84 protein-coding genes (1 of these 84 running past the window's edge) are annotated in these 115,343 nt (G+C 47.3%); 55 read left to right on the top strand and 29 right to left on the bottom strand.

The window, feature by feature from the left end; genetic code table 11:
* Positions 1–105 precede the first annotated feature (105 nt).
* Together GJR95_RS35400 and GJR95_RS35395 are read left to right on the top strand one after the other, a co-directional pair.
* Positions 106–450 carry a nuclear transport factor 2 family protein gene (locus GJR95_RS35400; protein WP_162390347.1) on the top strand — a complete coding sequence of 115 codons (345 nt, stop codon included), beginning with the start codon at positions 106–108 and terminating at the stop codon, positions 448–450.
* A 187-nt stretch (positions 451–637) separates the two neighbouring features.
* Positions 638–1,402, top strand: coding sequence for a DeoR/GlpR family DNA-binding transcription regulator (locus GJR95_RS35395; protein WP_162390346.1), 765 nt, complete (start codon positions 638–640; stop codon positions 1,400–1,402).
* Between the two features lie 258 nt (positions 1,403–1,660).
* Here the strand turns inward: GJR95_RS35395 and GJR95_RS35390 are convergent, their stop codons facing one another.
* The 8 genes from GJR95_RS35390 to GJR95_RS35355 form a co-directional block, all read right to left on the bottom strand.
* Positions 1,661–4,372, bottom strand: coding sequence for an alpha-d-galacturonidase (locus GJR95_RS35390; protein WP_198424770.1), 2,712 nt, complete (start codon positions 4,370–4,372; stop codon positions 1,661–1,663).
* 256 nt (positions 4,373–4,628) lie between these two features.
* Positions 4,629–6,269 (bottom strand): RagB/SusD family nutrient uptake outer membrane protein, encoded by a 1,641-nt coding sequence (locus GJR95_RS35385; RefSeq protein WP_162390344.1) that lies wholly within the window; start codon positions 6,267–6,269, stop codon positions 4,629–4,631.
* An 83-nt stretch (positions 6,270–6,352) separates the two neighbouring features.
* Positions 6,353–9,451, bottom strand: a complete 3,099-nt coding sequence (locus GJR95_RS35380; protein WP_198424769.1) for a SusC/RagA family TonB-linked outer membrane protein — start codon at positions 9,449–9,451, stop codon at positions 6,353–6,355.
* Between the two features lie 301 nt (positions 9,452–9,752).
* Entirely contained in the window at positions 9,753–11,063 is a 1,311-nt protein-coding gene (locus tag GJR95_RS35375; protein WP_162390343.1) for a bile acid:sodium symporter family protein, read from the bottom strand.
* 57 nt (positions 11,064–11,120) lie between these two features.
* Complete coding sequence (locus GJR95_RS35370) at positions 11,121–11,783, bottom strand: aspartate/glutamate racemase family protein (protein ID WP_162390342.1); 663 nt, start codon at positions 11,781–11,783, stop codon at positions 11,121–11,123.
* A gap of 97 nt (positions 11,784–11,880) precedes the next feature.
* Positions 11,881–13,212, bottom strand: coding sequence for a four-carbon acid sugar kinase family protein (locus GJR95_RS35365; RefSeq protein ID WP_162390341.1), 1,332 nt, complete (start codon positions 13,210–13,212; stop codon positions 11,881–11,883).
* A 155-nt stretch (positions 13,213–13,367) separates the two neighbouring features.
* Positions 13,368–14,612 (bottom strand): ribulose-bisphosphate carboxylase large subunit family protein, encoded by a 1,245-nt coding sequence (locus GJR95_RS35360; RefSeq protein ID WP_162390340.1) that lies wholly within the window; start codon positions 14,610–14,612, stop codon positions 13,368–13,370.
* A gap of 113 nt (positions 14,613–14,725) precedes the next feature.
* Complete coding sequence (locus GJR95_RS35355) at positions 14,726–16,888, bottom strand: alpha-L-rhamnosidase-related protein (RefSeq protein ID WP_162390339.1); 2,163 nt, start codon at positions 16,886–16,888, stop codon at positions 14,726–14,728.
* Positions 16,889–17,327: 439 nt separating this feature from the next.
* Between GJR95_RS35355 and GJR95_RS35350 the strand changes: the two genes are divergently transcribed.
* From GJR95_RS35350 to GJR95_RS35310, 9 genes are all read left to right on the top strand, one after another.
* Positions 17,328–18,752 carry an L-fucose/L-arabinose isomerase family protein gene (locus GJR95_RS35350; RefSeq protein WP_162390338.1) on the top strand — a complete coding sequence of 475 codons (1,425 nt, stop codon included), beginning with the start codon at positions 17,328–17,330 and terminating at the stop codon, positions 18,750–18,752.
* Positions 18,753–18,798: 46 nt separating this feature from the next.
* Positions 18,799–19,623: a transketolase gene (locus tag GJR95_RS35345; protein ID WP_162390337.1), complete on the top strand. Its 825-nt coding sequence runs from the start codon at positions 18,799–18,801 to the stop codon at positions 19,621–19,623.
* 15 nt (positions 19,624–19,638) lie between these two features.
* Positions 19,639–20,613, top strand: coding sequence for a transketolase family protein (locus GJR95_RS35340; RefSeq protein ID WP_162390336.1), 975 nt, complete (start codon positions 19,639–19,641; stop codon positions 20,611–20,613).
* A 6-nt stretch (positions 20,614–20,619) separates the two neighbouring features.
* Entirely contained in the window at positions 20,620–22,026 is a 1,407-nt protein-coding gene (locus GJR95_RS35335; protein WP_162390335.1) for a DUF1593 domain-containing protein, read from the top strand.
* Positions 22,027–22,098: 72 nt separating this feature from the next.
* A complete protein-coding gene (locus GJR95_RS35330) occupies positions 22,099–23,067 on the top strand; it encodes a D-ribose ABC transporter substrate-binding protein (protein WP_162390334.1) in 969 nt (322 codons plus the stop codon).
* 6 nt (positions 23,068–23,073) lie between these two features.
* On the top strand, positions 23,074–23,703 hold the full coding sequence (locus GJR95_RS35325; RefSeq protein WP_162390333.1) for a DUF2291 domain-containing protein: 630 nt from the start codon (positions 23,074–23,076) through the stop codon (positions 23,701–23,703).
* 64 nt (positions 23,704–23,767) lie between these two features.
* Positions 23,768–25,273 (top strand): sugar ABC transporter ATP-binding protein, encoded by a 1,506-nt coding sequence (locus GJR95_RS35320; RefSeq protein ID WP_162390332.1) that lies wholly within the window; start codon positions 23,768–23,770, stop codon positions 25,271–25,273.
* Positions 25,274–25,286: 13 nt separating this feature from the next.
* On the top strand, positions 25,287–26,267 hold the full coding sequence (locus GJR95_RS35315; protein ID WP_162390331.1) for an ABC transporter permease: 981 nt from the start codon (positions 25,287–25,289) through the stop codon (positions 26,265–26,267).
* 59 nt (positions 26,268–26,326) lie between these two features.
* Entirely contained in the window at positions 26,327–27,820 is a 1,494-nt protein-coding gene (locus GJR95_RS35310; RefSeq protein ID WP_162390330.1) for an FGGY family carbohydrate kinase, read from the top strand.
* 11 nt (positions 27,821–27,831) lie between these two features.
* Here GJR95_RS35310 and GJR95_RS35305 read toward each other — a convergent pair whose 3' ends face one another.
* Entirely contained in the window at positions 27,832–28,440 is a 609-nt protein-coding gene (locus GJR95_RS35305) for a TetR/AcrR family transcriptional regulator (RefSeq protein WP_162390329.1), read from the bottom strand.
* 256 nt (positions 28,441–28,696) lie between these two features.
* On the opposite strand from GJR95_RS35305, the gene fabF reads away from it, so the two are divergent.
* Entirely contained in the window at positions 28,697–29,941 is a 1,245-nt protein-coding gene (gene fabF / locus GJR95_RS35300) for a beta-ketoacyl-ACP synthase II (protein ID WP_162390328.1), read from the top strand.
* Between the two features lie 104 nt (positions 29,942–30,045).
* Here fabF and GJR95_RS35295 read toward each other — a convergent pair whose 3' ends face one another.
* A complete protein-coding gene (locus GJR95_RS35295; protein WP_162390327.1) occupies positions 30,046–30,642 on the bottom strand; it encodes a hypothetical protein in 597 nt (198 codons plus the stop codon).
* 424 nt (positions 30,643–31,066) lie between these two features.
* Between GJR95_RS35295 and GJR95_RS35290 the strand changes: the two genes are divergently transcribed.
* The 6 genes from GJR95_RS35290 (at position 31,067) to GJR95_RS35265 (ending at position 39,258) form a co-directional block, all read left to right on the top strand.
* A complete protein-coding gene (locus tag GJR95_RS35290; RefSeq protein ID WP_162390326.1) occupies positions 31,067–31,393 on the top strand; it encodes a PadR family transcriptional regulator in 327 nt (108 codons plus the stop codon).
* A 3-nt stretch (positions 31,394–31,396) separates the two neighbouring features.
* On the top strand, positions 31,397–34,129 hold the full coding sequence (locus tag GJR95_RS35285) for an FtsX-like permease family protein (RefSeq protein ID WP_232540964.1): 2,733 nt from the start codon (positions 31,397–31,399) through the stop codon (positions 34,127–34,129).
* Positions 34,130–34,207: 78 nt separating this feature from the next.
* Entirely contained in the window at positions 34,208–34,564 is a 357-nt protein-coding gene (locus GJR95_RS35280; protein WP_162390325.1) for a hypothetical protein, read from the top strand.
* Positions 34,565–34,619: 55 nt separating this feature from the next.
* Positions 34,620–36,977 carry a DUF7133 domain-containing protein gene (locus tag GJR95_RS35275; RefSeq protein ID WP_162390324.1) on the top strand — a complete coding sequence of 786 codons (2,358 nt, stop codon included), beginning with the start codon at positions 34,620–34,622 and terminating at the stop codon, positions 36,975–36,977.
* A gap of 116 nt (positions 36,978–37,093) precedes the next feature.
* Positions 37,094–38,263: an alpha/beta hydrolase family protein gene (locus GJR95_RS35270; protein WP_162390323.1), complete on the top strand. Its 1,170-nt coding sequence runs from the start codon at positions 37,094–37,096 to the stop codon at positions 38,261–38,263.
* A 284-nt stretch (positions 38,264–38,547) separates the two neighbouring features.
* A complete protein-coding gene (locus tag GJR95_RS35265) occupies positions 38,548–39,258 on the top strand; it encodes a YciE/YciF ferroxidase family protein (RefSeq protein ID WP_162390322.1) in 711 nt (236 codons plus the stop codon).
* 134 nt (positions 39,259–39,392) lie between these two features.
* Here the strand turns inward: GJR95_RS35265 and GJR95_RS35260 are convergent, their stop codons facing one another.
* The 3 genes from GJR95_RS35260 to GJR95_RS35250 form a co-directional block, all read right to left on the bottom strand.
* Entirely contained in the window at positions 39,393–39,713 is a 321-nt protein-coding gene (locus GJR95_RS35260; RefSeq protein ID WP_162390321.1) for a hypothetical protein, read from the bottom strand.
* Positions 39,714–39,815: 102 nt separating this feature from the next.
* Positions 39,816–40,256, bottom strand: a complete 441-nt coding sequence (locus tag GJR95_RS35255; RefSeq protein WP_162390320.1) for a hypothetical protein — start codon at positions 40,254–40,256, stop codon at positions 39,816–39,818.
* Positions 40,257–40,317: 61 nt separating this feature from the next.
* Positions 40,318–41,067, bottom strand: a complete 750-nt coding sequence (locus GJR95_RS35250) for an SDR family oxidoreductase (RefSeq protein ID WP_162390319.1) — start codon at positions 41,065–41,067, stop codon at positions 40,318–40,320.
* Positions 41,068–41,177: 110 nt separating this feature from the next.
* On the opposite strand from GJR95_RS35250, the gene GJR95_RS35245 reads away from it, so the two are divergent.
* The 3 genes from GJR95_RS35245 (at position 41,178) to GJR95_RS35235 (ending at position 47,354) form a co-directional block, all read left to right on the top strand.
* On the top strand, positions 41,178–42,080 hold the full coding sequence (locus GJR95_RS35245; RefSeq protein WP_162390318.1) for a histone deacetylase family protein: 903 nt from the start codon (positions 41,178–41,180) through the stop codon (positions 42,078–42,080).
* Positions 42,081–42,644: 564 nt separating this feature from the next.
* Positions 42,645–45,830: a SusC/RagA family TonB-linked outer membrane protein gene (locus GJR95_RS35240; RefSeq protein WP_232540963.1), complete on the top strand. Its 3,186-nt coding sequence runs from the start codon at positions 42,645–42,647 to the stop codon at positions 45,828–45,830.
* A gap of 15 nt (positions 45,831–45,845) precedes the next feature.
* The gene (locus GJR95_RS35235; protein WP_162390317.1) at positions 45,846–47,354 is read left to right on the top strand and encodes a RagB/SusD family nutrient uptake outer membrane protein; all 1,509 of its coding nucleotides are present in this window, start codon (positions 45,846–45,848) and stop codon (positions 47,352–47,354) included.
* A gap of 284 nt (positions 47,355–47,638) precedes the next feature.
* Here the strand turns inward: GJR95_RS35235 and GJR95_RS35230 are convergent, their stop codons facing one another.
* Together GJR95_RS35230 and GJR95_RS35225 are read right to left on the bottom strand one after the other, a co-directional pair.
* Positions 47,639–48,283, bottom strand: coding sequence for a response regulator (locus GJR95_RS35230; protein WP_162390316.1), 645 nt, complete (start codon positions 48,281–48,283; stop codon positions 47,639–47,641).
* Positions 48,258–51,344: a sensor histidine kinase gene (locus GJR95_RS35225; RefSeq protein ID WP_162390315.1), complete on the bottom strand. Its 3,087-nt coding sequence runs from the start codon at positions 51,342–51,344 to the stop codon at positions 48,258–48,260. Before GJR95_RS35225 ends, GJR95_RS35230 begins: the two co-directional genes overlap by 26 nt.
* 273 nt (positions 51,345–51,617) lie before the next feature.
* On the opposite strand from GJR95_RS35225, the gene GJR95_RS35220 reads away from it, so the two are divergent.
* The 6 genes from GJR95_RS35220 to GJR95_RS35195 all read left to right on the top strand — a co-directional run bounded on the left by GJR95_RS35220 (position 51,618) and on the right by GJR95_RS35195 (position 60,593).
* Positions 51,618–52,376: an HpcH/HpaI aldolase family protein gene (locus GJR95_RS35220; RefSeq protein ID WP_162390314.1), complete on the top strand. Its 759-nt coding sequence runs from the start codon at positions 51,618–51,620 to the stop codon at positions 52,374–52,376.
* 85 nt (positions 52,377–52,461) lie between these two features.
* On the top strand, positions 52,462–54,558 hold the full coding sequence (locus tag GJR95_RS35215; protein ID WP_162390313.1) for a hydantoinase/oxoprolinase family protein: 2,097 nt from the start codon (positions 52,462–52,464) through the stop codon (positions 54,556–54,558).
* A gap of 77 nt (positions 54,559–54,635) precedes the next feature.
* On the top strand, positions 54,636–56,318 hold the full coding sequence (locus tag GJR95_RS35210) for a hydantoinase B/oxoprolinase family protein (RefSeq protein ID WP_162390312.1): 1,683 nt from the start codon (positions 54,636–54,638) through the stop codon (positions 56,316–56,318).
* Positions 56,319–56,414: 96 nt separating this feature from the next.
* Positions 56,415–57,605: a class I SAM-dependent methyltransferase gene (locus GJR95_RS35205; protein WP_162390311.1), complete on the top strand. Its 1,191-nt coding sequence runs from the start codon at positions 56,415–56,417 to the stop codon at positions 57,603–57,605.
* A 69-nt stretch (positions 57,606–57,674) separates the two neighbouring features.
* Positions 57,675–58,034, top strand: coding sequence for a hypothetical protein (locus tag GJR95_RS35200; RefSeq protein WP_162390310.1), 360 nt, complete (start codon positions 57,675–57,677; stop codon positions 58,032–58,034).
* A gap of 567 nt (positions 58,035–58,601) precedes the next feature.
* A complete protein-coding gene (locus GJR95_RS35195; protein WP_162391988.1) occupies positions 58,602–60,593 on the top strand; it encodes a hypothetical protein in 1,992 nt (663 codons plus the stop codon).
* A gap of 194 nt (positions 60,594–60,787) precedes the next feature.
* Here the strand turns inward: GJR95_RS35195 and GJR95_RS35190 are convergent, their stop codons facing one another.
* Positions 60,788–61,177 (bottom strand): hypothetical protein, encoded by a 390-nt coding sequence (locus tag GJR95_RS35190; RefSeq protein ID WP_162390309.1) that lies wholly within the window; start codon positions 61,175–61,177, stop codon positions 60,788–60,790.
* 1,041 nt (positions 61,178–62,218) lie between these two features.
* On the bottom strand, positions 62,219–64,558 hold the full coding sequence (locus GJR95_RS35185) for a glycoside hydrolase family 3 protein (protein WP_162390308.1): 2,340 nt from the start codon (positions 64,556–64,558) through the stop codon (positions 62,219–62,221).
* A 686-nt stretch (positions 64,559–65,244) separates the two neighbouring features.
* On the opposite strand from GJR95_RS35185, the gene GJR95_RS35180 reads away from it, so the two are divergent.
* From GJR95_RS35180 to GJR95_RS35130, 11 genes are all read left to right on the top strand, one after another.
* Entirely contained in the window at positions 65,245–65,676 is a 432-nt protein-coding gene (locus tag GJR95_RS35180; protein WP_162390307.1) for a MarR family winged helix-turn-helix transcriptional regulator, read from the top strand.
* A gap of 1 nt (position 65,677) precedes the next feature.
* Positions 65,678–67,009 carry a TolC family protein gene (locus GJR95_RS35175; RefSeq protein WP_162390306.1) on the top strand — a complete coding sequence of 444 codons (1,332 nt, stop codon included), beginning with the start codon at positions 65,678–65,680 and terminating at the stop codon, positions 67,007–67,009.
* 26 nt (positions 67,010–67,035) lie between these two features.
* Complete coding sequence (locus GJR95_RS35170; RefSeq protein ID WP_162390305.1) at positions 67,036–68,145, top strand: HlyD family secretion protein; 1,110 nt, start codon at positions 67,036–67,038, stop codon at positions 68,143–68,145.
* Between the two features lie 107 nt (positions 68,146–68,252).
* On the top strand, positions 68,253–69,809 hold the full coding sequence (locus GJR95_RS35165; protein WP_162390304.1) for a DHA2 family efflux MFS transporter permease subunit: 1,557 nt from the start codon (positions 68,253–68,255) through the stop codon (positions 69,807–69,809).
* A gap of 458 nt (positions 69,810–70,267) precedes the next feature.
* Positions 70,268–71,182 (top strand): nucleotidyltransferase domain-containing protein, encoded by a 915-nt coding sequence (locus GJR95_RS35160; protein WP_162390303.1) that lies wholly within the window; start codon positions 70,268–70,270, stop codon positions 71,180–71,182.
* A gap of 8 nt (positions 71,183–71,190) precedes the next feature.
* A complete protein-coding gene (locus GJR95_RS35155; protein WP_162390302.1) occupies positions 71,191–72,615 on the top strand; it encodes a B12-binding domain-containing radical SAM protein in 1,425 nt (474 codons plus the stop codon).
* Positions 72,616–72,629: 14 nt separating this feature from the next.
* Positions 72,630–73,427, top strand: a complete 798-nt coding sequence (locus GJR95_RS35150; RefSeq protein WP_162390301.1) for a class I SAM-dependent methyltransferase — start codon at positions 72,630–72,632, stop codon at positions 73,425–73,427.
* Between the two features lie 7 nt (positions 73,428–73,434).
* Positions 73,435–74,241, top strand: a complete 807-nt coding sequence (locus GJR95_RS35145; RefSeq protein ID WP_162390300.1) for a class I SAM-dependent methyltransferase — start codon at positions 73,435–73,437, stop codon at positions 74,239–74,241.
* Positions 74,242–74,272: 31 nt separating this feature from the next.
* Entirely contained in the window at positions 74,273–74,959 is a 687-nt protein-coding gene (locus tag GJR95_RS35140) for a methyltransferase (protein ID WP_162390299.1), read from the top strand.
* Between the two features lie 52 nt (positions 74,960–75,011).
* Positions 75,012–76,532 carry a B12-binding domain-containing radical SAM protein gene (locus GJR95_RS35135; protein WP_162390298.1) on the top strand — a complete coding sequence of 507 codons (1,521 nt, stop codon included), beginning with the start codon at positions 75,012–75,014 and terminating at the stop codon, positions 76,530–76,532.
* Positions 76,529–77,320 (top strand): class I SAM-dependent methyltransferase, encoded by a 792-nt coding sequence (locus GJR95_RS35130; RefSeq protein WP_162390297.1) that lies wholly within the window; start codon positions 76,529–76,531, stop codon positions 77,318–77,320. Before GJR95_RS35135 ends, GJR95_RS35130 begins: the two co-directional genes overlap by 4 nt.
* 16 nt (positions 77,321–77,336) lie before the next feature.
* Here GJR95_RS35130 and GJR95_RS35125 read toward each other — a convergent pair whose 3' ends face one another.
* The 3 genes from GJR95_RS35125 to GJR95_RS35115 form a co-directional block, all read right to left on the bottom strand.
* Entirely contained in the window at positions 77,337–78,455 is a 1,119-nt protein-coding gene (locus GJR95_RS35125) for a glycosyltransferase family 4 protein (RefSeq protein WP_162390296.1), read from the bottom strand.
* Positions 78,452–79,477 carry a glycosyltransferase family 9 protein gene (locus GJR95_RS35120; protein ID WP_162390295.1) on the bottom strand — a complete coding sequence of 342 codons (1,026 nt, stop codon included), beginning with the start codon at positions 79,475–79,477 and terminating at the stop codon, positions 78,452–78,454. The genes GJR95_RS35125 and GJR95_RS35120 overlap by 4 nt, the downstream gene beginning before the upstream one ends.
* Positions 79,478–79,827: 350 nt before the next feature.
* Positions 79,828–80,520, bottom strand: coding sequence for a hypothetical protein (locus GJR95_RS35115; protein ID WP_198424768.1), 693 nt, complete (start codon positions 80,518–80,520; stop codon positions 79,828–79,830).
* 166 nt (positions 80,521–80,686) lie between these two features.
* On the opposite strand from GJR95_RS35115, the gene GJR95_RS35110 reads away from it, so the two are divergent.
* Positions 80,687–81,436: a LytR/AlgR family response regulator transcription factor gene (locus GJR95_RS35110; RefSeq protein ID WP_162390294.1), complete on the top strand. Its 750-nt coding sequence runs from the start codon at positions 80,687–80,689 to the stop codon at positions 81,434–81,436.
* A 124-nt stretch (positions 81,437–81,560) separates the two neighbouring features.
* Here the strand turns inward: GJR95_RS35110 and GJR95_RS35105 are convergent, their stop codons facing one another.
* Positions 81,561–83,102 (bottom strand): malate:quinone oxidoreductase, encoded by a 1,542-nt coding sequence (locus GJR95_RS35105; RefSeq protein ID WP_262889823.1) that lies wholly within the window; start codon positions 83,100–83,102, stop codon positions 81,561–81,563.
* Positions 83,103–83,522: 420 nt separating this feature from the next.
* Between GJR95_RS35105 and GJR95_RS35100 the strand changes: the two genes are divergently transcribed.
* The 4 genes from GJR95_RS35100 (at position 83,523) to GJR95_RS35085 (ending at position 89,753) form a co-directional block, all read left to right on the top strand.
* The gene (locus tag GJR95_RS35100; RefSeq protein WP_162390292.1) at positions 83,523–84,041 is read left to right on the top strand and encodes a gluconate 2-dehydrogenase subunit 3 family protein; all 519 of its coding nucleotides are present in this window, start codon (positions 83,523–83,525) and stop codon (positions 84,039–84,041) included.
* Positions 84,042–84,098: 57 nt separating this feature from the next.
* The gene (locus tag GJR95_RS35095) at positions 84,099–85,817 is read left to right on the top strand and encodes a GMC oxidoreductase (protein ID WP_162390291.1); all 1,719 of its coding nucleotides are present in this window, start codon (positions 84,099–84,101) and stop codon (positions 85,815–85,817) included.
* Between the two features lie 318 nt (positions 85,818–86,135).
* The gene (locus GJR95_RS35090; protein WP_162390290.1) at positions 86,136–87,821 is read left to right on the top strand and encodes a glycoside hydrolase family 28 protein; all 1,686 of its coding nucleotides are present in this window, start codon (positions 86,136–86,138) and stop codon (positions 87,819–87,821) included.
* A 6-nt stretch (positions 87,822–87,827) separates the two neighbouring features.
* The gene (locus tag GJR95_RS35085) at positions 87,828–89,753 is read left to right on the top strand and encodes a glycoside hydrolase family 88/105 protein (RefSeq protein WP_162390289.1); all 1,926 of its coding nucleotides are present in this window, start codon (positions 87,828–87,830) and stop codon (positions 89,751–89,753) included.
* Positions 89,754–89,830: 77 nt separating this feature from the next.
* Here the strand turns inward: GJR95_RS35085 and GJR95_RS35080 are convergent, their stop codons facing one another.
* Positions 89,831–90,856: a LacI family DNA-binding transcriptional regulator gene (locus GJR95_RS35080; protein ID WP_162390288.1), complete on the bottom strand. Its 1,026-nt coding sequence runs from the start codon at positions 90,854–90,856 to the stop codon at positions 89,831–89,833.
* Positions 90,857–91,190: 334 nt separating this feature from the next.
* Here GJR95_RS35080 and GJR95_RS35075 point away from each other — a divergent pair, with 334 nt between their 5' ends.
* From GJR95_RS35075 to fbp, 7 genes are all read left to right on the top strand, one after another.
* A complete protein-coding gene (locus GJR95_RS35075) occupies positions 91,191–92,726 on the top strand; it encodes a tagaturonate reductase (protein WP_162390287.1) in 1,536 nt (511 codons plus the stop codon).
* Entirely contained in the window at positions 92,723–94,390 is a 1,668-nt protein-coding gene (locus tag GJR95_RS35070; protein ID WP_162390286.1) for a UxaA family hydrolase, read from the top strand. Before GJR95_RS35075 ends, GJR95_RS35070 begins: the two co-directional genes overlap by 4 nt.
* A 114-nt stretch (positions 94,391–94,504) precedes the next feature.
* Positions 94,505–95,950, top strand: coding sequence for a glucuronate isomerase (gene uxaC, locus GJR95_RS35065; RefSeq protein ID WP_162390285.1), 1,446 nt, complete (start codon positions 94,505–94,507; stop codon positions 95,948–95,950).
* Positions 95,951–96,088: 138 nt separating this feature from the next.
* Positions 96,089–97,114 carry a sugar kinase gene (locus GJR95_RS35060; protein ID WP_162390284.1) on the top strand — a complete coding sequence of 342 codons (1,026 nt, stop codon included), beginning with the start codon at positions 96,089–96,091 and terminating at the stop codon, positions 97,112–97,114.
* Between the two features lie 105 nt (positions 97,115–97,219).
* A complete protein-coding gene (locus GJR95_RS35055) occupies positions 97,220–97,888 on the top strand; it encodes a beta/alpha barrel domain-containing protein (RefSeq protein ID WP_162390283.1) in 669 nt (222 codons plus the stop codon).
* Positions 97,885–99,204, top strand: coding sequence for an MFS transporter (locus GJR95_RS35050; RefSeq protein ID WP_162390282.1), 1,320 nt, complete (start codon positions 97,885–97,887; stop codon positions 99,202–99,204). The genes GJR95_RS35055 and GJR95_RS35050 overlap by 4 nt, the downstream gene beginning before the upstream one ends.
* A 101-nt stretch (positions 99,205–99,305) precedes the next feature.
* Positions 99,306–100,307, top strand: coding sequence for a class 1 fructose-bisphosphatase (fbp, locus tag GJR95_RS35045; protein ID WP_162391987.1), 1,002 nt, complete (start codon positions 99,306–99,308; stop codon positions 100,305–100,307).
* 22 nt (positions 100,308–100,329) lie between these two features.
* Here the strand turns inward: fbp and GJR95_RS35040 are convergent, their stop codons facing one another.
* Positions 100,330–100,749, bottom strand: coding sequence for a winged helix-turn-helix transcriptional regulator (locus tag GJR95_RS35040; RefSeq protein WP_162390281.1), 420 nt, complete (start codon positions 100,747–100,749; stop codon positions 100,330–100,332).
* 211 nt (positions 100,750–100,960) lie between these two features.
* On the opposite strand from GJR95_RS35040, the gene GJR95_RS35035 reads away from it, so the two are divergent.
* The 4 genes from GJR95_RS35035 to GJR95_RS35020 all read left to right on the top strand — a co-directional run bounded on the left by GJR95_RS35035 (position 100,961) and on the right by GJR95_RS35020 (position 104,608).
* The gene (locus GJR95_RS35035) at positions 100,961–101,320 is read left to right on the top strand and encodes a DoxX family protein (protein WP_162390280.1); all 360 of its coding nucleotides are present in this window, start codon (positions 100,961–100,963) and stop codon (positions 101,318–101,320) included.
* A 480-nt stretch (positions 101,321–101,800) separates the two neighbouring features.
* Positions 101,801–102,739 (top strand): pectate lyase, encoded by a 939-nt coding sequence (gene pelA / locus GJR95_RS35030; RefSeq protein WP_162390279.1) that lies wholly within the window; start codon positions 101,801–101,803, stop codon positions 102,737–102,739.
* A 69-nt stretch (positions 102,740–102,808) separates the two neighbouring features.
* Positions 102,809–103,801 carry a pectinesterase family protein gene (locus GJR95_RS35025; protein WP_162390278.1) on the top strand — a complete coding sequence of 331 codons (993 nt, stop codon included), beginning with the start codon at positions 102,809–102,811 and terminating at the stop codon, positions 103,799–103,801.
* Between the two features lie 42 nt (positions 103,802–103,843).
* Positions 103,844–104,608, top strand: coding sequence for a rhamnogalacturonan acetylesterase (locus GJR95_RS35020; RefSeq protein WP_317167025.1), 765 nt, complete (start codon positions 103,844–103,846; stop codon positions 104,606–104,608).
* Positions 104,609–104,636: 28 nt separating this feature from the next.
* Here GJR95_RS35020 and GJR95_RS35015 read toward each other — a convergent pair whose 3' ends face one another.
* The 6 genes from GJR95_RS35015 to GJR95_RS34990 all read right to left on the bottom strand — a co-directional run bounded on the left by GJR95_RS35015 (position 104,637) and on the right by GJR95_RS34990 (position 114,286).
* Positions 104,637–106,583, bottom strand: a complete 1,947-nt coding sequence (locus GJR95_RS35015; RefSeq protein ID WP_162390277.1) for a heparinase II/III domain-containing protein — start codon at positions 106,581–106,583, stop codon at positions 104,637–104,639.
* Positions 106,584–106,611: 28 nt separating this feature from the next.
* Positions 106,612–107,817: an alginate lyase family protein gene (locus tag GJR95_RS35010; protein ID WP_162390276.1), complete on the bottom strand. Its 1,206-nt coding sequence runs from the start codon at positions 107,815–107,817 to the stop codon at positions 106,612–106,614.
* Positions 107,818–107,890: 73 nt separating this feature from the next.
* Positions 107,891–108,889: a DUF4466 family protein gene (locus GJR95_RS35005; RefSeq protein WP_162390275.1), complete on the bottom strand. Its 999-nt coding sequence runs from the start codon at positions 108,887–108,889 to the stop codon at positions 107,891–107,893.
* A 29-nt stretch (positions 108,890–108,918) separates the two neighbouring features.
* On the bottom strand, positions 108,919–109,314 hold the full coding sequence (locus tag GJR95_RS35000; RefSeq protein WP_162390274.1) for a hypothetical protein: 396 nt from the start codon (positions 109,312–109,314) through the stop codon (positions 108,919–108,921).
* Between the two features lie 59 nt (positions 109,315–109,373).
* Positions 109,374–111,101, bottom strand: coding sequence for a RagB/SusD family nutrient uptake outer membrane protein (locus GJR95_RS34995; RefSeq protein WP_162390273.1), 1,728 nt, complete (start codon positions 111,099–111,101; stop codon positions 109,374–109,376).
* Between the two features lie 29 nt (positions 111,102–111,130).
* Complete coding sequence (locus tag GJR95_RS34990) at positions 111,131–114,286, bottom strand: SusC/RagA family TonB-linked outer membrane protein (protein ID WP_162390272.1); 3,156 nt, start codon at positions 114,284–114,286, stop codon at positions 111,131–111,133.
* 397 nt (positions 114,287–114,683) lie between these two features.
* Between GJR95_RS34990 and GJR95_RS34985 the strand changes: the two genes are divergently transcribed.
* A protein-coding gene (locus GJR95_RS34985) for an alginate lyase family protein (protein WP_162390271.1) crosses the window boundary here: on the top strand, positions 114,684–115,343 show its 5' portion. Its footprint extends 498 nt past the window's final position; only the first 660 of its 1,158 coding nucleotides appear in the window; it begins with the start codon at positions 114,684–114,686; the stop codon falls past the right edge of the window.

The following is a 115,343-nucleotide window of genomic DNA, read 5'->3' as shown; positions in this document are numbered from 1 at the left end:
AGAAAATCCCACATAATCTCAACTATCGCCGACTCTTACCAATGATAAGGCTGGATTACTTTTGATACCAGAATCCGGTGCGAAACTATAATCCCTGCTTTACAGATGGACGACTATCAGAATCTGCTCAACCAAGCCTATGAGGCTTTCAATGCCCGGGATATCGACGCTGTGTTAGCCTTAATGCACCCAACTGTTGATTGGCCAAATGGCTGGGAGGGAGGGTATGTTCATGGGCACGACGAGGTACGAGCGTATTGGGTACGGCAATGGCAGCAGCTTAATCCCAAAGTAACGCCCACTGCATTTCAGCTCAAGCCAGGTGGCGAAATCGAGGTGGAAGTTCATCAGGTTGTCCGCGATTTAGATGGCCAGGCGGTGGCAGATGATCAGGTAAGGCATATATATACGTTCGCAGAGGGAAAAATAATGAAAATGGTGATTGACTGAATCATCAGGATCGCTTATCGCTTTGACTCGGCATCTGGTCTTGATGACTTACTAAACACGGAGTTGGTGCGTCGCTGCAAAAACTAGTTCGACTTCCGTTTTCTATTGATTAGTTGTGTTTACGAAGTATAGCAAAGGGAAAAAACTTTTCCTTACTTTTGGATACTTTAGAAACGAAACCAGAATTATGCTGCCGAATCAACGTCGGGATAAAATACTCGAATTATTGAAAGAAGATGGCTCCGCTAAGGTCATCGATCTGGCCAAAATCTTTAAGGTAACGGAAGTTACGATTCGTCAGGATCTGGAGAAGCTGGAAAAGGACGGATTGGTAACCAAGGAACATGGCGGAGCTTATCTGAAAAACGTTGAAGATCAGGTGCGTACGTTTTCACTGGGTAATCAGGAAAACATCGATAGGAAAGAACGAATCGCTACTAAATGCCTGGAATTTATTGAAAGTGGTGATAGCATTATTCTGGATTCGGGATCGACAACAACCGAAATCGCCAAAAAACTGCGGGGCTACAAGAACCTGACGGTCATTACCAATGCCCTGAATATTGCGCTGATTCTGGGTGCAGAGCCGGGAATCGAAGTGATTATGACGGGCGGTGAGTTTAAGCCACCTACGCTATCGCTGACCGGCCAGAAAGCGGCCGATTTCTTCAAGGGCATCAATGTCCAGAAGTTGTTTCTGGCGACCGCTGGCATATCACTCAAATCTGGCCTTACCTACCCGAGTATCAGTGACTTAGTTGTCAAAAAGGCAATGATCGATGCAGCCGACACAACCTATCTGGTCGCTGATTCAACCAAAATTGGCAAAAGCGCCTTTGCCAGTTTAGGGGCTTTATCGCTCATCGATTACATCATCACCGATGCAGGTATTGAAGAGAAGCATAAGCAGGTATTTCACGATAACGAAATCGAACTGATTATCGCAACGTAACGCATACCGTGTGCTGTGGCCGAACAAACCACAATTAATCACCGCTATCGGTTTGCGGCTGCCTACAAAAGAAAATACTTCAGGATAAAGGGAGTATTCGACAGAACGCCGAGTCTGAAACAGGCCGAAGATTTCATACCAACGAAACGGATACCCGTAAAGCTGGTCAGGCATTTATCTATCAGTTTGGTAAAGAAACGTTTGCCCGGAAACGAAGCCAGGCTGAAAATACCGCAGATGCCTGGTTGTTTGAGCTCGTTACTCAAACAACCAGTCTATATTTTTCTTGTTTCCTGCGAGTCCGGCATCGAAAATCGGGATCTCCTGATTGCCATCCATAAAGCCAAGCAGCAGGCAGGCTCCTTTTCCTAAGTTGAGCGTGTGTTGCCCAGCCTTGAACGAATACGCATGTACGTTGACGGGCGGTAATCCTCCAACCAGAATGGCATTCGAGATTTTGATTTCCGACTGGCCGTAATCGTTGGCACTGGCATCGGTTTCCAATTCGGGAGCAGGCAGGTATTTCGGATTCTTTTCGTTAAAAAAGCCGATCAGAAGTTTTACGGGCTGGGTTGCCGTAAAGGTCAGGCTGGTTCGTTCGGATTGCTGCTTAGCTTTAGAAAACTTTAGGCCCTTCAACTGCTTGAGTTCAGGGGCCAGCTCGGTAATGGAAGCGGTTGTGTCGGCAAAAACAAGTTGCCCTTTTTCCAGGGAATAGGCATCAACCTGCGGGCTTTGGATCGTGACCGTTGCTGGTTTTAGTGGAACGGGCTGTTTGGCGACGGCATTGCTGGTCGATTTCAGCGAGTCGATAGCGTGTTTGAACCGATTCAGTTCTTTTTGATAAACGGGCAACATTTCCTGCCAGGTTATATAGGTGCCATCGACGCCCCTCATGGGAATTTTACGTTGTTTCGTCTGCATACTGTTGGCATACAGATACGTATCTTTTGTCAGGTTCACCAGGTCAGCGTAGTGTTTGACACTGCTTTCCAGCAAGGGCACCGCTTTGTCGAGATCCCGAACGTCGCTGGAATACTTGTAGCGTAGAACAGCCAGGGCGGCACGGGCTTTCTGAGCATAGAAATTTGCCAAAGCGTTCTGGCAATACACGTCATTTTTCAAACGAGTGAATTCTTCCTTTTCTTTCGTGACCGAACCGGCGGCTTTCTCGATGGCTAGTACTGCTTTTTTACCGTGCTCAATCACTTCGTCGGCAACCCGAACGGGTGTTTCACCAATGTGTTTTTCGTGATTCCAGTCTTTCTCAGCGTAGTCGATAATCATCTCGCCTTCAGGAGCTTCTGACTCATACAGGAGCGTGAGCAGGCCATACCGAAACGGATTGATAAGTTGAGTCATCAGCATGCCCAGCGTCAGGGTCTGGCGGTTGCCGTCGGTAATGCCGTACCGGCGTAATAGTTTCGGTTCAATTTCACCGGCCTGCTCATAGGCTTCCAGTATATCGTTGCTTTTGTCGGTCGATAGTCCGTATTTATTGGCCAGTTGAGTTCCCCAATAGTTGATTTCGTCGGGGCGGTTGCGTTGCGAGTTCCAGGCGTAACGACCCCAGTTTTTGTACCATATCCAGTCGCGATCGAGCTGGAGAAGGCGAGGGGAGGTTTTATCCGCCGTATAGGGCCAGTCCCAGTAAGACGCCTGCGGATACAGATGCAGGCCATTCGCGCCGTACACGCTATGCATCGCCTGCACTGATTTCTGGATAAAATCGGCAGAGCCATAGCGGAACGGTTCCAGATTGGCCAGAATGTGTACATTTTCAATTTGAACCGTACCAATGTTGCTTAGTGTACGGTGTAAATCGGCCCATTTCCCGCGCGGAGTGTAGGTAGTCAAAGCTTCGCCATTGAACTTGGCTTCCGTATACAGATTTTTATACAGAGGCAGCGCTGCTTTCATGACACGAGGGGCATCCGTATCATGAGCCCGTAGTACGAGAGGTGGTTCGGTGGTTTGTCCGAGTGCTTTCAACCCATCTTTAACACCCGGAATGATCGTTTTTGTGAACCAGTCCACATCATCCTGACCAACTCCCTCCATGGCTTCACCCAGCGCAATGAGCAGTCCAACGTTCGGATATTTCTGGACAAAAGCCGCAATTGATTTCCGGGTATAATCGGCAATGAGTGGTATTATTGGGCGATTACGGTCCTGAGTTTTGATATGATGGTGTTCGGCAAATGGTTTGGAGACGATAATATTGTAGAACATCTGAATGACCCAGATACCTCGTTTGTCGGCTTCTTCGGTCAGGAAACGAAACATCTCCTCATTCTTTTTAAACGTCGCGTCGTCAACTTCCACAGCGTATGGATACTCTTTCAGCCGAACCAGCGAGGCAAACGGATGCCCGTTCCACAAATACAATGAATTGTACCGGTTTTCGACCATCATATCCAGATACCGAATCCAGAGCGCTTTGTCATACAACCAGGGAAATGTTTCGGGCGTATACGGGTACTCATACACATCGCGGCCGGGTAGATAGGTAGGCTTCTGTACGCCTATGCACGTACCGCGAAGTACCATTTCTGGTTTATCGGTCAGATTGATCGTTTCGGGAAGCTTACGGGTTTTCGTTACCTGATCGGCCAGTTCCAGACAGCCATACAACACTCCGGATAGATCGGCTCCAACGATCAGGAGCGGTTTCTGGAGGTCTTTTCGAATCGAAAAACCTTCTTTTCCTGGCACACTGGGAAGATTGTATAACGAAGCCGTTCGTTTAACCACATCGTCAGACGATAAGCCGATAATTAGCTGTGAATTGCTTTGCGTTACCTGGTTGCCCGGTTTTATCAGTACCTGATACCCGGCTTTGGTAAGCGCCTGGTGTAGTTTTTGCGCGCCGAATGTTACCCGAGCGTGGGCCGAAACGGGAATAACCAGTGTGAGGTTCTGCCCTTTCCCTGTTGATTGCTGCGCGCTCGAAGGTAGAAAGGTCAACAAAAGAAGGAATGATAGGAGGGAAAAGATCCCAGGGTATCGATTCATATAAGGTTCAGGGCTTTCCGGCTACAAAACTTCCCGAAAACTCGTTGCCCTCGGGAAGTCGATATAAATGAAACTAACAGGATTTGGCAAACCTACGAGATTATGTGAACATCAATCTCCACCATTTTCTCTGAAAATTGTACAATATTAGCTATCAAGCTTCCTGTGCCTATAAACCTATAAGGTTTCAAAAACCTTATAGGTTTAAGTTCTAATAACCGGCGTTCTGTTTGAAGTCGTTTTTATTGGTCACCGCATCTATTTCGCTTTGGGGAATGGGCCGGAGTACATGGAATGGCTGGATATTTGGAGCCGCATCTGGATTGTATTTTTTGGCCCGCTCAACCAGTTTGTTCGTCCGTTTTAAATCAAACCAGCGAACCTGTTCACCGGCTAATTCGCGGGCACGTTCGTCCAGAATGAAGTCGAGCGTTACGTCGGCGGCTGCTACACGCATGTTCGCCTGGCGACCCGGTACGGCTGCCCGCGTCCGGATTTCGTTCACGTAATAAGCCGCCGAATCTTTCTTGCCGAGGTTAAACAGGGCTTCAGCCGCGATCAGATACATCTCACCGAGACGCAGAATGTAGGCATCTCGCGCACTTTGGGTCTCGGTATCCGTCGCCCGAGTCGGATCATCGAATTTCTGAAGTGATACGTAGTGAAAACGATCGTTAGGCGTACCGTCGGCTTTGTACATATCATTTACATCATAAATCTTGTACTTTTTCGACTGTCGGAAAGCGGCTGTTACGGGGTATTTTGTCGTAAAGACGGCCGTATCGCCCACATTCATGCCCGCCGGGCGTTTGGTTGCGTCGGTTTCGTTGGCTTTCCAGGCCGACTTGAACGATGCGTTATACCGAGAGTCGTTTTGCTCGTTGAACAGATTGAGCAGGAACAACGTCGGCATGTAGCGAACGTTTGGAAAACCATTGGCTACGTCGCGTTTCATACCCGGTTGGGTGTTGTACTCCATCAGGAACAGCGTGTGATTCAGGTTACTGCCCGCATTGAAGGCCAGATTGGTCGAGTAATTTACGGACCATAGCACCTCCGTATTTTGCTGGCCTGTTATCGACCATAAACTAGCGTATGTAGGCAACAGCTTGTACGAGTAGCCCGTAATCACCTTTTTGGCGTAATTGCTCGCTTCCTGATTTTTGCCCCGCGTCAGATACACCTTCGCCAGAAAGGCTTCGGAAGCTGGTCGGGTAATCCGTCCATAGTCTGTGGTTGTTAGCGGAATGGCCGTAACGGCAAACTGAAGATCCTGGAAAATCTGCTCATAAACCGCATCGACAGGTGTGCGGGTAGCGGTAGTCAGAATAGTTTCTGTAGGCTCTAACTGAAGCGGAACCGGGCCAAAACTTTCGACCAGATGCCAGTAATACCAGGCCCGGAGAAACCGCGATTCGCCTTCCAGTTCTTTCTGACGAGCGGCAGGAACGCCAGCGCTGGGAAGGTATTTTAGTACGTTATTCGCCAGATTAATTGCTGCGTAGCATTGTTGCCACATCCGGGTTTTCACCCAGACATTGTCTGTCGTCAGGCCCTGATATGTCATCAGCGGAGGCTGTGGGAAAAGGCCATTCGTACCGGTATTGCCGTTATTGGCGGCATTCGTCCAGATATCAGTACCCATTTCCATGAGCGCCTGCCCTTCTTCTTTTCCGTAGAAATAGCGATTGTAGGAATAAACCCCATTGACACCCGCTTCAATGCCTTCAGGCGTCGTGAACAGGGTTTGAGCCGTCGATCCGGCTGGGTTGTATTCCTGCAAATCCTGTTTGCACGAGAGCCCCGTAGCGATCAGCGCAAGAAGTGAAATGTATTTTATGTATGTTTTCATTTTTTTGAAAGAGTGAATGAGCGACAGAGTGAATGAGTGACAGAGCGAATACCTGTAAAAACGCTCATTCACTCTGTCGCTCTTTAAAAGCCAATGTTCAGACCGAATACGTACAATCGGGAGAGCGGCTGGTCGATGACACCTTCGTTTTCCGGATCAAAATCTTTCAGATTGCTGAACGTATACAGATTTTTACCCGACACGTATAGGCGCACGTTATCAATTTTAAGTTTACCAGTGACGGTCTTGGGAATCGTATAGCCCAACGTAACGTTGCGAAGTTTAACAAACGAAGCCTGCCGCTCGGTCAGGGTTGTGACGTAGGTCGAGCTGCGGTTGGCGTTCGGACGAGGGTACTCGTTGGTTGGGTTTTCGGGAGTCCAGTAGTCGATGCTGGCGCCGTTGTTATTACCGTTCCGGTTGTACTTGGCATAATAGTCCGAGCTGATCCACTGCCCGGCCCGGGCTATAAACAGAATGTTCAGGTCAAACCCTTTGTAGCGAATGTCGTTTGACAGACCACCCGTCCACTGCGGTACGCGCGACCCGATGATTGTCCGGTCTGTTCCGTCAATTTTACCGTCGTTGTTTATATCGGCAATTTTGATGTCGCCGGGAATGGCGTTGTATTTAGCTGCGGCCGACTCTTCGCCCAACTGCCAGATACCCACCTTTTTGTAGTCGTAATAAATCTGCGACGGCTGTCCTTCGATCAGGGAATTTCGGTAATCGTCGGCGATGACGTTGCCGTTTGGCAGTGACTCGATCATCTCTTTGTTGCGGGCGAACGTCAGATTCGTTGACCAGCTGAAGCCTTTCTGATTGATGTTCTGCGTCGTGATGCCAATTTCAATCCCTCGGTTCCGGGTTACGCCGATGTTGCGGTTCACCGTCGTTACGCCCGTCAGCAGCGGCAGGGTATACGGAAAAATGAGGTCGTTGGTGCGGGCATCGTAGTAATCGATGTTGGCCGTAATGCGGTTGTTGAGCAAGCCCACATCCACCCCCACATCGGCGGTGGTGGTCAGCTCCCATTTCAGATCCTGGTTCCCGATGGTTGGACTGATCAGGTACGCATTGGCGGCATTGGCGTCGTTGTAGGCAAACGAAACCGTGGTCAGCGAGTTTTGCGTAGCGTATGGATTGATGACGTCATTCCCCGATATACCATAGCTCGCCCGCAGTTTCAGATCGGTAACTACCTTTTGGTTTTTCATGAACGACTCGTCGCTGATGCGCCAGCCCAATCCCGCCGATGGGAAGAATGCCCAGTTATGGCCTTCGCCTAATTTAGATGAACCGTCGCTACGTCCCGTGACGGTCAGCAGGTATTTGTCTTTCCAGTTGTAATTGATACGTCCGGTAAACGAGATCAGCCGGTTGCTGCTGAAGCCACTTCCCCAGAACGGGTTTTGGTTGGCAGCCGCCAGGTTATAGAAATACTGGGCCGGAATCAGCTGGTTATTGCCGCCCGCGAAGCTTGACGTATTATTGAATGACAGATAGCTGGTAACGCCTGTAATGGTAAACGAGTGGTCCTGAATGGCTCGCTTATACGTAAATACGTTCTCCCAGCTCATATTCCGGCTCTGGTTGCTGGTGATGGACGCCTGCGATCTGCTCCCGGCGCCGTCGATGGTGTTGCGGCCGTAGTAATTTCCCAGCTCGGACGTTGAGAAAATAGCGCCTAGCGTTGAGCGAACCGTGAAGCCCGCAAAAGGGGCGAGTTCGACATAGGCAGAAAGCGTACCGCGGTTCGTTTTCTGGTTTCGTTTGTAGGCGTTTGGCTGCTCATCGGCCAGTGGGTTGATGACGCTTCCACCCAGCGGAAACGGAATAAAATTGCCGTTTTCGTCATAAGGTGTGCCCAAAGGCGGAATGTTGGATGCCCGGTTGAATGGGTCCCGGCGAATGTCGTTGTCAATGTACGCGAGTTGGGTCTGGATGCCCGCTGTAATCCAGTTATTGATGGTCTGGTCGATGTTCATCCGGGCCGAATAGCGCTTGTACTCGTCCAGTTGCAGGATACCTTTTTCGTTATAATAGCCGGCCGAGAAATACACTTTGGTTTTATCGGTTCCGCCGGTAACGCTCAGTTGGTGGTCCTGCTGAAAGCCCTGCTTCAGCAACAGATCGGGCCAGACCGGAAACTGCTGCTTCTGAATGGCATCTAACTGGGGAGCATTGAAAATCTTCGAATCATCGGCCGGGCTGCTCCAGGTGCCAGCGGCCCGGTAGGCTTCGCGCCGGAATGCAATGTATTCAGGACCAGTCATAAACTTACCATAGCCCGCTACCTCCGATACACCCGCATACGAACTCAGGCTGAGTTTAGGTTTGCCGCCTGTGCCGCGCTTGGTCGTAATGATAATTACTCCGTTGGCCCCACGAGAACCGTAAATGGCCGTTGAGGACGCATCTTTCAATACGTCAATTGAGGCAATATCATTCGGGTTTATATCGGCGGCATTCACGCCCTGCACACCGTCGACGATGTACAGGACATTGTTCGAACTGCTGGGGTTCGCAATTGAGCGGTTACCCCGAATCCGTATCGAAGCACTCGCACCCGCGTACCCACTATTCCGGGTGATGTCGGCACCGGGAATTTTCCCCTGGAGCGCTTCGACTGGCGTAGTCACGGGTATCTTGGTTGTTTCGTCGCCTTTGATGGAAACCACCGAGCCGGTCAGGTCGCGTTTGCGCTGCGTTCCATACCCAACCACCACAACCTCATTCAGTTGCTTATTATCAACCTGAAGCGTTATGTTCAGGTCTGTTTGATTCGTAATCGGCACTTCCTGCGACAGATAACCGACAAAACTGAAAACCAACGTGGTAGCTCCATCGGGAGCGGTCAATTGATAGGTGCCATTTGCGTCGGTCGTGGTTCCTTTGCCGGTGTTTTTGATAACCACACTAACGCCCGGTAAACCCTGGCCGTTTTCGTCTTTAACCGTCCCTTTGATCGTTCTGTCCGCTGCCGGTTGATCCGATTTTGTGTCGGTTGGAGCAAGCGTTGGTGCAGGTATTTTTGCGGATACCAGGTGGGTAAATAATACCGTCGAAGCCTTGTTCTCTGAAACCTGGGGCGTTCGCTCCGGGTTACTAAATACTACAGTTGGGAAACCCACCTGAATCAGCCCAAGCAGACTGAGAAAGCAGGTATACATATTTTTCATGATCGTACTATTGATTAAGGAGTTGTCTTGTACAGTGCTAGTATTCAAGCGTTTGTTTACTTTACTGACTCGATGTGATTGCCTATAGCAGAGCTTCCTGAAAGTAGGATACTTTTAAGAGCTGAAGGGATTTGACAAACTTAGGGCATTAAGTGAACGTCGGTTTCCACCATTTTCTCTAAAAATTATACAATATTAGCATGGTATAACTTCTTGAAAATTTTGAATTTTTGATGGAGATGTAAAACGCACGTTTGAGTAGTTGAACGAAGTAATCAGAATGAAGTATCCGACGGAAATTTTAGTGAGTCGACGTAGTGACTTGCTCGACGTGCGCGCTGGTGGGTGTATCCGATACCGGTCTTCGGCGCCAGTAATTTGCCAGAATAGAGCCCGAAATGTTCATCCACGGACTGAATACTGCAGCTGGAAGACCAACCGTTCCTAATTTACCCATACTGCCCGCCAGGCCCGACGCCATACCGCCGTTTTGCAGTCCAACCTCAAAGGCAACGGTTCGGGCAGAGTTTTTGTCGAGACCGAACAGGCGACTGAACCAGTAACCAAAAAAATAACCGGCTGCGTTGTGAATCACGGAACTGATAAAGAGCAGAAGACCGACGTTCAGCAGATTGTCGCGACCGGCTGCGGTCGTAACGGCGGTGAAATAGATGATGCCAAACATTGATAAATAAGGCATCAATTTATCCAGTTTAGGATTGCTGGTTGCTGCCTGGTGATAGATGACGCCAACGACTAAAGCGGCCAATAAAAAGCTGAAAATCTCCATAAATTGAAGCAATTCCGGACTTGACAGATGAGTCTCGAAAAAGGCCCACAAACCAAACCCCAGCGCAACCAGCCAGCCTATAGCCAGTCCAGCCAGCAAATAGACCATCCGTCTGCTTGTAGATGAAGCTGTTTTTAAGTAGTCGTGTACCAACGCTGCAAAAATAGGAACAATGACAATTTTGATAATTTCCATCATCATGTTCACAAACTTGATTTCGATGAGCGTTCCGGCCAGTAGCTTGAGCAATAAAGGTGTTAGAAATGGAGCCGCCAGCGTTGCCATGGCCGTTACAACAACCGAAAGGACCAGATTGGCTTTGGCCAGATAAACCATCACGTTGGAGGCCAACCCACTTGAGCAGGAGCCAATCAGGATAATACCAGCCGCTATTTCTGGCTCAAACTTAAATACTTTAGTCAAGAGTAGGCCCATCAGCGGCATCACCGAGAAATGGCAGAAAAGCCCAATCGCTACACCTTTGCCCGTTGTCGCCAACCCTGAAAAATCCCGGATGCTCATCTGAATCCCCATCCCGAACATGACCAGCTGGATAATCAGCAGAATGAGCCATTTATTCCGTAGATCGAACGAACCCCAATGGCTGAAAGCCCCCGGATAAATCATTCCCGCAATCACGGCCACAATGATCCAGGCAGTGTACTGATAGGTTTTCAGTGCAGGAATGGCCTTCATGCCCAGCGCAAAGCTGACCGCAGCAATCACTGCTGCCGGTTGCCAGAGACTGGCATTTTGCAGGAAAAGGCCAGCCAGCAATAGAGCCAGGGCAAGGGCAGAGATGACGAGAGGTATTTTATTCATGGGTTGGTTTTTTTGCCATTCCTACAGCATCGGGATGACAGAAAATACGTCTGAACACTACGAAAACTGTTCGGCCAGGTGTTGGATCGCAATCGTCGGACTCGCCAGAATCGGTACTTTTTTATCGCTGGCATCCAGCGTATCAACAACTCGTGCCATTGATGCCTGCGCCAGAACAATCACATCGACCCGGGTGCTCAGGTCTTTTAAGGCCGTAGCGACCATCGTATCATGCGTGGCTGTGTCGCCCTTCATGAGCGCGTCGAATGCGCCTTCACACAGGACGGATGTGAGCTCGATTTCCTGACCGGCAACCACTGCCCGTCGACGAACTAGATCGCTGGTAGGGCCAAGGGTGGTTGGCAGGGTAGCAATGACACCAATCTTTTTACCGATCTGAACGGCTTTATCGGCCATCGGTTGATCGACCCGCAAAACGGGAACCTGTGTGAGAGCGGCAGCCGCTTCTACCGCAGCACCAATGGAAGAGCAGGTTACCAGAATAAAATCGGCTCCGGCGGCCTCGGCCGAACCGACATAATCGACCACGCGCCGGGCGGTATCGGGCGTAAGTTCTCCGCGCTTGATGACGTTTTTGATCAGACTGTCATCAACAATGTTAAACGTTTGAATGCCCGGCAAATATTCATTGGTCAGTGCCTGAAAAACAGGTACCAACGTAGCTGAGGTATGAATAAGACCTATTGTTTTTGTGCTCATTTTGTCTGTATGGTTTTCAAAATGTTAAGTAATGTTTGGCTGTTATAAGCTCACATGCGGGCATTGTCCTTTCGGAGAATTTGACCGGCAATCGCGCCTAAAACACGTGTCCTTCGAGCAAAATACCGAAGTAGTTTTCGGCACCGACCTGACCGCCTTTAAAGTTTACGTCAATACCATTGATGGGTGATCCGGGGGCCGTTGCTTTACAAAGCGGTGCTCCGGCCACCAGCGGAGCGATCATTTCAACGGCTTCGATGCCCATCGCCCTGGCTGCATAGCTCGATGTGTCACCACCGGCCACTACGACTCGTTTTATCACTGAGCACTGGCCAACAACTTCTCGGGCAATCAATCCCAGCGTAGTACCTAATTTTTGAGAGGATAACAGCTTGTTTTGTTCTGCACTAGTACCGCCCGTATGGATGATGACAGAGCGGCCCTCGCTGATGAACTCAATCGCATTCCGGTTATAATCCGTCATGATCCCGGTACCAGCGTCAATCTGTTGCGCATCGATGATGATTTCGGCAAAGCCATTGGCTGTGGCCCAGGCAATTTGTTTGGCTGTAACGGGCGAACAACTGCCCGATAACACCAATAAGGGTGCTGCTTCACCCGGATCTGGCCAGGCGGTTACGGGCTGTAACGCCCCGATTGTCTCCCAGTATTTTCCAAGTGCCATTTCAATACCCGACGAGCCAACCGAAAACAACGGATTGTGTGGATGCCCATACGAATCGATCAGTTCGCCAATGGGTGCTAACTGATTGTCATAGAGGGCATCGAACAGGATTATGTCCGATCCGTCCTGCAATAAAGACGTAATCGTATTCTGAATATCTTCCTGATTTTTAGTAAGTTGGAGTATGTCCAGCAAGCCAACTTTTTTGGTTGTTTGTCTGGCTAAATGAAGCCGGAGATCGCTCTCATCAGCGGGCGTTACGGGATGTTTGCTCATGGATGGATGCCTGTCGAGTCGAAAAATGGCGCCCTCGCTGCCAATACCCATCCGGGCAAACAGGTTACCAAATACGCAATAACGCCCAAGCGACGGTGCCGCGACGAGTAAGGGAATAAAATTCTTATGAAACACCTCCTGGCCGACATCAATCGCCTTACCGATGCTGCCTATTATAGGTGACGAATCGAAGGTTGAACAAACTTTATAATGGACATGCCGTGTGCCTAGGTTCCGCAATTCCATGAAGGCCGATCGTAAAACGGGTTCCATGGACTCAGGGGGCATGGAGCGGGTCATGCCAGCAACCCCAATTGCACGCAGATCGGAATAGGCCGCCAGCTGTTCAGGTGTTGGTGTTTCTATAAACAAAGCCGTTTTGACCCCTGCCCGGCTTAGGAATTCCAGGGCATCGGTAGAACCCGTAAAATCATCGCCATAATAGGCTAGGAGCAGGGAGGTGTTCATTGACTTGTACTATTGATGTATAGGTTATGGTCTTGTAAATCAGAGATATATGATGTTAGGACTTTCGCTGAGAAGCATGCCACGGTTATCAACTCGTCATCAGTAACCGTGGCACGCTTCTCAGCGAAAGTCCTAGATGCAGCTCATGCATCATTTTAGTTTCCGCCAAATTTTTCAACTGATTTAGCAAACTCTGGATAGACACTAGCTGCCTCCTGAACGCTTAATCCATCGACTGCGGCCTTCCAGGCCTGCTGTAGCGCAGTTACGCCCGCAGCGGGGCCCATTGGATGAGCCAGAATTCCACCACCGGCCATGTACAGTAAATCGGTTGTTCTGGTTCGGCGATACGTTTCGGGAGCCTGACCACCCCACTGCCCCGACGATACTACGGGCAGTATTGAATAACCGCCAAACAGCGGAGTCAGGCAGGCTTCAATGGATTGCACAACGCTATCATCCGACTCCCAGAATTTATTCTGGATGCCGTTTACGTGAATCTGATCGACACCTGCCAGACGCCAGAGTTTTTGATAGGCCGGAAACGCAATGCCTAACAGGGGGTGGCGGGTGAGCATACCCCAGCCATTGCGATGTCCGTGGATGGCCAGCTCGCGTTGGTCGCAGATTTTCTTGGTGGCCGATATCCCGACACTATTCAGGCTGATCATGGCACAGGTTCCGCCCCGGCTAACGATTTTCTCGTACCGGTGCAGCATATCGTCTACTTCACCGCTGATGTTAAAGGCATACATTATTTTTTTGCCCGTTTTGTCAGCGTGTCGATTGATCACGTCCATGACTGCATCGACCCGATCAGCAAAGGGCGAATTGGCCGAAGAGCCGAGCAGTTCATCATCTTTTACGAAGTCGATGCCCGCTTCGGCAAGGGTTTTGACCAGATCGGCGGTTTGCTGGGGACTAAGCCCGATACTCGGTTTCACAATGGTGCCAATCAACGGGCGATCCTGCACGCCGGTGAGCTGCCGACAACCGGCTATACCGAAAGCGGGCCCTGCATACTGACTGGCAAATGAAGGCGGTAGCTCGATATCGAGGAGTTTTAGGCCAGTAAATTGCCGTAGTTCATACAGATTGCCCTGTACTGTGGAAATCAGAACCGGAAGGTTATACCCAAAATTCTCGACGGACCACGATACCCGGATCATGGCCCGGTGGTAATTTTCCGATACGCTAACCGCTCCCGGAATGGCTGGTTCCCGAACCGTTTCTAATCGTTCTACCAATTCGACACGGGCCGCAAACCGGTGTTTGAGCTCTTCTGTTTCACCCGGTACGGCCACGAACGTTCCCGACGATTGCTCTCCCGCCAGTATCGAAGCCGCTGATTCAGGGTTAAATGGTGTTTCTACGTAGTATGTGGCTGTAATCCGTTCCAATGAGATTCTGATAATTAAATAGCACGAAAGTCAAAATTAATGGCAATAATCCCTTATGGGATATGCTATTTTCTCTGGAAATTGTAGGATGTTGTCGTATTTGCCCAGCTGTCTTAAAGCTGATAATTCACCTCGTAGCTTTTGCCTTTTTCTACCGTCATTTCATACAGGCCAGTACTTACCAATCGGATGGTGGCCTGTTTTGATACGGGTTTTGTCCTGCTTTTAAACCGGAGCGTCCCGGTTCCGCCAGCTCCCGTTACTTTAATCTCTTTAGTGCTGCAATAAACGCTGACATCACCATCTGGCGTGGGGACTTTTCCGTCAATCCACTGCAAACCACCCAGTTGTGGCTCAATGGAATACGTTGCATAAGCGGGGGCTGTTGGTTTAACGCCCAGATAATATTTTCCGAGCAGATAAATAGGACTGGCTCCCCAGGCATGGCAAAGGCTTTTGCCAAACTCCCGCCCATACATCGCATAATGTTCGGCTCCTTTTTTGGCGGGGTTATATTCTTCCCAGAACGAGGTAGCGCCCAGATTCAACATACCACCCCAGTAATCCTTTATTTCTTTCGTTACGTAGCTTTGTTCACCCAGTGCGCAAAGGGCTTCGAGTTCGTAGAAACGCATGTAGGGTGTGGTAATTTTGGGTACTTCGGGGTTGAGGAGCACATGCTGTTTGATCGCCTGCTTTTTGGCATCGTCCAGATAATTGAAAAAGATGGCAAACATGTTGGCATAGCGGGTCACGTTCTGAGTCGGCACACCGTCGACCCGGCTATGCACCAGTGCCTGTTTGGTATCACTCCAGTAGTTGGTAAACAGCTTCGTTTTTACATCGGCTGCCAACTGATTGTACGTAGCCGCGTTTGGGGCATCATTCACGATCGTGGCACAGAGCGCCATCGTTTCCAGGCTTCGTGCGAACAATAACTGTTCAAAACTAACTTCCCCTTTTTTACTCAAACCGTCGGCCCAATCGATGAATATCCAGTCGCCTGCCAGCCCTTCCAGCAATCCATTTTTGTTCCTACGCGACAGGCAATAGTTCATCAGACTTTGCATACGCGGATAAAATTGCTGAATAAAGACTTTGTCGCCGGTATATTGGTAGTAATCGTAAATGCCTATGAACCAGTAAAATGTATAGTCCATAATGGTGTTGATGTGGCTCGTGACCGGGTCTTTACCCCGCAAAGCCAGCAATGTCCGCGTCACTGAGGGCGAGTCAAACAGCAGATAATAATTCATCAGGTAGCTCTGGTAAGCATCGCCCGACCAGATCCAGCGGTCACGCTTGATGCCGTCGATAAAAAACTCGCGCGTATTGAGATGCAGCGTATAGGCGGCTACATCGTATATTTTATTGATCTGCTCGTCGGAACACCGGAAGCTTCCCCGATCGGCAACGGGGAGGTATTCGTACAGCATCGAGACCGAATCGATCGAAACACTGCCGTCGAATTGCACATTCACATACCGGAACGCTTTGGTCAACTCCATGATCGAATCGCGCTTCTGGGTCAGATCGATTTCTAGATGATCGGTCGTTTCGCAGGTTGCTGTGGCCAGGGCTTCCTCGCGGGATTCACCGTAATAAATAGTGACCTGGCCTTTACCCGTCAGCCCTTTCAGGTTGATAAAGCCAAACGTTTCCCTGCCAAAGTCAAGCAGCAGCGAGCCTGCCTTTGGTGTTACGTTTACTGCCGATAACTCTTTGGTATTCAGCTTAAATATTGAAGGTGGTTGCTGAGGATCATTGAAGTTCCAGGAGCCAGCTTTGAGCCAGGTCGTACCGGACTGATCCGACGCTTTTCCGGTTTCATCGATCCATTCCTTGTCTTCAAATGTGACTAACCAGGTGCCATCGGAAACCACGTTTTTGCCTCGTACATAAATGGCTGGAACACGGTCCTGGCAAAAGACTTTCAGGCTTACCTTATGCTTTCCGGCAGGTACGGTAATTCGTTTGGGATAACCCGAAAAGGCTTTGCCGTCGATCTTTACATTGAATTTCCCTTCCACAAAAAGATCGACCTCTTCGGGCTGCGCCAGATCAAAATCCTTATGAAAATCGATAAGGTTATAGTGACTGTCCAGCTTCCAGAATGGAGGTAAGAATGTTCCGCGTTCAGTGCGCCGGTTTTGCATGTTATTGCCCAGCCAGATTTCAAAATCACCCGGATACCAGATCCAGGTCGCCTGATTCTGAGCGAAACCAGTTGAGGTGATTAAGACGAATAGGGCAATGAAGGAAAGTACTCTTTTCATGGAAGATATATGATTCAGAGACGAGATGACGAACTATCGACGACGAAGAGTGAGCGGTCGGTCGACCTCAAGATTTCAGCCTGATAAGCGTGTATCTACTTAAGGATGGCAAAAATAAGAATATTTTAGAAAGTAAAAGAAAGTAGTCATTCTCCTTTTAAATAAAAAATAAAATAGGTACTACTTTAGAGCAGGAATAAGCTGGTTTTGAATCTATAATAAGCACATTAACTATATAAAACCACCTTGCCTTTCATAGTGCCGATTGCACTGACTCAGAATGGTAACCTTATAGTACCTAATTAATACCCCGACAATCTTCATTTTATTTCTTTTATTTTCTATTTATTGCTTTTATCTTTGCTCTGGTTACTGTTGCTGCGTAGTACAAGTGCTCACCAGCAGGCCAATTGCTTGATTTATTGCGATTCTCCAGATCATGAGTATAAAATCGACTACCCCTGTAAGTTTAGGCGTCATTATTGGCAACCGCGATTTCTTCCCTGATAAACTAGTTGGCGAATGCCGGACCGATTTGCTGGAGATATTCCAGAAAGTAGGAGTCAAACCCATTATGCTGGATGAGTCGCAGACAAAGCTGGGAGGTGTCGAAACATTTCAGGAAGCTCAGAAATGCGCTGAACTATTCAGAAAACATGCCGACCAGATTATGGGCATTCTGGTGGTTCTGCCCAATTTTGGCGACGAAAGAGGGGTTGCTGAAACATTGAAACTTGCCCGGCTGGATGTGCCCGTATTGATTCAGGCCTACCCCGACGATCTGAACCGGATGGACGTAGCCCGTCGGCGGGATGCCTGGTGTGGGAAAATCTCTGTCTGCAATAACCTGTATCAGTTCGGCATAAAATACTCACTGACAACCAAGCACGTCGTGCACCCGTCGGACCCCAGTTTTGCCACGGACCTGACTAATTTTGTAGCTACCTGCCGGGTCGTGAAAGGAATGCGGAATGTCAGAATCGGAGCGGTTGGCGCTCGGCCCGGTGGATTTAACACCGTCCGGTATAGTGAAAAAATACTCCAGCGGCATGGCATATCGGTCGTTACCGTCGATTTGTCACAGATTCTGGGCAATGCCAATAAGCTGACGAAAGACGACCAGTCGGTAAAAGAACGACTCGAAGCGATCAAAGCCTATACGCCAACGGGCCGTACACCCGACGATAAACTGGTTCAGATTGCCAAACTGGATGTTGTACTGGCTGATTTTATGACCGAACACGCACTGGACGCTACGGCCATTCAGTGCTGGACATCGCTTCAGCAAAATTACGGTTGCAATGTCTGTACAAGCATGAGTATCATGAGCGAGAACATGCTGCCCAGCGCGTGTGAAGTAGACGTAACAGGCACGCTGAGCATGTACGCCATGCAGCTCGCATCGGGCTCACCAAGTGCGCTGGTCGACTGGAACAACAACTACGCCGACGACGAAAACAAGTGCGTTCTGTTCCATTGCGGTAACTGGGCAAAATCGTTTTTGCCGGATATCGAAATCAGCACGGCACCGATTCTGGGTACTACCGTTGGGGAAGAAAATACGTATGGGGCTCTGGCAGGTCGTACACCAGCCTCTCCGCTTACCTTCGGCCGCATCAGTACCGACGATCCCAAAGGAATTATCAAAGCCTATATTGGCGAGGGTGCCCTAACCGACGATGCCCTGAATACATTCGGCAACCGGGCTGTGGCGAAGATCAACAATCTCCAGAATCTTATGCAGTATGTATGCCGGAATGGTTTTGAACACCATGTCGTCATGAATGCGTCCAAAACCGCTGGTATTCTCAAAGAGGCTCTGTCGAATTATATGGGCTGGGAAGTTTATGAGCATCAATCCTGATTCTATCCACACCATCAATTTTTAGTGTTGTTCAACCGCGAAGTCTATGAGCCTACAGGAGTTAGCCCGCAAGTCGGTTACGTATCGAAAAAATATCCTGAAGTACATTGTTGGGGCCAAGGCTGGCCATACGGGGGGGAGCCTGTCCTGTGTCGATATTCTGAATGTACTGTACAATTACGTTCTGAATGTCAGTCCGGAAACGGCTAAATCGCCCAACCGTGACCGCTACATCCAGAGCAAAGGGCATACCGTAGAGGCTCTCTATGTTGTATTGGCAGACAAGGGATTTTTCCCGGAATCGGATCTGGAAACCCTGTGCAAATATCAGTCGCACTACATTGGTCACCCAACCCGAAAAGTAAAGGGAATCGAACAGAACACCGGCTCGCTTGGGCACGGTATGGCGTTGAGCGTAGGAACGGCCCTGGCTGCCAAGCTGGATGAATTGACCTATCGCGTTTTTACGCTCCTTGGCGACGGCGAACTACCTGAAGGCTCCAACTGGGAAGCAGCTTTGTCTGCATCGCATTACAAGCTCGATAACCTGTGTGCTATTGTCGATAAGAACACCCTGCAAATTTCGGGTCCAACGGCCGATGTCTGCAACACCGATCCGCTCGACAAGAAGTTTGAAGCATTTGGTTGGGCGGTTCGTCACGTGAATGGACACGATTTCCAGGAACTTACCGAAGCGTTCGATTCGCTGCCTTTTGAGCCGGGTAAACCCAGCCTGATTATTGCCCATACCATAAAAGGAAAAGGTATCAGTTACATGGAAAATCAGCTGAAATGGCATCACGGCGTGCCAAATCAGGAACAGTACGCGCAGGCATTGACAGAGTTGGAAGAGGCCGGGATGGCATTGTAGAGATTCAATAAACTCATGGCAGAACTAAATACCCTAGTAGCGGATAAGAAAAGTCTGGCAAACTTAGACGTTTTTTCCAGTACACTTCAGGAGTTGGCCAGTACCGATAAGCATATTCTGGCGGTAACCAGCGACTCGCGTGGGTCTGGAAAGCTCGTGCCTTTTGGGCAGAAATACCCGTCACAGATTATTGAGATCGGCATTGCTGAACAAAATCTGGTCGGCGTGGCAGCAGGATTGGCCTCGACCGGTAAAAAAGTGTTTGCCGTTTCGCCCGCCTGTTTCCTGACCGCCCGGTCGTTCGAGCAGATCAAAACGGATGTGGCTTATTCCAACAATCCGGTGAAACTCATTGGTATTAGCGCCGGAGTGAGTTACGGCGCGTTAGGCTCTACGCACCACAGTCTACACGATTTTGCGGCCTTGCGGGCAGTGCATAACCTGATCGTTGTGGCACCCGCCGATAATTTCGAGACGGAGCAGGCCATCCGGCTGGCGGCTCAAACGGACCATCCCATTTATATCCGGTTCGGTAAAAAAGCGATGCCCCTCTTATCGGAAGAAAATCAACAATTTGAATTCGGTAAAGGTCGTATTGTGAACGAGGGCGATGATTTGGTGCTGGTCGCTACGGGCGAAACGGTCTATCCCGCGCTTCAGGCAGCTCGCCAGTTGGAAAACGTACACGGTATCCAGGCAATGGTGATTAGTATGCATACCATTAAGCCGCTGGATTATGCGTTACTGGCTTCGGTAGCGGCCAAAGGCTGCCCCATTCTGACTGTCGAAGAACACAGTGTTTATGGGGGTTTAGGCGAGGCCTGTGCTTCGTTTTTATTGGAAAATGGGTTCCGTAACCGATTCAAAATCATGGGCATACCGGATGAATATACAGTAACCGGGTCGCAGATAGAGATATTCGATCATTATGGGCTCTCGGAAATCGGAATTGCCGATATGGCGCTTAATCTACTCCAAAAGCGCGCTTGATCCGTTATGAAAAGGTCTATCTGCTCCCTCATCCTGCTGGCGCTGGCACTACCAATTTGTCAGGCGCAGGATGTCAGTAAAAAGTTACGGATTCTGATCCTGACCGATATCGAAAATGAGCCGGATGATGCCCAGTCGATGGTTCGTTTTCTGACCTACGTAAATCAATGGGATGTAGAAGGACTCGTGGCAACCACGTCCGTCCACCAGCGTAACCGGGTGGCGCCCGAGCGTATCCGGCGGATTGTGCAGGCTTACGGTAAAGTTCGGACTAACTTACTGCTTCACGAAAAAGGATACCCCGAAGAGGCTTATCTGCTGAGCGTTATCAAATCGTCAATCCCAAAATATGGCATGGACGCCGTTGGACCGGGCAACGATTCCGAAGGTTCAGAACACATCATTTCTATCGTTGATAAAAAAGATGACCGGCCAGTCTGGATACCCGTTTGGGGCGGGGCAAACTGCCTGGCGCAGGCTCTCTGGAAAGTTCGGCAGACCCGTACACCCGACGAGGTCGACAAATTTGTTGCTAAACTTCGTGTCTATACGATTTCTGATCAGGACGATACGGGGCCGTGGCTCCGGAAGACGTTTCCTACTCTATTCTTTATCGTAAGCCCCGGTTTTCATGCGCGCGGTGGTTATCATTATTCGACCTGGCGAGGCATCAGTGGCGATGGCTTTACGCGTGGTTTCGATGGGGCTGATTCCAATCTGGTAAACAATGCCTGGCTGGATGCGAATATTCGTAAAAATCACGGTCCATTGGGGGCCGAACACCCGCATACGGATTTTATTATGGAAGGCGATACGCCCAGTTTTCTCTGGCTGATAAACAATGGCCTGAGTGACCCGGAGCATCCGAATTATGGGAGCTGGGGAGGACGTTATGAGCTCTACACCCCCCGCACCCGGAAATGGTTCATGGAGCCCGAAACCCGACCCATCTGGACCGACGCCGAAGATGAGGTGCAGGGAATTGATGGCGCGTGGCATAACAGCAACAAAGCAACGATCTGGCGATGGCGAAAAGCTTACCAGCATGATTTTGCCGCCCGCATCGACTGGACGATCAAGCCCTATAAAGAAGCCAATCATCCTCCCGTTGCTGTTCTGGGCCATGCCAGTGAACTACAGATAAAGGGTGGGGAAAAGATTTCGCTAAGTGCCGAAGGGTCCAGTGATCCCGACGGGAATTCGTTGGTATATGAGTGGATTTATTACCGTGAACCTGGGACGTTCGAGAGCAATCGCCCGCTCGAGATACAGGATAAACTGAAGAAGAATGCCTTTATCGTAGCACCCAAAGTAACGAAACCTGAAACAATCCATATCGTACTGGCCGTGACTGATGCAGGTATACCCGCCCTGACACGTTACCAGCGTGTTATTGTGACGGTGTTGCCCTGATTTTTTCAGTTCGATCGGGTCGCAAAGTTGAATTGGCAATAAATACGAGTAGTAGTTGTTTCCTAAACCCTCATGCACAACCTATTCACTTACTATAGATTACTTGCATTGCTGCTACTGTTCGGAGGTACGAACAGCTGTACGACCAAATCGGAAACGGGCCAGCCCAAAAAAGTAGCGGTTATTGTGTCTACGCTCAACAATCCGTGGTTTGTGGTGCTGGCCGAAACGGCTGCGGCTCAGGCGAAAGCATTGGGCTATGAGGCAAAGATCTTCGATTCGCAGAACAACACAGCCCTGGAAAACGACCACTTCGAGAATGCCATCGTATCGGGGTTTGATGCCATTCTGCTCAATCCAACCGACTCGGATGGCTCCATCGTGAATGCAATGAAAGCCAAAGAGGAGGGTATTCCGGTGTTTTGTATGGACCGGGAAGTGAACTCGCCCGAGGCTGCGACCTGTCAGATTCTGTCCGACAATTACTCGGGCTGCGTGGCTATCGGTAAATATTTTGTTCAGACATTGGGCAAAAAGGCAAAAACAGCGCCCGTTAACTATGTCGAGATTTTAGGATTGGTTGGCGATAACAACACCTGGAACCGGTCGAAGGGTTTTCATAGTGTGGTGGATCGCTATCCCGGCTTTAAACTGGTCGCTCAGCAAAGTGCTGATTTTGATCGGAATAAGGCGATGGAAGTATTGGAATCAATTCTCCAGGCACACCCCGATATCGATGCGGTCTTCTGTGGAAATGATGCGATGGCGATGGGGGCTTATCAGGCGTTGGTAGCGGCTGGCAAGGCTAAAGAGGTTGGGGTGTTTGGGTTCGATGGGGCCGATGATGTGATGAACTCCATCCGCGATGGCAAGATTAAAGCCACGGGCCTGCAATCGCCCCAGACGATGGCCAGAACGGCTGCACAGTATGCCGACGAATACATCAAGGGCAAGCGGGATTTTGCCAAAAAAGTACCCGTAGCTGTCGAACTGGTCGATCAGGCGAATATCGCTGATTATCAAGATCCTAAAAAGCCCTGAGAAACCATGTCTTCAAGCATCCTTAAAAATCTTGCATTACTGGTTCTGATCGGAGTGGTTGCCTATAACTCTGTTTATGTCAAAAAACTGGATGAGGTAAAGAAGGCAATCAGCTCGAATCTTGGCCAGGCCTTTAACGCAGCCACCTACGCCGAAACGTTCTGGACTAACAAACTGATTCCCGCGACTCAGCAATCCGCAACGGATTTTACCACGCTCATGACTCTGTTGAAAACGGATAAAGAGAAGGCTATGTCCACCTATTCGCATGCGTTGGGAATTGGTAATATTCGCTATTTTCTGGTGAAAGGGGAGGGGACAATAACCGCCATTAGCGACGAAGACATAACGGTTCTATTACCCGATGGTGAGTCCGTAAAACTGACTACTGAATACATTTTTGGTAATGCGGTCCGGGATGCGTCCGGGTTAATCCAGATCACTGAATTCGACAATACGATGGATCTGAACAACGTGTCTGCGGAAATCAACGATATCATTCGCCGGAAGGTGATTCCTGGTTTGAAAAACCGCGCCAAAAAAGAGGATAAAGTCAGCTTTGTGGGTGCAATCGAACTGAACCGGGAGCACCTGCACCTTGATAATCTGGAGGTGATTCCGATCACCGTGAAGTAAACCTGTTCAATTCCTTACGTCGTGTCGCGTTCTTAAAACCCGCCACCGCCCTAGAAACCCGACCATGCTCGTAGCAGAAGATATCACCAAGCGATTTTCGGGCGTAACTGCGCTTGACAAGGTGTGCCTTGAGTTTCAGGCCGGGAAGGTAACCGCTGTAATTGGCGAAAACGGAGCGGGCAAGTCTACGCTGATGAAAATTCTGTCGGGTGTTTACCCGGACTATGAAGGTCAGATCCGGTTCAATGGGCAACCCGTCCGGTTTTCGTCCGTTCGCGATGCGCAGGATTGTGGCATCACGATCATTCACCAGGAGCTTAACCTGATTCCGTATCTGAGTATCACGGAAAACATCTTTCTGGGCCGCGAGATCACCACGCGCTGGGGTACGCTCGATAAGAAAGCCATGCGGCATACGTGTCAGCAGTTACTGGACAAACTGAAGCTAAATCTGGACCCCGACAGGTTGATTGCGGACTTGAAAGTTGGTCAGCAACAGGTCGTAGAAATTGCTAAAGCGTTGCTGGTTGACTCAAAAGTCATCATTATGGATGAGCCAACATCGGCCATCAGCGAAAGCGAAGTGGCAGTCTTATTTGGCATCATCGATGATCTGAGAAGCGAGAATAAAGCCATTGTTTACATCTCCCACAAACTGGATGAGCTGTTTACGATTGCTGATCGCTTTGTTGTGTTGCGGGATGGGAAATCGATCGAATCGGGCGATATGCAAAGTATGGACCACGATACGCTCATTCGTAAAATGGTGGGTCGGGATATTACCAGTATTCGACGGCAACGGAATGAGCGGGGATATAGCCCACTTTTGTCAGTCGAAAACCTATGTCTTACGCATCCAGTCAAGGCGCAGGAAAACCAACTGAAGAATATTTCATTGACAGTTGGCCAGGGTGAAATTGTTGGCATTTTTGGGCTCATGGGTGCCGGTAGAACCGAATTACTGGAAACGCTATTTGGACTTCATCCGAAACGAACGAACGGAACCATTCGCCTGAACGGTGAAGCTATTTACTGCAAAGCACCCATTGATGCGATCAGGGCGGGTATGGCGCTGGTGCCCGAAGATCGCAAAAAAGACGGTCTCGTTCTGGGGCTCGATGTTCAAACCAACATTAGCTTGTCGACCCTCGATTCCATTGAACAGACCGGCTTACTGAATCGGAAAAAAGAGTCGAATCTGGCTAAAAAATACATCGAGGAATTACGCATTAAAACGCCTTCCGAAAAGCAGGCGGCTAAAAATCTGAGTGGTGGCAATCAGCAGAAAATCGTTCTGTCGAAATGGCTGGCAACCCACCCGAAGCTATTGATGCTGGATGAACCCACGCGGGGTATCGACGTCAATGCCAAGAATGAAATTTATAAACTCATTCTTCAACTAGCCGACGAGGGAATGGGAATCATCGTCGTTTCGTCAGAACTGCCCGAAATACTGGCCATTTCAGACCGCGTTCTGGTCATGAGCGAAGGAACCATAACGGCCGAAATGTCGGCAGAGGATGCTGCTGAAGATTCTATACTCAAAGCCGCCATTCCTAAAACCCTTTAAACGCCTAAGTCTTATGCAGGCACAGTTGCAAACTTATCGACCCGTTTTTCTGAAATTTCAGTCGCTCATTGCGCTGTTCATACTTTGCCTGGGTATCAGCCTGATGTCCGACAAATTCCTGACAGTGGCCAATTTCTGGAACGTTCTGCGGCAGATCTCGGTCAATGTCTGTATTTCTACGGGCATGACGCTTGTTGTGCTGACCGCGGGAATCGACTTGTCGGTTGGCTCCATACTGGCTTTGTCGGGGGCCATTACGGCCGGATTACTCCGAAACGGCATTCAACTTCCGTCCGCAAATCTCTACATTGGCTTTACCCTTCTGGGAGCGATGCTGGCCGGATTGCTGACGGGCTCAGGGCTAGGGTGGTTCAATGGCTGGGCTATTACCCGGTTTAAGTTGCCGCCATTTGTGGCAACGCTGGCTATGCTCACCATTGCGCGTGGCCTGACCATGCTCTGGACCGAAGGCTTTCCCATTACCGGTCTGGGTGATTCGTTTACGTACTTAGGTACCGGCTGGTTTCTGGGAATTCCTTTACCCGTCTGGGTATCGGGAATTATCGTTGCGGTGGCGGTACTAATTACTAACAAAACCCGTTTAGGTCGGTATATCTACGCGATTGGCGGTAGCGAAAGTGCTTCCCGGCTATCGGGGGTTAACATCAACCGAATCAAAATTATCGTCTATACCCTTGCGGGTGCACTGGCCGCAGTGGGCGGTTTACTGGTCACCTCCCGGCTCGATTCGGCTCAGCCCAATGCCGGTACCAGCTATGAGCTAGACTCTATTGCGGCTGTCGTTATTGGGGGAACATCCCTGTCTGGTGGGCGTGGCAGCATTTTAGGAACCGTTCAGGGAGCCATTATTATTGGCGTGTTGAATAATGGTTTGGTGCTGCTCAATGTATCGCCGTTTTGGCAGCAAGTCGTAAAAGGCTTCGTTATTCTGCTGGCTGTTATTATCGATAAACGAACGGATAATGAGAAGTAAGCAGGAATAATCCCTTGTCTGCCAGCTTGTTAGTTGTTCTCATTTTCTGCCAATAAAGCATGACCAGTTCCTATATTTTAGCCATTGATCAGGGCACAAGCAGTACAAAAACGTTGCTTTTTGATGAAAATGGTCGGGTTATTTCCCGCGCTTCAGAACCGTTGAAAACCAATTATTTTGGTGATGGGTATGTTGAGCAAGACCCCGAAGAAATCGTTCGGAACGTACTGACTTCCGTTGGCAAGTGTATTGATTCATTTGTCGCTCAGGGCGGTAATCTTCGGGCGATAACGGTCTGCGGAATTTCTAATCAGCGGGAAACCTTCGTCGTCTGGGATGAAGCCGGTGTGCCGCTTTATAATGCCATTGTCTGGCAATGCAAGCGTTCCATAGCCGTTTGCGAGCGATTGAAAGCCGAAGGACTCGAGGAGCCAATTCGTACGAAAACGGGCTTATTCATCGATCCATATTTTTCGGGGAGCAAGCTCATCTGGTTGTATGAACAGCATGAAAAAGTCCGGCAGGCAATCGATTCCGGAAAGGCTTATTTTGGTACGGTAGACACCTGGCTTCTTTATAAATTAACCAATGGACAGCGCTATCTGACCGATTATACCAATGCCTCCCGCACGCTCTTTTTTAACCTTCAGACGCTCTCGTGGGATCAGGAAATCCTGGCGCAGTTTGGCCTTTCCCGACTGAATTTACCCGAGCCAAAACCGTCTTCGTTTTTGTTTGGCGAATCGAATTTTAACGGCTTGCTCGACCATCCGCTACCTATTGCCAGTATGATTGGTGATTCGCACGCGGCTGCTTTCGGTGAGGGATGTTTCGCCCCCGGAACGGCCAAAGCGACGCTCGGAACGGGTTGCTCGATCATGATGGATATTGGTCCAGCGTGTAAAGAATCGAATCATGGCATGGTGACGACCATCTGCTGGAGTACCGAAGAACGGGTCGACTATGCACTGGAAGGCGTAATCGTTACCTGTGGCGCAACCATCGAATGGCTGAAAAATAATCTAGAGTTGTTTGCCGAAAGCCGGGATACGGAAGCCATGGCAACAGCTGTAGCCGATAATGGGGGCGTTTATGTTGTTCCTGCTTTCAGTGGTCTTGGCGCTCCTCACTGGGACATGGCCCGGAAAGCGTCCATTTCTGGCCTTACGTTTGGCTCCACCAAAAATCACATTGTCAGAGCTGCCCTCGAATCGATTCCCTACCAGATCAGGGACGTTATCGTTGCGATGGAGCAGGACACCGGTATAACGTTAGCGGAGTTAATGGTCAACGGTGGTTTGACCTCGAATGGTTTCGTTCTTCAGTTTCTGGCCGACCTCCTCAATAAGCCCGTTGTTAACCGCGAAATGGCCGATATTTCGGCGTTAGGGGCTGCCTATCTGGCTGGTTTAAAAGCGGGGGTCTATCGGGACTTAGCGCATTTGCAGCAGTTAAATGATTGTAAGTCTGTTATTAATCCTTCGGAGAACCGGCTATCGGTAGAACAGGCTTACACGGGCTGGCAACTGGCTTTAGAGACGAATTTGCACTAAGGTGATACCCTTTATATTTCTACTTTTATCTGCTCGATCAGCAATTCTACTGTCTTTAGGATTTTGTCCAGGCTAGTTGGATTATTGGTCACTCGGGCAATCATGATACCACCTTCAATGAGGGCAATAATTGACAGGGCACTGCGCTCGGGCTCTACAGTTTCGAGGAATTCGCCGGTTTTAATGCCCGCTTTGATAATGTCGATAATCGACTTTTTCCATTCCAGAATTGCTTTCGCAGCTTTATCTTTCAGAAGATTGTTGGTGTCATCGGCTTCAATGGCCGTGTTTAGAATGGGACATCCGCCCGGCAAAAAGGGAGCGCGAATGAAAGTCCCATAAACCACGGCGTAGACCAGCAATTTCTCTGAATTTGAGATTGCCTGCACCATGTGCTGCTGAACCGCCTGTTTTATGCGTGATAGGTTGTAATCAAAAACAGCCAGGGCCACTTCTTCTTTGTTTTCAAAGTTTCCGTAAATACTGCCCTTCGTTAAGCCGGTAGCCTCCGTTAAATCGGCTAACGATGTTCCCGCATAGCCTTTTGTGTTGAAAATACCTGCGGTCGTTTCTATGATAAACTGGCGGGTTCGTTCCGCTTTTGATTGTTTAGTAGCCATGTTATAAATGTGCTGTCTAGTATTAAAAATTGCTGAAACTCAGTAAAGATGTACCTGTAAAAGCCTAATGACCTTGCTCGTAGAACCTATTTGACGATTATAGGCTGAAAGAACTAATTGTGCCAATAATTTGATTTGATAAATATACCGATTGGTATTGTATTTTCATACATTTGCGACGCTTTTTTAAAGATAGCTTTACCGAATACTAGGTCTGGTGAATGCAAGGCCGATTTGTTATTAATCAAAAACAAACATGTTACACCGAGTTGTTATTACTGGTGTTGGAGCACTGACTCCTGTTGGTCACGACGTGGAAACGTTTTGGCAAAATGTAGTAAATGGTCAAAGTGGCGCGGCTACGATTACGCACTTTGATGCATCTTTATTTCGCACCCAATTCGCCTGCGAACTCAAAAATTATGACGCTACTCAGTATCTAAGCCGGTCAGATATCAAGCGAACCGACCTCTTTACTCAATATGCATTAATTGCTTCTGATCAGGCCATTAAGGATTCTGGTTTCGAACTGGATAAGATGGACCCATTTGATGTGGGTGTCATCTGGGGATCGGGCCAGGGGGGTATGGATACCTTCGAAGAGCAGGTTAAAGAATTTGCGCTGGGAACGGGCCAGCCCCGGTTTAGTCCGTTTTTTATTCCCAAGCTGATTGCAAACATGGCTTCGGGTATGATTTCCATTCGGAACGGCTACATGGGTATTAACTATACGACGGTTTCGGCCTGTGCTACGTCGAATACCGCCATCATGGATGCCTTCAATTACATTCGGCTGGGGAAAGCAAAAATCATTGTCAGTGGTGGGTCTGAAGCGCCAATTACGCCGGCGTCATTTGGCGGATTTAGTGCGTTAAAGGCAATGTCTGCTCATAATAGTGAGCCTGCTGTTGCCTCACGCCCATTCGATGTAAACCGGGATGGATTCGTTATGGGTGAAGGAGCAGGTGCTTTAATCCTTGAAGAATACGAACATGCCGTTAAGCGTGGCGCACATATATACGGGGAAATTACCGGGGCATCAATGACGGCGGATGCCTATCACATGACGGCTACTCATCCAGCAGGTATCGGCGCATCGAAAGCCATGCAACTGGCTTTGAAGGAGGCCAATATCACCATTTCGGATGTAGATTACCTGAATGCGCACGCTACCTCAACATCGGTAGGTGATTTATCGGAAATAAATGCGGTGTTAAGTCTAACCGGAACCGAGAAAACAAAACTGAAAATTAGCGCTACCAAATCCGTAACGGGGCATTTGCTGGGGGCTGCCGGAGCTGTCGAGGCAATTATATGCCTGTTATCTATCCGTGACAGCGTTATTCCGCCAACGATCAACACCACAGTTCTGGACCCGGCAATTCCGGAAAATCTGACCATTGTTACCAAAGAGGCCATGCCATCCAACGTGAATGTTGCGATGAGCAACACCTTTGGTTTTGGAGGGCACAATAGTATTGTGGTTTTTCAGAAACTATAAGGCCAATCTGTGGCCACAACAAGCACGAGGCAGGGGCAAAGGAATCAAAGCAACTAACCGTTGTGACCATTGTACCTGCCGCGTGCCTTTTTTAGTCTGAATAATCAATGATTCCAATTCAGGCCAGCGGTTCTGAACTTGATTTCACGGGCTCCCTGACCGTCGAACCCAACGTCGATTACGGCTTCTTTGGCGGTATTTAACTGATTGATCAGCTTCTGTTCTGAATCAAAAAATATGATATTAGCCCGTCCGTTTTCAGCTGCTGAGAACGCATAGGAAACAGCGGGTTTGTTGTCGAAACGGATTTGGGCATTTCCGCCCTGAAAACTCCGGTTGAACTGTCCTTTTGATACCTCCAGATAGACGTTTGTGCCACTGCTCCGTTTTCGAATGGTCAATGTTGCCGATGAACCACCTTCGTAGGGAAACGGAAATTCGAGCAGGTTGGAAGCAATAATCGACGCTTTATAGACCGGATTGTTTGTTTGATCGGTTGTTCGATCATACTGCCACTTTCCGGCGTTGGCAGGGACCTGGTTTGTAGACCCAGACTTCGTGGCCCCCTCCCCGGAAAGTTGTCCGCTGGCCGTTGCAATGGCTGCCTGTCCTGTATCGGTGGCTGCGGATTGGGTCGGTTTTTCCTTTGTTGAACAACTAAAAAGGGCCAGAAAACTAAGGCAATACAGGCTTTTTTTCATAGTGACTTTGTCCGAATAGATCCCAAAACTACTGGATTCTATTCCATTATTCAGATGATGAATGAGGGCAATGCGTTAAACTTTAGTAGGCCTTTAGCTTTGAGCCGTGCCACCTCAGCCGCGGACGGTGGTTACTAATCTTGCGCAAACAAACCGTGGCACCGCTCAAAGCTAAAGGCCTATATTAATAAAACGCCTGCCATGTACAGTACAGTTATAGACTAGAAGTAATTCCTTGGGTAAGTTAGTATTCCAACAGCCTTGGTGCGCTGTCCACATGCGTACAATAACTGTCCGTTTCTGGACAGCAATCGCCAACTATAACTAAAATAAAAGGCTTTGATGCAATGCAATAGGCATGTTTCCGGTTTGGCAGGACATTTGTTTAGCAAATAATAATCAAATGGAGCAAAACTGTATTCGTATGGGCCGATCCTACTTAGGCGAATTCGAGGAACTGGTTTTATTGGCTGTGGCCGTATTGCAGGGAGACGCTTACGGAGTCGTCATTGCTGCTGAGCTGAAACAACGCACGAATCGAATCAGTAGCCTCAGTGGTGTACATATCGCGCTTTACAGGCTGGAGGAAAAAGGCTTTGTTCGGTCAGAACTTGGCGGAGCCACCATGACCCGAGGTGGGCGTCGAAAGCGGTTGTTTACCGTTACGGCAGCAGGAAGGCAAACGCTGAATGAGATGCGGACAGTGCGCAACGACCTCTGGAACTTTATTCCTACTCCTTCTTTGACGTAAATCATGGCGAATCATACACCAACTCCCCCGGCCTGGGCCGATCGCTTATTGACATGGTTGTGTCCACCTCATTTGCTGGAAGAACTGCTGGGTGATCTGCACGAGCAGTTTGCCGAACAGGTAATCGACGTTGGCGAACAAAAAGCACGACAGTTATATGTGGTGGAGGTCGTCAAATTCATTCGTCCTTATTTTCTGAAGCGACGAGTGGGCCATTTTGCGCAGCCGGTAACCAGCCCCGTTTCGCAAGGGGCGCATCGCTATAAAACCAATGAATTTCCTCAACCCTTTTTTCTCCATCCAGACATGCTACGCAATTATGTAAAGATCGCCTTACGTACTCTTTGGAGGAGCAAAGGATATGCATCAATCAATGTGGTTGGCCTTGCTGTTGCTTTCTGTATCAGCTTGTTCCTGTTTCTGATTGCTTATTTACAGCTGACTTTTGATTCTTTTCATGAGGATGGTGACCGTATTTTTCAGACCTATTTTTTCTCGAATGATCCGGAGCAGGCCAGTAGGTCGGCAGGCATGCCCTTGCCCCTCATGCCTGCCTTAAAAACCGACTATCCGGAAATAGAGGCCGCAGCAAGATTTATTGTTGTCCGGAAAAGCCTGGTGGAATATAAAGGGCACTATTTTGATAAAAACGTCTATCTCACTGACCCGGATTTTTTTAAACTATTCTCCTTTCCGTTGCGTAAAGGGAATCCGGAAAGCGCCCTTCGTGATTTAAGCAATGTGGTTATCAGCGAGAATATGGCCCAGACGCTATTCGGTACCGAAGATCCGATGGGCAAACCCGTAGAACTCGGCAGTGATGGCAACCGAAAGCAATATATCGTGTCGGGCGTACTGGCTGATGCACCCTACAACTCAACGATTCATTACGACGCGCTGATTCGGGTCGAGAATCTTCCGGATTATCAGTCAGCGAAAGACAATTGGGGGGCAAACTCGCATCAGGTCTTTGTGAAATTACCCCCCAATATAGACCAGATCACGTTTGAAAGTCGGTTAAAGGCGTTTGCTGTCAAATACTTTCATGGGTCTCTGGATGACCTCAAAAAGAAAGGCGCAAAACCCGACGAACGGGGCGATGTGTTTGCGGTCCGGTTGCAGAAACTGGCTGACGTTCACTTTGGCCGGGAAATATCGGGTGGAAAAGGAGCACCCATTGCCTTGATCTATGTGTTAATGGGTATTGCCTTTTTTATTCTGCTGATTGCCTGCATCAACTTCATTAATCTGAGCGTGGCGCGGTCGTTTACGCGGGCTAAAGAAGTGGGCATCCGGAAGTCGCTGGGCGCATTGAAAAAGCAGCTTTTTGTTCAGATCTGGGGCGAATCGACCGTGATTTGTTTGATTGGTTTTGGGGTTGGTCTATTGCTTTCCTACCTACTTTTACCGGTTTTCAATGCCACATTTAATAGCAAACTGACCCTGGATTACATAGCCCAACCTGGCTTTATCGGGTTGATGCTGCTCGTATTTGCGCTGATCACTTTTGTAGCAGGCGGGTATCCGGCCTGGCAGATGGCGAAGTTTAATCCGGTTGAAGTGCTCAAAGGAAAGATTTCGCTGAAACGTCCCGGTATTTTGCGCAACTCACTCATTGTTACACAGTTTACGCTGTCTTGCCTGCTGACCTGCTGTACGATTATTGCTCTCCAGCAGGTCGATTTCCTACGGCAGCAACCGCTTGGCTTTCAGAAAGAACAGGTAATCAGCATTCCGGTAGGGAGTCAGGTAAACGGGCGGCAGGTATTGCAACGGTTGCGTAATAAATTAGCTTCTGATCCTACCGTGTTGGCCATAACCGGTTCTGGTGTCAATTTAGGAAAGGGCAAGGATCGGGTCACGGCGAGAGGTGTGCTCGGTATCACCTACAAAGGGAATGACATAGCAACCGACTGGCTGCTTGTCGATTATGACTACCTTAAAACGTTGAATATAAAACTTTTGGCGGGCCGGGATTTTGATCGGGCTTATCCGACAGATTCGGTAAATCGGGTAGTCATTACCGAAAGTATGGCCAAGATGATGGGGGAAGCGAATGCGGTTGGAACCCTACTTCGGGATGATCACGATACATCGGGCGTCAAGTCGCAGATTATCGGTGTCATTTCTGATTTTCACCTCTATTCCCTTGCCGATGAGAACAAGCCAATTACCATGCATCTCTCACATAATGAGGCTATTCATTATGTTTTTGTTCGGGTAGCGCCCCAGAATCTGGCGAGTTCGATGGATAAGCTAAAAAACGTCTGGAAAGAAGTAGCCCCCCAATCGGAGTTTATGGGCTCTTTCCTGGATGAAAACGTCGATGCCTGGTATCAGGATGAAGAAATGTTGTCCAGGGTTTTTAGTCTGGCTGCCAGCATCGCCATTCTGTTGTCGTGTATTGGTCTGTTTGCCATTGCGCTGATGGTTATTGAGCAACGTACCAAAGAAATTGGCATTCGAAAGGTGCTCGGTGCGAGTACACCGACTATTATCCTCGTTCTTTCGAAAGACTTTATAAAGCTGGTTATCATCGCTTTGGGAATCGCCATACCACTAGCCTGGTTTGGTATGCACACGTGGTTGAAAGGTTATCCGTACCGAATCGAGATTAGTGCGTGGGTATTTGTCGTGGTAGCGCTGGCCGCTATCCTCATTACATTCGCAACGGTAAGTTTTCACAGCATCAAGGCAGCGTTGATGAATCCGGTAAAATCATTGCGTTCCGAATAATACAAAGAATAAGGGGCGGGGAGGAGGGAACCGGCTCCTTCCTTGCTCAATGCTTCACCGATTTAAACCCAACTTATCATGAAAACGCTTATTATGTGCCTGCTCTTAGGTATTGGCACGGTTGCAATGGCTAAAGATCCTTCATCGTCGCAGGTCCGAACTAGAATCAGTGATGATTCACAAACGATCGCCATTCAAATCGATGGATTTAAACATGGCCGGAAGATCCGTTTCGATCAGACTTTTGATGTGTCGGGTATAAACGTTCTGCAAAAAGAGCTACTTATATACCGAGCCTTCGACTCTCAGGGCCTACTGCCGCCACTCCACATGATGAAGTGGTTGATTTTTGCCGCTTTGGGTTTAACAGGGGTGATCCTAACGCTCATACTGGTTATCATTCAGCGTATGAAGTTTCGATTAAAGGTGTCATAGATGGAGTAAGAGCGTACCAGAATTCCCTTTTGAGTATGCTCTAAAAACATACTCAATGAAACGTAAGCTTTCGATTCTAAGTCTGATTGCTTTCTCAATGCTGGTTATTACCTGTCGGGTCGCTCAGAAATCAGCGACTACGGCTGACCAATCGACCGCTCAGCAAACGCCAGCTGTTCAAGCCGATACAATTCCTGCTTTTACGGCAAATCCGTCGCCCGCGCAGCTAACACCCGAACAGAGTGTCCGCTCGTTTCGGGTGCCTAAAGGCTATCACATGGAGCTGGTTGCCAGCGACCCCATGATCAAAGAGCCCGTTGCCATAGCCTGGGATGGCAATGCCCGCATGTATGTGGCCGAGATGAGCACCTACATGCAGGATGTTGACGGTTCCCACGAACACGACCCAATTAGCCGGGTCATGCTTCTGGAGGATACCGACAATGATGGCAAAATGGACAAAAGTTCTGTCTTTATCGATAAGCTGATTCTGCCCCGGATGATTCTGTGTGTCGATCACGAATTGCTGGTTAATGAAACCGATACCTACGATATCTATAGCTATAAGGATACGAACGGCGATGGGGTAGCCGATGCGAAAAAACCTGTCTTTCAGCTTGGGAAAAAGGCTCCCGGTAACCTCGAACACCAGCGGAGCGGCCTTGACTGGAACCTCGATAACTGGATCTACGTAACAGTCGATCCGGTGCGGTATCGCTATAAAAACGGTGTACTGAAAGCCGATTCGCTTCCGAGTGGATCGAATGGCCAGTGGGGTTTAACGCACGACAACTACGGCCGTCTGTTCTTTTCGCGGGCGGGTGGCGAAATTCCGGCATCGGGTTTTCAGATCAATCCGGCCTATGGTGCCCTTGAGTTTCCGGATCAGTATAGCGAGGAGTTCAATGCCGTATGGCCGATCATTGCCACGCCCGATATTCAGGGAGGTTTACGACGGTTGCGGCTTCCCGATAGCACGCTGAACCATTTCACGGCTAGTAACGGACAATCCATTTTTCGGGGCGATAAGCTTCCGGCCGACCTGGTCGGCGATTACCTGATTGGCGAACCTGTTGCCCGGATTATCCGTCGGGCTAAGGTCATCAATACCAACGGGAAACTGACATTAGAAAATGCCTACAAACAACAGGAGTTTATCGCGTCGACGGATATGAACTTCCGGCCGGTCAATACCTACACCGGCCCCGATGGATGCCTGTACATTGTCGATATGAACCGCGGAATCATTCAGGAGTCGCAGTGGACACCGAAAGACAGTTACCTTCGCCCGCAGATTCAGCGGCTAGGACTCGACAAAAACGTACAACACGGCCGTATTTACCGATTGGTACATGATGGCATGAAACCGGGGCCGAAACCCAAGATGCTTGATGAATCGGCCAGTAAACTCATTACCTACCTCGATCACCCAAATGGCTGGTGGCGCGACAATGCGCAAAAGCAACTCGTGATCCTGGGCGATCAATCGGTTGTTCCTGTTCTGAAGCAAATTGCATTAGGCGAGCAGGGCTCGCTGAGTCGTAAACCGTCAACGCTGGGACGACTTCATGCGTTATGGACTCTGGAAGGACTGGATGCCATCGATAAAGACGTGCTGTTTACGGTGATGAAAGACGAAGCTCCGCAACTTCGTCGGGCAGCTATCTGGATCAGCGAACGCTATATCAAGCAGGGTGATGAGCAGGTACTGGACAAGGTGAGTGTGCTTAAAAATGATCCGAGTTATGATGTCCGTACGCAATTGGTTTTATCGACCCACGACAGCAAATCGGCTAAGGCTAAAGCCCTTAATAATGAAATCATAGAGCAGAACACATCGATTGAAATGCTGGCCGGCGCCCGAAAAAGCCAACTCAAGAACGACGCGGTTAAAACATACGGCCTTCGTTTGGGCAGACTCGAAGAATCGGACCGGAAGCTGGTGATGGCCGGGGCAAGTACGTTCAAAACATTGTGTGCTACCTGCCACGGCCCCGAAGGAAAAGGGCTGGCCGTTGGGGGAAGTAGTATGGTTGCTCCGCCCCTGTTTGGATCAAAACGAATTGTGGGTGAAAAAGATGTGCTGATAAAAATTCTGCTGCACGGTTTACATGGCCCGGTCGATGAGAAAAATTATCCGGATGTGATGCCGTCGATGGCAGCCAACGACGATGAATGGATTGCCTCTGTACTGAGTTATATTCGGTATGAGTTTGGCTATACCGGCAATTTCCCGCCAAGTCCACCGTCGACGACACCCCGCCCGGCCAACGGCGGTATTCCGCCCGAAGTGTTGAAACGCCGGAATTTCAAGCCTTTTGTTCAGACCGACGAGGTCAGGAAGATACGACAGGAAACGGCGGGTAGAACGCAGGCTTGGACACTGGCCGATCTGGAAAAAGCAGGCCAGTAATTTCCCGGAAGTAGCTGGATTGTAGCCCGGATTCTCGAAGGAAAATTGTTCAGTTTGAAAAATAAGACAAGCAACGAATCAGTTTTCTATAAAGCTGATCCATTCATTCATTTATCATGTACATCCGGAATATCATTGCAATCGGTAGTTTGTTACTGACACTAGGGGCCACTGCACAGCCAAACCCAGATCGCCCGGATTTGTGCCAGGGAGCCTATTTTACCGAACCGCAGGGGGCCGAAGCCTTACGTACTTTTGCGGGAACCTACCATGATCGGGCTACCTGGGAGACAAGGGCTTCACTGATTCGGCAGGGCATTCGCGACGGTATGAGCTTACCGAAAAAGCCGCAGTTTGCGCCACTTCGTCCAATCCGCCACAGCCTGAAAAAAATGAATGGTTATACCGTCGAGAATGTGGCTTTCGAGAGCCTGCCGGGTTTTTTTGTAACGGGTAATCTATATCGACCACTTAACGAAACGGGCAAATCGGCTGGAATTCTTTGCCCACATGGTCATGCCGCCAATCAGGATGCCCGTTTTCTGGAGCAGGCACAACAGCGATGTGCGATATTGGCCCGGATGGGTGCTGTTGTGTTCATCTACGACATGCTCGGCTATGGCGATTCGAAACAAAGTGCTCATAAAGTTCCGCAGGCTCTAAAACTACAGACCCTGAATGGGATGCGGGCATTAGATTTTCTAGCCAGCCTGCCCGACGTCGATACCGAACGAATTGGTATGTCGGGCGAATCAGGTGGGGGTACGCAAACGTTTCTGCTCACCGCGCTCGACCAGCGAATAAAAGTGTCGGTGCCGGTCGTTATGGTGTCGGCTCATTTTTTCGGCGGCTGCGTTTGCGAAAGCGGGATGCCCATTCATAAACGGCCAACCCATCAGACGAGCAATGTAGAAATTGCTGCACTGGCAGCACCCCGGCCCATGCTTATGGTGTCTGATGGAAAAGACTGGACCAAAAACACACCCGAAGTGGAGTTCCCCTACGTCCGCAACATTTACCAGTATTATGGGGCTGTTGACCGGCTCGAAAATGTGCATTTGCCCACTGAAGGCCATGATTATGGCCCCAGCAAACGCGCAGCTGCCTATCGTTTTCTGGCCAAATACCTCAAATTAGACTTAAATAAAGTCCTTAAAGATGGGCAGATTGACGAAGCCTCGAACACACTGCTAAAGCCAGAAGAGCTACAGGTATTCAATGCAGCTCACCCACGACCAGCCAGCGCCGTTGTGGGCGATGATGCAGTAATGGCATTGCTGAAGTAAGGCCATTTTGTGTTAGTGCCATGTCACGGTTCGTATGGGAGTTATGATTAACCGTGGCATGTGATTGCCTGCATAAGGCTACTATTACCTTATCGTTATCTTTTAGAAAACACGCAGTTCCACTGGCATTGGGGAATTGTAGTGATAGTCTACGGAATATGTAGAAAAATGGAAACACTCAAGTCTCGCTAAAATCTGTAACCATCAGACTACCAGCGGTTGGCATGGAATTGGCAACAAGGTTAGGTCAAATTAATAAACTAACCTTATAACCAACAGTAGTTATGGCAACGTTTGGAGAACGCATCGCAAATTTTTTTGGTGGAAACGATCTGGAAACACAGGAAGGTCTTCGTGGCTTGTTTGCCACTGAATTAAAAGATATTTATTACGCTGAAAAGCAAGCCGTAGACGCGCTGGGTGAGCAGGCTGATGCCTCTACGACCGATGAGGTGAGAAATGCTTTTTTACAGCATCAGGATGAAACCCGTAATCATGTTGCAAGGCTGGAGCAGGTATTTAGCAGCATCGGTATCGATGTTGAAGAAGGCTCCTGCGATGCAATCGATGGCCTGGTTGACGATGCCCAACGGGTTGTATCAAATACCGATTCAGGTTCATTAACTCGTGATGCCGGGCTGATCATTGCCGGGCAGAAAATAGAGCACCACGAAATTGCTTCGTATGGCTCGGTTGTCACATTGGCGCAGGTACTCGGCTATACTGAAGCCGCCCGATTACTTCAGCAAACGCTGGATGAAGAGAAAAATGCCGATAAAAAGCTAACAGTGCTGGCCGAATCGTTTGTGAACAGCCGGGCAGCGTCGGAGCGTGATGATGATAATGACGCTTATCGGAGCGATACGGACCGTGACAGCTTCAACCGGCAGAGCATAGTTAACCCGGATGGTACCCGTTATAACGACAGCTCCGTTGGTAGTTCGACTGAATCCGGTTATACTTCCCGCAACGAGGGCAGTGCCTTTGGTCTTTAGAATGACAGGAATCAGGTAGCTATACTGTCCAGGCTACATAGTAGTGAACAGAAACGGGCGACGTCATAATTTGACGTCGCCCGTTTCTGTTGACAAAACCTGTTCTGCCAATTTTCCTTAATGATCAGGATTTCTCAATTTGAGTAGTCCGACTCTTCCGGATTGTCTTCGGTGCCATCGTTATTGCCGAGCGAATCGCTATTGCCGTAGTTTGACCGGTCAGGCTCCATGTTAGGACTACCCGAAACGGCACCGGTGCCATCGTTGCCCGTAATTGCTTCCTCTTCATCGGTGGGCGTTGTTGGGGCTGAGAAGGCATCACCAGACAAATCGGTTGGGTCATATTCTTCGGTCAGCATTTTTCCCTCATCGGGCGTTTGAATGGGTCCGCCCGTATCTGGCCTGAACGTTTGTCCCTGTTCATTCAGCATCGCATCCTGGTTCGTGTTTTCCATATGATCGTTAGTATAGCGGATTGGGTAAACAGCTTTCGGGTAGTTCGTAAAAATTCAGCCTGGTTCAATAAGCTGAATAGGGTAACCGAAAGCCAACTACCATTATCCTCTTGTAAATACTTCCCAGAGCCGATTGTTCAGTTTTCCAGCGTACGTCTTAACATCTTTATGCGATGCATGGATCGTAAATGAAGCAAATTGATTGGCCGATGCTGTGAGTGGTTCAATCCGAACGGTTCGACCTGTTGTCCAGCGCCCTGCCAGTCGACGTACGGAGCCGGTTAAGCGAAGACCGGCATCGATCAGATCGACCTGGCATATTTCGGGATACTGAGCAACCGCTAATTCCTGTGAAAAACGTTGCAATTGACTGGCATCAAACCACGTTAACGTGGGAATTTGCAGGTGCTTTGTTTTTCGTTCGTTACGCAGAAGGAAACGTAATGACAGGAACGATTTTCCGGAGGACGGCCCGGCCAGTACCTGTAAGTCGAGGACTTCCAGTGGCTCCGTCTCAGATGCGGTGGCAAGTTCAATGTTCATAGGGAGTGATGAAAAAGTGTGAGCAGTAAACGGGACAAAGGTAGGAGATGTTTTGTTTCGTCTACACATAGATCATCTTTCGGGTTATGCCACCGTCCACTATGAAGTTCTGACCGGTAATAAAGTTATTTTCCGGCGCAATCAGAAACAGAATCATCCGGGCAATATCGTCGGCCTGACCCACGCGGCCAGCCGGGTGCTGATCGTGGTCTTCGGGACGAAGATCGTCGGGTTTTGCCTTTGCTTTTTTTCGCAGTGCCGATACGTCGATCCATCCGGGACTAATAGCATTGACGCGTATATCAGGCCCCAGACTAACGGCCATTGAATGGGTCAGCGCCAGAAGCCCACCCTTGCTGGCTGTATACGGAAATGTGTCTGGTTCTGATTGAAACGCCCGTGTCGAACACATATTGATGATACTGCCTTTTTGCAAAGCCAGGTATTGCGCCGTGTGTTTGGCACAAAGAAACGCTCCGGTCAGATTTGTACCGATAACCCGGTTCCATTCATCGAGGGTTAATTTGTCGAGCGATTTTTCGATCATGATGGCTGCATTGTTGATCAGCGCATCGATCTGGCCGAAATGAGAAAATGTCTGTTCAGCGGCCTTCCGAACATTCACCTCACTGGATACATCGCAGGAAACGAACAGGATCTGCGCCGATGAGGCTTTGAACGCTTCCCGAAGTTCTGCCAGCGCGTCGGTGTCGGTCTCCCAAATGGCTACGCGGTATCCATGAGTGAGTAAATACTGGGTGGCAACCCGGCCGATACCCTGGCCTCCGCCTGTAATGATAGCTGTTTTCATAGAAGTTGGATAAACCCTTGAAACGTTCAAACGATACAGATTGGTAACACAATTAGATAATGTTGGGTTAACTAAACCGTATCCTTATCGAACGGGATACTTTATTTTCCATGCTTCAAATTGCTTTTTCGCCGGTCTATCGGCTCCGATTGCCTGAGGGCCACCGCTTTCCGATGCTTAAGTATGAATTGATTCATGAACAGTTACTTTATGAAGGAACATGTACTGACGATAATTTTTTTGCCCCTCTGCCCGTTGACGACCACTGGGTGCTGGGCGTCCATACTGCCGAATATGTAGGAGCATTGAAAACCCTTACGGTGGCTCCGGCCATGGTGCGTCGAATCGGTTTTCCATTGACCCCCGAACTCATTGAGCGGGAGTGGATCATTACGCAGGGAACCATTGACTGCACCCATATTGCCTTTCGCGACGGAGTAGCCATGAATGTTGCGGGCGGTACACATCACGCGTTTCCTGATCGGGGGGAGGGTTTTTGTTTGCTTAATGATGTTGGCGTGGCTGCGCACTATCTGCTGGCGACAAATAAGGCAAGAAAGATTCTGGTCATCGATTTAGATGTCCATCAGGGCAATGGTACGGCGGTAATGTTTCAGCAGGAACCACGTGTATTCACCTTCAGTATGCACGGGAAAGATAATTATCCACTCAAAAAAGAGCAGTCGGATCTGGATGTTGAACTGCCGACAGGTATGGCTGATGAAGCGTATCTGAATAGACTCTACGATCTTTTGCCGGATCTGATCCGACGCGAAAAGCCTGATTTTCTGTTTTATGTGTCGGGCGTGGATATTCTCAAATCAGATCGGCTGGGTAAGCTGGGTGTAAGCCGGCAGGGTTGTAAAGCGCGCGATACATTTGTCTTTGAGCAGGCGATCCATTTTGGGTTACCAATTGCCGTTTCTATGGGCGGTGGTTATTCACCCCGCCTGACCGACATCGTTGAAGCGCACTGCAATACATTTCGGATAGCTGCCGATCTGTTTTTCTGACCCTTCTGCAATTTTATATCGTCAACTAAGTGCGAAAAAGTAACGCAATCAACGTTCCTCAAGCGCCCTTTCCTATACTGTTATTTTAAGTTTATAGAAGCAGGTTTTATCAATACACCAATTATAGGCTGGTAAAGAAGCAGATTTTATCTTCCCTGCATTCATCGACAGTCGACGTTTTACTGCTCCAACGAAGCCATGCTAGTCTCGCTCCGTAATCCGAAATGATAGGTTAGACGCTACACTTTCTTCTCTGATTGAAAAGTATAGTAAATCTATAAATATACTAAATGATAATATAATGGTATAAATAGTTTATCAAATATTACTTTTAGGTTTATTTATCTGCTTTTTTTGTGAAACGCATTAGCACGCAGGAAGCGACTACTAAAAACGGGCATTTGCATGAAAAACATAGCCAATAAGCAGAAGATAAAACGACCTCATACAAACTTTGAGTAGTCTGCCGACTCTGTAACCAACTAGTCGGCATCTGCATGCCAATCAGCATACACCTGCTTGAAGGACTTCCCTAGTTAATCACCTTAACCCAACTAACTGACTATGATGAATCCGTACTTTTCACCCCCTTTCAAACTGATTTTTGCTTTTTTGTTGGTTTTGAGTTCATTATGCCCTGGCCCTGGCTTGTCTCAACCAAATCGACAAGCCAATAGTAATCACCAACCGGCTGACTTGCTACAGGTACGTGCTCCCGAAAACGAAAATCGAACCATCACAGGCACCGTAAAAAGTGAGACCAACGAGATCTTGCCTGGCGTGAGCGTCATGCTGAAAGGCACCAGCCGGGGTACGACAACGGACGCCAAAGGGATCTATAGCCTGACCATTCCAGACGAGACTGGAACCACTATTACGTTGATTTTCTCGTTCGTAGGCTACCTCAATCAGGAGGTACTTGTTGGGAATCGTTCTACGATTGATGTGCAACTGGCTCCCGATCAAAAAACGCTCAATGAGGTCGTCGTGGTTGGCTATGGCGTCCAGAAGAAATCGGATCTAACGGGGGCGGTTGGCACCGTCAAAGCGGAAGTGTTGCAGCAACGACCGGCCGCTTCGCTGAATCAGGGGCTGGCTGGCCGGATTACGGGGGTCAACGTATCGGTCAATTCGGGACGTCCGGGCGGTCGCTCCAACATACGTATCCGTGGTAATACGTCCGTTAGTGTGGCCAATAATCCACTTTATGTGATTGACGGGGTTATTCTGAACGCTACCGGATTAGCCAATGGCAGCACGCCTATTGATTACCTTAATCCGAATGATATCGCTTCCGTTGAGGTGCTAAAAGACGCTTCAGCGACGGCTATCTACGGGGCCAGGGGCGCAAATGGCGTTATTTTGGTAACGACGAAACGGGGTAGCCAGACTGGAGGACGGATCACCTATGATACGGATTTTAGTACCGGCGTACTTCCCCGTAAGATTCCTTTGCTGAACGCCAAAGAGTTTCTGCAAGTAGAAGATGTTGCCTATCAGAATGCCCAGAAATTCGATCCGGTTGGCTGGGCGGGGGGAAAGTATAAAGACCCTAGACTGAAACGAACGAATCCCTTGCTGTTTGATGCGAACGGTAATCCACTCTACGATACAGACTGGCAGGATGAATCCTTTCAGAAAGCATTCACCCAAAACCACCAGTTGGCTTTTGCCGGGGGGAATGCTAAAGATAGTTACGGCATCTATCTGGGTTACCGGAACGAAAACGGCCTGGTTAGGGAGTCGTATCTAAAGCGATTTGCCGGTCGGTTTGTGTTCGATAGCCAGCTTAAAGACTGGATAAAAGTAGGCGGTTCCTTAAGTTATAATGATCAAAATGAAAATCAGGTCGATCCACTGGGTAATGGTGGCATTATTGTCATGAGACAAGTACTGGAAGCGCTTCCCATTATTCCGGTCAAGTATCCAGATGGACGATGGGCAGGCAATGAAGACTACCCGGGTATGGAAGGGGGCGGTAATCCGATCAATATTCTGAAGGATCGGTTTTATTACCTGAAAACCCAGACGATGCTGGGGGATGTGTACGCCAACCTTAAACTGACCAAAGACCTCGAATTACGAACCACACTCGGCATCAACATTATCAATCAGGAGACCGATGAGTACAATGGACGTACGCTGAACTATATATCCCGGAATCAGCTTGGAACGGCCAGTGTTACCAATGAACGACATAATTCATGGCAGGTTGAAAACTATCTGACATATAATAAACGGTTTGCCAAACAGCATGCTCTCACAGGGTTGTTAGGAATAGCCTGGCAACATGTTGATCGGTTTACCAGTCGAGCGGCTACCCAGAACTTCCAGGACGATTATTTTCAGTTCTATAATTTAGGCGCCGGTTCAGTGCCACAAGCGCCCAGCTCTAGTGCAGTCGGTTATGGATTAAACTCGTATTTCGGTCGGATGAATTATGGGTTTAAAGACAAGTACTTAGTCACCTTCACCGGGCGTATCGATGGTTCATCGAAATTCGGTGCGGCCAATCAGTATGCCTTTTTCCCGTCTGCTGCATTGGCATGGCGGGTCATTGAAGAAGGTTTTATGAAAAACGTTCGGGCCGTTTCTAATCTGAAACTACGGGCCAGCTATGGCGTTACGGGAAACTCAGAAATCACCGCTTATCAGGCTCTGGCCGGACTGGGTAATTATGCCGTCATTTTTGGGGGAGCCCGGACGGTAGGCATTGGGGTAGGGCGACTGGCCAATCCGGACTTGCGCTGGGAAAAGACACAACAGGTTGATGCGGGGGTCGAACTGGGTCTGTTTCAAAATCGATTATCGCTTGAAGTGGATGTCTACCGGAAACTGACCAGCGATATGCTGCTCAATGCGCCGGTTCCGTATAGTAGTGGCTACGAAACGGTTACCCGCAATGTGGGTAGTATGGAAAACCGGGGCATTGAGTTCGCCGTGAATAGTGTCAACGTAAAGACCAGGGATTTTTCCTGGCATACAACGTTTAACATTTCCGTCAATAAAAATAGAGTGGTTAAGCTAACAGGCGGTTCCGACATTTTTATTGGCTCGACAGTCGTTCGCGAAAATGAGCCAGTCGGTTCATTCTTTGGGTTTGTTCGTCCGGGGGCGGGCACCTGGGGAACTGCCGAAGAGTCTGAAGCGGCTAAATACTTAAAAAGGCCAGGGGATGTCAAGTATCAGGATACAAACGGGGATGGGGTGATCAATAACAATGATCAAGTTATTATTGGAAAAGGTATTCCCGATGGCTTCGGTACGTTACTGAACAGCTTCAAGTATAAAAACTTCGATCTCACCGTCGACCTGCAATTTATGTATGGGAACGATGTGCTCTTTAGAACCCAGCGACCGACTGAAAATCGGCAGGGAATCGCGAATAGCCTCAAAACGGTCTTAAACGCCTGGACGCCCGACCATCAGAATACGCACATTGCCCAGTTAAGGCCCGTATCGGCTGGCTACGACACCAATGATGATACCCGCCATATATATGATGCCTCGTTTATACGGGGGCGTAACCTATTACTAGCCTATAACTTCTCTCCGTCGATCACGGAAAAAATACGGCTTAGCCGACTACGGGTGTATGCCTCCGTGCAGAATTTTTTCCTGAAAACAGCTGAATATAAGGGCTATGACCCTGAAGTATCGACGAGTGGCAGTGCCTTTGATCAGGGAGTCGTTTCGTTTGACTATCCCAAACCCAGAGTATTTATGATTGGTCTCAATATTGGCCTGTAAACTATCCCCTTCACAATGACTTCAATACGAATTAAAACCGCCACCAAGTGGCTATTTTTTGCCAGCTTATTCCTGGCAGGATCAGCTTGCTCCGATTTTCTGGCAGAAAGCGATAAAAGTAATTTTACCACCGACAATTATTTCACCAAACCGGAGCACGCGACCAGTGCCATCAATGCCATTTATGACAATTTAAAAAACACGACTGGTGGTGGATTTAATGGAGCACCCTGGATGATGCTGGAATTCGCAACGGGTTTGGCCAATACGGAATTAGGACAGGCCGTCAATAGCCTGTACGTTCGGAATTTGACCAATACATCGGATAATGAGTATAGCCGGGTGTATTGGGTCAGCTGCTACAAGGGGATTGCCAACGCAAACCTGGCCATTGCCAGGATTCCAGCGATTGCCATGGATGAAGTGGCCAGGAAGAAGGCATTGGGCGAAGCCCGTTTTCTGCGGGCTTACTACTACTATAACCTGGTTCAACTATTCGGGAAAGTACCACTGATTCTGGAGCCAATCGATTTAAATTCGCCGACACTCTACCCTGGCCAGTCCGATGAAGAAAGTATTTATAAGCAGATTGTCGATGACTTATCGGTGGCCGAATCGTCTGGATTACCGTTTCTGGATGCATCCGGACGTGTCTCGACAGGGGCTGCCAAATCCCTGTTAGCTAGTGTCTACCTGACCATGGCCGGCTATCCGCTACAAAAAGGAGCCGAATACCATAAAAAAGCAGCGGATAAGGCGAACGAGGTTATCTCGTCGAATCAGTACAGTTTATTTACAACGTATGACGATTTACATAATCCCGCCAAAAAGAACATTGGGGAAAATATTTTTATGGTGCAGTTTACGGCGAATATTCAGCCCTCTGGTTGGCAAACGTCCATCATTCCCTATAACCAGGGAATCTCGGCTTACTCCGATGAAACAGGGGCTATTTTCGCCCAGAAGGAATTCGTAGAGTCCTACGAAACAGGGGATTTGCGCGCTCAGGAAAAGCAATTCTATTATCGAAGCTATACACTAAGTAATGATCGCAGCAAGACTATTGATTTAGGGGGGTATTATATTTATAAACATTTCGATACGCAAGCCCATCTGACAACGACCAGCAGTGATCTGAACTGGCCTTTGTATCGCTTTGCGGAAGTCTTGCTGATCTATGCCGAAGCGGCCAATGAAGTGTCTGGTCCCACCACGGCTGCCTACGAGGCCGTTAACAAGATTCGGCGAAGGGCGAAATTACCTGATCTGGCCGGCTTAACGAAAGAGCAGCTCCGGGAATCGATCTGGCGGGAGCGTTGGTACGAACTGAGCTTCGAGAATAAAACCTGGTTTGACATGGCCAGGCTTCGTAAGGCCTTCAATGAGTCCACCCGAACATTTGATGATTTTGTTGGGCACAAGTTTTCATATGGGCCTGTTCTCAAAGAGAGAGAATTGTTGTTTCCTATTCCTACGGCCGAAATCAGAAACAATACCAAATTGCAGCAAAATAAGGGCTATTGATCCAGTAGGATGCTGATTTCAGGACCGTTACTGATTTAAATCAGTAACGGTCCTGAAATCATTATTTGATATACAGTATCCTTGCCAATGTACTGAGTCATGCCGATGCCAAGGGGAAAGTAGGAGCCGACAGAAAGTAAATAAACAAAAAGGTCGTCCCGTATGAGCGAGACGACCGATGCGTCAGGTGGTCACCAACAATGTGGATAGAATTTTAACAAAGCTACTTTAGCCTAATTGAGAGGGCAATACCCGGATTCGGGTATATTTATAGACCGAGTAGACTATAGTCCAGTTTCAACAGCGAATCGTACTAAATCGGCTATCGTATTGATGCCAAGTTTAGCGTGAATGTTCTTCCGATGGGTATCAACGGTGTGCTGGCTGAGGTGTATCTTATCCGCTATCTGAGGGCTGCTCAATCCGGCTTTTATATACCTGATAATTTCAACCTCACGGGGAGATAGTTTGTATTTTTTCAGAAAAACGTCATCAGCGTGGTTGCTAAATTGTTTCTTGTCAGCAAGTTTGGGATCGAAATACATTAACCCCTGCGCCACCGACCTGATAGCCGTTAGCAACTCATCTTTGCTGGATGTTTTTAGCATATACCCTGATGCTCCGGCTTTTCGAAAATCTTCAATATACCGATTCTCGCCATACATACTCACGATCAAAATTCGTTGAGTACCCAGTTCAACTGTCAGTCGGCGTGTGAGTTCAAGGCCGTCAATTTCGGGCATATTAAAATCGATGATCAGAACATCAGGCTGAAGTTTGACTACCTGTTCTGTGGCTTCGCGGCTGTGGTAGACCTGGCCTGCAATAAGTAGGTCAGGAACATCGGCAAGCATCAGGCTCAGTCCATCGTTGAACAGACGATGGTCATCAATAATTAAAATACTAATGATGTTGTCCGACTGCGTCATAAGGAATGTCGAGCATGACGGTATAACTCTGAGCGTTGCTATCCGTAGTTAATACGGCATGCAGGTATTCTGCCCGATAAGTTATGTTTTTTTGCCCAATTCCTGTAGTCATTTGATCAGAAAAAACTACGTTCAATTGTTTATTATCCAATGGAGTTTCTACAAGTAGACTTAATTGGCGGGTATGATAGCCTAATTGCACGATTGCTAATCCAGGCCCACCGTGCTTAAGCGCATTTTGAACCAGCTCGGCAATGATTCGGTAGGCAACCAATTCGCGCTCGGGTTTTAACCGACGAACATCGCCAAAGAGAATAAACTCAAAATCGGTTTTAGAGGAGCGATTGGCCCGATCTACAAGCTGTGATACAACATCGGGTAAAGCATATTTCTCGAACTCAATGGGCATCAGATCATGGGTGATGGTCCGGAGGTCGTTACTGGCTTTGTCAAGCAGGCCGTATGCGCGTGCCACTTCAGGCATTTCAGTGGCTACCGTGAGTCGTTCCTGGGCTATTCCTAATATACCTTTAATCGCGGCTAGTGTATTTCCCACGTCATCGTGCAGGTCTCGGGCAATACGCCGACGTTCTTCCTCCTGAGTGGCCAGTGTATTAGTGAGTAATCGCCGTTGTCTGGCGAGTTTCTGCCGGTTATAACTAATTATCAAAAAGGCAATGAACGAAGCAATCAGTAATAAACTCAGAAGCCAGAACCACCATTGTTGCCAGAAGGGTGGCTGAATCGTTATCTGTAGTTTCGTAATAGGAGTCAGTTGGCCGCGAGCATCCATCGCCCGAACATGAAACACATAATTGCCGGGTGAAAGCTCGGCGTAGCGAACCTGATTGGCATTGGAAAGCGGAACCCAATCCCGGTCAATACCAGATAAATGGTAGAAAAACTGATTTTTGCCCCGGCTGAAATAATCTAATGCTGCGAGGCCAATCGAAAATGTGTTTTGCTGGTGGGTTAAATTTACAGTGCCCGTTTCACCAACGAATCCGTCGGACTTAAAAGGTTGATCATTGACCTGAAAGCTTACAATCCGTACCGGCACCTTGGCTTTATAAATCTCTAACTGATCCGGGATAAAGTGATCCAGCCCATGTACGCCACCAAAATAGAAAGTCCCGTCTGTGCTGATCATGGCCGCATGACTATTATATTCCCGACCTTTCGTAGACACTACCGAACTGGCTTTCCCTTCATCTGGAAAAAACTTGGCCAGTCCATTGTTCGTACTTAACCAGAAACGCCCTTTTCGGTCTGGTAGCAAACAGTAAATGACATCGTCGGGTAATCCTTCCCGAACGGTATACGTATGAATTGCTTTCCGGGTGGCTGGGTCGAAACGAACCAGGCCGCGATCAGTGCCAAGCCATAAACAATGGCGGATTGAATCCCGGTAAATCGCCATGATGTTGTGGCCAGGCAGGGTTACATAGTCCTCCGTGAACTTGCCCTGCTGGTATCGGTAAACAATAAGATCCTGATCGCGCCGACCCGTATATAGCAGGTTCGTTACCGGATCAAAATACAAGGAGCCGAAGTAGGTGCCTTCAGGATCAATCCGGCTTATTGGTTTAAGATCAGGACTTAACAAGTACAAACCTCCGTAAGTAGCCATGACAAAGCGGCCATCGGGTAGTTCCAGAAGCCCTCTGGCAAAGCGGCAGTCAGGTTCATCACACAACGGATTTGGTACCTGGATAAATCGATCCAGTTTAGGATCGTAGCGAAGGATTCCCTGTAAATTAACCACTAGAAATTGTCCGTTTAGCGTTCGAATAATTTGCCGGACATTTCCCTCCGTTGTGACACCCTGTTCGGCTGAGTAAGCTTTCATTGAGCCCGTCGTAGGGGAATAGTAACGGATACCACCATCGGTCGTTCCTATCCAGATACCGCCATGCTCATCTTCGCACAGACCTCTGATGGGGTGATTGTTGAGATCGGTAATGTCGGCAGGATTATCCGGTAGTGTTTCGATCGTGTAGGCATTCGGGAAAATCACATCGACGCCAAACGGATCGCCGTTTGTCCAGACCAATCCCAGATCATCGACATAAACATCGGCAATCTGGTTGGTTAATAGTGAATTAGCCTTTGTCGCGCCCGGTGTTATTTCGCGCAGTAAGGTCATCTTATCCGGATCATAAAGCCATACACCTGACCCTTCAGCTCCTATCCACCAGCGTCCCTGCGCATCTTCGTCCATACTAACCAGGCGATATTGAGAAATACCCAACCGTAGTGGATGATGACGAATCAGTTTCGTCAGGCTGGCATCGAACTCAAAAATGCCCTGTGGTCCGGCCAGGCAGTAATGACCATAATGTGGCCCTCGGACATGGCAATGATGAATGGACTGAAGTAAGCGTTCGGGGCGGTGCTCGCCAGCCGCCACGTTACGTATAGGTTGGTCGGTTGGCTGACCTGTCAGAAACGTAGTAAGTTGGTGCGTTTGGTAGTTATAACGGGCAAACCCCATTGGCAACAGGTAGATAAGCGCCTGTTGATCAACCTGATGTTCGATCCACTCGGTAGTAATACTGAATTTTGGTTTTACGGACGGATTAATGTTCGTTTTTCGCCCGGTTCGGTAATTCAGCTTCATAATACCCTCTCGGTTGCTGGCATACCAAACCGTTGAATCATCGGCAAAAAAAGGCTCCTGAAGCGCTGGAAGGCGTTTGCCTTGCCGGTCGGTAGCGTATATTCGCTGGAAGGTATTGGTTCGGCGGACATACTGATTCAGGCATTCTTCGGTACCAACCCAAAGATCGCCGGAGGGCGTTTCTACAATCCCTCGAACCTCTCCTTTACCAATCGTTGTTGAATCCCGGTCGTTGAATCGATAGACGGTGAATTGTGTACCATCAAAGCGATTCAGGCCATTTTGGCTACTGATCCACACAAATCCGCGCGAATCTTTACGAATGTAGAAACACGATCCTTGTGATAATCCGTCAATAGTGGTCAGGTGGCGAATTGCAAATGGTTGTTGTGCCAGGCTGGGTTGCAATAGAGCAATAAAAATGAAGAATAGCCAGCGCATAAACAAGTGGAGAAAGAGGATCTAAATCTAAGCGAGAATAAGGAGTTGTGAAATACCATGAACCCGGTATTTCGTTAAGAAGTATGCGTTTTAATAAAGAATAGCTATGCGATTGTCTAACCAGTGTAAAGCTTAGCCTATTCTATATATTCGGAATCGATTCGGTCGTATCTTGCTGCCCAAAACGGACCGATGGTAATTGATCGGCCCGTACTTCCTGTGACCCAATGAAAATTAGCGAAACGGAACAATGGAGTTCGTTTTGCAGACTCTATGAAGCAAAATATTGTTAAAACCCGGCTCAAAAATGGCCAGCCTGTATTGGGCGTTCTCTCGAATAGCACCGACCCTACCGTTGCCGAACTCTGCGGCTTTTCGGGTCTTGATTTTTATATGATCGATGGGGAGCATAGCCCCGTAACAACAGCGCAGGTGCAGGACATTGTGCGGGCCTGTGAACTGAGCGGTATTACGCCTTTAGCCCGTGTGCGGAGCAATGACCCTAAACTGATTTTGCAGTTTCTGGATTCGGGTGTGATGGGTATCATGATGCCGGGCGTTAAAACAGTTGCGGAAGCTGAAGCATTGGTTCAGGCGGTGAAGTATCCACCGTTCGGTAAGCGCGGCTTTGGCCCGGCCCGATCGTCAGACTATTTGCTGGGAGAAATGAATCAGGGAGAATACGTGAACTTTTCTAATGAGCAAACGCTGGTTTTACCACAAATTGAAGACCGCGAAGCCATTGACAATCTGGACGATCTGCTGACAGTTGAAGGCGTTGATGGATTTGTGATCGGGCCGCGCGATCTGGCGATGTCGATGGGGTATTTTGATGGACCCGGTCATGACGAAGTAAAGCGAACGATAGCGGGTGTTGTCGAGAAAATCCGTAAAGCGGGCCTGATCGCTGGCACGACCGCTGCTACCGGCGATCAGGCAAAAGCTTTGATTGACCGGGGTGTTTTGTTTTGTCTGAATTCATTTGCTGGGCTGCTGAAATCTGCCGCTGGTGAATTTATGAAAGGACGATAAAGAAGAATAGGGTCTTTGCCGTAACACATCTACTGGAAACGGCAAACCACCTATTGAGACCTGCACACTGCCTACTGCCTTTCGTATGTACAAACTTGGTATCGACATCGGCGGAACATTTACAGACCTGGTCCTTCTTAATGAAACGACCGGTGAGCTTAATTTTAATAAAACGTTGACTACCTACGATAATCCTACCAATGGTGTTATTGCTGGTGCAACAGATTTACTGAGTCGGGCAGGACTTCAATTTCCCGACATTGGCACGATCATCCACGGGACCACCCTGGTTACGAATGCCATTATCGAACGAAAAGGCGCTAAAACCGGCCTGATAACCACGCGCGGATTTGAAGACGTTCTCGAAATAGGGCGCGAATATCGCTACGACGTATATGACCTTCAGATTACCATGCCGGAGCCGCTGGTGCCGCGTACTTTGCGATTTGGGGTTTCGGAGCGGGTAGATTATCAGGGAAATGTGCTGACTCCGTTGATGGAGGACGATGTCGCTCACATTGTTGAAGAACTTGTTGGGCGGGGCGTTCAGTCGATAGCGGTCTGTCTGCTCCAGTCGTTTACCAATCCTGTGCACGAACGGGCGCTGGGCAATTTCATCCGGCAGCGTTATCCGGAGATTTATGTCAGTTTGTCGGTGGATATCATGCCCGAACTGCGTGAATACGAGCGCACCTCCACAACGGCAATGAATGCGTACGTGCAGCCGCTGATTGATCAATACCTGAATGCGTTGAACAGTCAGCTTACTGAAATTGGCTTTTTGGGTAACCTTCAGATCATGCTGTCGAGTGGGCGGCTGACTACCGTTGATGGAGCTCGGCAAAAGCCCATTCAACTGCTCGAATCCGGCCCGGCCGGGGGAGCTATGGCTGGTGTGTTTTTTGGGAAACTTACGGGGCATACTGACATCGCTACCTTCGATATGGGAGGAACTACGGCGAAAACATCGTTGATTTTTAATCATCAGCCTGAACTGACAAACGAGTTTGAAGTAGCTCGTGTAAGTCGATTCAAAAAAGGCTCTGGATTGCCCGTCCGAATCCCATTGATTGATATGACTGAAATTGGCGCCGGAGGCAGTAGCATTGCTTACGTAGACAAACTTGGTCTGTTGAAAGTAGGTCCGGAAAGTGCGACGACCGAGTCGGGGCCAGCCTGCTATGGACGAGGAGGCACACGGCCAACTGTTACCGATTGCGACCTCTTGCTGGGGTATTTAAACGAAGATTATTTCCTTGGTGGCAGCATCCGCTTAGACAAGGCCGCAGCTCAGCACGCTGTAGAAGAGCATATAGCCAAACCTCTTGGCATTAGTGTTCGGGAGGCCGCAATGGGTGTTCACCGAATTGTGAACGAGAACATGGCCAATGCGGCCCGTGTCCATATTCTGGGGAAAGGGCATGATCCCCGTAACTACAGTTTACTGGCCTTTGGTGGAGCTGGACCCGTTCATGCCTTCGATGTAGCACGGTTGCTGGGATCGCCGGAGTTGATTATTCCGGTTGGAGCTGGCGTAACATCGGCGCTTGGTTTTCTGGTATCGCCGACTGCTTCCGAACGGGTTCGCAGTTACGTGTGTCCGATTGCCCGTCTCGATTGGGCACGGCTGAACGATGTGCTTGCCGATATGGAAGAGGAGGGTTTTCATTTTCTGGAGCAAACAGGCCATAAATCAGCTGAAGCTACCGTCACACGTATGGCTGATATGCGGTATATGGGGCAGGGACATGAAATTTCGGTCAGAGTTCCCAATGGAATTCTTTCGCCCCTGTCAATGGTCGAACTCGAAGCCAGTTTTGGCGAAGAGTATCAACTTCGGTTTGGTACCACAATCGACAATGCCGTTATTGAAGCGGTTACGTGGCGTGTTATGGTTAGTAGTCTTCCTGTATTCTTTAGCCCTAAGCGAGCAAACATCGAGCAAAAGCGGATTGAAGGCGGTAAAGATTTTTCGGGATTGAAAGGATATCGACAGGTGTATTATAGCGGAGATACCGTTCCCTGTGCCTGTCCGGTTTATGATCGCTACCAAATCCGGCCCAACGAATATTTATCCGGTCCGGCTATCATCGAAGAAGTAGAGTCGACGGTCGTTATTGGCAATCGAGCGTATGTGCGGATGGATGAGCACAGAAATCTGATCATTAGCCTGAAACGATAAGCCACTATTGATCCATGGTTTATCGATGCTGGTAATGAGTTCGGCGTAGAATAGAGTCTTCCTAATTATATTCAGTCATGCAGCCAGCAGATCCAGTTAAAACTTACGATGCCGTTACGCTCAGTATTCTATGGGCGCGGCTATTGGCTGTTGTCGATGAAGCGGGTATTACGTTGAAACGAACGGCTTTTTCGACGGGCACCCGCGAATCGAACGACTTTGCTATTGTGCTTATGGATACCGATGGGAATTCGGTGGCACAGTCAGCTACCAGCGTGCCTGCCTTTATGGGTGTGCTGCCGATGTTAACGAGAGCTTTACTGTCCGATTACTTCCCGGCCGATACCTGGCAGGCTGGCGATGTGGTTATAACGAATGATCCCTGGCTTTGTGCAGGTGCGAAAGCCGACGTGGGTTTAGTTACTCCTATTTTTCGGTCGCAAAGCGATTTCGGCGCTATGAAATTGATCGGTTTCATTGGCTGTATTGCTCACTCCCCCGATATGGGCGGTATTCTTTGGGGAGCAGGAGCTCGTGATTTATATGAAGAGGGATTGTTAATTCCGCCGACCAAACTGTATGAGGCCGGAAAGCCCAATCAGTTAATATTCTCGCTTATTGAGGCTAATGTCCGGGCCGCACAGCAAACCCTTGGCGACATTCGGGCGCAGGTTGCTGCGAGCGAGCAGGGGATTCGCTCGCTCATGCGCATGATGGATGGACATCAAATGGATGATCTCGTGGCTTTGGGCGATCAGGTGATTCGGGCATCGGAACAGGCAATGCGGGAGGCCATCAGGAAGGCTCCCGATGGAACGTATCATTATTTTTATCCGGCTGATGGAGATGGCCTCGACGAACCTGCACATATCAATTGTACCGTCACGATTCAGAACGATGAGATACGTGTAGATTATGCCGGAACGTCAAAGGCACACTCACTGGCAATAAATGCCGTCTTTAACTACGTATATGCTTATACTGCCTATCCGATTAAATGCGTATTCAGTCCGGATGTTCCATCTAATGAAGGCTCATTTCGACCCATCAGGGTTTCGGCCCCGAAAGGCTCGCTGCTAAACGCCCAGCGACCGGTTCCTTTGGGTGGGCGTTATGTGACGGGTAATCTGCTTCATGCTCCCTTATTCGGTGCTCTGGCGCAGGCCGTACCCATGCAGGTGCAGGCCGATTGCGGCTCTGCCTGCTGGAGCATTGTTTTGAACGGCCAGAAAGAAACGCTCGTAAAGACAAAAAAGGGGATTGAAAACCGGAAGATGGAATTCGTTGAATACTGTTTCCTGAATGGAGGCTATGGCGCTCGCCCAACCATGGATGGTATTAACACGTTAAGTTTTCCGACCAATGTAGCCAATGTTCCGATTGAAGTGCTGGAACGGAATGCACCGGTGCTGGTTACCGAAAAATCGTTACGGGCCGGAACCGGTGGGAATGGTCGATTTAGAGGAGGCTTAGGGCAAACATTCAGCTTTCGCATGGTTGGCAGCGAACCAATCACGATATCGATACTGACCGAAAAACTAAAAACTCAGCCACATGGACTTTTGGGTGGCGATGCGGGAAAGGGCGGTGCTCTACATAGCACACCAGAGCGGTTTTTACCACCCAAAGGTCTGGCTAAATTACGTTTTGGCGAGGAAGTAATCCTCCAGTTGCCTGGGTCGGGCGGATATGGCCCGGCAACTGAACGGGAACTGTCCGCCATTGAGCGAGATCGGGATTTGGGGTATATTATTGATTAAATAGAAGGAAATTTGTAGTTATTCGATGAAATAAAATAGTCTAAAACCTTTCAGGTAGCTGGCAGTTATCAGTACAAAGCAAAACTGAATAAACTAATGAATAGAACCGACGAAAAGGCGCAAGCCATTAACCTGCCGCCGGTCTATAATCATGTTGAAAAACACGGTGCTTTCCCAGAGATTTCTCACGATGAAAACGCCCGTTTCAATTTTCTGACCAATCTCAATCGACATCTTGCCACTGTTGTAAAACCAGGCAACAAAGTGGCTTTCGACAAACGTATAAAACCTTGGTTTCAGGCGCGAACCGGCCATGATTTTCATACACCGGCAGAGGTAAAAGAGGCTATGCAGCAAGATACATACTATCAGATGTCGAGCGCATTACGTCGAGCAACGCTGGAAATGACGCAGCAGGCAAGTCGGTCTATGGTGCTACGCCAAATTGATAGCCTTGCCGATAAAGCCAGCTATTATAATGACCAGCGCCCCGAAACACTAACCCTGAATCCGGATCTGGAAATACCTCATTACCTGAAGGTAGTAGACTATCACTGTTTACCCGGAGGTTACTATACTGAATACATTGCCGGAGATGTAGCCAATGCAGCAGCTGAAGATGCCAGTTTTTTTGTGACAACATCGGGCGAATTTGGCGAACTTTCTGATGGTAGCGGTAAAGCCCTGGTTAACTGGCTGACGCACAATTATCCAGAATTCAAGCCCCGTCGCATTCTGGATATAGGCTGTGGAGCAGGTCTTAATACGCTGCCCTTAGCGATAGAAAACCCTGATGCTGAGGTAATAGGCATTGATGTCAGTGCGCCAATGCTTCGCTATGGACATGCACGTGCGGTTTCGTTGGGAGTCGAAAACGTTCGGTTTATACAAGCGAATGCCGAAACGATTCCCTTTGACAATGACTCCTTTGATTGGGTTCAGTCGACCATGTTTCTTCACGAAACCTCGATCAGGGCTATAAACAATATTGTCCGGGAAGTTTATCGTGTACTAGCATCCGGCGGATTGATGCTTCATGTAGAGCATGCACAGAATACGGCCGAGATGTCTTTATTTGACCAGTTTATGCGTGACTGGGATACATTTAATAACAACGAACCATTCTACCGTGTTATGCATCAAATGGATAAAACGGAATGGATGAAGTCGGCCGGTTTCCAGTCTGATAACCTATTGCAATTTGGAATTCCTATTGTCAATAATAACCACCAATTAGTAGGAAATGGCTTCCAGGCCCGGCAAAACGTATTTGGTGCCTGGAAATAAATCCAATGAGTTGGTTACGGTTTTTATTTTAAATGCATCTTTTTAAAACAGAAATCATAAACTGTCATTATGATTAATGAGATTCTGCTTTCGAATAATAAAGCGAAAGGCCAAAGACCTTATTTTTTTAGTGATGAAACAGTCGAACGAGTGCTAACTATTACGATGGCAGTAGCTGGTGAATTAGCCGTTACGCGCGAACGTTTAGATACCTTGGAACGATTGTTGCAAGTGAAACAGGTAGTAACCGATGACGAAATAGAATACTTTATCCCAACCCCCGAGCAGGCACAAAAACGGCAGCACTGGCACGCCGATTACATTGCCCGCATCCTTCGTATCGTACAACAAGAACTCGAAGCCATCCAACAACCGGATGAAAACAACCGAAATATGGAAGAAATCCTAGAAGAATTGGGAAGAAGCTAGGAAAATGAAAGTTATATGAAACCTTTTGTTGGGGATTTAGCAGTTAATACCTATAATTGGCCGGTCAAACAATATCCGCTGTTATAAAAAAGAACAGCTTTATTTCAACAAAGGATCATAGTTGAACTGGTTAACGGAAAAAGGATTACCAGCTATGGCTTTTAGCAGACCACTCCACACTAATTTATAAATATTTTTCCAACGGATAGTGCCTCTAAGGAATCTTAAAGCAATAGGCTGACTAGAAGACTTTTGGGTGATTGCAGCTTACCAGTGGAACCAATTCTTTGTAAAAAAACAGTCTTGTAGAGCAAATTTGACCGTCTTTGTGCTAAAGTTATAATAGCTTTGTGTGGCAAAAGAAACATTAGTCCGTCTAATAGCCATTTGAAGAATTATAGCGTTTAAGCACTTAACTGAAAAGTAGCAAAAACTACTTGACAAGTGGTTTGACCGTTCCATAAGTTTCTTTAATGGCTTTTGGGAGAATTAAAGTTTAGTTTGAAACATTGCGTCAAAATTAATTACGTACCTATGCGAACATTTATCCAACGACACCCCCTGCGGATGCTGGCTGGACTCGTGTTGCTGAGTTTTGCTGCCCCTTTCGGCACACAGGCCCAACAGGCCGACACTGTTCGGACTAATACCCCGACAACAACTAATCAATCGTACCCGCGAGAGAATATCTATCGCCTGGGCAAAGGAGTTTATACCGACACTTTACGTCGGGATGAATTCAAGGCTCAGGCTAGCGATGTGGCTGAGCTGGATGATTGCGATACCACATTTCAAACCTTTGTTCTGGTTCGCCGGCTCTCACCCTGGCGTGTTGGGCTGTATGCAGGACCGAACTTCGCTTATTGCGGTACCTGGGAAAATACGTTTGGTCCAACTAAACGGGATAATACCTTATACAACGGTGCCGGTTTTAACGTTACCGCCACTGTTCAGTATTTCTTTACCCCAGCTACCCGACGGCTTCGTTTTGCTTTAGGATCGGCTTTCGGTTATCAGAACTACATTACCCGAAACATTTATCGCGATTACCTATACGGATTGGCAGCTGCGCAAGGCGTTAACCGTGATCAGGTGACAATCCGCCAGCGTGCTTCGGAAGATATGTTCCTGACCGTCGGACCAGCTATCACGTTTACCCTGGCCCGGAGTCGTAAGAATCCTGATGCCACTACATTCATTGAGGCAGGGGCTTATGGTGGATTGTTCCGAACAGAAGCAGCTACCATCTCGGCTTTCATCCCATCGCAGGGTGGTATTATCTCAAGTGGCCCACTTGTTGAAGGCGGTCGACTGATTCGTACGGTCAATCCAAGTTCTAACCTGTATCACTTAGGGGCAATTGGAAATCTGGCCATCTTCTTCCCAATTGGACGCAATAACTGGAACATCGGTATCCAGGGACAAGGATTTATCACAAAACTGAACTACCTGATCGTTAACGGTCAGCAGGATGTTCTGTATGAATTCAAGCGTACACATGGTGGTTTCAGCGCTGGTTTAGCCGTACGTAAAGGCTTCGTTCAGAAAAAGCTGATTCCAAAAGCACCAACGGTTTGCCCAACCTGCGACTCGATTCCAGAACTCCGCGTGAAGTTTAATGGTAATACGCTTAAAGGTGTATCGCTCGCATTTGTTGACAGCACAAACGCACAGCAAATGCCGCCTGTTGACCTAAACGCACCCGCTCCTGTTATCAGCTGGCGCAGCACGACTCCCAATCCGAAGAACGAAACATTCACTGCCCGGTTGTATTACCGTCCGGACTCTGTAGTTGCCGGTTCTTCTGATCTGGTAATTGCTCAACTGGAAAACACAACGGATACAACACTGACATTCCCGACTGCTTATTTCTCGAAGGGTCAGGTAAATCCAGGTTTCTACTACGTAACGGTACACAACCGCCAGAATGCCAAGTGTGGTTCCTGTATGAGTGAAGTCGCTACGACGAGCTTCTCGGTTATTCGCCCAAAAATTCCACCTCGGCCTGAGTGCGAATACCGTCACCGTCTGGAGCGTCTGGAAGTATACTACCGTACTCCATACACACGTGAAGTGGCTAATGTCTGCTACTGTAATGGTACAATCACATCAGTTGGCGATACAGTTACCCGCCTACGCTACCGTGGTCTGAATCGCAAGCTGGCAACCAGCGCGATCGAGTTTGATACCAACACGGTTATCCTGAACCTTCGCGATCTGCCAGGTGATTTAGCTCAACAGTTCCAGGCTGAGAAAGCTAAAATCGAAAGCGGCAACGCAATTCGTTACAAAGGCCGTCGGGTACGTCCGCAAGTGCAGTACTTCAAAGCTATATTCACAGTCACGAAACTGCCATGCAACGGTCAGCCTGAACAGCCAGTGGGTAGCTTCAACACGACGATTAGCGACAACAGCTACTCGATCACTGACCTGAAGCCACTGACAGATGAACAGAAAGCCAAATTACTGGCACCGCCTGCACCGGTTAAGAAAAAAGCAACGCGTCGTCGGGCTGGTAACAGCGGCCGTCGGTCAGACGTGATGTTCGGTGTCGAATAGGATACGTAACAATAAAAAAAGCCGGAAGCCAACGCTTCCGGCTTTTTTTTACGACGAAAAGAGAACAAACACTATAATGCACAAGTACTAAAGATAAAAGCCAGCCTATACTGTAGGCTGGCTTTTATCTTTAGTACTTAATTTCAGTTATTGATTAACTGAAGAAGGATCTATTCTCCTTTTATACCAGTCGGCTAAGGAATAAGCAATCCTTTTACCCATTGCACTAGCGCTGAGTTCGACTTTATCGTTGGCATATTAGGGGCCAGTTGATTTGTCGAATTCGTGTTCAGCAACTGGCTGGCTTCAATTCTGGTAACTGCCTGAGCAAGCGGCTCTCTGCTTAAAACCTCATCGTAGAACCCTCGTTTAGCCTGTTGAAAACGCTTGGGAACTGTTGAGTCAATCGCTGTCAGGTCAATCGTGTAATAGCGAAAATAATTCTTTTTGCCAGTAAAGAAATAGATCTTCTCATATTCATCGGAAGGGCCAACAACAACAATTCGTTCGCATCGACGAATCGCGTCTTGAACGGCTTTATTTACGAACTGAATGCTAATGCTGGCAAATGACGATTTTCTCATAGTAAAAAATAAGTTGGGTTACCATCTCTATCATTGAGGTGATATACCTATCAGAGATTGTTGCAACAGTTTATTAACTCAGGCTATACATACCCAAGCTATACGTTATAACAAAGATTAGTGCTTTTGACTGCTGCTGCCAGTCAATCTATCTGAATGCCTGAATTGCCAGGCTAAATCGCCTGTTTTCACTGCTGAATATTCCCCCTTACCATGGATATATGGGTTTCCAGCCGATGAAGCAAGAATTCAGACCATTTACCTTACTACAGTAGGGGATAAATTCTCGCAACTAGAGGGAGCATGATATCTGGCTGTTATGGCTATAGGCTGCCCCTGACTCAGTTCCCAGTCCTGGCATGTGTCATTCCAGTCAAATTGTAGCAGATAGTCGCTCAGTTGGCCACTTTCACTTCTGAGAGAGATAGGTAAGGTGATAAAACGAAGCTTATGGTTCGGATTCTCAGGCAGAGCCATAAAAACAATCATAAGCTCATCGATACTGATGTAATAGGTTGGGTACTTACTATCCATAGACTTTCTCCGGCGGGTTATCGGCGTAAACTAATGAGTGGATTTCATAATTAACTGGCCGGCAACTACTGAGTAGCCAATTTCCCATGATAAGTATCTTCTCATTTGTTTAAATAATGGGTACTAATTCTAGCCAGGAAGTTTTAGGCCTTTTGGCTAAGGCAGAACAGTAGCCTGCTATATTAATAAAGCAACTGTACTAGTATAGACTGGTTGGCTATCAATTAGTAACAATGAGTTTATAGTTATTTGCAGGAAAATCTTTATGAATGGAATTTTTGCAGCAACTGAAGATTTGACGAATTCGCTTTTCGGGCTTACCCGGAAAAAACAAAAGCCCTATAATGCATTCCCACGCTAAATCTCTGTTAACTTAACAAGAGGGGTGAAGCACAGGGAAAGCACTACAGAGCCAATACGCACTTAAAAAAACAAGAAGAAACAGGAAGCAATGGTATCGTTTTTTCGGTTGACTGGTATGTCACATTAGCTATGTCAACACCGATTTCATTTCATGCTAAGTGCCGCTTTCTTGTATTTAGCTGTGCGGGCATCCTGAATGACACCTTTCCAGTTTAGTCCATACCCGAAATCATAAACGTTTCCTTCGGAGTCAATATAAGACTTCATGTCACGCGGAACATCTTCAGACTGGGCTTCTACAGTCTTCATGTCGGCTGGAAACTGCATCGGTAGTAAAGCCGATGGCTCACTGGCTCCTGTTAGAATATCCAGCAAAGCCTGATCCAGAACACCAAAGTGTGCCAGTATTGCATTCGACTGTTTTTCAAATTCTCCAACTACCGTTGGATTCGATACCTGTAGCGAAACAATTACAGGTTTGCCTTTCATTTTTGCGTAAGTGTCGTTCACCATGCCCAAGTCGGTACCGTTGATTGTTTTTGCCGTTTTGCCGTTGTAAGTCCGGTTGGTGAATTTTTCGAGCGGGTCGCCACCGCCGATGCTGGGATTACGTGTCCCCTGCGCTGTATAATCACCATATTGAAGACTTACAGGAACATAGCCGGTACCACCAGATTTTGCATCATCGCTATTGTAGCCACCACCTGAATTCGGACTTTGGATAAACACCAGTGCGTAATCAGCTTCGTCGGGATTGTCCGTAACGGTGAAGTACTTCTTGACAATGGCCAAATTGACAGGATATTCCAGCTTTTCGGGCGTTTCCATCCCCAGAAAATTGCGGCCTGCGGGCGTAAATCGTTTGGGTATGTACACTGTTTTTCCTTTCGTCAGTGGCAGGGCTTTTGCCTTATTTTTCAACAGCACGACCGATTGCAATTGTGTCTGGTAACCTGCCTGCATAAATTCAGGCTTACCGACTACACTACGAGACGTTTCTGGTTCGAGGTATGGGTTTTCAAACAAACCGACCTGAAAGATATTTTTCAGCAACCGTACTGCCGATTGTTCAAACCGTGCCCGCATTGCCGCTTCGCCTTTTTCTTTAACCCCCATTTTATAGGCTTCAATTACAGGCCCAGCATCGTTGTTACCACCAAATTGGTCGGCTCCCGCCAGTAGTACTTTATAGTGACGCTCCGGGACCGATAGTTTTTCAACACCCCACGATTTGCCCGTCAGAAAGACGTCAACGGCTGTTTCGTCGGCTGTTATCAGCCAGTCGGTGCAAACCACACCATCATAGTGATACTTGCCCCTCAATAAATCACCAATGATGTATTTATTGTAGCTATTGCCGACATTCTCGCCATATTTTTTGTCCTGATTGAACGAAATGGTATAATACGGCATGACCGCTGATGCCGTACCTGTTTTTCCACTGAGTTTGAAGGCACCTTCGGTGAAGGGGCGAAAATGCGATTCAAAGTTCTTCCCTGGATAAACGGCATATTTTCCATACCCATAGTGTGCATCACGACCACCTTCGCCAGAACCACCACCTGGCCAGTGTTTAACCATTGCATTTACACTGTTGTAACCCCAGCCTCCGGTTATTTCCTTTGCGCCGACTGAGGTCTGGAAACCATCAATGTAAGCGCGGGCCATGTCGGTAGCCAGTTGTGGGTCTTCACCAAAGGTGCCACTTACCCGGTTCCAACGTGGATCGGTTGCTAAATCGACCTGTGGAGAAAGGGCTGTGGCAATGCCCAGTGCCCGGTATTCAGTGGCGGCAATCTGGCCAAATCGTTTCACCAGATCCGGGTTGAATGTAGCGGCTAGTCCCAATGAACCGGGCCACATTGAAATTGAGCCACCAGCTCCGGCATTGTATTCGGCATCGGCTCTCGTACTGTGACGTGGGTCTGAACTACTGTTGATCGGAATTCCCAGACCAAGGCTTTCTACCAGTGCCTGAGCATTGTTATTCCACTGCGCGGCTGCTTCCGGACTTTGGACCGACGTAACCAATACATGGCGCAGGTTGTCTTTGGTCAAAAACTCCCGTTGCTGATCGGACAAGTCAGCTACATTCGCGCCACTTTGCGCAAATACTTTTCCGCCATATGTACCCGCAAAAGGTCCACCAGCTGGGGCTGGAATCGGCTGATGTTTGCTATAAAGCATTAGACCGGCAATTTGCTCAACCGATAATTTCGAGGCCAGGTCTTTGGCGCGGGTTGCAATGGGTAATCGCCAGTCTTCGTAGGGGTCCAGTTTGGCGTTTTTATTTAGGTCTTTAAACGCCAAAGCATCGACGGTTAGTAGCTTGACTCCAGAGGCTGGAGAGTACCCCAACGTTTGCCCATCTTTATTGATCACCTTGGTCCAGACTCCAATTTTAGTTTCCGTCCAGTTTTGACCAAACCCAATCGATACCGACAGCAACACAAGCAGACTGGCGGAGGTTATTACACGTCTCATACGTTAGTTTTAGGTTAATTAAAGGCATTGATATAGCCCAATCAATAGGAAGGGGGCCTGATACATTTCAGGACTTTTGCTCAGAACTGTGCCACGGTTATTAAGACATCAACAGTAACCGTGGCACGGTTCTGAGCAAAAGTCCTAAGTTCATTAAAATAATTATTTTTATCATGTACAGAATACAATTTACTACACAAATAGGACATCTAGATATTTTACCTAAAAATTGATAGCAGCTGCGTATTACAACCAGTATGTCAATTAAGTATCGACTCCATTAAAGCCGATTGTCGACAATGAATTCGGTTGACATTACTACCAACTAGCTTTTATTCTAAAACTTTGCTATAACAACCAGTGCTCCGGTATTAGGAGCGCTGGTTGTTATAGGTGAATACTGCTACTAAGCCTCAGGCGTATCATTTTATCTTGATTTTGGAGCTTAAAATTCCATTAAAAATTTGCCTCATGCCGGAAATAATTTTACTTATTTTTCAAAAAATATATTGATATAATATTTTTAAATACTTTATTATGAGATAGTTATGGTCAGTTTTAATGCTTTTTGTTGAAAATTTATTATTGAAATAATCTAATTTATGCATTAGAGGCTCCTGAATGTCGTTTGCACAAAACTTGTTTAAACAAATGTTGGTTATACCTTTGTTACACGATTAGAAAACATGGGAAATCAGTTCAAAAATGAACACCATCGGCTCATTGCCAACCTGCACCAGACTGATGGATACATCTTTAACCATTTTCAGCAGAAACTATCGCCGTTCGATTTATCGGTTCAGCAATACATCGCATTGCGTCGGTTATCGGAAGTCTATCCGAATAGTCTGAGTGCCGGTGAACTGAAAGAAAAAATGACTGATCTAAACTCAGACATGACTCGACTGACTGATCGGCTGGTAGCAAAAAGCCTGATTAGACGGGAGATCGATCCACTGAATCGTCGGCGGGTCAATCTGCGGCTTACGCCAGAATCGCATCAATTTGTCGAGAAAGTAGCACTTGAATTTAAAGATTTTGAATCGATCCTCAGCCACTTAACTGACGAGGAAGTCCGGATAATGAACACACTCCTTGAAAAAATTAGAAACCGTTAACATGAAAAAGTACATCATAGGAGTTGGATTGTGGCTAACAGGCATAGGCCTAACAGTTGCGCAGACAGCGCCAGCTGTGGTGCCTCTGGACAAAGCAATCCAACTTGCACTGCAAAACAATAAGGGAATTAAGCTGGCTGATTCGCGCACGCAGGCTGCCGAAGCTCATTTACAGGAGACAAAAGATCGTAGTTTGCCACAAGCTAATGCATCGCTGGCTTATTCACGTTACAGCCTGACCGGGCCGTTTTCGCTGGGAGCTGGCAGCGATGGAAAATCGGCATTGACGATACCGGCTGGCGCATTCAATGCAACAATGGGTGGAGTTACAATTAGCAAGGAAGTATTTGGAGGTTTTGCCGAAAAGTCGGCCGAGCGGTCGGCTGATTTGCTGGCTAAAGCGAGCCATCTGGATGCACAGCGAAATCGTTCCGAACTTGTCTATACGGTAACCGATGCCTACTACAACATTGTTAAGCTGGCGCGTTCGATTGGCGTTATTGAGCAGAATATCAAACAGTTCGACGAAAAAGAGCGTGAAGCTTCGAATCTACAGAAAGAAGGAATCGTGACAGCCAACGAAGTGCTGAAGATTCAGTTGCAGAAAAACAATTTGCAATTGAGTCGTTTACAGGTCGAGAAAGCCCGCCAGACGGCTCTTTACAACTTTAATTTGCTGGTTGGTCTGCCTGAAGACCAGACTATTGCGATTGATACCACGCTGGCCAATCCAGTCGTTACGGCCGAGCCCCTGAGTTCATTTCTGACACGGGCGGTGCAGGCCCGGCCTGAAGTACAGGCAAATAGTTTACGGGTTCAATCGGCTGAAGCGATGCTTCGCAATACGAAGAGTATTATGTATCCGCATCTGGGTGTATCGGCTGGCTACAATTACATAAACCCCACCGCTCAGGTTATTCCGGAGGGGGGAGCATTCATTAGCGCCTGGAATGTAGGAGCGGGGTTGACGTATAACATCGGTTCGCTGTATAATCTGAAAGGGAAACTGCATGGTGCCCAAACCGCCATTGATCAGGCGAATCTGCAAAGCCAACAGCAAACCGATCAGATTCGGAGTGAGGTCGTTACGGCCTATAATAACTACCAACTGGCCCTCGAACAACAGAATGTAATTCGTACGTCTGTCGGGCAGGCGCAGGAAAATTATCGCCTTACGGAATCCCGTTTCCGTAATGGACTGGTTGGTTCAACTGATCTATTAGAAGCAGACAGCTTTCTGCTTCAGGCTCAACTTAACGTCATTAATGCCACCGTGGACGCACAGCTTGCTTACCAACGCCTGTTAAAAGCCACTGGCAACAACCTTAATTAATCTTGTTTCGACAATAGCATACAATCATGGATAAGAAAATTTTATTCCGCGTAGGAGGGGTCGTAATCCTGGCCATTGCCCTCTTTTTCGGGTACAGCGAGTTTCGCTACCTGCAACGTCATGAAACTACCGACGACGCTCAAATTGATGGTGATGTAAACCCGGTAATACCCAAAGCGGGCGGTTATGTGAAGGAAATTCGCTTCAAAGACAACCAGTTCGTTAAAGAAGGCGATACGCTTATTGTGCTCGACGATGCCGATTATCGCATTCGGGTCGATCAGGCTGAAGCTGCTTTGCAAAGTGCTATGGCTGCTGTCGGGGTTTCCCGCTCGCAGGTAAATGTTGCGTCGGCGACCGTACAAAGCTCGCAGGCAAGTGTACAAACTGCCCGCGATCAGGTAGCCACGGCTCAGGCTAATGTAGCGGCTGCTCAGGCACGTGCCCGTAAAGCCAATCAGGATTTTGACCGTTATAGCCGACTGCTGGCTGAAAAAACTGTTCCCCAACAACAGTTTGATGTTGCTCAGGCTGAACGTGATGCTGCACAGGCTCAACTGCTGGCTGCTCAGGCTCAGTTGCAAACGGCTCAATCGCAGGTAAACGCGGCTGGTACGCAGACCAGTGTTACGAGTTCACAGCGTAGGGCCACACAAGGTCAGATTACGGTGGCCCAGTCGACGATTAAACAGCGTCAGGCGGATTTAGACATGGCTAAACTGCAACTTTCGTATACGATTGTACGTGCACCAGCCTCAGGCGTTGTTTCAAAGCGTTCCGTACAAATTGGTCAATTAGTTCAGGCAGGTCAGGCTGTATGCTCTGTGGTGGGCAACACCAATCTTTGGGTAACGGCAAACTTTAAGGAAACGCAATTGCATCAGATGGTGCCTGGGCAGACGGTAGACATCGATGTCGATGCCTTCGGCGGTGAGAAATTGACGGGTCAGGTTGGTTCGTTTGCTGGTGCAACAGGTGCCAAGTTTTCCTTACTTCCCCCCGACAATGCTACGGGTAACTACGTGAAAGTCGTACAACGTATTCCTGTACGTATCGAACTGGACAAAAAGAGTCCGCTGTACGCTAAACTTCGCCCTGGTATGAGTGCGACAGTGGCCGTGGATTTACAGAAATAGAACCGACTTACAGTATTCCGTTTACCGGTTTTGCTTGACTGATGTTTCTTATTGGTCGAGCTGGACGCTCGTTAACGGAATACTGTAAACCGTAAACCTTTGGCACTATGAAGTTAGGATTTGATAAATGGATCGTCGTACTTACGGTAACGACAGCCGCCCTATTGCAAACAATTGACTCATCGATTGTTAACGTTACGCTGAACCAGATGATGGGCAATCTCGGCGCATCACTGGGCGATATTAGCTGGGTTGTTACGGGGTATGCAGCTGCCAGTGCCGTGATGATCACCATGTCGGGCTGGCTGACAGCCAAACTGGGTCGCCGGAATTATTTTGCCGCTTCGATTATTCTCTTTACGGTTGCATCGGTATTTTGTGGTACCTCGACCAACGTTTGGGAACTGGTCTTTTTCCGGGTTGTACAGGGTATCGGTGGAGGAGGTTTGCTAACAACAGCCCAATCCATTCTGATTCAGACCTTCCCGAAAGAAGATCTGGGCATTGCCAACGCGATCTTCGGGATGGGGGTCATCATTGGTCCCTCAATTGGACCAACTCTTGGCGGATACATTACCGACAACCTGTCGTGGAACTGGGTATTTTACATCAATATTCCGTTTGGAATACTGGCCACATTCCTAACGTACACCTACATTAAAGAACCCGCCGAGAAGATGGTGGCGGGTAAGATGGACTGGCTGGCCCTGATACTCCTGACGATGGGAATCGGTGGCTTACAAATTATTCTGGAAAAAGGCGAGGAAAAAGACTGGTTCGATTCGAGTTTCATTGTAGGCATGTCTATTGCCGCTGCTGTTGGCCTGATTGGGTTTATCTGGCGGCAACTTGCCGTAAAACTGCCCATACTCGACTTGAGACTACTGCTCCAGCGTCGATTTGCGGTTGGTACATTGTTTAACTTTATCCTGGGTTTTGGGCTGTTTGCATCCGTCTTTATCATTCCGGTTTTCTGCCAGACCATTCTGGGGTTCACTGCCAGCCAGACCGGATTATTGCTAATGCCGGGTTCAATTGCAACGGGTTTAATGATGCCCGTTGTTGGCGGGTTGCTTAGTAAAAACTACATCTCGCCAATCTGGTATGCCGCCATTGGTTTTCTGATGTTCTTCGGATTCTGTTTCGATTTGTCGGCAATTAGCCTGGAGGCTGGTCCCGATTATTTCTTCTGGCCACTCATTATTCGGGGTGTTGGTATGGGGTTGATTTTTATTCCGCTGACAACCATAACCCTGGCTGATCTGAAAAACATTGAAATTCCTCAGGGCTCGGCTCTCACAGGTATGATTCGTCAGTTAGGCGGAACTTTCGGAACCGCCATCATGACAACGTATATATCAACACGGACCGTATTTCATGCGTCACGATTGTCGGATAATGTATCCATCTACAATCCATTATCAGTTGACCGAATTCGTCAATATACGGGCTTGTTTCTGTCTAAGGGCGATGCCTTAATGACGGCAACAGGTAAAGCATATGGGGTAATCCAGGGTGCTGTTATCAAACAGGCACTTGTTATGACCTATGCCGATGCCTTCCTGATTATCGGCGGATTCTTCCTGATTTGTGTGCCACTGCTACTGTTGTTCATTGGTAAGAAAATCGAAGCGTCTGCCCATACCGAGATGGTTATGGAATAGGAGACACTATAAGGAGTACTTGTGTTTTTGTTTTGTTTATTTAGTTTCGACATCGGATAACCATTTGGTAGTCCGATGTTTTTTTGTGCTTAAAGTTATTGTCATAAAATCGTGAAATGACTTAATAAAGGTATTATTAATGTAATTAATTATAAAGATAAGTCAATGATTAAGAGTAACCCATAATATACTTAAATTAAAGTAACATATTGATTTTAATTATTCATTTATAAAGCATTGAAGATATAGAAAAAAGTGACATTTTGGAGGAGGATTAATTTTTTATTAATACGCAACCCTTAGCTTTGTCACTCCGTATTGGGAGTAAATAATGAACAGCTCCTAATGATTTTTACACATGTTTGGTCTGTATTTTAAGTAGAGAGAAAGGCAAGTTATTTGCCTACAAATTCGCTTTGACATGATTCTGATTAAGTAAATTATTTTCAATACAATCTATGGAACTTGTAGGAAATGAGACTGTGGATCAAAGTACACATAAACAAGAAACTTTAAATATCCTTGTTTATGCTAATATATTTAATTATCCGCTTACAAAAAAAGAGATTTACGAAAGGGGGAAAATTGACATTAGTCAATTAGAAACATGCCTAATAAATCTAAGGAGCGAGAAAAAGATATTTTTAATAGAAGATTTCTATACGTTGCATAACGATAATAAAATAATTGAAAATAGAAAAAAAAGGAATAAGCGGGCAGATATTTTCATAAATCGAGCTAGGATTATTACTAGGGTAATAGCTCATTTTCCATTTATTAGAGCAGTTTTTCTGTCAGGTTCTATTTCTAAAGATTGTATGGATGAAAATAGTGATATTGATTTTTTTATAATTACAGAGCCTGAACGCCTATGGATTGCTCATTTGTTTTGTAGTGTATTCAGACATACATTTTTATTAAATAGCTCAAAATATTTCTGCTACAATTATTTGATTGATAGTGAACACCTATTAATAGAGGAGCAGAGCTTATATACCGCAATTGAAATTAAAACGTTAATTCCTTTATTGGGATATAATTATTACAAAAATATGCTGCAAGAGAATGAGTGGACTAATAATTATTTTCCAAAATATCCTCTGATGCCAAAGAATGATATTTCAAAAAATTTTTCTTTCATACAAAGAAGTATTGAATTTTGCTTTAACAATGCCTTTGGGAATTGGCTTGATAAATGGCTTTTAAATTATTCAATTAAAAAAAGAAAGAAAAAATTTGAATCGAAGCTTTTCGAATACTCACATTACTACATAGACCTACAAAGGCATGTTGCCAAATCGCATATTACGGATAAATATCCTAAAATAATGAAAAAATATTTTGAAGGCATTGAACAGAGTTCATGTATATAAATTGATTTATGAAAAAGAAAATACTATTTGCAAATACTTATTTTTATCGCTTTGACAAGAAGCAGTGGAAAGCGCAGAAGCCTTATCCACCATATGGAACAATACTAGCCGCTGCTATAATGCGCGAACTAGGCTATGAAGTTGATTTATTTGATGCTAGCCTCGTTGAAACAACTTTGGGAATAAAATCAAAACTTGAAAATTTTCGACCCGATTATCTGATAATTTTTGATGATAACTTTAACTACCTAAGCAAAATGTGCCTCACTGTGATGCGAGAAGCCTGTTTTGAGTTAATTAACTTAGGGAAAGCAGCAGATTGTAAAATAATAGTCAATAGCGCAGATGCAACTGACCACTTTGAAAAATACCTAAAGGTTGGCGCAGATATAATTTTGCTGGGTGAAGCCGAGCAAACACTACAAGACATACTCGAAAATGACCTAAAAGACCTTGATAAATTCAAAGGTATTGCATTTTTGAAAGAAGAAGAGATAATAAGTGTGCAGCCAAAAAATAGTACTCCGGCTTTAGATACTTATCCAACTCCTGCTTGGGATTTAATTCAATTGAGCGACTATGAGCATATTTGGATGAAATCGCAGGGATATTTTTCATTGAATATTGCTACCACCCGTGGCTGTCCATTTAAATGTAACTGGTGCGCAAAACCGATTTATGGTAATCGATATAATTCCAGATCACCACAAAATGTAGTTGATGAATTAACTATATTAGTGAAGAAAGGGGCTGCGCATTTTTGGATTAGTGATGATATATTTGGCTTAAAACCAGGCTGGGTCAAGGAATTTAAGGAGATAGTGCAAGTGCAGAAATTAGAAATTAGGTTAAAAATTCAATCGAGAGCAGATTTGTTATTAAAAGAGAATACTATTCAAGACCTAATTGAGGCAGGACTTGACGAGGTATGGATTGGGGCAGAAAGTGGATCTCAAAAAATACTGGATGCAATGGATAAGGGAATTACGATAGAAGAAATTGAAAAATCTACTCAATTGCTACAGCGGAAAGGAGTTAAGGTGGCATTCTTTTTGCAGTATGGATACCTAGGTGAGCAATGGGCGGATATTCAGAAAACGCTATTAATGGTAAAGAAATTAATGCCGGATGATATAGGGATTTCGATTTCATATCCTTTGCCGGGAACGGGCTTTTATGAAAGAGTGAAAGCCCAATTTGAAAAGAAACGAAACTGGGAGAATTCGGACGATTTATGCATGATGTACAAGGCTACTTATTCGACGAAGTTCTATAGACAGTTATATGAGTATACACATCGGTTTTACCAAAAAGAGAAGACAATAAAGAGCTGGAGGAAAATGCCAATGCTATCATTGCTAAAGTTTCCTTACCAATTGATAAGAGTGCAACTAAGTAATCAAAGAATGAAGATGCTTCTAAATGAAGGATAATACGTGACAAATCAATGAGCCAGCTATTAGATTATTTCGCCGAAATACATAGGTCCTTCCTTCATGCGAAAGGTGAACTGGCTACGGAGCATCTAATAGATTGGCTTGACTGTCAACCTGGTGAAAAAATATTAGAATTTGGCATAGGTACAGGAGCAACGTTAATAAAGCTAATATCTAGATATAAACAAACAAAATTTTATGGTATTGATGTATCAGATTTAATGATAGTAAAGGCAATAGATAGACTTAAATTTTGCCAATTAGATAAGCAGGCGGTTATTGAAAAAATAGTGGAAACTCAGTTTAATGATGTTGCCGATAGTTATTTTGATAAGATTTATGTAGAATCTGTTTTAGGAATACAGGATGATGAGTCACTACAAACTATTATTTCTTTATTCAATCGGATCTTAAAGCCGTCGGGAAAATTACTACTTAACGAAACAATCTGGTTAGAAAGCACATTGCCTGAAACTATACATCAGTTTAATGGCCGCGTAAAAGATAAATTTGGTATTATTCAATCTAACTCGACCTATGCATATTTGAGAGATTGGAAATTGTTATTAATCGCAAATCAATTTGACATTCTGAAAATAGAAGAGGTTGATAATTTGAAGGAGTTTAAACGCAAGAAAAATTTTAACGAATGGTTATCAAAACTATTTTCACTTCTTGGTGCCGTTTATGGGAAATTATTCCTGCAAAAAGAGTTTCTACTATTTAAAGAAACAGATCTGAAGCATCAACCGACTCAAAAGATAATGGCAGGCTATCTTATAATGGCATTAAATTTAAAAAAATGTTGAAAACGCAATGGTAAATCAAGAAGCTAAAATGGCGTTTGACAAACAATCTGCCTCTTTTGATGAGACATACGCTAACAATGTAATTGTTACTTATAAACGAGAAGCTACTCGTTCGCATTTTGAAAGACATATAAAATCTGGATACAAAATTTTAGAACTAAACGCTGGTACTGGACAAGATTCCATTCATTTTGCCCGAAAAGGCTATTTAGTCCATGCTACTGATATTTCAGAAGGGATGTTACGCCAGTTAAAACAAAAAGTTTCCGCTTTACACTTAATCAAATCAATTACTCATGAGCAAATTTCATTTTTAGAATTGGCTAGCTTGACTACTAAAGGTCCTTTTGATGCAATATTTTCAAACTTTGGAGGATTAAATTGTACCAATCAGCTCGATAAAGTACTGGCATCGTTTGCCCCTTTATTAAAGCCAAATGGAATTGTTACATTAGTTATAATGCCTCCCTTCTGTTTATGGGAGTTTTTACAAGTTCTGAGAGGAAACTTTAAAGTTGCTTTTCGCCGATTGTTTGCGAAGAAAGGAGCAAAGGCACATATAGAAGGCGTCCATTTTTTGTGTTGGTATTATCGACCATCTTTTGTAATAAAGAATTTAAAAAATAATTTTGACTTGCTCAGCATTGAAGGAATTTGTACAATCGTCCCGCCCTCCTACATGGAAACCTTTCCAAATGCGTATTCTAAATTATGGAAAACCTTAAAATTTCTAGAAGACAAATATCGCGGTATTTTTCCCTTTAAGTATATGGGTGATTACTATATCATCACCTTTAGAAAGAAAGAGTTTTGATTATATATTAAAAATTAATAGACATGATAATATGATTTACCTGAGAAAAATATATAAAAATTTAGGTAATTGGGTATTAATTCCAGTGACTAAATATTATTTATCGAAAGAACGAAAAATAAAAATTAATGGTCTTCGCTTAGTGATCCCAAGCGGAGTATTCCATCCTACTTTATTTTCAAGCACTAAGATACTACTTGGCTTTATTGAGAGACAATCAATAAAAAACTTAAAAACGCTGGAATTGGGGGCTGGATCTGGATTACTTTCAATCAGCATGGCAAGATGTAGTGCTTTGACTACTGCTTCGGATATCAGTAAATTGGCTTGTGATACTGTTAAGAAAAATGCACATTTAAATAGTGCATTAATAGAAGTTATCCATTCCGATTTATTTGAAAATATGGCTAATAGAAAATTTGATCTGATCCTAATAAACCCACCTTATTATCCTAAAGATCCGAAAAATGATACTGAAAAGGCTTGGTTTTGTGGTAGAAACTTTGAGTATTTCAGTAAGTTATTTAGCCAAATGACGAATTTCTTGGAAAGCGATGGTTGTGCAATTATGGTTCTTTCTGAAGATTGTGACATCGGCAGAATTAATCAATTGGCTATTAAAGGCGGATATTCATGGCAGAAAATATTGGAAAAGAAAGACAAGGGTGAATGGTATTTTTTGTTCAAACTATCCGTTTTGACTTATGAACGAGATTAGCGTTAAACACGAGCAACAAATGACTCTTTAAATTTGAAACAGCCTGGCTAGTATGGAAACCAAACATAAAATCATTCTCTTTAACCCGCTTGTAACTAAATATAAGGCCAGGATTCCGCTTTCGATCCTGCAAGTTGCAGCGTCGATCTATGGTAAACATGAGTTTGTTATAATTGACGGAAACCGCGAAGATGATCCCTGGAAGAAAATAAAAACGCTCTTAGATACAGGAGAATTTAAATATTTTGGATGTACTGTTATGCCTGGCCCGCAATTGCGGCAAGCTATTCCATTTACTAAAAAAATTAAATTAGAATATCCTCATATAATTACTATTTGGGGTGGATATTTCGCATCCAACCAATATCAGGTTTGCATGGAGTCGGGATATATAGACTACATTGTCAATGGAATAGGCGATTTAGCATTTCCAGCTTTACTGGATACTTTGGAGAAATCACTTGATTTACGTACAATAAATAACTTAATTTTTAAAGAAAATGATAAAGCCATTAAAACGCGCAAAATCACATCGATCGATATGGATTCGTTACAGACGCTTCCATATCATGAACTTGATAAGTTTTACCCTATACGATCTTATTTTGGGCGAACATATTTAGGGAAAAAAACCACGTTATACCATAGTAGTTTTGGCTGCCCATTTACGTGCTCTTTCTGTGGTATTGTACCAATATTTGAAGCTCGATGGAAGGGAGAATCGGCTGAGAGACTATATCAGAATGTTAAATATTTAAAAGATAAGTACGGAATTGATTCGGTTGAATTTTGTGATAATAATTTTTTTGTGTCGGAAAGAAGAATAATAGCTTTCTGCAAATTGATCGAAACCGAAAATATTACATGGTGGGGTGAGGCTCGTATTGATACCCTGGATAAGTTCTCAGATGAGACGTTGGCTTATATGAGTAAGGCCGGATGCAGAATGATCTTTTTAGGCGCTGAAACTGGCAATGAGGAAATGCTTAAAGCAATTGATAAAGGCGGAACCCAAAATGCGGCTCAGATGATTAGTTTTGCCGAAAGGCTTGGCCAATTTAATATAATCCCTGAATATTCATTCGTATTAGGCTTTCCCGCTGAAACACCTGATCAGGTGATGGCGATGATTAACGAAGATATCGAATTTATAAAACAAGTTAAGAAAGCTAATCCATTGACTGAGATTATCATCTATGTCTATAGTCCCGTGCTTACTGAGGGTAGTGAATTATATGAGAAAGTTAAAGCAACTGGCTTCCAGTTTCCAGAAAAACTGGAAGATTGGTTGGCTCAAGAATGGAAAGGTTTTGATTTGCGTAAAAATCCACTAACGCCCTGGCTCACTTCAAAGATGATTGATAAAATTCGAGATTTTGAAGTGGTATTGAATGCACGCTATCCTACCGTACAAGATATAAAGTTGAGTAACTTACAACGAAAAATGGTTTCTTTATTATCGAAGGCAAGGTATAATACCAATTTTTTTTATTTTCCTTATGAGCTTAAGCTTCTCCAGCGATTTTGGCTTAAATACCGTCAGCCTGAACAAGAAGGAGCCACAATGGTATGAATAAACTCTTAGAAATTATACAAAATCTAGATCATAAGATTACTGCTGAGGGAGTTTTTCTGCTTTCAGGCTATAAGCCTGAATATACGCATGAGCTACCCTATCTGGCGGTAAGAGCGAAAGAGAATCGTCTATTGAGCGATGAAATTGTAAAAGATCTACCCAATGTACCAATAGATTTTCCCCATTTCAGAGAATGGAGCTTGCGTAAGCAAACGGCTAATAGCTTTTGTGTTTCAGTAGCTGCCGAAAAAAAACCATTAACAATCTTGGATTTGGGTTGCGGGAATGGGTGGTTTTCTGCGAAATTGGCTTCAATTCCTAAAATTGATGTACTAGGCTTAGATCTTAATATGCCGGAATTACAACAGGCTCAGAAAAATTTTGGAAATTCAAATTTACTTTTCTGCTATGGTGATATTTTTACAGAATTATTTCGGACCGAATGTTTCGATAAGATTGTTTTAAATTCTTCTATTCAATATTTTCATTCTATTAGACAACTTTTTAATAACCTTTTTAAACTCTTAAAACCAACTGGTGAAATTCATATCTTAGATAGCCCTTTTTATGAGATAGGCGAAGTTGTCAATGCCAAGAACAGAAGCCTGGAATATTATCAATTAATTGGCTATCCTGATATGGCCAATTATTATTTCCATCACACATATCAGGATTTGCTCCCATATTTCCCCATTATCAAGAAAAGTAAACCATCTTTATGGGATAGAGTTCTAGGAATGCCTGCAAGTCCCTTTAAATGGATAGTAATAGAAAAACCGCTATGATGTTTCTCCTAATTAATCAACTATTCAATAAACTATTATACAAATTATTATATTTTTGAGATTGAATTTGCAATCCATGTTTAGCACTCCAGGCAATACCATTAGCCTTAAGCTCTTCATATTTTTGTCTATTTTCTAATAAATCAAGTATTTGTTTCGATAGTAAATCTGCATCACCTACTGGCGCTGCGATGGTTATTTTATTAGCTAGATCATCAATTAGTCCGACTTTAGTTCCACACACGACTACACCAGCGGCCAATGCCTCATTAACAACTACTGCCTGCGATTCCCAGCGGGATGTATGCAATAGTATATGGGATTTACTTAAAAAGAAACTCAGTTGATTGTTAGGGTAATAACCATGAACATGAATTTTATTGGTTAGGTTTAGTTGATTAACTATTCGTTGAATCTCACCATTCAATGTATCTAGACCGACAATATCTAAACTCGCTTCTACATTTTCATTAATAAGTTGAAACGTCTTAATTAGTACAGGCAAGTCCTTTACTTTATTAATATTACCTAAATAGAGAAATCGATAAGGAGGTACTAGCTGCTTATCTAAAGCTGGAAATTTACTTAAATTTACGCCGAATGAGATAACTTCCATTCGCTTGAAAGATATATTTTCATTTAACTTTTGCGCGTGATGTTGCGTCAAAGAAACGACAACATCGACTTTTTTAGCAATAAGCTGGACAATTAATTTTTTAAATTTAGATTGATATAGTCCATATCCTATTGAAGGTATATTGGCCACTTCCCCACCCATGAACGTAATTATTGTTTTTAATCTCAATATTTTTCCAAGAAATAATGCTAAAAGACCAGCCGGATACGCCCAGAAAGCATGTATCAGCGAATACTTTTTCTTAAAATGCAATTGAATTAGCCTTTTACCAACATATAAAAATCGCCAGACAATACCTTTTTGATCATTATATGGTGTTCCAATCAGTTGATAACCAATTGGTTGATAACTACTGTCAACCTTAACTAACGAAAAAACAGTTAAATCAAATTCATTAGAAAGCTGTTCGCATAGTTTGACTAAGCAAACAACTCCTTCCAGGCCGATTCCTACACCGACCCCACCATAAATAATAATTGCAATTCTTTTTTTGTTCATTGCCTCTTTAATAATTTCTCGCTTAGATCTAGAATCATCTCCGGCGAGTATCGACTTAAGCAGCTTGGAATCTCTCCAAATATACAATCAGATTTCATACAATTACCACAAGGTAAATCGTCAGAATTTAGAGTAACAAGATGCTTCCCTGGTTGTGAACTTCTATTTTTATCAGTAGAACCAATCAAGGCTATCGTTGGTATCTTTAAAGCCCAGGCAATATGCATTAAACCTGAATCTTCTGATATAACAAGCGTTGATTTTTCAATTATTTCAAACGCTTCAGGTAGCGATGTTTTTGAGACCAGGTTGATCATCTTGTCTCCTAATTCTTTTTTCAATGAACTCGCCTTTAGCTCTATTCGATTTATTCCCAATATTAAAAATTGAGAATCTGGGTATTTTCTTATCCAAATTCTAGCGAAAGATACGTAATACGCTAATGGCCAGTTTCTACTTTTAAATGCACCTGCTGGATTCAAAATAATTAAATCTTTCGGTTGATTCCACCCGTTTTCTTTTAAAATTATACCACCCGTATTATTATTAATAAATGATAAGATTGGATGTGCGAAATTCTTCACTAAGCCACTCCTCTCAACAGCTTTCCAATTTCTTTCGACTGCTGGTAACGGCGTATACTTTTCAAATTCGCTGAAGGCCGTTGGGAATAATAACTGTCGGATAATTCTGGAATAACGGTTTACCTGCAAGTCTAGTACTACATCATATCTATTTACAAGTAATCTGGGCAAAATTATGATCAATGCTAACAGCTGCTTCCATCGTTTATGGCTGTTTGTAAATGATATTACATTCGTAACGGCAACTAAATTTTCAATAATACTTACTTGCGTTTCTCGAGTCAGAAAATCAATTTGACTAGTTGGGTGCTCATTTTTTAGGAGCTGTACAAAAGGAAGTGTTATTATAACGTCACCAGTTGCCTGCAAGCGAATTACTAAAATGCGTTTTGGTGAACGCTCTTTTTTCCATTTTTTAGTTTGTACAACCTGGTACATATACAAAATTAAATGCTTTAACGAATTTTCGTTTGCGTATATGGCAAACGTGCTTTTAGTGCCTATAACTGTTTGTGGGTTATAAGCTACTAAAAATACTTGATAAAATTACATCATTTAATTCTGTAATCTATGCTTTATAGTGCCAATGATTTAGACGTAACTTACCTAATATAGCTCAATGTTATCCTACTGCCAATTCAGAATGGTCAATCGGCTGTCCTGCAAAATCGTACTGACAAAATCTCGCTACGCTACTTGCTAAACTTTCTAATAAAAATGGCAATTATGGCAATTACTTTTCTTTACGAATAAGGGCCTTACAAGAGAAATCAAACGCTACTGACATGTTAAGAACTATAGCTTTGCTTTGGCTCAGACATGCCTAAACCCTTGCTGTGACTAGACACACTTTTTCTGTTTTTTGCCTGCTGCCAGATGAAATAAATAATTGCACTGACGCAAAGGGCTGAGGGTAAAATCTGGCTACAGGGTTTGTATTGAGGAAATACCGTTCCTGAAAATGCAGAAAGTATGGCGCTATAGGCCGATATCATTTTATAAATATGTTCGTATAGCCACCATGTTTTTAGCTTGTCGAACAGCCATAAGCGTTTTATCAGGTCGTAGCCAGCAACCAGAACCAATGCCGATAAGGTTGGATAAACTACCGATGGTGACCAGTTACCACCCGCCAGTTCCATTGATCCTAGATAGATCCCGCCTGTTATTAACACACCTATTGAAATCAGCAGATCAATAGTGGAGGCTGGCTGTTCTCGAAGCCGAATAGTCCGGAAGCCAGAATAACCGACGTACCCTCCCAATAATGTTAACAACAGCAGAAAGGGGTTGGAGCGGAAACAGAGGATGCCAATGAAAGCGGTTCCTACAACGATAGTTAGGGTATAGAGGAAGTATAGGCCGTAACGAATGTGCCGTTGAGAGCGATTTCGGTAGAAGAGAGCTAACAGGCCAATGAGTAAGCCAATCGTACCGAATATTACGTGTATGGTGATGTTAAGGTTGTGAAGCAGTTGCATAAGAGATGGCTACCCGAACGGCTTTAGTGATGATCGGAGTATGGTCAAAATTGGAGGGCTTAAATCGCCAATGCAAGACTTACGTGACCAACTGCTGTTGTCTGTGACGAAGGCCGTTTGTCACGTAGTTGATGACTGTACTAATTCTGCGTCGTAATTTGCCCATATGAAACGTACCCGACTTCTGGATCATTTCGTCGTTCGCAACTTCCTGGGGTTGGCAGCATTACTGGCTGCTCATTATCTTACCGACTTTTATGCAATAGAAGGGCGACCTGGATTTTCTAAAGTATCCCCTTATTTGTATCTGTTGCTGCTCTATGGCTGGATTGTTTTTCACAATCGGATTCTGTTCGAGCGGCTGTTTTTGCAGGATAAAAAAATGCTTTACTTCGGCTGGTTTTTTCTGTTAATGGTACTCGGTTCGTTCAACATGAATTTTGTCCTTCGCACTGAGTTTAGTATCTCCCGTTCGCTTCCTTATCTGGTCAATTTTTGGGTATACACCATCACGGGTCTGGGCGTTTTTGTCACCTATCGCTATCTGCGCATACATGCTAAAACGGAAGAGTTACTTATAATGCCTGCAATGCCCGCATCTGATGAATCAGGGCATTTTTCCTGTATGGTCGATGGTGTTCGGGAAGCCATTCCATACACGGATATTCAGTATATAGAAAGTCTGGAAAACTATTTGAAAGTCATTACGAAAGCGAAAACCTATGTTACACGCCTGACTCTGAAAGAAGCTGAAGAACGATTACCTAAGCGACAATTTATTCGGATTAGTCGGTCGTGTATTGTCCATATAACCCAGGTAGACAGAAGTGAGCCAGATGCTTTCTGGATTGGAGCAAAAGAGCTGCGTGTGGGCAAAGTATATAAACGGTATGTTGCAGAGCAATTGTCGGGTTAGTGACTGTTAGCTGTGCGCCAAAAACAGGATTGGGTTGCGGGCGAGAAGCGTGCCACGGTTCTAAACCAAGGCACCGCTTCACCCTCACAACCCAATCCTGTTTAACGAATACTGAATTTATTGATTAATTTTCTGTTGGGGTATACTCATACACCCCCAGACCCAGCACTTCGCTTGTATGCTTCCGAAGCGCAATGCCCAGTTCCGGATTATTGGCCAGCACCTGACCGTAGCTCGGAATCATTTCTTTCAGTCTTTGTTGCCAGGTTTCGGTTGCCAGTTGTTCCGGGAAGCAGCGTTTCAACAGGTCGAGCATGATCGAAACGGCAGTCGATGCGCCGGGTGAGGCACCCAGCAAAGCGGCAATACTACCATCGGCGGCACTGACTACTTCGGTACCAAATTCGAGTACACCACCTTCGTGTTCGTCTTTCTTGATCACCTGCACGCGTTGACCAGCAATCTCTAATTCCCAGTCCTCCATTTTAGCATCCGGATAGTATTCCCGCAATGCCGCCAGTCGATCCTCGGGCGATTGTAACACCTGTTGAATCAGGTATTTCGTCAGCGGGATGTTGTGCATACCCGCCATCAGCATGGGGGCCATGTTGCTCAATTGAATGGATTTTGGTAAATCCATGTAGGAGCCACTTTTGAGGAACTTGGTCGAAAAGCCCGCATAGGGGCCAAATAGAAGCTCCTGGTTGCCTTCAATCATGCGCGTGTCCAGGTGGGGGACCGACATGGGAGGAGCACCAACGGAAGCTTTTCCGTAGACTTTGGCCTGATGTCTGGAGATAACCTCAGGGTTGACGCATTTCAACCACTGACCACTTACCGGGAAGCCGCCAAATCCGCGACTTTCGGGAATATCTGATTTTTCGAGCAGCCGTAGAGAGCCGCCCCCGGCACCGATGAATATAAACTGGGTCTGTACGTCGCGAACCTGATTGGTCGTTACATTTTCTACCCGTATTTTCCATCCGCCAAGCGATTTGGAACGCCACAGGTCGCGAACCTCGTGGGCAAAGTAAAGGCGAACCCCAGGCATGTCATACAGACGCCGAAACATAGCCCGCGTCAGTGCACCGAAGTTTACATCTGTGCCGATTTCCATGCGCGTAGCCGCAACCGGCTGTTCCGGGTCGCGATCTTCCATGACAAGCGGCATCCAGTCGGCCAGTTGCGACCGATCTTCGGAGTATTGCATGCCGTGGAAGAGATAATTTTTCTGGAGTGCGTCGTAGCGTTTACGCAGATAGTTCACATTGTCGTTCCCCCAAACAAAACTCATGTGAGGGATAGAGCGAATGAAGTTGGGCGCATCGCTAAGAAACCCGTTCTGAACGAGGTAGGCCCAGAACTGCTTCGACTGTTCAAACGATTCGGCAATCTTAACCGCTTTGGCCGATTCGACCATACCGTCTTCGTTTTCGGGCGTATAGTTCAATTCGCAAAAGGCCGAATGGCCCGTGCCCGCATTGTTCCAGGCATCGGAACTTTCGGCGGCTGCGCTATCGAGCCGCTCGTAAATTTCGATGGTTATATCGGGCTGTAATTCTTTCAGCAACACGCCCAATGTTGCACTCATGATACCGGCACCGATTAAAATAACATCAGGGCCTTTTTGTACAGCTTTATTATTTTTCGCCATAATGATAGGCAGGTATGTATTCGTTATAGCTACAAAATTGGTGGATTGCTTGTTCCGAAAGGTTATTCAATTGAAAATATGTCTTTTATGACAATAGTAAATTTAGACGAAAATACTAAATTAATTACGGCTTATGTCTAGTTAAACTATTGTTATTTAGGAGATTATATTTTTAGGTCGTGCCCTGAAAAAAGTTTATATAAAATCCATTTCTTATGAATTTACTGGCTTGATAATTAGAATTTATTAGCCAGTGCTTTTTCTTATTTTGATTTATTTTTAGTTATTGTTGACCTTATTTTGTCTGATGGGGCGTATGCTATCAAACGAATAAATGTTAAGGAGCTAATCTACACCATTTGTACGTACGAAAATAACGCATGCTGTTCAGAATCTACTAACAACTAAATGTACTTAACTCTAACCGCAAGTATGCAACGACGTTCTGCCATAAAACAGGTAGCCGTGGCATTTGGAGGGCTGATGAGCCTTCCTGCCTGGGCCTCAAACTGGACACCGGAGTCGATTGGGTCCGTTTCTTTTTTGCCCGTCAGTGATGAAGATTTACTCGGCGAACTCGTAGAAACGATCATTCCGGAAACGAACACGCCAGGCGCTAAATCGCTTAAAGTGCACCAATTTGCGATGCGCATGATTCAGGATTGTTATGGAGAACCGGCCCAGACTGCGCTCAAACAAGGGCTGGTGCTGGTCGATCAGACGGCTCAGCAAGCTTACACGAAGGCATTCACTGCCTGCGATACACCACAACGGCTTGAGGTTTTAACTCAAATGGCAAACGCATCGGACCCGGCGGCCAAACAGTTCGTTGAAATGATTAAGAACCTCACGATTCAGGGCTATAGAAATTCAGAGTATTTCATGGTTAATCAGTTGAAATACAACATGGCGCCGGGATTTTATCATGGCTGTGTGTCTGTAATAAAATAGTTGCCCCTACGGGTTTGACAAGTGAGTTTATTTCTAAATCATTTCTAACAAAGAATCATGTCTTTTCTCAATATAGATTCCGTCAAAGAGCGCACATTCGATGCCATTGTTGTTGGATCGGGAATTAGCGGTGGCTGGGCGGCCAAAGAATTAACGGGCAAAGGTCTGCGTACACTCGTACTGGAGCGCGGCCGTGACGTAAAACACGTTACCGATTATCCAACCACCATGATGCAGCCCTGGGAGTTCGCGCACCTGGGCCAAATGCCGAAGGCAATTACGGATGCCAATCCAATTGCCAGCCGATGCTATGCGTTTCGGGAGGATGCCGCTCATTTTTTCGTGAAAGATGCCGAGCATCCCTACGTTCAGGACAAACCGTTCGACTGGATTCGGGGCTACCAGGTTGGCGGAAAGTCCCTGATGTGGGCACGGGGAACACAGCGCTGGTCGGATTACGATTTCGACGGTCCCGCCCGCGATGGTTTTGCCGTTGACTGGCCTATCCGCTACGCCGATATTGCCCCCTGGTATAGTTATGTAGAGCGGTTTGCTGGTATTTCGGGCAACAAAGATGGGCTGCCTCAACTGCCCGACGGCGAATTTTTACCCCCTCACGAAATGGCCTGTGTTGAAAAGCATTTTAGTGAGCAGATGGCAAAACATTATAACAATACCCGGCCCGTTATTATTGGCCGATGTGCTCACCTGACAAAGCCGCAACCCATTCATCTACAGCAGGGGCGGGGGCAATGTCAGAATCGATCCCTGTGCCAGCGCGGGTGCCCATACGGCGGTTATTTCAGCAGCAACTCATCAACGCTACCCTGGGCCGCAAAAACAGGAAAGATGACGCTAAGAACCGATTCGGTAGTGCATTCGATTATTTTCGATGAGAAAAAGAATAAGGCTACCGGTGTTCGGGTTATCGATGCGCATACGAAAGAAACGAAAGACTATTATGCAAAGATCATTTTTGTCAATGCGGCCTGTCTGAATTCCAACCTGATCTTATTGAATTCCAAATCGACGCGTTTCCCGAACGGATTAGGAAACGACAATGGATTGCTGGGGAAATATGTAGCATTTCACAACTTCCGGACAACCATTTCGGCAGAACACGAAGGGTTTACTGACTCCATTACAGAGGGAATTCGGCCCAACAGCAGCTACATCCCACGTTTCCGGAACGTTTTCAAACAGGAAACCGACTTTCTGCGGGGTTATGCTGCCGGATTTGGGGCAAATCGTGTAATGAATGTCGACACCGCTGGCATGGGTGAAAGCCTGAAAACGAGCTTGATGGAAACCAAATACGGCAACTGGCGCGTAGGCTCGCACATGATGGGCGAAACCATTCCGAAAGAAACCAATTACGTGACGCTTGATCCCGCTCTGACAGATGCCTGGGGTATTCCACAGTTACGGATTTCGGTCGCTTACGACGATAATGACGAAAAGATGATCAAGGACTTTCACGAGCAAATGACCGAAATGCTAACGGTGGCAGGCTTTATGAACATCCAGACCCACGACAAACCCGATAAAGCACCCGGACTCGACATTCACGAAATGGGCGGTGTCCGGATGGGGAAAGACCCTAAAACGTCGCTGCTCAACAAGTGGAATCAGTTTCACACCTGCAAAAACGTGTTTGTTACGGATGGGGCCTGCATGACATCGACCTCTACACAAAACCCATCGCTGACCTTTATGGCTATCACCGCACGTGCCGCTGATCATGCCGTGAAAGAAATGAAAAAGGGAAATTTGTAACAAAATAAAGGCCTGATAGCAAGCCGATAAATGGCCGCTTTTGGGGTGAAATGAGACCTTGAAAATCGACCAGGAAAAACCCTGATGAGAAAAGCTGATTGTTCTGGTAACAATCAGCTTTTCTCATTTTGACCGGAGAATCGTAGTCAACCGGGCGTGATGACAACGTTGCCGGGAACGTTTGCGTAAAAAAAGGTAAAGGCATTCTTGAAAGAGTACTGCATTTGCTGTCACTTTAGGGAGAAATTGCCGGATTGGAAGTCGCCAACATGACTTGACGTCACCAATTCGTATTGCACTGACCCTGAAAAAGACATCATGAAAATACTCACTGGATTAGCCCTTCTGGGGGTTGCTGCGGCTTTTCGACCAGACGCAGGAGTTCATCTCACAGATGGGCCCAACACGAACCCGCTGGTTTCGTTGAATGCTGCTTTTCGCTACGATTTGCCGCCAGTTATTACCCCGACTTTCCGAAAAGATACCATTAACATCAGCAAGCTGGGCGCTGTTGCTGATGGATTGACACTCAATACGGCTATTCTTAACAAAGCCATCGAGCAATGCAATCGGGGTGGAGGGGGCGTGGTACTTGTTCCGCACGGGCTGTGGCTGACTGGCCCGATTGCCCTGAAAAGTAACGTGAATCTACACGTCGCCAGCGGAGCCTTGCTACAATTCACCAATCAACGGGATGCCTACCCACTGGTTAAAACAACCTGGGAAGGGGAGGATGCCGTCCGAAATCAGGCTCCCATTTCTGGTACCGATCTGGAAAACATAGCCATAACCGGTAGCGGTATTCTGGATGGAGCCGGGGAGGTCTGGCGAATGGTGAAGAAAAGCAAGCTCACCGCCGATCAGTGGAAAAAACTCGTTGCATCGGGTGGTGTGCTAAACGATAAACAGGATTCCTGGTATCCGTCGGCGCAGTCGCTAAAGGGGGCTACTGCAACGATAAAAAAAGATGGAGCGCCCGGCGACTACCTGGATATTAAAGATTTTCTACGGCCGAACATGCTGAGTCTGACACGCTGTAAGCGGATTCTGCTGGAGGGTGTCACCTTTCAGAATTCTCCGGCCTGGTGCCTGCACCCGCTTTTGTGTGAGCACATTACCTTACGTAATCTCAATGTGAAAAATCCGTGGTACGCACAGAACGGCGATGGTCTGGATCTTGAATCGTGCCGCAATGGTCTGGTCGAAAATTGCACGTTCGATGTGGGTGATGATGGTATCTGCATCAAATCCGGTCGCGACGAGCAGGGCCGCAAACGGGGCGTTCCAACGGAGAACATACTTGTTCGTAATTGCCGGGTATATCACGCACATGGTGGATTTGTCATCGGCAGCGAAATGTCGGGTGGTGTGCGAAATCTGTATGTGTCGAATTGTACCTTCATGGGTACCGATGTGGGACTTCGTTTCAAAACCGCCCGTGGTCGTGGTGGTGTCGTCGAAAATATTTTTATCGATGGCATCGATATGACCGATATTGCTGGCGAGGCCATTCTGTTTGATATGTATTATGCCGCCAAAGATCCGGTTCCGCAACAGGGAGAATCGAATGAATTACCCGCTATTCCGGCCCAACCCCTTTCGGATGCTACACCGCAGTTCCGGTCCTTTCAGGTGCGTAATGTCATGTGTAAGGGAGCCGAAACGGCCATTCTGGTTCGTGGTTTACCCGAAATGGCCGTTAAGGATATCCTGATCGAAAATGCCGTTATACAAGCCCGGAAAGGCTTAGTTTGCATCGAAGCCGACAATATTCGTCTGAAAAACGTCTCGCTGATTACGAGTGCAAAAACCGTTATGCAGATTCAGAACAGCCGGAATCTGACGTTCGATAAAATCCAGTATTCAGGCAATCCAGACCTGCTCATGCACATCGCTGGCGATCGTTCGAAAGATATTCGATTGCTGAACACCGACACCTCGCACGCCCGCAAAACAGTAGAAACCGACGCCAACGTCCCTATTAACTCGTTGACTACGAAATAAGAATCCATGAAAAAAATAATTCTCCTTAGCCTGCTTGTACTACCCTATAGCCTGGTTGCTCAATCGAACGGGTCGACTCCGCTGCCGTGGTCACAGCGAATGGCAGCTTCCATGCTGACTACCAATCCGGATTCGATCGCTTATCCAAGGGCTAAAATGGCCCGTTGGGAGTATGAAATGGGCGTTTTACTGCGGTCATACGAACTGCTGTGGTATCGTACCGGCGACGCCCGTTATATCAATTACATCCAGAAAAATATGGACCGCTTCGTAAATGCCGATGGCACGATCCGAACCTACGATCTGGATCATTTCAATATTGATTACGTTACTCCCGGCCGGTCGTTGTTGCTGCTGTATCAGCAAACGCTGCCCAACAAGGAAAAATACCGTAAAGCTGCCGACCTGCTTCGTAAGCAACTAGCGGAGCAGCCCCGCACGAAAGAAGGCGGTTTCTGGCATAAAAAAATCTACCCCAATCAGATGTGGCTCGATGGTCTTTACATGGCCGAGCCTTTCTATGCTGAATACACGCGACTCTTTAGCCGCGATGGGAAGGATTTTAATGACATCATCAATCAGTTTGTCTGGATGGAGCAACATGCCCACGATCCTAAAACGGGGTTGTTGTACCATGGCTGGGATGAAAGTCGTGAGCAGAAGTGGGCCGATCCTAAAACCGGGAAGTCGCCAAATTTCTGGAGCCGGTCTATTGGTTGGTATGTCATGGCGTTGGTCGATGTGCTGGATTACATTCCGGCCGATCAGCCGCGCCGGGGCGAGTTAGTCGCGATCCTGCAACGGCTGATGCCCGCGGTGGTGAACTATCAGGACCCCAAAGAAGGTTGCTGGTATCAGGTGACCGATCGCGGGGGCGATAAAGGCAACTACATGGAAGCATCCGGTACGGCGATGTTCGTTTACGGGCTGGCCAAAGGAGTTCGGCTGGGTTATCTGCCCGCATCAATGATGACCTATGCGAAAAAAGGGTATACTGGTATGCTTAAAAATTTCATCTCGACTGATGAAGCAGGACTGATTCACCTCGAAAAAACAGTGAGTGTGAGCGGTCTGGGCGGAAACCCATACCGAAGCGGTAGCTACGACTATTACCTGAGTGAGCCCCTGCGTAAGGATGATCTGAAGGGTGTTGGGCCTTTTATTATGGCGAGTGTTGAAATGGAAACCGCTGAAGAGGCTGGCCTGGGTAAAGGTAAAACCGTTGGGGTTGATACCTACTTCAATCATGAGTTTCGTAAAGGTATTACTGGAGAGCAGGAGCCTTTCCACTATACCTGGGAAGACCGTCAGCACTCGGGTTTCTGGCTCTGGGGGAATACCTTCCGCGATCTGGGCGCTAAAACGGTATCGGTGTCATCTGCACCAACGGCTGCTTCGTTAAAGGGCGTTGATGTCTACATCATCGTTGATCCCGATACACCTAAAGAAACCGCCAAGCCTAATTATGTGAGCCAGGCCGACAGCAAAGCCATTAGTGACTGGGTAAAAGCCGGTGGTGTTCTGGTCCTGATGTCCAATGACACGTCCAACTGCGAACATCTCCATTTTAACCAGTTAGCTGCTCAGTTCGGGTTGCAGTTCCTTCCCAAAAACGTGAACATGGTGAAAGGCGATCAGTTCGAACAGGGCTCGGTGAAAATTTCAGCGGGTAATCCGATTTTTTCACACACCAAAGAGGTGTACATCAAAGAATTGTCTCCGCTGAGTGTGAAAGCTCCGGCTAAATCGGTCGTGAGTGCTGGTGATAATGTTATAATTGCCGTCGCTAACGTGGGTAAGGGCACAGTTTTCGCCGTGGGCGATCCGTGGCTTTACAATGAATATACCGACGGTCGGAAAATACCAGCCCGCTACGAAAACTTTAGTGCCGGAAAAGACCTGGCTACCTGGCTGTTAAAGCAGGCTAAGTAATTTGATTGCCAGTCTTTTATAGATAAAAAGTGAAGCCGGGTCTTAGACCCGGCTTCACTCGTTTAGCTTCCTGTTGATTAGGTAAGGAGCGTACTTTCTAACTGCGACGAAGCCCGCACGATTAGCTTGGTTGGAATCCGGATCGTGCCGGGCTGTGGTATTTTCTGTTTTCCCTCAATTAAATCGATAAGTCGACCAGCGGCTACCTGACCAATTTCCTGAGCAGGCTGTTCAACCGTACTCATTGGAGGGGCAAGCAGATCCGCTACTGTGGTATTGGTGAAACCAATCAGTGAAACGCCTTCAGGAATGGAAATATTCCGCTTTTTAAGCGCCGACAGGCAACCAATTGCCAGCCGGTCGCTGGCCGCGAAAAAAGCATCGGGCGACAGGCTTAATAAATCATCGACAATCGGTTCTACTTCATTATGACCGAACCCCGCATACCGGATCAGGCTTTCGTCATAGGCGATGCCATACTGTTCCAAAGCCGCGCGGTAGCCCGCCAGGCGCTCCTGTGTAATTGAAATATAGGGAGGAATGGTCAGGTGCGCAATCCGTCGACGACCCGATTGGATCAGGTGTTCAGTGGCGGCAAAGGCTCCGCCAAAATTATCCGCCGTAATACAGGGGGAGTCTATTTCCTTCGATACCCGATCAAATAGAACGATAGGTAATTTTTTCTCCTGCAACTCACGCAAATGCGAAACATCAGAGGTGCTGCTGGACAGTGAGATCAGCAGCCCGTCCGCTTTTCTGGCAACCGCCTGCTGCACCGTCGCCACTTCCCGTTCGTAGGACTCGTGGCTTTGAAAAATGATAACGTGATAGCCTCGATTGTAGGCGATTGCTTCGATGCCATTGATAGCCTGCGAGAAAAAATTATTGGCAATTTGGGGCACAACAACACCGATAACCCGGCTACGATTCTCTTTTAAACTGAGTGCAATCGGATTCGGCCGATAATTAAGTCGCTCAGCATATTCAATAACCAGTCGTTTTGTCTCCGGATTGATTTCATAACTGTCCCGCAAGGCCCGCGAGACAGTCGAGGTCGAAAGATTTAAAGCACGGGCAATATCTTTTATGGTGATCGCGTCCAAGGTGATTATTGGTAAAATACAAAAAAATATTGAGCACCAGGTGCTACTTAAGTAGAAGCTTTAAATAGGGTTCAACTACTTACACCGTAACTGGTAGTAAGGAAAATTAAAATCCGGCAACGTTCCCGATAACGTTTGCATGAATAAATATCATTTAAAATTTCAATATAAAAAACATCCTGCTTAACCTTATTCAGGCAATTCGCTACGCACTTCATCTTCCCGGTTAAGCCATTTCCACGAAAAAGATAATTTTCTGTTTTGTTCAACCTGCTCATGGAGTAATAAGCCCTATTGGAAATTATTGCTTGCTGAGGTATCGTCATTCAAGAATATGGACTCATTAACAATACAATCGCTATCAAGTATTCAGTCGCAAACCGACGTCAGCCTTCCTTCTGATGAGTTGTTACAACTTCCGGAGCGGGTACTCCAATTCGGAACGGGGGTGTTGTTGCGGGGACTGCCCGACTACCTGATCGACAAGGCGAACCGGCAGGGAATTTTTAACGGGCGAATTGTGGTCGTAAAATCGACCGATGGAGGAGATATGACAGCCTTTACCCGGCAGGATAATCTGTATACGCTTTGCATCCGGGGTGTCGAAAATCGCCGGACCGTTGAACAGAATGTTGTTTGCTCGGCCATTAGTCGGGTGTTGTCGGCCAAACAATCATGGGATGAGATCCTCAAATTTGCTGCTAGCCCTGATTTACAGATCGTGATTTCAAACACGACCGAAATAGGCATTCAGCTCGTGCAGGATGATATCCGCCAGTCGCCCCCCGAATCGTTTCCCGGTAAACTACTGGCCGTATTGTACGCTCGTTTTCAGGCTTTCAATGGTGATCCGACAAAAGGGCTGGTCATTGTGCCGACAGAACTTATTCCGGAAAACGGCACCAAACTGGAAGGAATTCTATTGGAATTAGCGCATCGGAATGGTTTGGAAAGTGCGTTTATCGATTGGCTCGAAACGGCCAATACCTGCTGTAACTCGCTGGTCGATCGCATTGTACCCGGTCGTCCTGACCCTGCTACTCAGCATGCCCTGACCGAGCAACTGGGCTACGAAGATGACTTGCTGACCATTTCGGAAGCGTTTAAATTGTGGGCCATCGAGGGCGACGAACACGTTCAGGAAGTGCTATCGTTTCATCAGACCGACGAGAACGTGATCATCCGGCCTAATATCGACCTGTTCCGTGAACTGAAATTACGCCTGCTGAACGGCACCCATACATTGAGTTGTGGACTGGCTTTCCTGAGCGGGTTCGATACTGTTCGTGAGGCAATGGACGATGAAGTCCTGTCGGCTTTTGTCAGCAATGTGATGCTGGCCGAACTGATTCCGGGTATTCCGTATCAGGTCGATGAGAAAACAGCGCAACGATTTGGTTTTCAGGTGCTGGATCGGTTTAGGAATCCATTCATCGAGCACCGTTGGCTGGCTATTACCATGCAATATTCGGCCAAGATGCAGATGCGGAATGTACCGACGTTGCTCCATTACTACCAGAAATTAGCCGTAACTCCCCGGTACATATCACTGGGCTTTGCTGCTTATCTGTTGTTCATGCGGGCCACTACGCAGGAGGATGAAGTCTGGTATGGCGAACGGAATGGCGAAGCATACCCGATCTATGATGCGCAGGCGGGTTATTTTGCTGAGCTCTGGGCCAGTCTGACACCTGAAGAATTGACAAAAACCGTATTACAAAACACAACTCTCTGGGGGCATGACCTGAGCCAGTTACCTGGCTTTGCTGATGCGGTAGTCAATCACCTGACGCAAATGCTTGATAAAGGTGTGCTGGCAACGGTGTCGGCCTATTTTGGTCAGGTGCAACCGGAAGCGCTAATAAAATGAAACAGAACGTTCTGAAAATACACCCGAACGATTCAGTGCTGGTTGCGCTGGTCGATCTGGAACCGGGTCAGGCTGTGCAATGGGAGGCATTGACCCTGACCGTTACCGAAGCGATTCCGGCAAAGCATAAACTGGCGATTCAGGCATTTGCGCCGGGAGATGCGATTACGATGTATGGGGTTTTGGTCGGAAAGGCCAAACAACCGATTTCGATGGGGGGCCGACTGACGACGTTTAATGTACAACATGCCACGAACAGCTACGACCTGCATGGCTCGTTGTACCAGTGGACACCTCCGACTGTAGACCGTTGGCAGACGCAGACGTTTATGGGCTATCATCGCTCTGATGGTCGCGTTGGAACGGCTAACTACTGGCTCGTGGTGCCACTCGTATTTTGCGAAAATCGCAACATTCAGGTGCTTGAAGAAGCCCTTGTCAGTGATCTGGGCTATTCACGACGGCATACGTACCAGCGACAAACGCAGGAACTGATGGCTTTGGTACAGGCCGGTCATACGATTGAAGAAGTATTGCAGGCTGATTTGCAGGGAGCTGAACAATCCTTCGATGGGCTCAAACGCAATCAGTTACGGTTATTCCCGAATATTGATGGCGTGAAATTTCTTTCACATGAAGGCGGCTGCGGAGGAACCCGACAGGACGCACAGGCACTATGCGGATTGCTGGCAGGCTACATTACCCACCCCAACGTTTCGGGTGCTACCGTGCTGAGTCTGGGTTGCCAGAATGCGCAGGTGGCCATGTTGCAGGAAGAAATTCAGAAGCGAAGCCCGCAGTTCGATAAACCGTTATTTGTGCTGGAACAGCAGACGATTGGTACCGAAGAATCGCTGATCAGCCAGGCGCTTCGGCAGACGTTTGCGGGGTTGATGCAGGCAAACGCCTGTGTCCGGCAACCTGCTCCGCTCAGCAAACTGAGCATCGGGCTTGAATGCGGTGGCTCCGACGGCTTTTCGGGAATTTCGGCCAATCCTGCGGTGGGACATGCCTCTGATTTGGTCGTTGCCCTCGGTGGAACCGTCATTCTATCGGAGTTCCCTGAACTCTGCGGGGTAGAGCAGGAACTCTGCGACCGCTGTGTGGATGCTGAAACGGCCGGCCGGTTCCGGGAACTGATGAGCACTTACGCCCAACGGGCACAGGAAGCCGGATCGGGCTTTGACATGAATCCGTCACCCGGAAACATCCGCGATGGCCTGATCACCGATGCCATGAAGTCGGCCGGAGCCTCCAAAAAAGGAGGGACATCGCCGGTAGTTGCCGTGCTTGACTACCCCGAGCTTGTAACCAAACCAGGCCTGAATCTGCTTTGTACACCCGGCAACGACGTTGAATCGACAACGGCTGAGGTTGGCTCGGGCGCTACAGTTGTGCTGTTCACGACAGGTCTGGGAACGCCAACCGGCAATCCGATTGCACCTGTTATTAAAATTGCCAGCAATACGGTTCTGGCCAATCGAATGCCCGACATTATCGATGTCAACACGGGAACGGTTATCGACGGCAACGAAACGATTCAACAGGCGGGCGAAAGACTGCTGGAACAGATTATCCGGGTAGCCAGTGGCGAAGCCGAAGTTGCTGCTGTCCGTCACGGACAAGACGATTTTATCCCCTGGAAACGGGGCGTTTCACTCTAAAGGGTTGACTGATAGAGTGATTGAATAATTGAATAGCTAGCGCACCATGTAGTCACAGCAATGGCGGATCGTTTATTCAATCACTCTATCAGTCAACATTCGATCATTAATTCCATGAAAAAGCCCTTTCTAAACGACGATTTTTTATTACAGACTGAAACAGCCCGGCAGCTTTATCATGAGTTTGCCAAGCCTATGCCAATCATCGACTATCATTGCCATCTGCCACCAGACCAGATAGCCGGGAATCGCCAGTTTGAGAACCTGACGCAAATCTGGCTCTATGGCGATCATTACAAGTGGCGGGCGATGCGCACGAACGGTGTAGATGAAAGCTTCTGCACGGGAAATCAGTCTGATTACGATAAGTTTCAGAAATGGGCCGAAACTGTACCGTATACGGTTCGCAACCCGCTTTATCACTGGACGCACCTGGAGCTACAGCGGTATTTTGGCATTACTGAAACACTTAACGGACAGAGCGCCCGGCGTATTTATGAGGCCTGTACCGAGAAATTACAGTTACCAGATTATTCGGTCAGGAGTCTGCTTCAACGAATGAATGTCGAAACCGTTTGTACGACCGACGATCCGGTAGATTCACTCGAACATCATCAAAAGTTGCTCGACGAGCGGGTGGCCGGGACAGAATTTGGCGTTAGTGTTCTGCCAACATTTCGGGCCGATAAGACAATGGCTGTTGAAGATGCGAGGTCGTTTAACCTTTATGTTGCCCGGCTGGAAGCGGCCAGTAATACCGCCATTACGAGCTTCAGCGATTTTCTGGAGGCTCTGCGCCAGCGTCACGATTACTTTGCTGAAATGGGGTGTAAACTATCAGACCACGGTCTGGAGCAGGTTTACGCTGAAAACTATCGGGAGTCTGACGTTCGGGCTATTTTCGACAAGATACGTTCGGGCAAATCACTTACTGATTCTGAAGTTCTGGTGTTCAAATCGGCTATGCTGGTCAATTTAGCCGAAATGGATTGGGAAAAAGGCTGGACTCAACAGTTTCACTTAGGCGCACTTCGTAACAACAACACGCGCATGTTACAGCAACTCGGTCCGGACACGGGCTGGGACAGCATCGGTGATTTTACGCAGGCTCGTGCGCTGGCCCGATTCCTCGATCGGCTGGATACCACCGATAAACTGGCTAAAACTATTTTGTATAACCTGAATCCAGCCGACAATGAACTGATGGCTACCATGATCGGCAATTTTAACGACGGGTCAGTAGCGGGTAAAATTCAGTTCGGTTCAGGCTGGTGGTTTTTAGATCAGAAAGAGGGTATGGAGCGCCAGATCAATACGCTTTCAAACATGGGTTTACTGAGCCGTTTTGTGGGTATGCTGACGGATTCGCGGAGTTTCCTGTCGTATCCGCGGCATGAATATTTTCGCCGGATTTTATGCAACCTGTTCGGGAACGACATCGAAAATGGTGAACTTCCTGACGACATGGCCTGGATGGGACAAGTCGTTCAGAATATCTGCTACGGTAATGCCAAAACCTATTTTGGCTTCAGCCACGAACCAGCTTCATTCGCTGTTTAAGGATTGCATAAAAGCAGCAGGACTTTCGTAAAAAGCTACACAGAGCTTTTTACGAAAGTCCTGAGAAATTGTTCAGAAATCACATAACGGCTTTTGCTGTCATCACGACCATGCTGACAAAAAGCACTACTTTATTCTATGACAAAAGTCTGCTGTTTTGGCGAGTTATTATTGCGGTTTTCGCCAGTATCCAATGGCGAATGGATTCGACAGACATCGATGCCAGTGTATGTAGGCGGAGCTGAGCTGAACGTAGCAACGGCGTTGGCAATCTGGGGCGTTCCGGTGAAGTACAGCACGGTTCTTCCCGAAAATTCACTGGCCAATGACATTACGGACTATATTGTCGGCAAAGGCATCGATCCATCGGGGATCGTTCGGTTTGGGCAGCGAGTGGGTAGTTATTTTCTACCCCAAGGTACTGATCTTAAAAATGCGGGCGTAATTTATGATCGGGCCCATTCTGCATTTTCAGAACTGACAGCAGGCAAAGTTGACTGGGACGAAGTGCTGCAAAATACAAGCTGGTTGCACGTTAGCGCGATCAGTCCCGCGTTGAACGCATCTGTAGCGGAGGCTTGCCGGGAACTGATGGCTACAGCCTCGGCCAGAGGAATTACTGTTTCGATCGATCTGAATTACCGGGCGCGGCTCTGGCAATATGGCGTTGCTCCAACCGAAATTATGCCTGATCTGGTTGCGTATTGCGATGTGGTGATGGGAAATATCTGGGCGGCTAACACGTTGCTGGGCATTCCCGTTGATGAACGTAGCCTAGAAAGTGACCAGCAGGCCGATTATATCAGTCATGCACAGGGTACTTCAGAGGCCATTATAAAACGTTTCCCACGCTGCAAAGTCGTTGCGAATACGTTCCGGTTCGATAAAGAACCGACTGGGTTGCGGTATTACACCACTTTATTTGTGGATGGTCAGCAATATGTTTCGCCCGAGCTACTGACCGATTCGGTCGTGGATCGGGTAGGTAGTGGCGACTGCTTCATGGCTGGCCTGATTTACGGACTTTACAATCGACATTCCCCGCAGGATATTGTCAATTTCGCTGCTGAGGCTGCTTTTGGGAAATTGCAGGAAATGGGCGATGCTACAGGGCAGACAATAGAAGACGTAAAAAAACGGATTCATTCGGTAAGTATTTATTAATTAGTCTTTGGTTTGTTATTTTTCGTTGACTAATGCGTCTAACCGTAATTGACAAATCCACAAGCCTAATGCCAACTCTCTTAATCATTTTAACACAAGGTTATTATGCCGGTTTTCTCCCCCGAAAAAATTCTTGATCTGGTTATACAGCATCCTATTGTTCCAGTGTTTTACCATGCTGATGTCGACCATGCCAAGGCGATTGTACAAGCCTGCTACGATGGTGGTTTGCGCGTGTTTGAGTTCACAAATCGGGGCGACAAAGCATTGTCAGTCTTTACGCAATTAGTAGGTTATGTACGGGAACAGTGTCCTGGCATGGCAATGGGAATCGGTACGATACTGACACCCGCATTGGCCATCCAATTTATTGACGCAGGAGCTGATTTTGTGGTGCAGCCAGTTACAACTGCCACTGTAGGCGATGTGTGCCGGGAGCGGGGTATTCCCTGGGTGCCTGCCGGATCAACCCTGAACGAGATTTACCAGGCTACTTTGCTGGGTGCCAGTCTGGTGAAAGTTTTTCCGGGAAATGTAGTTGGCCCCGATTTCATCAAAGCCATTAAAGGGCCGATGCCGGGTTTGAAATTGATGGTTACAGGTGGCGTTGAGCCGACGATCGACAGCCTGACAACCTGGTTTCGGGCGGGCGTTACGGCCGTTGGTATTGGCTCGCAATTATTTTCGGGCAAAAGTGCCGAACCCGAATTCCTGCGCGAACGCGTAGCAGCCCTTGTTCAAACGATCTCTCCCTTTATTCCGCAACCTGTATGACTAAATCCATAGGAAATTATCGCTGGACTATTGTTGCGTTGTTATTTTTTGCGACGACGATTAACTACCTCGACCGGCAGGTGGTGGGCTTGCTTAAACCCACTCTGGAAAAGGAGTTCAATTGGTCAGAGATCGATTACAGTCGAATTGTACAGGTGTTCTCGGCAGCTTATGCCATTGGGTTGTTGCTCTTTGGGCGGGTTATTGACCGTATTGGCACCAAAACGGGCTACACGATCGCCATTGTTTTCTGGAGCATAGCCGCTATGGCACATGCGCTGGCAACCAGTACGTTTGGCTTTATTCTGGCCCGGATCGGGCTGGGGCTGGGTGAGGCCGGAAACTTCCCGGCGGCTATCAAAACGGTGGCTGAGTGGTTTCCCAAAAGAGAACGTGCACTGGCAACGGGTATTTTTAACTCGGGAGCTAATATAGGAGCTGTCATTGCACCCGTTGTGGTCCCCTGGATTCTGGGGATATATGGGTGGCAGATGGCCTTCCTCGCAACAGGAGCGGTAGGTTTCATTTGGCTGATTTTCTGGTATATTGGGTATGAAATACCCACTAAACAGGCTAAACTGTCGAAAGCTGAATTTGATTACATTCACAGCGATAATGAAACGACGCCCGACGAAGCCGCTGATCACGGAAAACCCGTTTCGTGGGGCAAACTGCTGAGTTTTCGGCAAACCTGGGCGTTCGTTTTCGGGAAGATGCTTACTGATCCGATCTGGTGGTTTTTCCTGTTCTGGCTTCAGGATTATTTTTCAACGACGTTCAATCTGGATACCAAGAAGCCAAATTTATACCTGGCAGTCTTATACACGCTGGTCAGTATTGGCAGCATTGGTGGTGGCTATCTGTCATCGTGGCTGATTGGACGGGGCTGGAGTGTGTGGAGAGCCCGTAAAACGGCTATGTTCATTTTCGCGCTGCTGGTCGTTCCGGTTATCGCGGTTCGGTTTGGGCCAGGCATCTGGACGGCGGTGGCGCTGATTGGGCTTGCCGGGGCAGCCCACCAGGCCTGGAGCGCCAATATCTTTACGACGGCCTCCGATATGTTTCCCAAACGGACCGTTAGCTCAGTAGTTGGTATCGGAAGTATGGCAGGCTCAGTAGGTGGTATTATATTCCCTGAAATTGTTGGACGCGTTCTGGATAGCTATAAGAAAGCAGGCGATTTACAAAGTGGATACGGAATTATTTTCCTGATTTGTGGCTCAGCTTACCTGCTTGCATGGCTTGTTATGCACTTGCTTACCCCAAAAATGCAGCCCGTTAACCTGGAGCCTCAACAGTCGGAGCCAGTAGCCTAAAGTTGATTTTATAGATATTGGTATTCTGTCTTTGATTTGTCAGTGCCAGAAAAACAAAACCACAAACCAGTTTTCAACTCTCTCTTATGGACGTTCAACAGATGGAAATAACAGCCTCACATCCACTCGCGCTGCCAGTTGGTGTAACCCTCGACCGGTACATCATGCACCGCCAAACGGCATTCCCGTATGCAACCGGTGAACTCTCGCAGTTACTGCGCGACATTGCACTGGCCGGAAAAATCATTCATAGAGAGGTTAATCGGGCCGGGTTGATCGATTTAACGGGCGGAATGGGCGTTCAGAACGTGCAGGGTGAAAGCCAGCAGAAGCTCGATATGATCGCTAATATTCGCTTTAGCCGGGCGCTGAAAAATGGGGGTGAAGCCTGTGCTATTATTTCGGAAGAAGAGGAAGATATTATTTACACGGGCAACAATAACGGTAAATATGTTGTCGCGATCGATCCGCTGGATGGATCATCCAATATCGATGTAAACGTGTCGATAGGCACTATTTTTTCGATCTATCGGCGCGTTACACCCATTGGTACGGCGCCAACGCTGGAAGATTTTCTTCAGGGAGGGCGTCGGCAGGTCGCAGCTGGCTATATCCTTTATGGTTCATCAACCATCATGGTTTATACGACAGGGCACAGCGCCAACGGGTTCACCTACGATGCGTCGCTGGGCGAATTTATCCTGTCGCATCCCGACATCCACAGCCCGGTTGATGGCCAGATCTATTCCTGCAATGACGGAAATCTGGACGACTATGAACTTGGTGTTCAGGACTACCTCACAACGTGCCGCCGTAACAAGTATACGGCTCGTTATATTGGCTCGCTGGTGGGCGATTTTCACCGGAATCTGCTGAAAGGAGGTATTTATTTATATCCTCCAACGAAGAAGAATCCGGATGGTAAACTTCGTCTGCTTTACGAAGCGTTTCCACTGGCATTTCTGGCCGAAATGGCTGGCTGTTTAGCCTCGTCGGGTCAGCAGGCAGTTCTGGATATCAAACCATCCGCCCTACACCAGCGTACACCTTTATACATTGGTTCGCCGGTTATGGTTGACAATCTGGTTAACTTGTTGAAATAGCGGTTGCAACTTCCCGAAAGTATCAGGCTTCCGGGAAGTTTGCGTCTATGCTGTGGTCTTTCTTTAAAATACGTTCCCGGTGCTGAAGCCCCCAATTCCGAAGGGCTTCGATGACACTATCCAGTGTTTCGCTATAAGGGGTTAGCTCATATTCGATGGTTACGGGCGTTGTTGGATACACGTGTCGTATGAGGAATTCATTCATTTCCAGTTCCTTCAATTCTTTACTAAGCACGCGGGCGGTAACGGTGCGAATGGTTCGCTGAAGTTCCCGGAAGCGCATAGGGCCGTGGCTTAACGCAATGATGATTGGGAGTTTCCACTTTCCATTCAGTACATAGAGCGCATCCTGCACACCTTTCAGGCTTTGTGTACACTCGACAATGGTAGGGTGTTTTCGCCCCCATGCATATGGTACGGCCTCTTCAATGACTGCATTCATAGGTTGTGTATAGTTAATGGAGGTGCCTTTTTATTGGTACCTCAGGTCTCTCTTTTGATTGAATAAAGATAACAGGAAGGATTCAATCGGGTATGCGGTATCCCAAAAGATAGCGCTATCCTTTGGGATACTGCTACTAAATGGATAGTTAGTTCATGTACGTTTGTCCTGTCGATTGACATCGAAAAAACAACCTAACTAGTCCAAAGAGATGAATCCAAAAATAAAACGTATTGCCACCATTGTCGTGACGGTTCTGGCCGCTGGAATGGTGATATTGAGTGGCGTGATGAAATTAACGCACTCGGCTCAGATCGTTGAAACACTCTCCAAAGTGGGTGTAGGGCCCTACATTACGATGCTGGGACTAATGGAAATTGGCTTTTCTGCGCTGTTTCTGTACCCAAAAACAATGAAGCTGGGCTTTATTCTATTGTCTTGTTACTTTGCAGGCGCCCTGGCGACCGAACTTTCGCATGGCACGCCACTGAATGCGCTGACTCCAATGATACTCATCTGGATTGCCACCTTCCTGCGTGACCGGAACGTATTCCTGGCAACGGCTGAATAATAAAGCGTAAGCGCTTATAGAAAGCCAAATCAAGTTTAAGGGATTAATAAACAAACAGACCGGCATGCCGGTCTGTTTGTTTATTGACAAACTAGTATTCCTGTAAAAGTTCTATACTGTTGTCAGCGTATGGCTGCTTTTTGACCTGCATCAGATTATCCTGATCCAGCGCTTCATCTAAAATTAGTCGTATATAACCATCAAAAAAATCGCTTTGATAACGTTCCCGGCAACGATTGCGTAAAAAAAGTCAATCAATTAATTGTTCATTACAATTCTTCGAACAAGTTTTAGTCTGTTATCCATAGCTTGGTATTGCCTTTTTCGCTACTTGACGTGAGCCTAAAATCGAGTTTTCAATCAATTGTCCTACTAGTCGGAACGCTACTAAGTTTTGTTTTTTCAGGCAATTGCTCCATTTCCAGAGGTAGCACAATCCCGGCGATTTCCGAAATTCCTAAAGATTCGATAGCAGAGCGAATGCTGTACTATCAGCGAAGCAACGGAGGTTGGCCGCAGCCAGGGGGAGATGCCATCAACTATAACCGTATCCTGACATCAACCCAGAAACAACAGCTTATAGCGGAGAAAAATAACCTCGATGCAACCATCGACGATAAATCTACAACCCACGAAATCAATTACCTGGTCGCGTCGTTCAAACAAACCCAAAACGATGACTATCGGAAAGCAGCCGAACGAGGAATCATCTACCTGCTGACGGCGCAGAAAAAAAACGGAGGCTGGGCACAATTCTATCCCGATTCGAGCAGTTACCGCAAGCAGATTACCTATAACGACAATGCCATGGTCGATGTGCTTTGGGTTATGAAATCCATCACAGATGGAACAAATTCGTTCGATGTGGTTGATAAACAACTTGTCCCAAAAGCGCAAAAGGCCGTCGATCGGGGTGTCGATTGTATTCTGAAGACCCAGTATAGTCAGAAGGGAATCCTGACTGCCTGGTGCGCCCAGCACGACCGTATTACCTTACAACCTACGGGCGCCCGTACATTTGAGTTGCCATCCCTAAGTGGCAATGAGAGCGTTGGTATTCTGGAATTTTTAATGAGTATCGACAACCCATCGGATCGGATCAGGAAGTCCGTTCGGGCGGCAACGGCCTGGCTTGAATCGGTCAGATTGCCGGATATCGCGACCAAAATCATCATTGATCCCAGCCAGCCGAAGGGTAAAGATGTTGTTGTTGTGCAGGAGCCGGGCTCAACCCGTTGGGCCCGATTTTATGATCTCGACACAAACAAACCGTTCTTTTGCGGTCGGAATGGGATTAAGAAATACGCCCTTGCCGAGATTGAAAACGAACGACGGGTTGGCTATGCCTGGTATGGCATCTGGCCTGCCAAATTGCTGGCTACCGATTACCCAAACTGGGCAAAGAAGTGGGGTAAATAAATTACTGCGTTACTGACCTGACCGTGAGTTAATTATCCTGGTTTCCTGATAACTGGATTTGAAAAAATAATGGTTCTGAAAAACGCCGTTTGTCTGCTAGTCTGTCTGGTTATTCCCGGCTTGATGACGTTTGCCCAGAAGCAGCACATCACAGTTGCTCAGGATGGGAGTGGCGATTATAGAACTGTGCAGGCGGCCCTGAACATGGTTCCTTCGAATAATAAAAGCAGGATCGTTATTTACATCAAAAAAGGCGTTTACAAGGAGAAATTGGCCCTCGATTCGACTCAGCACCTGGTTACACTAATCGGTGAAGAGAAAGGCTCGACACTATTGACGTACGATGATTATTCCGGTAAAGCCCTGCCCGATGGCAGGACATTAAGAACGTCGACATCAGGCTCGTTTTACATCTTCGGCGACGATTTTCGGGCTGAAAATCTCACTTTTGAAAACACCGCTGGCAGGCGGGTTGGTCAGGCTGTGGCTGCTTTCGTTACCGGCGACCGGGCGGTGTTTGTCAATTGCCGGTTTCTGGGCAATCAGGATACGTTATATACCGGGATGCCGGGGCAATATGGCCGTCAATACTATCTGGATTGCTATATCGAAGGAACTATTGATTTTATCTTTGGATCAGCAACGGCGGTCTTTGATCACTGCACGATTTTTAGCAAAACCGGCGGAACATACATCACCGCAGCGTCAACACCCGAAGGCAAACCGTATGGTTTTGTATTCCTGAATTGTACACTCACCAGCGATGCCCCCAAAGCCAGCGTTTATCTGGGTCGCCCCTGGCGGGATTTTGCCAAAACAACGTTTATTCATTGCCAGCTTGGCGAGCACATTCAACCCGCAGGATGGCATAATTGGGATAAGCCGAACGCAGAAAAAACAACGTTCTATGCCGAATATGAATCGATTGGGTCGGGAGCGAATCCGTCAGCCCGAGTCGATTGGTCACGGCAGCTAGCCAAAGATGAGGTGAAATCCTATAAAACAGAAACGATTCTGGCCGGTGATGATCATTGGAAACCGGATGAAAAACTGACAAAATAGGGTTTAAACCAACTTTTTCGAACGTTTATCAATACGTAAATTATGATGAGCAAATCATTTTTTTTGAAAAGCGTCTGTTTTCTTACCCTGTCAGTTTTGCTGGCCTTCGCTCCGCCAGCGAACAAGATTACCGTATACCTCATTGGCGATTCCACGATGTCGATAAAGCAGGTGAAGTACTATCCTGAAACAGGTTGGGGTATGCCATTCGCCTACTTTTTCGATGAGAGCGTGACCGTAGACAACCGGGCGCAGAATGGGCGGAGCACGCGGACATTCATCGAAGAAAATCGCTGGCAACCCGTGGCCGATGGACTAAAGGAAGGTGATTATGTCTTCATCCAGTTTGGGCACAACGACGAGGTGAAAACCAAGAAAAGCTATACGGCAGAAGGTGAGTTTCGATCAAACCTGATCCGCTTTATTACCGAAACCCGAACCAAAAAAGCAACCCCCATACTCATCACGCCCGTTGCCCGCCGACAGTTCGATGCGGCCGGAAAGATTGTTGATACGCACGCAGTTTATTCCGAAATCGTGCGGGCCGTGGCAACCGAGTACAAAACGCCAATGATTGACTTAGATAAACAGGGCCAGGACCTCTACCAACGGGCTGGCGTCGAAAACTCCCGCCTTTTTTTCAACCAGCTTGCGCCGGGCGAACATCCCAACTATCCGGAAGGGAAAGAAGACAATACACACTTCAACGAACTCGGGGCCCGAAAAATAGCAGAGCTGGTTCTGGCGAACATCAAATCGTTAAAACTCGATCTGGCCGACCGAATCGTGAAGCCAGAGACAAAATAAGGGTGATTTGCCTTGTCCTTATACGAGCTTATTCACTCGCAACAACAAAGTTGAGTTTGTCCGACGTTTTAGGGGTGAGAACGGTGAAATTGATGCGGTAAATCGTATCGCCCCATTTGGTAATAATACCACGATCTTCAGGCGAATCCAGTTTCACTTTTTCGACCGACGGCTGCATCTGTCTGGGATTGTACTTGACTACAAAATTTTTGGGTTGCCCACCTTTGGGATTGTAATGAATAATCAGCTCGCCGGGTTTGCCGACTTCGGCGGGATAGGCAGTCATCAGATGTTGCGTTAGCGCATTGGCCGTTTGCAGGCTGATTACATCATCGATCTGAACGTTTTTGCCCCGGTTCAGCCGAATGGTTCGCTGCCAGCTGTTTACGCCCGCTTCTTTCGGGTAGGCCCGTGAAATATCGACAGCAAACTGGGTAGCTGCATTGTCGGCTTTGTAGGTAACATTCGACGCTTTAAACGACATGCCGGGTGGCTGATTCTGGCCGTTTATCGTCGGCAGATTGTGGTAGTCTGAACAGTTGTACCAGATATCGTAGCGCTTATTACTGAATGTTTTAGCCGTGTAGGTGCCTCGCCCAACATCGATCAGCAGTGGTTGGCCATCGTAGTAGATCACATAATTGCCAATATCGTTATGGTTGTGGCTTTCATCATTGTGTCCTCCTTTGGCAGCTACATAAAATCCTTTGGTGGTTCCTTCCTGGTCGCGGGCGGCAAATACCTGAAGGTCTGGTAGCCAGACGTTTTTGGGGAGCGGTAAACCCTGCGGAGCTTTCTGGTATTCATCCTGCATGAACAGCGAATAAAAGTGCCTGAAGTAATGAAATTTGCCAACGGTGCCATCTTCCGGCTGGCGGTAAAAGGCTCCGAATTTCATCATGTCAGGATCGTTGATCGCCTTACCATAGCGGTAAATCATGGTAGCTGCCATGCCGGGTTGCGGATCTGCGTCGGCAAAGTTCAGAAAGTATTTCTCGCTGATCTGAGCCCGGTAGATGAACCGGCCCATGTTGCGAAATTTCTCATCGGCATAGACGTACTGAAAGGCATCGTTGCTGGCCAGATTCAGCATGGCAATGTTGTCGTACAAAGATGCTGCTGCGGCCCCCCAATAGCTGGGGCCTTCGTCGCAGCCACCATCCTGCGGATACGGATTCAGAAACTCATCCAGCACGTCCAGCAATTTGGCGACCGATGCGGTTCGTTTCTCATCGTCTTTTTCGAGAAGCAGCGTCGCATTGAGCCAATTGGAGCAAATCCAGGGGTTCCAGTTGTTGGGTGCCCGCCCATTGGCTGTTTTGGTCATCCAGCCGTGTGGTTTCGTCATCAGTGGCTCAAAAATCCGGTCGTTGGTTTCGTTATAGATCCGTTTCCGGATCTGGGGAGATACCGCATCCAGTTTATCGCCCAGATAATAATCGACCCAGGCCAGGTAAGTAGCGGTTTCAGCGGCAAATAAATCGACAAAGGGTTTCGATACGTCCATTAGCCCGGCATACTCTTTCGATTTGGGCAAGTGAGCGGGTACACCCCAGAACGACTCTTCGCAAATAGACCAGACACCGTCGATAATAGGATCAACAAACCGGCCTTTATTCTCGTAGATTTCGGCCAGCAATAGGGTTCCCAGCACTTCCCGTTTCTCGAAACTCACAGCCTGAAACTGATCCCGGTCACCCGTCCGTTCGATAAGTAGCGATTTTGTTGCCGGGATGTAGGGCCATTGATAGTTGAGATACGATTCTGCCTTTTCTAGGTACGCCTTCATCATGTTCTGATCGGCTTTAGCCCATCCGGCGCGGTCGTCCCGTTTGGGAAAGGGTGCCCACTGCGCCTGCGGAATCAGCACTTTTTTTAATTCACCCGGCGGGAATTTTCCACTCAGCAAATCCTGATCTTGGGCGTAGGATGAAAGACTGAGCAAGGCAGCAACCAGCAGCAGAAATGACTTCATGGGGAGAGGAAAAGGGAAAATCAACGGCTTAGAACAGGGAGTTTGTTAGGATAAAAAGGCTGTTTTCTTTCTGTTGATGACCCGATGAAAAGGCCGGTTCTGCAATTTTATACTTGGCCGATGCAACGGTCGCCAACGGCTGAAATTCCTCCGTATGGATGGCTTTGATTTGCTGATGTTCCCAAGTTTTTTTCCCTTCGGCGTAGGGGAGCAGCCATAGAAACGCCTTTTTTACGCTTTTCCCGGTTGCTGTTTCGTAGTTCCACAAGTCAATCTGCACGTTTTCTGCCAAAAGGGCAATCCCGAAAAAGCCCTGTAAGTTCATCACCGAGTAATTCCAGGAAAGTGTACGGGCCAACTCGTGTGGTTGGCTGCCATCGGCCTTTAGCTGACTCTCAATTCGTTTCATGGTCTTTTGCTCGATAATCTGGCGGGCCAGGGTTTTGTTATCCGTAAAAAGAGCCAGGCCAATCGACTGGAAGTCGTAGTAAGTGCCATGATTATTGTGCTCGTCTTCTTCGTCTTTCCCGATCGGGCTTGTGAGCATCCAGTCCAGAAACTGCCGAAACCAATTCTGTAAAGCTGCGTGATCGCCCGGTGTCCAAACTGATGACCCGCGTAGCAATTGAACGGCATCGGCCAGTTTCGCAAAGGCCCGACTGTCAATGAGGCCAATGCCCCGGCCATCGGTGATGCCGGGAATCGCCTGCCCGTAATTCAGATTCGGGTTCATTTTGGAGTCTGTATTCAGAAACCAGACACGAAGTAAGTCGGCAGCTCGTCTGGCGTATTTCTCATCATCGGAGAAATAATAGGCCACGGCCAGCAGCTCAACATCATCACATAAGTTCTTCAGATAGGTGGCGTCATTAATGGCAAACCGATCTGGATTAACCTGCCCATCTTTCCGAATGTAAGGCAACCCATTGGGCTTGGTCGAATCGGGCCACCAGTACGGCCCCACACTCATATAGTCGTGTTTATCGCCACTGGGCGGAGTCTTACTTTTAGCTGTTACGGTGTAAGTAGCATGCTTCAGGGTTTTATCCGCATCGGCAATCAACCTTTTGGCTGCCTGCACCAACGTCTGATCGCCCGCTTTGATTTTTGCCTTATTGGTCCGTAAAAAATCCGCATTCAGCAGAAAGGTAGTCGGTTTGGAGGGCGACTGCGCAGCTGAATCAACAGTTAAAACAAGAAGAAAAATAAAGCCGTATACTATAAATTTATTCACGTGGCTTCGCTGGTAAAGGGGGTTAAAAACGATTTTCCCGAGCGGCAAACCGTTCGGGAAAATACAAAACGGCTTACTTTAGCTTGATCTGTTTGATGCTGATTGTCATACTTTTCGTCGTATTATTGACCGCGTTTACGTACACATAGGCCGCATAGGCCCCATCGGCGGTTTTAACAAACGCACCCTGATCCGCGGCTAAACCATAGGCATAATCTGCCGCGCTGGGGAAAGTGGTTTGTTCCAGATCAACGTCGTCGATGTATACATCAAAGCCGGCTGTATTCCGAAGCTGTGCGTCTTTTACATCTACCCGTTTGTCGATGGCGGTGCGTGTTTTAGGAAGTCCAGTTGGCAGCGAAACGTCTTTGAGGTAATCGGCATTGGATGGCGCAACTAGCGCGTGGCCAAATGCAAAGTTGCCACTACCAAGCGTTGGCCGGTAAATATAGACAAAGTCGATTTTGCTGGCCAGATTGTTCTGCTCTACTTCGGCTTTCGAATAAACCGCCATATCGGCGAGCGACACATAAGCTTTCGCCCCATCGGTGAGCACCAGCGACCGTTTCATGCTCATGCGACTGATCCGATAAGCCGGTGATTGAATAGCAACCTCTTTGCCGGTAGACGAAGTACCGATAAAGAGGAACGAAACATCTTTGCCTTTCCCCTCTTCAGAAGGGTAATAGTAGTAGCGCAGCGTAACGGCTTTGTTTTTACTGACATCGATGATTGAAGCGGTCGAAACGGCTCCGTTTGTAACAGTATCGGCGGCCGTCTGCACGGGTTTATCGACACCCGTACTGCGATCCGTATACCAGGAAAATCCGCTGAATCCGGTGCCTTTTCCTCCGGCAATGGATGCTTCGGCGCGTACATCTTTCAGGTCGCCTTCGAGCGTGCCGATGGCGTAGGCAAATTCAATGCGGTCGCCAACAACAGCCGGACCTGTCGTTTTTTTGAGCAGATCATTTTTGAACGTTGTTCCCGGATCAACCTCTTTGTTCTGACAACCCGCGTTGAGTAACAGAGTGCCCAAAACCGGCAGAACGAAATAGACTATCTTTTTCATACGAATGAAATGGCTATGGCTGGTTTGGGTTATTTCTGAACAGTTACCGTTACGGTGTATGTTTTGCGAACCTGGCGATTGCCCGAAACGACAGTGTATTTCTGCGCCTGCGTATAGTCGGTCCAGATGCCCATCGTTGGCTCAACAATGGCATCGGTCACCACGCTGCAATAGGGCTTTACGCGTTCCATGTTGGTGCCAAATTTGGCTACGGCAGTCACGGTGAGCGCCGTGGTGTCAATCACCGTCTGACCACTAACCAGCACCGTTCGGTGGTCGGAACCCAGCAGATCAAAAAAGGTCATGTAGCACTGGGTGCGGCCGGTTATGAGGAGACCCGCTTCATCAACAGGTTCTTTGCCGCAGGAAAGCAGTCCAATCAGGGCCATCAGACCCAAAAAGAGAGGAAAACGTTTAGGTTTCATTTGCTTGCTAATTTTGAAGAGACAGGTCTCGGTTCGATCGTATGCAGACTTGCTCACAACTAAAGCCAGGGTGTATTCTGGATAATTTTAGAATTGACTTCGATCTCACCAGGCGGGATCTGGAATAAGTAGTACCGTTGATAATCACGCTCGGGGGCATTGACGAATTCGTCACGAACGCGGGTGCCCTGGCTGTCATATAGTACCTGTCCGCCGGGTGATGGCCAGATTTCTTCGGCTTTTTTCCATCGCCGGATGTCGAAGAAACGATGCCCTTCGCCAACCAGCTCAACAATGCGTTCCTGCTCGATGGCTTTGAAAAAGTCGGCTTTGGCCGCAAACTTCGCCTGATTCAGCGCAGGCAGATTGCCGCGCCGACGAATGCGATTGAGTAACGTAAAGAGTTCGGATGTTGGGCCGCCATTGGTTTCATTGATCGCTTCGGCATACATCAGCCATACATCAGGCAATCGCATCATATACATGTCCTGTGGGCCATCGCTACGGCCAATGCCACCCGTTTGCCGTATCCATTTTCGGAAAATGTACCCAGCAGGAGCACCGTCGTAATTGATGAAAGTCACACCATCGCGGCTACCGAAGCGGAACGGCATACTATCACCAACGGTCAACCCATCCGTCGAGAGCCGGAGCATCTTCTGTTCATCCCAGAGAATCGTTGCCCGCATCCGGTAGTCGCGGCCCGCATACGATTTGGGGTTAGTGGCACTGTTGAGCTGCGTCGTATTTTTAGACAGCACAAGCGAAGGGGCAAAATCGCCCGTTGACAGGAGCTGGTAGCGATTGGCCAACCGGAACGTAGGCGCAACCCATACCTGCCCGTTGCCAGTATTGCGCGTACCGAAGTCCCGTTGCATTTCCTCGCCCTGCGCCAGTAAGGGGCCTCCAAACTGAACGGAGAAGATAATCTCAGGATCGTATTCGTTGAAGTACTGGAACAGGTGCCAATAGTTCGGATTGTCGACAGGACCGGGCTCGCCGTTCCGGAACAGCGGAATATTTTTGTCGATGATTTTCTTGAAATCTGCCGCAGCAGCCGTATAATGTGCCTGTGCATCGGCCGTTTTTCCTTCATTTTTCATCCAGCAGGCCCAGAACAGCCGCACCTTACCACTGAAAGCCCAGGCAGCGAGTTTTGACGCGCGTCCAAGATTGTCGCCGGTATAGGTTTCCGGCAACACGGTGGCGGCATAGGCCAGGTCGGCCAGAATCGAATCTTTCACAACCGCACGCGGTGTTCGGATCAGTGAGTACGCTTCCGTATTGCCATTGAGCTTGCTGGTAAAATAAGGTACATCGCCCCAGAGGTCGATCAGCCGGAAGTAGTTGATAGCCCGCAGAAAACGGGTTTCGGCAACGAGCCTGTCCATCAGCGCCAGATCTGACGGCGTTTTCAGGCTTGCCCGCAAAGCACCAATGTTGCCCAGCACGTAATTGGCCCGGTTGATGGTCCGGTAGCAGTCGCCCCACAGAAAACCGAAGTTGGTATTCGATCCGATTGCACCGGGATTGAATACGCCCTGGTTGTTGCTGGTACCCCGTGTATGGACAAACTCCCCGCCACCGTCGAAATAATAGTCGCGGTCGAAGGTGGTGCGATTCGCATCGTAAACACCGTTTACGGCAAAGATGGCATCGTCGGTGGTTTTCCAGAACAGATCCGACGAGAGCTGGGTTGTAGGCACCTGATCGAGCAGATCTTCGGTGCATGCCACTGCGAACAGCGCCAGACCCAGTATGAAATAGAGGTTAAAAAAACGTTTCATGAGAGAAGAACCGACGTTCTGGGAATGGATTAAAGGCTGAGATTGAGACCAAAGGAGTACGATTTCAGCAGTGGGAATGGATCGTCCTGGTTGTCAACGTTCGATACACTGGTGCTTTTCTCCGGGTCAACACCCCGATAGCGGCTGAATGTCAACAGGTTCTCAGCCGTGACGTATACCCGTAACCGACTGACGCCGATGCGGCTCATTACTTTACTGGGGACATTGTAACCGGCCTGAATGTTTTTCAGCCGCAGGTAGCTAAAATCGTCCAGCCAGAAGGTTGATTCAGCCTGGTTGTTTCCGCCCGAACCGGTCACGAGCCGAGGTAGCGACGCCCCACGATTGTCGAGATTCCAGGTATCGGACCATTGGAAATCCTGAAATGCGTTCCGGGCCGAAGGAATGTTGACGTTGTTGAAGGGTTCCAGCCAGAAATCCTTGCGACCGGTAGCCGACTGCCAGAGAATGCTCAGGTCGAAACCACGCCAGCTACCGAACAGATTCAGACCAAACGTACCGACCGGCTGGTCGCGGTTAAATTGCGGTTGGGCTTTCCGGTCCTCATCATTAATTTGCCCATCGCCGTTCAGATCTTTATACAGAATGTCGCCCGGCGAAACGTACTGACCCTGATAAGGCGCGTTGGCAACGTCTTCCCAGGTCTGCGCAATGCCCGTTGCTTCACGGCTGTAGGCGAAGTGATAAGGTAGATTCAGATACGTATACCCCTTGCTTAAAAACTCGTTCCATTCCAGCAGTTTATTGCGGTTAAAAGCCATGTTCAGCGTAGCGCCGACGTTGGCATCCCGGATTTTAGCCCGATACGTTACGTTTGCTTCCAGGCCGAGGTTACGGAGTTTGCCGATGTTAACACGAGGGGCATCGTAGCCTGACAGGAACGTTGACAAGGAGGATGGCCGGATCATGCCGGTTGTTAGCTTGCTGTAAGCATCAATTTCGCTCGTCAGACGACCCCCGAAAAAGGCCAGATCCAGCCCAACGTTTGTAATGTTGGTCTGCTCCCACGAGAAATCTTCGTTAATGATCTTGGACGAACTAAACCCTTTGGTAATCTTACCATTGAGTATGTAGTTGGTCAGGTTGAAGATGTCACGCTGTTCGTAACGACCGACACCGGAGTTATTACCAAGCTTCCCGATTGAAGCCCGGAGTTTCGCTGACGATACCACCGAAGCGAAACGCTTGAAAAAGGGCTCTTCCGAAAAACGCCAGCCAGCCGAAACCGATGGGAAAAAGCCATACTGAAAGCCCGGCAGAAACTTACTCGAACCATCGTAGCGGGCATTGGCTTCAAACAGATATTTGTCGTTGATGACATAATTCAGGCGTCCCAGTACCGACCTCAGCCCTTCGGCGTCTGAATTACCGCCCGCCGACTGGGTTGTTGTTAAGGCTGCATCGATTTCGCTCAACAACGGATTAATCCGGTCCTGCCGACTGGCCGACAGGTTGCGATTGAACCAGTATTCTTCAGTATAGCCACCCAGTACCGTCAGCTGGTGATTGCCAAACAATGTTTTATTGTAGGTGATTCGGCCCTGAAGCAGTGTTTTATAGCCCTGGTTCGTGCTGTTGCTGATGCCTGCACTCGGATTGATAATCGTTCTGGCAACCTGGTTTGTCTGGAAATTCCAGACATCGGTCGGATCGTTATAACTCTTCGTAAACTGATTGTAGTAGCGAAGTCCGTAATCAGCCCGAACAGTTAGTCCCGCCAGGGGCGTCCATTCGCCGTACAGGTTTGCGTTGATTTCCTGCCGGTCGCGCAGGTTATGATAAACCTGATACCGAGCCAGCATATTGGCCGCCTGAGCGTCTTCGCCATAGGCCATGATACCACCATACTGCCCGGTTGTCGGGCTTTGCGGGAGAATTCCGGCAATGGCATAGCGAATATCGTAACCGTCGGTTCCGCTGTAATTGATGAATCCTTCCTGATTGGCGTATTTCTGTTTTGACCATTGGCCATCCATCCGAATGCCTACTTTGATGGCATCCCGCACTTTATAATCGAGGTTAAAACGCGTATTGTAGCGTTTGTAATCGTGGTTGATCAGGACGCCTAATTCGTCATAAAGGCCCGCCGACAGGTAGAAATTCATGCGATCGGTGCCGCCCGAAGCTGACAGATTATGGGTTTGAATACGACCCTGATCGCGCAGGATGACATCCCACCAGTTCGTATTCGGATAATTAGTCGGATCGATCAACCCTTTGGACAACCAGTCTTCTACGGTTCCATAACGGAACGTAGTTGACGAAGCCCCTGCTCCCGAAGCCCGCATATGCATCGTCAGAGCGCGGGGGTAATCTGCGAAATAGTTGTAGAAGTTGGTGGGTTTTGATAGTCCGTAAGTACCGGTATAGCTGATCTGGGCTTTTTTGTTCTGTGACCCATTTTTGGTCGTGATCAACACAACTCCATTGGCAGCCCGTGACCCGTAGATGGACGCTGACGCGGCATCTTTCAAGACCGAAATACTGGCCACGTCGTTCATGTCGATGCGGTTGATATCGACATCCGGCATCCCGTCGACGACAATCAGCGGTCCCGAATTATTGACTGTGCCGAGTCCGCGAATGATCAGGGCAGCACCGCTCCGGCCTGCCTGTCCGGTCGATTGCTGAACGGATAACCCTGGCACAAGCCCTGACAATCCCGACGAAACGTTAGCCAGCGACCGGCTCGAAATTTTTTCATCGATCGTTATGGCGGCTACCGATCCGGTCAGATTTTCTTTTTTCTGAGTACCATAGCCTACCACGACGACCTCGTTGAGGGTTTTGATATCGGGTGCCAGAGTTACATCAAGGGTTGTTTCGCTGGTAACGATGGCTTCTTTGGTCAAATAACCAATGGCCGATACGGCAAGTGTACCGCCACCGGTAGGAATATTGACCGTGAATTTACCGTCAGCATCGGAGGTGGTTCCGGTCTTGTCATTACCCTTCAGTACGACAGTCGCACCGGGTAAGCCCGTATTTTTTTCGTCGAGAACCCGACCGCTGAACTTATACGTGGCGACCTGCCTTACCGGAGCTGCTGACGGGTTATTTCCCGGCGGGATAGCCTGACCAATCAGGTCGCCACAGGCCAGCAGCGAAGCTAAACTGCCATGTATCGCCAGGACCAGAAGTCTGGAAGATAAAGGTTTATACATATCAATATAGGGTTTGATAAACTTGTTTTTGCCGGAAAGTTGAATCGATCATTGACAGACAACCTCCTCGGTTGTCTACGCTTATTTATGCATAAGGCACGTTGCCACTCATTCCTGTTCACTACGTTGGGCCAACGGGTAAGCGAGCCGTTGACTGCTTTTTTGCTACATCTGACAGTAAGTTGATGAGGCAATATTAGTGGTGATGTGAATAAAAAATAATGGAATAATCTAAAAAGAACGGTTTGTCCACCTCTTTGAACGCTTTTGGAACGCACCGAACGGTTTGTCCACCTTATTGACCTATACGCATAACTAGATAAAAGCCGCACGCACCTAAACTTGCATGGTCGAAACGACACTATTCCTAATCAATCAATTCCTAAACACGAAACGTATGAATCGCACTGGAAATGGTACAACACAATTGCTTGGCAGTTTCCTGATAACCGCCTTCCTTCTGCCGGGATGTATGAACGATCAGGGCATAAGTACTGACAGGAAAGTAATCGATAAAACCAGTGGTGCCCGAATCGATAATAATCAGTTCGTCCACCCCGGCGTGCTAAACAGCAAGGCCAGTCTGGACCTGATCCGTTCGCAGGCTAATAATGGTGATGCAGCTCGCCTGGATGGGTATTCGAAAGTAACCGAATTTGTCGATGCAAACCCCGTACCGACTTCATTCCCGGCAACGGTCTATGTAAAAGGATCGGGGAGTACACCAACTGAAAATCAGATCAAAACGGACGCAATACTGTCGTATGCGCTGGCACTGCGATGGGCCAAAACGGGTAATGCAATCTATGCGACTCAGGCCATCAGCATTTTGAATGGCTGGGCCACTAATTTCCAGCGATTGCTGCCCGATGCCGGTACCGATTCCCGACAGACGTATCTGGAGGCATCCTGGTTTACACCTACGTTTGTTGCTGCCGCCGAAATCATCCGCTTTTATACAGTAAACGGAAATTCGGCCGGATGGAGTAGCACGGACATCAGCAAATTCCAGGGTTTTCTGAATAACCTGAAGGACAACTACATCAACAGGCTGATC

Origin of the sequence: Spirosoma endbachense (assembly GCF_010233585.1) — a bacterium.
GTDB classification, from domain to species: Bacteria; Bacteroidota; Bacteroidia; order Cytophagales; family Spirosomataceae; genus Spirosoma; species Spirosoma endbachense.
This window is presented reverse-complemented; position numbering and strand designations above follow the sequence as displayed.

Coding starts and splice junctions, on each gene's coding strand:
- fabF (WP_162390328.1), top strand. CDS start 28,697: ATGTTACACCGAGTTGTTATTACTGGTGTTGGAGCACTGACTCCTGTT.
- GJR95_RS35125 (WP_162390296.1), bottom strand. CDS start 78,455: ATGAACAAAAAAAGAATTGCAATTATTATTTATGGTGGGGTCGGTGTA.
- GJR95_RS35305 (WP_162390329.1), bottom strand. CDS start 28,440: ATGGCTACTAAACAATCAAAAGCGGAACGAACCCGCCAGTTTATCATA.
- GJR95_RS35260 (WP_162390321.1), bottom strand. CDS start 39,713: ATGGAAAACACGAACCAGGATGCGATGCTGAATGAACAGGGACAAACG.
- uxaC (WP_162390285.1), top strand. CDS start 94,505: ATGAAAAAGCCCTTTCTAAACGACGATTTTTTATTACAGACTGAAACA.
- GJR95_RS35175 (WP_162390306.1), top strand. CDS start 65,678: ATGAAAAAGTACATCATAGGAGTTGGATTGTGGCTAACAGGCATAGGC.
- GJR95_RS35095 (WP_162390291.1), top strand. CDS start 84,099: ATGTCTTTTCTCAATATAGATTCCGTCAAAGAGCGCACATTCGATGCC.
- GJR95_RS35315 (WP_162390331.1), top strand. CDS start 25,287: ATGCAGGCACAGTTGCAAACTTATCGACCCGTTTTTCTGAAATTTCAG.
- GJR95_RS35205 (WP_162390311.1), top strand. CDS start 56,415: ATGAATAGAACCGACGAAAAGGCGCAAGCCATTAACCTGCCGCCGGTC.
- GJR95_RS35340 (WP_162390336.1), top strand. CDS start 19,639: ATGGCAGAACTAAATACCCTAGTAGCGGATAAGAAAAGTCTGGCAAAC.
- GJR95_RS35085 (WP_162390289.1), top strand. CDS start 87,828: ATGAAAAAAATAATTCTCCTTAGCCTGCTTGTACTACCCTATAGCCTG.
- GJR95_RS35170 (WP_162390305.1), top strand. CDS start 67,036: ATGGATAAGAAAATTTTATTCCGCGTAGGAGGGGTCGTAATCCTGGCC.
- GJR95_RS35200 (WP_162390310.1), top strand. CDS start 57,675: ATGATTAATGAGATTCTGCTTTCGAATAATAAAGCGAAAGGCCAAAGA.
- GJR95_RS35350 (WP_162390338.1), top strand. CDS start 17,328: ATGAGTATAAAATCGACTACCCCTGTAAGTTTAGGCGTCATTATTGGC.
- GJR95_RS35250 (WP_162390319.1), bottom strand. CDS start 41,067: ATGAAAACAGCTATCATTACAGGCGGAGGCCAGGGTATCGGCCGGGTT.
- GJR95_RS35210 (WP_162390312.1), top strand. CDS start 54,636: ATGCAGCCAGCAGATCCAGTTAAAACTTACGATGCCGTTACGCTCAGT.
- GJR95_RS35155 (WP_162390302.1), top strand. CDS start 71,191: ATGAAAAAGAAAATACTATTTGCAAATACTTATTTTTATCGCTTTGAC.
- GJR95_RS35120 (WP_162390295.1), bottom strand. CDS start 79,477: ATGTACCAGGTTGTACAAACTAAAAAATGGAAAAAAGAGCGTTCACCA.
- GJR95_RS35400 (WP_162390347.1), top strand. CDS start 106: ATGGACGACTATCAGAATCTGCTCAACCAAGCCTATGAGGCTTTCAAT.
- fbp (WP_162391987.1), top strand. CDS start 99,306: ATGGAAATAACAGCCTCACATCCACTCGCGCTGCCAGTTGGTGTAACC.
- GJR95_RS35215 (WP_162390313.1), top strand. CDS start 52,462: ATGTACAAACTTGGTATCGACATCGGCGGAACATTTACAGACCTGGTC.
- GJR95_RS35110 (WP_162390294.1), top strand. CDS start 80,687: ATGAAACGTACCCGACTTCTGGATCATTTCGTCGTTCGCAACTTCCTG.
- GJR95_RS35280 (WP_162390325.1), top strand. CDS start 34,208: ATGAAAACGCTTATTATGTGCCTGCTCTTAGGTATTGGCACGGTTGCA.
- GJR95_RS35135 (WP_162390298.1), top strand. CDS start 75,012: ATGGAAACCAAACATAAAATCATTCTCTTTAACCCGCTTGTAACTAAA.
- GJR95_RS35270 (WP_162390323.1), top strand. CDS start 37,094: ATGTACATCCGGAATATCATTGCAATCGGTAGTTTGTTACTGACACTA.
- GJR95_RS35000 (WP_162390274.1), bottom strand. CDS start 109,314: ATGAAACCTAAACGTTTTCCTCTCTTTTTGGGTCTGATGGCCCTGATT.
- GJR95_RS35185 (WP_162390308.1), bottom strand. CDS start 64,558: ATGAGACGTGTAATAACCTCCGCCAGTCTGCTTGTGTTGCTGTCGGTA.
- GJR95_RS35225 (WP_162390315.1), bottom strand. CDS start 51,344: ATGCGCTGGCTATTCTTCATTTTTATTGCTCTATTGCAACCCAGCCTG.
- GJR95_RS35115 (WP_198424768.1), bottom strand. CDS start 80,520: ATGCAACTGCTTCACAACCTTAACATCACCATACACGTAATATTCGGT.
- GJR95_RS35015 (WP_162390277.1), bottom strand. CDS start 106,583: ATGAAGTCATTTCTGCTGCTGGTTGCTGCCTTGCTCAGTCTTTCATCC.
- GJR95_RS35385 (WP_162390344.1), bottom strand. CDS start 6,269: ATGAAAACATACATAAAATACATTTCACTTCTTGCGCTGATCGCTACG.
- GJR95_RS35245 (WP_162390318.1), top strand. CDS start 41,178: ATGCTTCAAATTGCTTTTTCGCCGGTCTATCGGCTCCGATTGCCTGAG.
- GJR95_RS35160 (WP_162390303.1), top strand. CDS start 70,268: ATGGAACTTGTAGGAAATGAGACTGTGGATCAAAGTACACATAAACAA.
- GJR95_RS35150 (WP_162390301.1), top strand. CDS start 72,630: ATGAGCCAGCTATTAGATTATTTCGCCGAAATACATAGGTCCTTCCTT.
- GJR95_RS35165 (WP_162390304.1), top strand. CDS start 68,253: ATGAAGTTAGGATTTGATAAATGGATCGTCGTACTTACGGTAACGACA.
- GJR95_RS35290 (WP_162390326.1), top strand. CDS start 31,067: ATGGGCCGATCCTACTTAGGCGAATTCGAGGAACTGGTTTTATTGGCT.
- GJR95_RS35190 (WP_162390309.1), bottom strand. CDS start 61,177: ATGAGAAAATCGTCATTTGCCAGCATTAGCATTCAGTTCGTAAATAAA.
- GJR95_RS35025 (WP_162390278.1), top strand. CDS start 102,809: ATGGTTCTGAAAAACGCCGTTTGTCTGCTAGTCTGTCTGGTTATTCCC.
- GJR95_RS35020 (WP_317167025.1), top strand. CDS start 103,844: ATGATGAGCAAATCATTTTTTTTGAAAAGCGTCTGTTTTCTTACCCTG.
- GJR95_RS34995 (WP_162390273.1), bottom strand. CDS start 111,101: ATGAAACGTTTTTTTAACCTCTATTTCATACTGGGTCTGGCGCTGTTC.
- GJR95_RS35345 (WP_162390337.1), top strand. CDS start 18,799: ATGAGCCTACAGGAGTTAGCCCGCAAGTCGGTTACGTATCGAAAAAAT.
- GJR95_RS35180 (WP_162390307.1), top strand. CDS start 65,245: ATGGGAAATCAGTTCAAAAATGAACACCATCGGCTCATTGCCAACCTG.
- GJR95_RS35330 (WP_162390334.1), top strand. CDS start 22,099: ATGCACAACCTATTCACTTACTATAGATTACTTGCATTGCTGCTACTG.
- GJR95_RS35050 (WP_162390282.1), top strand. CDS start 97,885: ATGACTAAATCCATAGGAAATTATCGCTGGACTATTGTTGCGTTGTTA.
- GJR95_RS35075 (WP_162390287.1), top strand. CDS start 91,191: ATGGACTCATTAACAATACAATCGCTATCAAGTATTCAGTCGCAAACC.
- GJR95_RS35055 (WP_162390283.1), top strand. CDS start 97,220: ATGCCGGTTTTCTCCCCCGAAAAAATTCTTGATCTGGTTATACAGCAT.
- GJR95_RS35090 (WP_162390290.1), top strand. CDS start 86,136: ATGAAAATACTCACTGGATTAGCCCTTCTGGGGGTTGCTGCGGCTTTT.
- GJR95_RS35295 (WP_162390327.1), bottom strand. CDS start 30,642: ATGAAAAAAAGCCTGTATTGCCTTAGTTTTCTGGCCCTTTTTAGTTGT.
- pelA (WP_162390279.1), top strand. CDS start 101,801: ATGCTGTACTATCAGCGAAGCAACGGAGGTTGGCCGCAGCCAGGGGGA.
- GJR95_RS35320 (WP_162390332.1), top strand. CDS start 23,768: ATGCTCGTAGCAGAAGATATCACCAAGCGATTTTCGGGCGTAACTGCG.
- GJR95_RS35395 (WP_162390346.1), top strand. CDS start 638: ATGCTGCCGAATCAACGTCGGGATAAAATACTCGAATTATTGAAAGAA.
- GJR95_RS35220 (WP_162390314.1), top strand. CDS start 51,618: ATGAAGCAAAATATTGTTAAAACCCGGCTCAAAAATGGCCAGCCTGTA.
- GJR95_RS35240 (WP_232540963.1), top strand. CDS start 42,645: ATGATGAATCCGTACTTTTCACCCCCTTTCAAACTGATTTTTGCTTTT.
- GJR95_RS35285 (WP_232540964.1), top strand. CDS start 31,397: ATGGCGAATCATACACCAACTCCCCCGGCCTGGGCCGATCGCTTATTG.
- GJR95_RS35060 (WP_162390284.1), top strand. CDS start 96,089: ATGACAAAAGTCTGCTGTTTTGGCGAGTTATTATTGCGGTTTTCGCCA.
- GJR95_RS35325 (WP_162390333.1), top strand. CDS start 23,074: ATGTCTTCAAGCATCCTTAAAAATCTTGCATTACTGGTTCTGATCGGA.
- GJR95_RS35335 (WP_162390335.1), top strand. CDS start 20,620: ATGAAAAGGTCTATCTGCTCCCTCATCCTGCTGGCGCTGGCACTACCA.
- GJR95_RS35195 (WP_162391988.1), top strand. CDS start 58,602: ATGCTGGCTGGACTCGTGTTGCTGAGTTTTGCTGCCCCTTTCGGCACA.
- GJR95_RS35235 (WP_162390317.1), top strand. CDS start 45,846: ATGACTTCAATACGAATTAAAACCGCCACCAAGTGGCTATTTTTTGCC.
- GJR95_RS35255 (WP_162390320.1), bottom strand. CDS start 40,256: ATGAACATTGAACTTGCCACCGCATCTGAGACGGAGCCACTGGAAGTC.
- GJR95_RS35100 (WP_162390292.1), top strand. CDS start 83,523: ATGCAACGACGTTCTGCCATAAAACAGGTAGCCGTGGCATTTGGAGGG.
- GJR95_RS35310 (WP_162390330.1), top strand. CDS start 26,327: ATGACCAGTTCCTATATTTTAGCCATTGATCAGGGCACAAGCAGTACA.
- GJR95_RS34990 (WP_162390272.1), bottom strand. CDS start 114,286: ATGTATAAACCTTTATCTTCCAGACTTCTGGTCCTGGCGATACATGGC.
- GJR95_RS35005 (WP_162390275.1), bottom strand. CDS start 108,889: ATGAAAAAGATAGTCTATTTCGTTCTGCCGGTTTTGGGCACTCTGTTA.
- GJR95_RS35070 (WP_162390286.1), top strand. CDS start 92,723: ATGAAACAGAACGTTCTGAAAATACACCCGAACGATTCAGTGCTGGTT.
- GJR95_RS35275 (WP_162390324.1), top strand. CDS start 34,620: ATGAAACGTAAGCTTTCGATTCTAAGTCTGATTGCTTTCTCAATGCTG.
- GJR95_RS35140 (WP_162390299.1), top strand. CDS start 74,273: ATGATTTACCTGAGAAAAATATATAAAAATTTAGGTAATTGGGTATTA.
- GJR95_RS35040 (WP_162390281.1), bottom strand. CDS start 100,749: ATGAATGCAGTCATTGAAGAGGCCGTACCATATGCATGGGGGCGAAAA.
- GJR95_RS35145 (WP_162390300.1), top strand. CDS start 73,435: ATGGTAAATCAAGAAGCTAAAATGGCGTTTGACAAACAATCTGCCTCT.
- GJR95_RS35370 (WP_162390342.1), bottom strand. CDS start 11,783: ATGAGCACAAAAACAATAGGTCTTATTCATACCTCAGCTACGTTGGTA.
- GJR95_RS35130 (WP_162390297.1), top strand. CDS start 76,529: ATGAATAAACTCTTAGAAATTATACAAAATCTAGATCATAAGATTACT.
- GJR95_RS35035 (WP_162390280.1), top strand. CDS start 100,961: ATGAATCCAAAAATAAAACGTATTGCCACCATTGTCGTGACGGTTCTG.
- GJR95_RS35380 (WP_198424769.1), bottom strand. CDS start 9,451: ATGAAAAATATGTATACCTGCTTTCTCAGTCTGCTTGGGCTGATTCAG.
- GJR95_RS35355 (WP_162390339.1), bottom strand. CDS start 16,888: ATGAAAAGAGTACTTTCCTTCATTGCCCTATTCGTCTTAATCACCTCA.
- GJR95_RS35230 (WP_162390316.1), bottom strand. CDS start 48,283: ATGACGCAGTCGGACAACATCATTAGTATTTTAATTATTGATGACCAT.
- GJR95_RS35265 (WP_162390322.1), top strand. CDS start 38,548: ATGGCAACGTTTGGAGAACGCATCGCAAATTTTTTTGGTGGAAACGAT.
- GJR95_RS35375 (WP_162390343.1), bottom strand. CDS start 11,063: ATGAATAAAATACCTCTCGTCATCTCTGCCCTTGCCCTGGCTCTATTG.
- GJR95_RS35365 (WP_162390341.1), bottom strand. CDS start 13,212: ATGAACACCTCCCTGCTCCTAGCCTATTATGGCGATGATTTTACGGGT.